The sequence below is a fragment of the Ruegeria sp. YTSA072 genome, from assembly GCF_059610285.1.
Map to the genome: position 1 here is coordinate 396190 of NZ_JBXWNI010000002.1, position 110465 is coordinate 506654.

At 57.6% G+C, this 110465-nt stretch carries 114 protein-coding genes and 1 tRNA gene (1 of these 115 running past the window's edge); 56 read left to right on the plus strand and 59 right to left on the minus strand.

The features are described 5' to 3' along the window. Window positions 1–26: 26 nt before the first annotated feature. From AC2FIB_RS06150 to AC2FIB_RS06165, 4 genes are all read left to right on the plus strand, one after another. The gene (locus AC2FIB_RS06150) at window positions 27–2507 is read left to right on the plus strand and encodes a heavy metal translocating P-type ATPase (protein WP_496841824.1); all 2481 of its coding nucleotides are present in this window, start codon (window positions 27–29) and stop codon (window positions 2505–2507) included. Beyond that, window positions 2504–2893 (plus strand): Cu(I)-responsive transcriptional regulator, encoded by a 390-nt coding sequence (gene cueR / locus AC2FIB_RS06155; protein ID WP_282121076.1) that lies wholly within the window; start codon window positions 2504–2506, stop codon window positions 2891–2893. The genes AC2FIB_RS06150 and cueR overlap by 4 nt, the downstream gene beginning before the upstream one ends. Window positions 2894–2990: 97 nt before the next feature. After that, the gene (locus tag AC2FIB_RS06160) at window positions 2991–3863 is read left to right on the plus strand and encodes an NAD(P)-dependent oxidoreductase (RefSeq protein WP_496733732.1); all 873 of its coding nucleotides are present in this window, start codon (window positions 2991–2993) and stop codon (window positions 3861–3863) included. A gap of 15 nt (window positions 3864–3878) precedes the next feature. Further along, on the plus strand, window positions 3879–6944 hold the full coding sequence (locus AC2FIB_RS06165; protein WP_496733730.1) for an aminotransferase class III-fold pyridoxal phosphate-dependent enzyme: 3066 nt from the start codon (window positions 3879–3881) through the stop codon (window positions 6942–6944). 51 nt (window positions 6945–6995) lie between these two features. On the opposite strand, the gene AC2FIB_RS06170 is transcribed toward AC2FIB_RS06165, so the two are convergent. Further along, on the minus strand, window positions 6996–7472 hold the full coding sequence (locus AC2FIB_RS06170) for a hypothetical protein (RefSeq protein ID WP_472722957.1): 477 nt from the start codon (window positions 7470–7472) through the stop codon (window positions 6996–6998). Next, complete coding sequence (gene hemP / locus AC2FIB_RS06175; RefSeq protein WP_081894606.1) at window positions 7469–7636, minus strand: hemin uptake protein HemP; 168 nt, start codon at window positions 7634–7636, stop codon at window positions 7469–7471. Before hemP ends, AC2FIB_RS06170 begins: the two co-directional genes overlap by 4 nt. 224 nt (window positions 7637–7860) lie before the next feature. Here hemP and gph point away from each other — a divergent pair, with 224 nt between their 5' ends. Beyond that, a complete protein-coding gene (gene gph / locus AC2FIB_RS06180) occupies window positions 7861–8520 on the plus strand; it encodes a phosphoglycolate phosphatase (RefSeq protein ID WP_496733726.1) in 660 nt (219 codons plus the stop codon). A 330-nt stretch (window positions 8521–8850) separates the two neighbouring features. On the opposite strand, the gene AC2FIB_RS06185 is transcribed toward gph, so the two are convergent. Continuing rightward, a complete protein-coding gene (locus AC2FIB_RS06185) occupies window positions 8851–9039 on the minus strand; it encodes a hypothetical protein (protein ID WP_496733725.1) in 189 nt (62 codons plus the stop codon). A 647-nt stretch (window positions 9040–9686) separates the two neighbouring features. Here AC2FIB_RS06185 and AC2FIB_RS06190 point away from each other — a divergent pair. Together AC2FIB_RS06190 and AC2FIB_RS06195 are read left to right on the plus strand one after the other, a co-directional pair. Further along, complete coding sequence (locus AC2FIB_RS06190) at window positions 9687–11474, plus strand: FAD-dependent oxidoreductase (RefSeq protein ID WP_282120224.1); 1788 nt, start codon at window positions 9687–9689, stop codon at window positions 11472–11474. 33 nt (window positions 11475–11507) lie between these two features. After that, on the plus strand, window positions 11508–14789 hold the full coding sequence (locus AC2FIB_RS06195) for an adenylate/guanylate cyclase domain-containing protein (RefSeq protein WP_496733724.1): 3282 nt from the start codon (window positions 11508–11510) through the stop codon (window positions 14787–14789). On the opposite strand, the gene AC2FIB_RS06200 is transcribed toward AC2FIB_RS06195, so the two are convergent. The 4 genes from AC2FIB_RS06200 to AC2FIB_RS06215 form a co-directional block, all read right to left on the minus strand. After that, window positions 14790–15725 carry a polyprenyl synthetase family protein gene (locus AC2FIB_RS06200; protein WP_496733723.1) on the minus strand — a complete coding sequence of 312 codons (936 nt, stop codon included), beginning with the start codon at window positions 15723–15725 and terminating at the stop codon, window positions 14790–14792. Then, a complete protein-coding gene (locus AC2FIB_RS06205; RefSeq protein WP_496725186.1) occupies window positions 15722–16198 on the minus strand; it encodes a hypothetical protein in 477 nt (158 codons plus the stop codon). The genes AC2FIB_RS06200 and AC2FIB_RS06205 overlap by 4 nt, the downstream gene beginning before the upstream one ends. Window positions 16199–16677: 479 nt before the next feature. Continuing rightward, window positions 16678–17802 (minus strand): M20 aminoacylase family protein, encoded by a 1125-nt coding sequence (locus AC2FIB_RS06210; protein ID WP_496841825.1) that lies wholly within the window; start codon window positions 17800–17802, stop codon window positions 16678–16680. After that, window positions 17795–18805, minus strand: coding sequence for a pyridoxal-phosphate dependent enzyme (locus AC2FIB_RS06215; RefSeq protein WP_496841826.1), 1011 nt, complete (start codon window positions 18803–18805; stop codon window positions 17795–17797). Before AC2FIB_RS06215 ends, AC2FIB_RS06210 begins: the two co-directional genes overlap by 8 nt. A gap of 87 nt (window positions 18806–18892) precedes the next feature. Here AC2FIB_RS06215 and AC2FIB_RS06220 point away from each other — a divergent pair, with 87 nt between their 5' ends. Next, window positions 18893–19372, plus strand: coding sequence for an Lrp/AsnC family transcriptional regulator (locus AC2FIB_RS06220; RefSeq protein WP_496841827.1), 480 nt, complete (start codon window positions 18893–18895; stop codon window positions 19370–19372). 117 nt (window positions 19373–19489) lie between these two features. Here the strand turns inward: AC2FIB_RS06220 and AC2FIB_RS06225 are convergent, their stop codons facing one another. From AC2FIB_RS06225 to AC2FIB_RS06235, 3 genes are read right to left on the minus strand one after another with little or no spacing between them, the layout of a single operon-like run. Continuing rightward, on the minus strand, window positions 19490–20401 hold the full coding sequence (locus AC2FIB_RS06225) for an NAD(P)-dependent oxidoreductase (RefSeq protein WP_496733716.1): 912 nt from the start codon (window positions 20399–20401) through the stop codon (window positions 19490–19492). A 30-nt stretch (window positions 20402–20431) separates the two neighbouring features. Further along, window positions 20432–20980: an isochorismatase family protein gene (locus tag AC2FIB_RS06230; RefSeq protein WP_496733714.1), complete on the minus strand. Its 549-nt coding sequence runs from the start codon at window positions 20978–20980 to the stop codon at window positions 20432–20434. Window positions 20981–20991: 11 nt separating this feature from the next. Next, the gene (locus AC2FIB_RS06235) at window positions 20992–21858 is read right to left on the minus strand and encodes a HalD/BesD family halogenase (RefSeq protein WP_496841828.1); all 867 of its coding nucleotides are present in this window, start codon (window positions 21856–21858) and stop codon (window positions 20992–20994) included. A gap of 119 nt (window positions 21859–21977) precedes the next feature. On the opposite strand from AC2FIB_RS06235, the gene AC2FIB_RS06240 reads away from it, so the two are divergent. Then, on the plus strand, window positions 21978–22847 hold the full coding sequence (locus tag AC2FIB_RS06240; RefSeq protein WP_496733711.1) for a LysR family transcriptional regulator: 870 nt from the start codon (window positions 21978–21980) through the stop codon (window positions 22845–22847). 298 nt (window positions 22848–23145) lie between these two features. Here AC2FIB_RS06240 and AC2FIB_RS06245 read toward each other — a convergent pair whose 3' ends face one another. Beyond that, on the minus strand, window positions 23146–24132 hold the full coding sequence (locus tag AC2FIB_RS06245; protein ID WP_496733709.1) for an NAD(P)-dependent oxidoreductase: 987 nt from the start codon (window positions 24130–24132) through the stop codon (window positions 23146–23148). Window positions 24133–24142: 10 nt separating this feature from the next. On the opposite strand from AC2FIB_RS06245, the gene AC2FIB_RS06250 reads away from it, so the two are divergent. After that, window positions 24143–25120, plus strand: coding sequence for a LysR family transcriptional regulator (locus AC2FIB_RS06250; protein WP_496733708.1), 978 nt, complete (start codon window positions 24143–24145; stop codon window positions 25118–25120). 350 nt (window positions 25121–25470) lie between these two features. On the opposite strand, the gene AC2FIB_RS06255 is transcribed toward AC2FIB_RS06250, so the two are convergent. From AC2FIB_RS06255 to AC2FIB_RS06270, 4 genes are all read right to left on the minus strand, one after another. Next, complete coding sequence (locus AC2FIB_RS06255) at window positions 25471–25821, minus strand: hypothetical protein (protein WP_058273303.1); 351 nt, start codon at window positions 25819–25821, stop codon at window positions 25471–25473. 54 nt (window positions 25822–25875) lie between these two features. Continuing rightward, on the minus strand, window positions 25876–29331 hold the full coding sequence (locus tag AC2FIB_RS06260) for a chromosome segregation SMC family protein (protein WP_496733706.1): 3456 nt from the start codon (window positions 29329–29331) through the stop codon (window positions 25876–25878). 139 nt (window positions 29332–29470) lie between these two features. Next, on the minus strand, window positions 29471–29866 hold the full coding sequence (locus AC2FIB_RS06265) for a hypothetical protein (RefSeq protein ID WP_496733704.1): 396 nt from the start codon (window positions 29864–29866) through the stop codon (window positions 29471–29473). A 45-nt stretch (window positions 29867–29911) separates the two neighbouring features. Continuing rightward, window positions 29912–31111 carry an aminotransferase-like domain-containing protein gene (locus AC2FIB_RS06270; RefSeq protein ID WP_496733703.1) on the minus strand — a complete coding sequence of 400 codons (1200 nt, stop codon included), beginning with the start codon at window positions 31109–31111 and terminating at the stop codon, window positions 29912–29914. 156 nt (window positions 31112–31267) lie between these two features. Here AC2FIB_RS06270 and AC2FIB_RS06275 point away from each other — a divergent pair, with 156 nt between their 5' ends. Further along, window positions 31268–32035 (plus strand): FCD domain-containing protein, encoded by a 768-nt coding sequence (locus tag AC2FIB_RS06275; RefSeq protein WP_496733702.1) that lies wholly within the window; start codon window positions 31268–31270, stop codon window positions 32033–32035. A gap of 7 nt (window positions 32036–32042) precedes the next feature. On the opposite strand, the gene AC2FIB_RS06280 is transcribed toward AC2FIB_RS06275, so the two are convergent. The 7 genes from AC2FIB_RS06280 to AC2FIB_RS06310 form a co-directional block, all read right to left on the minus strand. After that, window positions 32043–33296, minus strand: a complete 1254-nt coding sequence (locus tag AC2FIB_RS06280) for a glycosyltransferase (protein ID WP_496841829.1) — start codon at window positions 33294–33296, stop codon at window positions 32043–32045. 93 nt (window positions 33297–33389) lie between these two features. Then, window positions 33390–34325, minus strand: a complete 936-nt coding sequence (locus AC2FIB_RS06285) for a hypothetical protein (RefSeq protein ID WP_496733699.1) — start codon at window positions 34323–34325, stop codon at window positions 33390–33392. Window positions 34326–34456: 131 nt separating this feature from the next. Beyond that, window positions 34457–35017, minus strand: coding sequence for a F0F1 ATP synthase subunit B (locus AC2FIB_RS06290; RefSeq protein ID WP_496733697.1), 561 nt, complete (start codon window positions 35015–35017; stop codon window positions 34457–34459). A 5-nt stretch (window positions 35018–35022) separates the two neighbouring features. After that, window positions 35023–35574, minus strand: a complete 552-nt coding sequence (locus AC2FIB_RS06295) for a F0F1 ATP synthase subunit B' (RefSeq protein ID WP_058278974.1) — start codon at window positions 35572–35574, stop codon at window positions 35023–35025. A gap of 86 nt (window positions 35575–35660) precedes the next feature. Next, complete coding sequence (locus AC2FIB_RS06300; RefSeq protein WP_005981269.1) at window positions 35661–35885, minus strand: F0F1 ATP synthase subunit C; 225 nt, start codon at window positions 35883–35885, stop codon at window positions 35661–35663. Between the two features lie 48 nt (window positions 35886–35933). Next, window positions 35934–36692 carry a F0F1 ATP synthase subunit A gene (locus tag AC2FIB_RS06305; RefSeq protein ID WP_496733695.1) on the minus strand — a complete coding sequence of 253 codons (759 nt, stop codon included), beginning with the start codon at window positions 36690–36692 and terminating at the stop codon, window positions 35934–35936. 2 nt (window positions 36693–36694) lie between these two features. Continuing rightward, window positions 36695–37027 (minus strand): AtpZ/AtpI family protein, encoded by a 333-nt coding sequence (locus tag AC2FIB_RS06310; protein ID WP_058273313.1) that lies wholly within the window; start codon window positions 37025–37027, stop codon window positions 36695–36697. Between the two features lie 231 nt (window positions 37028–37258). Between AC2FIB_RS06310 and AC2FIB_RS06315 the strand changes: the two genes are divergently transcribed. Beyond that, window positions 37259–37594: an ArsR/SmtB family transcription factor gene (locus AC2FIB_RS06315; protein WP_058273314.1), complete on the plus strand. Its 336-nt coding sequence runs from the start codon at window positions 37259–37261 to the stop codon at window positions 37592–37594. Window positions 37595–37596: 2 nt separating this feature from the next. Here AC2FIB_RS06315 and AC2FIB_RS06320 read toward each other — a convergent pair whose 3' ends face one another. From AC2FIB_RS06320 to AC2FIB_RS06335, 4 genes are all read right to left on the minus strand, one after another. Continuing rightward, a complete protein-coding gene (locus AC2FIB_RS06320) occupies window positions 37597–38010 on the minus strand; it encodes a universal stress protein (RefSeq protein WP_496733693.1) in 414 nt (137 codons plus the stop codon). 106 nt (window positions 38011–38116) lie between these two features. After that, window positions 38117–38395: a hypothetical protein gene (locus AC2FIB_RS06325; protein WP_496841830.1), complete on the minus strand. Its 279-nt coding sequence runs from the start codon at window positions 38393–38395 to the stop codon at window positions 38117–38119. 62 nt (window positions 38396–38457) lie between these two features. Continuing rightward, window positions 38458–39372, minus strand: coding sequence for a DMT family transporter (locus AC2FIB_RS06330; protein ID WP_496734207.1), 915 nt, complete (start codon window positions 39370–39372; stop codon window positions 38458–38460). Continuing rightward, window positions 39369–40247: a LysR family transcriptional regulator gene (locus tag AC2FIB_RS06335; protein WP_058273318.1), complete on the minus strand. Its 879-nt coding sequence runs from the start codon at window positions 40245–40247 to the stop codon at window positions 39369–39371. Before AC2FIB_RS06335 ends, AC2FIB_RS06330 begins: the two co-directional genes overlap by 4 nt. Before the next feature lie 118 nt (window positions 40248–40365). Between AC2FIB_RS06335 and AC2FIB_RS06340 the strand changes: the two genes are divergently transcribed. Both AC2FIB_RS06340 and AC2FIB_RS06345 read left to right on the plus strand, forming a co-directional pair. Continuing rightward, on the plus strand, window positions 40366–40947 hold the full coding sequence (locus AC2FIB_RS06340) for an FMN-dependent NADH-azoreductase (RefSeq protein ID WP_496733690.1): 582 nt from the start codon (window positions 40366–40368) through the stop codon (window positions 40945–40947). Window positions 40948–41018: 71 nt separating this feature from the next. Beyond that, window positions 41019–41759 carry an aspartate/glutamate racemase family protein gene (locus tag AC2FIB_RS06345; protein ID WP_496841831.1) on the plus strand — a complete coding sequence of 247 codons (741 nt, stop codon included), beginning with the start codon at window positions 41019–41021 and terminating at the stop codon, window positions 41757–41759. On the opposite strand, the gene AC2FIB_RS06350 is transcribed toward AC2FIB_RS06345, so the two are convergent. Then, entirely contained in the window at window positions 41760–42290 is a 531-nt protein-coding gene (locus tag AC2FIB_RS06350; RefSeq protein WP_496733688.1) for a prolyl-tRNA synthetase associated domain-containing protein, read from the minus strand. An 88-nt stretch (window positions 42291–42378) separates the two neighbouring features. Here AC2FIB_RS06350 and AC2FIB_RS06355 point away from each other — a divergent pair, with 88 nt between their 5' ends. The 13 genes from AC2FIB_RS06355 (at window position 42379) to AC2FIB_RS06415 (ending at window position 50416) form a co-directional block, all read left to right on the plus strand. Then, window positions 42379–42897: a hypothetical protein gene (locus tag AC2FIB_RS06355; protein WP_496733686.1), complete on the plus strand. Its 519-nt coding sequence runs from the start codon at window positions 42379–42381 to the stop codon at window positions 42895–42897. 161 nt (window positions 42898–43058) lie between these two features. Further along, window positions 43059–44564: a signal recognition particle protein gene (gene ffh / locus AC2FIB_RS06360; RefSeq protein WP_496733685.1), complete on the plus strand. Its 1506-nt coding sequence runs from the start codon at window positions 43059–43061 to the stop codon at window positions 44562–44564. Next, a complete protein-coding gene (locus tag AC2FIB_RS06365; protein WP_496841832.1) occupies window positions 44561–45118 on the plus strand; it encodes a GNAT family N-acetyltransferase in 558 nt (185 codons plus the stop codon). The genes ffh and AC2FIB_RS06365 overlap by 4 nt, the downstream gene beginning before the upstream one ends. Then, a complete protein-coding gene (locus tag AC2FIB_RS06370; protein ID WP_496698494.1) occupies window positions 45115–45660 on the plus strand; it encodes a GNAT family N-acetyltransferase in 546 nt (181 codons plus the stop codon). The genes AC2FIB_RS06365 and AC2FIB_RS06370 overlap by 4 nt, the downstream gene beginning before the upstream one ends. Beyond that, window positions 45657–46208 (plus strand): GNAT family N-acetyltransferase, encoded by a 552-nt coding sequence (locus AC2FIB_RS06375; protein ID WP_496733683.1) that lies wholly within the window; start codon window positions 45657–45659, stop codon window positions 46206–46208. Before AC2FIB_RS06370 ends, AC2FIB_RS06375 begins: the two co-directional genes overlap by 4 nt. Further along, window positions 46205–46501: a chorismate mutase gene (locus tag AC2FIB_RS06380; RefSeq protein ID WP_496733682.1), complete on the plus strand. Its 297-nt coding sequence runs from the start codon at window positions 46205–46207 to the stop codon at window positions 46499–46501. The genes AC2FIB_RS06375 and AC2FIB_RS06380 overlap by 4 nt, the downstream gene beginning before the upstream one ends. A gap of 42 nt (window positions 46502–46543) precedes the next feature. After that, the gene (gene rpsP, locus AC2FIB_RS06385) at window positions 46544–46933 is read left to right on the plus strand and encodes a 30S ribosomal protein S16 (protein WP_058273326.1); all 390 of its coding nucleotides are present in this window, start codon (window positions 46544–46546) and stop codon (window positions 46931–46933) included. Window positions 46934–46945: 12 nt separating this feature from the next. Further along, window positions 46946–47581, plus strand: coding sequence for a 5,6-dimethylbenzimidazole synthase (gene bluB, locus AC2FIB_RS06390; protein WP_282169936.1), 636 nt, complete (start codon window positions 46946–46948; stop codon window positions 47579–47581). A 6-nt stretch (window positions 47582–47587) separates the two neighbouring features. Further along, complete coding sequence (locus AC2FIB_RS06395; RefSeq protein WP_496723344.1) at window positions 47588–47737, plus strand: hypothetical protein; 150 nt, start codon at window positions 47588–47590, stop codon at window positions 47735–47737. Then, window positions 47730–48233 (plus strand): ribosome maturation factor RimM, encoded by a 504-nt coding sequence (gene rimM / locus AC2FIB_RS06400; protein WP_058278985.1) that lies wholly within the window; start codon window positions 47730–47732, stop codon window positions 48231–48233. The genes AC2FIB_RS06395 and rimM overlap by 8 nt, the downstream gene beginning before the upstream one ends. Further along, window positions 48233–49048, plus strand: coding sequence for a hypothetical protein (locus AC2FIB_RS06405; protein WP_282169937.1), 816 nt, complete (start codon window positions 48233–48235; stop codon window positions 49046–49048). Before rimM ends, AC2FIB_RS06405 begins: the two co-directional genes overlap by 1 nt. Further along, window positions 49045–49854 carry a tRNA (guanosine(37)-N1)-methyltransferase TrmD gene (gene trmD / locus AC2FIB_RS06410; RefSeq protein WP_496841833.1) on the plus strand — a complete coding sequence of 270 codons (810 nt, stop codon included), beginning with the start codon at window positions 49045–49047 and terminating at the stop codon, window positions 49852–49854. The genes AC2FIB_RS06405 and trmD overlap by 4 nt, the downstream gene beginning before the upstream one ends. 199 nt (window positions 49855–50053) lie before the next feature. Beyond that, window positions 50054–50416: a hypothetical protein gene (locus AC2FIB_RS06415; protein WP_496755569.1), complete on the plus strand. Its 363-nt coding sequence runs from the start codon at window positions 50054–50056 to the stop codon at window positions 50414–50416. Here the strand turns inward: AC2FIB_RS06415 and AC2FIB_RS06420 are convergent. After that, entirely contained in the window at window positions 50413–51216 is an 804-nt protein-coding gene (locus tag AC2FIB_RS06420) for a glycoside hydrolase family 25 protein (protein WP_496733680.1), read from the minus strand. The genes AC2FIB_RS06415 and AC2FIB_RS06420 overlap by 4 nt on opposite strands. A gap of 378 nt (window positions 51217–51594) precedes the next feature. Here AC2FIB_RS06420 and rplS point away from each other — a divergent pair, with 378 nt between their 5' ends. Together rplS and rpmE are read left to right on the plus strand one after the other, a co-directional pair. After that, window positions 51595–51978 carry a 50S ribosomal protein L19 gene (rplS, locus tag AC2FIB_RS06425; RefSeq protein ID WP_058273331.1) on the plus strand — a complete coding sequence of 128 codons (384 nt, stop codon included), beginning with the start codon at window positions 51595–51597 and terminating at the stop codon, window positions 51976–51978. 11 nt (window positions 51979–51989) lie between these two features. Next, window positions 51990–52211 carry a 50S ribosomal protein L31 gene (gene rpmE, locus AC2FIB_RS06430; protein WP_010437577.1) on the plus strand — a complete coding sequence of 74 codons (222 nt, stop codon included), beginning with the start codon at window positions 51990–51992 and terminating at the stop codon, window positions 52209–52211. Window positions 52212–52290: 79 nt separating this feature from the next. On the opposite strand, the gene AC2FIB_RS06435 is transcribed toward rpmE, so the two are convergent. The 3 genes from AC2FIB_RS06435 to AC2FIB_RS06445 all read right to left on the minus strand — a co-directional run bounded on the left by AC2FIB_RS06435 (window position 52291) and on the right by AC2FIB_RS06445 (window position 55379). Further along, window positions 52291–52755: a GNAT family N-acetyltransferase gene (locus AC2FIB_RS06435; protein WP_496733678.1), complete on the minus strand. Its 465-nt coding sequence runs from the start codon at window positions 52753–52755 to the stop codon at window positions 52291–52293. A gap of 59 nt (window positions 52756–52814) precedes the next feature. Beyond that, window positions 52815–54410, minus strand: a complete 1596-nt coding sequence (locus AC2FIB_RS06440; RefSeq protein WP_496733677.1) for an MFS transporter — start codon at window positions 54408–54410, stop codon at window positions 52815–52817. 81 nt (window positions 54411–54491) lie between these two features. Then, a complete protein-coding gene (locus AC2FIB_RS06445; protein ID WP_496733675.1) occupies window positions 54492–55379 on the minus strand; it encodes an AEC family transporter in 888 nt (295 codons plus the stop codon). Window positions 55380–55596: 217 nt separating this feature from the next. Between AC2FIB_RS06445 and AC2FIB_RS06450 the strand changes: the two genes are divergently transcribed. Further along, window positions 55597–56406 carry a division plane positioning ATPase MipZ gene (locus AC2FIB_RS06450; protein WP_058273335.1) on the plus strand — a complete coding sequence of 270 codons (810 nt, stop codon included), beginning with the start codon at window positions 55597–55599 and terminating at the stop codon, window positions 56404–56406. Between the two features lie 321 nt (window positions 56407–56727). Next, window positions 56728–58194 (plus strand): uracil-xanthine permease family protein, encoded by a 1467-nt coding sequence (locus AC2FIB_RS06455; protein WP_496733673.1) that lies wholly within the window; start codon window positions 56728–56730, stop codon window positions 58192–58194. 77 nt (window positions 58195–58271) lie between these two features. Here AC2FIB_RS06455 and AC2FIB_RS06460 read toward each other — a convergent pair whose 3' ends face one another. Then, window positions 58272–59516: an adenylate/guanylate cyclase domain-containing protein gene (locus tag AC2FIB_RS06460; protein ID WP_282120813.1), complete on the minus strand. Its 1245-nt coding sequence runs from the start codon at window positions 59514–59516 to the stop codon at window positions 58272–58274. A 60-nt stretch (window positions 59517–59576) separates the two neighbouring features. Further along, window positions 59577–60029: a MarR family winged helix-turn-helix transcriptional regulator gene (locus AC2FIB_RS06465; protein ID WP_058273337.1), complete on the minus strand. Its 453-nt coding sequence runs from the start codon at window positions 60027–60029 to the stop codon at window positions 59577–59579. A 57-nt stretch (window positions 60030–60086) separates the two neighbouring features. On the opposite strand from AC2FIB_RS06465, the gene hmgA reads away from it, so the two are divergent. From hmgA to AC2FIB_RS06500, 7 genes are all read left to right on the plus strand, one after another. Next, window positions 60087–61442 carry a homogentisate 1,2-dioxygenase gene (gene hmgA / locus AC2FIB_RS06470; protein WP_496733671.1) on the plus strand — a complete coding sequence of 452 codons (1356 nt, stop codon included), beginning with the start codon at window positions 60087–60089 and terminating at the stop codon, window positions 61440–61442. Window positions 61443–61464: 22 nt separating this feature from the next. Further along, window positions 61465–62721 (plus strand): fumarylacetoacetase, encoded by a 1257-nt coding sequence (fahA, locus tag AC2FIB_RS06475; protein WP_496733670.1) that lies wholly within the window; start codon window positions 61465–61467, stop codon window positions 62719–62721. A 10-nt stretch (window positions 62722–62731) separates the two neighbouring features. Beyond that, the gene (locus AC2FIB_RS06480; protein WP_496733668.1) at window positions 62732–63682 is read left to right on the plus strand and encodes an MBL fold metallo-hydrolase; all 951 of its coding nucleotides are present in this window, start codon (window positions 62732–62734) and stop codon (window positions 63680–63682) included. Between the two features lie 137 nt (window positions 63683–63819). Beyond that, window positions 63820–65430: an FAD-dependent oxidoreductase gene (locus AC2FIB_RS06485; RefSeq protein WP_496733667.1), complete on the plus strand. Its 1611-nt coding sequence runs from the start codon at window positions 63820–63822 to the stop codon at window positions 65428–65430. A gap of 5 nt (window positions 65431–65435) precedes the next feature. Further along, window positions 65436–65633, plus strand: coding sequence for a DUF2783 domain-containing protein (locus AC2FIB_RS06490; RefSeq protein ID WP_200833234.1), 198 nt, complete (start codon window positions 65436–65438; stop codon window positions 65631–65633). 19 nt (window positions 65634–65652) lie between these two features. Then, window positions 65653–66291, plus strand: coding sequence for a maleylacetoacetate isomerase (gene maiA, locus AC2FIB_RS06495; protein ID WP_496733666.1), 639 nt, complete (start codon window positions 65653–65655; stop codon window positions 66289–66291). An 87-nt stretch (window positions 66292–66378) separates the two neighbouring features. Further along, window positions 66379–66720 carry a DOPA 4,5-dioxygenase family protein gene (locus AC2FIB_RS06500; RefSeq protein ID WP_496727006.1) on the plus strand — a complete coding sequence of 114 codons (342 nt, stop codon included), beginning with the start codon at window positions 66379–66381 and terminating at the stop codon, window positions 66718–66720. On the opposite strand, the gene AC2FIB_RS06505 is transcribed toward AC2FIB_RS06500, so the two are convergent. After that, a complete protein-coding gene (locus AC2FIB_RS06505; RefSeq protein WP_496733665.1) occupies window positions 66717–68345 on the minus strand; it encodes an acyl-CoA synthetase in 1629 nt (542 codons plus the stop codon). The genes AC2FIB_RS06500 and AC2FIB_RS06505 overlap by 4 nt on opposite strands. Before the next feature lie 218 nt (window positions 68346–68563). Here AC2FIB_RS06505 and AC2FIB_RS06510 point away from each other — a divergent pair, with 218 nt between their 5' ends. The 3 genes from AC2FIB_RS06510 to AC2FIB_RS06520 all read left to right on the plus strand — a co-directional run bounded on the left by AC2FIB_RS06510 (window position 68564) and on the right by AC2FIB_RS06520 (window position 71578). Further along, the gene (locus tag AC2FIB_RS06510) at window positions 68564–69961 is read left to right on the plus strand and encodes an aminotransferase family protein (RefSeq protein WP_282120879.1); all 1398 of its coding nucleotides are present in this window, start codon (window positions 68564–68566) and stop codon (window positions 69959–69961) included. Between the two features lie 162 nt (window positions 69962–70123). Further along, window positions 70124–70585 carry a hypothetical protein gene (locus AC2FIB_RS06515; RefSeq protein WP_496733658.1) on the plus strand — a complete coding sequence of 154 codons (462 nt, stop codon included), beginning with the start codon at window positions 70124–70126 and terminating at the stop codon, window positions 70583–70585. A gap of 174 nt (window positions 70586–70759) precedes the next feature. Next, complete coding sequence (locus tag AC2FIB_RS06520; RefSeq protein ID WP_496733643.1) at window positions 70760–71578, plus strand: DUF2189 domain-containing protein; 819 nt, start codon at window positions 70760–70762, stop codon at window positions 71576–71578. Between the two features lie 132 nt (window positions 71579–71710). Here AC2FIB_RS06520 and rplT read toward each other — a convergent pair whose 3' ends face one another. The 5 genes from rplT to pyk form a co-directional block, all read right to left on the minus strand. Then, complete coding sequence (gene rplT, locus AC2FIB_RS06525) at window positions 71711–72076, minus strand: 50S ribosomal protein L20 (protein WP_058273348.1); 366 nt, start codon at window positions 72074–72076, stop codon at window positions 71711–71713. Window positions 72077–72090: 14 nt separating this feature from the next. Further along, window positions 72091–72291, minus strand: coding sequence for a 50S ribosomal protein L35 (gene rpmI / locus AC2FIB_RS06530; RefSeq protein WP_010443552.1), 201 nt, complete (start codon window positions 72289–72291; stop codon window positions 72091–72093). A gap of 182 nt (window positions 72292–72473) precedes the next feature. Continuing rightward, the gene (locus tag AC2FIB_RS06535; RefSeq protein WP_496733641.1) at window positions 72474–74024 is read right to left on the minus strand and encodes an alanine/glycine:cation symporter family protein; all 1551 of its coding nucleotides are present in this window, start codon (window positions 74022–74024) and stop codon (window positions 72474–72476) included. 14 nt (window positions 74025–74038) lie between these two features. Further along, complete coding sequence (locus AC2FIB_RS06540; RefSeq protein WP_058279007.1) at window positions 74039–74476, minus strand: universal stress protein; 438 nt, start codon at window positions 74474–74476, stop codon at window positions 74039–74041. 244 nt (window positions 74477–74720) lie between these two features. After that, complete coding sequence (gene pyk / locus AC2FIB_RS06545; RefSeq protein WP_058273351.1) at window positions 74721–76166, minus strand: pyruvate kinase; 1446 nt, start codon at window positions 76164–76166, stop codon at window positions 74721–74723. Between the two features lie 132 nt (window positions 76167–76298). Here pyk and AC2FIB_RS06550 point away from each other — a divergent pair, with 132 nt between their 5' ends. The 3 genes from AC2FIB_RS06550 to AC2FIB_RS06560 all read left to right on the plus strand — a co-directional run bounded on the left by AC2FIB_RS06550 (window position 76299) and on the right by AC2FIB_RS06560 (window position 77735). Continuing rightward, on the plus strand, window positions 76299–77036 hold the full coding sequence (locus AC2FIB_RS06550) for an N-formylglutamate amidohydrolase (RefSeq protein WP_496733639.1): 738 nt from the start codon (window positions 76299–76301) through the stop codon (window positions 77034–77036). A 67-nt stretch (window positions 77037–77103) separates the two neighbouring features. Then, window positions 77104–77343: a DUF6868 family protein gene (locus AC2FIB_RS06555; RefSeq protein WP_058273353.1), complete on the plus strand. Its 240-nt coding sequence runs from the start codon at window positions 77104–77106 to the stop codon at window positions 77341–77343. 77 nt (window positions 77344–77420) lie between these two features. Beyond that, entirely contained in the window at window positions 77421–77735 is a 315-nt protein-coding gene (locus AC2FIB_RS06560; RefSeq protein ID WP_109312219.1) for a DUF1244 domain-containing protein, read from the plus strand. Between the two features lie 43 nt (window positions 77736–77778). Here AC2FIB_RS06560 and AC2FIB_RS06565 read toward each other — a convergent pair whose 3' ends face one another. The 3 genes from AC2FIB_RS06565 to dgcN all read right to left on the minus strand — a co-directional run bounded on the left by AC2FIB_RS06565 (window position 77779) and on the right by dgcN (window position 80692). Beyond that, window positions 77779–78639, minus strand: a complete 861-nt coding sequence (locus AC2FIB_RS06565; protein WP_496733637.1) for a D-amino-acid transaminase — start codon at window positions 78637–78639, stop codon at window positions 77779–77781. Between the two features lie 11 nt (window positions 78640–78650). Further along, a complete protein-coding gene (gene dgcA, locus AC2FIB_RS06570; RefSeq protein WP_496841834.1) occupies window positions 78651–79616 on the minus strand; it encodes an N-acetyl-D-Glu racemase DgcA in 966 nt (321 codons plus the stop codon). Between the two features lie 74 nt (window positions 79617–79690). Beyond that, on the minus strand, window positions 79691–80692 hold the full coding sequence (dgcN, locus tag AC2FIB_RS06575) for an N-acetyltransferase DgcN (RefSeq protein WP_108861347.1): 1002 nt from the start codon (window positions 80690–80692) through the stop codon (window positions 79691–79693). A gap of 295 nt (window positions 80693–80987) precedes the next feature. On the opposite strand from dgcN, the gene AC2FIB_RS06580 reads away from it, so the two are divergent. Further along, window positions 80988–81947, plus strand: coding sequence for an L-malyl-CoA/beta-methylmalyl-CoA lyase (locus AC2FIB_RS06580; protein WP_496726994.1), 960 nt, complete (start codon window positions 80988–80990; stop codon window positions 81945–81947). Window positions 81948–81988: 41 nt separating this feature from the next. Here AC2FIB_RS06580 and AC2FIB_RS06585 read toward each other — a convergent pair whose 3' ends face one another. After that, window positions 81989–82564, minus strand: a complete 576-nt coding sequence (locus AC2FIB_RS06585) for a PA14 domain-containing protein (RefSeq protein ID WP_109312215.1) — start codon at window positions 82562–82564, stop codon at window positions 81989–81991. A 115-nt stretch (window positions 82565–82679) separates the two neighbouring features. Beyond that, window positions 82680–83132 (minus strand): Lrp/AsnC family transcriptional regulator, encoded by a 453-nt coding sequence (locus tag AC2FIB_RS06590; RefSeq protein WP_058273360.1) that lies wholly within the window; start codon window positions 83130–83132, stop codon window positions 82680–82682. Window positions 83133–83205: 73 nt separating this feature from the next. Here AC2FIB_RS06590 and AC2FIB_RS06595 point away from each other — a divergent pair, with 73 nt between their 5' ends. From AC2FIB_RS06595 to AC2FIB_RS06605, 3 genes are all read left to right on the plus strand, one after another. Further along, window positions 83206–83802, plus strand: a complete 597-nt coding sequence (locus AC2FIB_RS06595) for a LysE family translocator (protein WP_496733630.1) — start codon at window positions 83206–83208, stop codon at window positions 83800–83802. A gap of 236 nt (window positions 83803–84038) precedes the next feature. Continuing rightward, the gene (locus AC2FIB_RS06600) at window positions 84039–84722 is read left to right on the plus strand and encodes a hypothetical protein (protein WP_496733629.1); all 684 of its coding nucleotides are present in this window, start codon (window positions 84039–84041) and stop codon (window positions 84720–84722) included. Window positions 84723–84823: 101 nt separating this feature from the next. Then, entirely contained in the window at window positions 84824–85786 is a 963-nt protein-coding gene (locus AC2FIB_RS06605; RefSeq protein ID WP_108861352.1) for an acetyl-CoA carboxylase carboxyltransferase subunit alpha, read from the plus strand. Between the two features lie 4 nt (window positions 85787–85790). On the opposite strand, the gene AC2FIB_RS06610 is transcribed toward AC2FIB_RS06605, so the two are convergent. From AC2FIB_RS06610 to AC2FIB_RS06620, 3 genes are all read right to left on the minus strand, one after another. Further along, window positions 85791–86918 carry a lytic murein transglycosylase gene (locus AC2FIB_RS06610; RefSeq protein WP_496733627.1) on the minus strand — a complete coding sequence of 376 codons (1128 nt, stop codon included), beginning with the start codon at window positions 86916–86918 and terminating at the stop codon, window positions 85791–85793. Window positions 86919–87029: 111 nt separating this feature from the next. Then, the gene (locus tag AC2FIB_RS06615; protein WP_058279022.1) at window positions 87030–87677 is read right to left on the minus strand and encodes a GntR family transcriptional regulator; all 648 of its coding nucleotides are present in this window, start codon (window positions 87675–87677) and stop codon (window positions 87030–87032) included. 30 nt (window positions 87678–87707) lie between these two features. Beyond that, window positions 87708–88403: a M48 family metallopeptidase gene (locus tag AC2FIB_RS06620; RefSeq protein WP_496841835.1), complete on the minus strand. Its 696-nt coding sequence runs from the start codon at window positions 88401–88403 to the stop codon at window positions 87708–87710. Between the two features lie 100 nt (window positions 88404–88503). Between AC2FIB_RS06620 and AC2FIB_RS06625 the strand changes: the two genes are divergently transcribed. Then, window positions 88504–88830: a TIGR02300 family protein gene (locus AC2FIB_RS06625; RefSeq protein ID WP_496733624.1), complete on the plus strand. Its 327-nt coding sequence runs from the start codon at window positions 88504–88506 to the stop codon at window positions 88828–88830. 142 nt (window positions 88831–88972) lie between these two features. After that, a tRNA-Ala gene (locus AC2FIB_RS06630) sits at window positions 88973–89048 on the plus strand. 691 nt (window positions 89049–89739) lie between these two features. Here AC2FIB_RS06630 and AC2FIB_RS06635 read toward each other — a convergent pair. From AC2FIB_RS06635 to AC2FIB_RS06670, 8 genes are all read right to left on the minus strand, one after another. Further along, window positions 89740–90885 carry a serine hydrolase domain-containing protein gene (locus AC2FIB_RS06635; RefSeq protein ID WP_496733622.1) on the minus strand — a complete coding sequence of 382 codons (1146 nt, stop codon included), beginning with the start codon at window positions 90883–90885 and terminating at the stop codon, window positions 89740–89742. After that, window positions 90882–92972 (minus strand): acetate--CoA ligase family protein, encoded by a 2091-nt coding sequence (locus AC2FIB_RS06640; RefSeq protein WP_496740223.1) that lies wholly within the window; start codon window positions 92970–92972, stop codon window positions 90882–90884. The genes AC2FIB_RS06635 and AC2FIB_RS06640 overlap by 4 nt, the downstream gene beginning before the upstream one ends. After that, the gene (locus AC2FIB_RS06645) at window positions 92969–94129 is read right to left on the minus strand and encodes an acyl-CoA dehydrogenase family protein (RefSeq protein WP_496733618.1); all 1161 of its coding nucleotides are present in this window, start codon (window positions 94127–94129) and stop codon (window positions 92969–92971) included. Before AC2FIB_RS06645 ends, AC2FIB_RS06640 begins: the two co-directional genes overlap by 4 nt. Before the next feature lie 12 nt (window positions 94130–94141). Next, entirely contained in the window at window positions 94142–94939 is a 798-nt protein-coding gene (locus AC2FIB_RS06650) for an ABC transporter permease (RefSeq protein ID WP_496733616.1), read from the minus strand. Beyond that, window positions 94936–95784, minus strand: coding sequence for an ABC transporter permease (locus AC2FIB_RS06655; RefSeq protein ID WP_058272685.1), 849 nt, complete (start codon window positions 95782–95784; stop codon window positions 94936–94938). Before AC2FIB_RS06655 ends, AC2FIB_RS06650 begins: the two co-directional genes overlap by 4 nt. Before the next feature lie 62 nt (window positions 95785–95846). Then, window positions 95847–96953, minus strand: coding sequence for an extracellular solute-binding protein (locus AC2FIB_RS06660; RefSeq protein WP_496733614.1), 1107 nt, complete (start codon window positions 96951–96953; stop codon window positions 95847–95849). A 78-nt stretch (window positions 96954–97031) separates the two neighbouring features. Beyond that, entirely contained in the window at window positions 97032–98033 is a 1002-nt protein-coding gene (locus AC2FIB_RS06665) for an ABC transporter ATP-binding protein (RefSeq protein ID WP_282119701.1), read from the minus strand. Next, window positions 98026–98916 carry a beta-keto acid cleavage family enzyme gene (locus AC2FIB_RS06670; protein WP_496841836.1) on the minus strand — a complete coding sequence of 297 codons (891 nt, stop codon included), beginning with the start codon at window positions 98914–98916 and terminating at the stop codon, window positions 98026–98028. Before AC2FIB_RS06670 ends, AC2FIB_RS06665 begins: the two co-directional genes overlap by 8 nt. Window positions 98917–99036: 120 nt before the next feature. Here AC2FIB_RS06670 and AC2FIB_RS06675 point away from each other — a divergent pair, with 120 nt between their 5' ends. Beyond that, a complete protein-coding gene (locus AC2FIB_RS06675; RefSeq protein WP_496841837.1) occupies window positions 99037–100092 on the plus strand; it encodes a GlxA family transcriptional regulator in 1056 nt (351 codons plus the stop codon). Here AC2FIB_RS06675 and AC2FIB_RS06680 read toward each other — a convergent pair. The 4 genes from AC2FIB_RS06680 to AC2FIB_RS06695 are packed head-to-tail and all read right to left on the minus strand — an operon-like array spanning window position 100089 to window position 104377. Beyond that, the gene (locus tag AC2FIB_RS06680) at window positions 100089–101036 is read right to left on the minus strand and encodes a 3-hydroxyacyl-CoA dehydrogenase NAD-binding domain-containing protein (RefSeq protein ID WP_282169974.1); all 948 of its coding nucleotides are present in this window, start codon (window positions 101034–101036) and stop codon (window positions 100089–100091) included. The two genes, AC2FIB_RS06675 and AC2FIB_RS06680, sit on opposite strands and share 4 nt — an antisense overlap. Beyond that, window positions 101036–101839, minus strand: coding sequence for a carnitinyl-CoA dehydratase (locus tag AC2FIB_RS06685; RefSeq protein ID WP_108862257.1), 804 nt, complete (start codon window positions 101837–101839; stop codon window positions 101036–101038). Before AC2FIB_RS06685 ends, AC2FIB_RS06680 begins: the two co-directional genes overlap by 1 nt. A 4-nt stretch (window positions 101840–101843) precedes the next feature. Continuing rightward, the gene (locus AC2FIB_RS06690) at window positions 101844–102884 is read right to left on the minus strand and encodes an LLM class flavin-dependent oxidoreductase (protein WP_496733608.1); all 1041 of its coding nucleotides are present in this window, start codon (window positions 102882–102884) and stop codon (window positions 101844–101846) included. 11 nt (window positions 102885–102895) lie between these two features. After that, entirely contained in the window at window positions 102896–104377 is a 1482-nt protein-coding gene (locus AC2FIB_RS06695) for an aldehyde dehydrogenase (protein ID WP_282119697.1), read from the minus strand. A gap of 142 nt (window positions 104378–104519) precedes the next feature. Between AC2FIB_RS06695 and AC2FIB_RS06700 the strand changes: the two genes are divergently transcribed. The 5 genes from AC2FIB_RS06700 to AC2FIB_RS06720 form a co-directional block, all read left to right on the plus strand. Continuing rightward, the gene (locus AC2FIB_RS06700) at window positions 104520–104918 is read left to right on the plus strand and encodes a RidA family protein (RefSeq protein ID WP_058272766.1); all 399 of its coding nucleotides are present in this window, start codon (window positions 104520–104522) and stop codon (window positions 104916–104918) included. A gap of 58 nt (window positions 104919–104976) precedes the next feature. Continuing rightward, window positions 104977–105711: an alpha/beta fold hydrolase gene (locus AC2FIB_RS06705; RefSeq protein ID WP_496733606.1), complete on the plus strand. Its 735-nt coding sequence runs from the start codon at window positions 104977–104979 to the stop codon at window positions 105709–105711. After that, on the plus strand, window positions 105708–107807 hold the full coding sequence (locus AC2FIB_RS06710) for a CoA transferase (RefSeq protein ID WP_496733605.1): 2100 nt from the start codon (window positions 105708–105710) through the stop codon (window positions 107805–107807). Before AC2FIB_RS06705 ends, AC2FIB_RS06710 begins: the two co-directional genes overlap by 4 nt. Before the next feature lie 13 nt (window positions 107808–107820). After that, window positions 107821–108423: an amino acid synthesis family protein gene (locus tag AC2FIB_RS06715; protein WP_058272677.1), complete on the plus strand. Its 603-nt coding sequence runs from the start codon at window positions 107821–107823 to the stop codon at window positions 108421–108423. 658 nt (window positions 108424–109081) lie between these two features. After that, on the plus strand, window positions 109082–110465 hold the 5' portion of the coding sequence (locus AC2FIB_RS06720) for an alpha/beta fold hydrolase (RefSeq protein WP_282169975.1). 11 nt of this gene lie beyond the right edge of the window; the window shows 1384 of its 1395 coding nt (coding positions 1–1384); it begins with the start codon at window positions 109082–109084; the stop codon falls past the right edge of the window.

Below are 110465 nucleotides of genomic sequence, written 5' to 3' on the forward strand. Positions count from 1 at the left end.
GCAGATAACACATCGGGACGAGTCGCATGGCTACGCCGCAAACAACACAACTCAAAATCTCGGGCATGTCCTGCGCGTCCTGCGTGGGGCGTGTAGAAGCCGCATTGCAATCGGTGCCAGAAGTGACCGACGCCTCGGTCAACTTTGCGACCGAAACGGCGCAGGTCACACATACCGGGCCGATCAACGCACTGACTGACGCCCTGAGCAACGCCGGGTACCCGGCGGCCAGCAAGCAGACGACCCTGAAAATTGGCGGGATGACCTGCGCCTCGTGCGTGGCAAAGATCGAGAACGCGCTGACCGCTGATTCTGCGGTCGTCGACGCACAAGTCAATCTTGCGACCGAAACCGCTGTGGTCACGTTTATCGACGGGGCCACCGACCCGCAAAAGCTGGCCAGTTTGTCTGAGGCAGCAGGATACCCTGCGCGCGTGGCAGACAGCATGACGGCTGCCCAAACAGACCACACGAAATCCGACGAAGCGCATGCGCTGACCCGCGCGACGATCTTCGCAGCGGTATTGGCTCTGCCAGTATTCATTCTGGAAATGGGCGGGCATATGATCCCGGCCTTCCATCATTGGGTCCAGGCCACGATCGGCACGCAAACCAGCCACCTCATTCAGTTCGCACTGACCTCGGCCATACTGATTGGCCCCGGGCGCGTGTTCTACGCCAAGGGTATTCCGTCACTGATGCGCGGATCGCCCGATATGAACGCGCTGGTCGCCTTAGGAACGGGGGCCGCCTATTTGTTTTCCGTCACCGCAACCTTCGCCCCGCAGATCCTGCCGCAGGGTAGCGCCAATGTGTATTTCGAGGCCGCCTCTGTCATCGTGGTTCTCATACTGCTGGGCCGGGTCATGGAAGCGCGCGCCAAAGGCCGGACTGGGGCCGCGATCCGCAAGCTGGTTGGGTTGCAGCCCAAAACGGCACGGGTCGAACAGGGCGGGAACTTCATAGACAGGCCCATCGCTGACATAACAGTAGGCGATACCCTGCAGATCCGCCCGGGCGAACGGGTTCCCGTGGATGCCGAGGTTCTGGACGGCACCTCTTATGTAGATGAAAGCATGATCACCGGCGAACCGGTGCCGGTGGGCAAGTCGCCTGCGGATCAGGTCGTTGGTGGAACGGTGAATGGTACCGGAGCGCTGCGGGTGCGCGCAACGCGCGTTGGAGCCGACACGGTGCTGGCGCAGGTCATCCACATGGTCGAACAGGCGCAGGGGGCGAAGCTGCCGATCCAGGGGCTGGTCGACCGGATCACTGCAAGGTTCGTTCCAGTAGTTATTGGGGTTGCGCTGCTGACGATTGCCGTTTGGATGTTCGTTGGCCCGGACCCTGCTTTGCCATTGGCGTTGGTCGCCGGTGTCTCAGTTCTGATTATCGCCTGCCCCTGCGCCATGGGCCTTGCGACACCAACCTCGATCATGGTCGGCACCGGCCGCGCGGCAGAATTGGGTGTGCTGTTCCGCAAAGGCGATGCGTTGCAGCAGTTGCAGCAAGCCAAGGTGGTCGCGCTGGACAAGACCGGGACACTTACGCTGGGGCGACCTGAACTGGAGAGCGTTACGACCGCAAACGGCTTTGACCGCGACAGTGTTCTGCGTTTGGCCGCCGCCGTCGAGGCAAGGTCAGAGCATCCCGTTGCCACTGCCATCACTCGTGCCGGACCATCTGAATTGCCCAAGGTATCAGAATTTGAGTCTCTCACGGGGCTGGGAGTTCGGGCTGTGGTCGAGGGGCATAAGTTGCTGATCGGTTCGGCCAGATTGATGGAACAGAACGACATAACCGTCAGGGACCTGATGGCCGAGGCCAACCAGCGCGCCGAAGAAGGCGCAACCCCTTTGTTTGTCGCCATCGACGGTCAGGCCGCTGCAATGCTTGCGGTCGCGGACCCGATCAAGCCCGGCACTGTGCAGGCGCTTGGGCGGTTGCACGAAATGGGGCTAACTTTGGCGATGGTGACAGGCGACAACGCCCGGACGGCGCAGGCTCTGGCGGACAAGCTGGGCATTGATCATGTCACAGCCGAAGTGCTGCCCGATGGTAAGCTTGCCGCGATCAATGCGCTGCGCGACACGTTTGGTGCACTGGCCTTTGTCGGGGATGGCATCAACGATGCCCCGGCACTGGCTTCGGCGGATATCGGCATCGCCATCGGAACCGGCACAGACGTAGCGATTGAAACTGCGGATGTGGTGCTGATGTCGGGTGATCTGCGCGGTGTCGCAAACGCGGTCGAGATCAGCCGCAGAACCATGCGCAACATCAAGCAGAACCTAGGCTGGGCGTTTGGTTACAACATCCTGCTTATCCCGGTTGCTGCGGGAGTTCTTTACCCGTTTGGCGGCCACCTTCTGTCCCCGGCCCTTGCCGCAGGGGCCATGGCATTGTCCAGCGTCTTTGTCGTCTCGAATGCGCTGCGCCTGCGACGCGTCCGCGCCAGCCTGCCTGACGCCCCGCAAGACCATTCAACACAAACGGTGACCTCATGAATATCGGCGATGTTTCAAACCAGACAGGTCTGCCCGCAAAAACAATTCGGTACTATGAAGATATCGGTTTGGTAAAACCGCTACGCGATGACAACGGATACCGCAGATTTCGCAGTCAGGACGTGCACAAACTGAATTTTCTGGGCCGCGCCCGCGCCTTAGGATTCACGATCGAGGATTGCCGGACGCTGATGGCATTGTACGAGGACGAAACTCGTGCCAGCGCCGATGTCAAAAAGGTGGCCCGCGCGCATATGGCTCAGATCGAAGCCAAGATCGCTGACCTGAACGCCATGCGGGACACTCTGAGCCATCTGATCGACGCTTGCGCAGGGGACGACAGACCCGATTGCCCGATCCTACAGGATTTGGGCGGCAAAGCGTGACGCGGGGTTGCCCTTTGGACGCAGCTTTGCTTTGTCTCTGCTAAACAATCCGGCCCGGTGAAAGAAACGGGTACCGGACAGCAGAGAGGATCTCCAAATGGCAAAAGTCGCGTTTCTGGGTCTGGGCGTCATGGGCTATCCCATGGCCGGTCACTTGCAGGCCGCAGGTCATGAGGTGACCGTTTACAACCGCACCGCCACTAAGGCCGAAGCTTGGGTCGCCCAACATGGTGGCGCCATGGCGACAACGCCCCGAGAGGCCGCGCAGGGTGCAGATTTCGTCATGGCCTGTGTCGGTAATGACGACGACCTACGGATGGTTTGTACAGGTGAAGACGGCGCATTCAGCGGCATGTCCAATGGGGCGACCTTTGTTGATCACACCACTGTTTCGGCCATGGTGACACGCGAGTTGTACGAAGTTGGGCAAACAAAAGGCATCGCTTTTGTGGACGCTCCGATCTCGGGCGGTCAGGCAGGGGCAGAAAATGCGGTTCTGTCGATTATGTGCGGTGGGGATCAGGCGGCGTATGACGCGGCTGAACCGATTATGCAGGTCTATTCCAAGATATGCCGTCGTATCGGCGACAGCGGTGCAGGTCAGATGACCAAGATGTGCAACCAGATCGCTATTGCCGGTCTGGTGCAGGGCCTCAGCGAAGCGCTGCACTTTGCCGAGAAGGCGGGCCTTGATGGCCGCGCAGTCGTTGAAGTTATCAGTCAGGGCGCGGCAGGCAGTTGGCAGATGGCAAACCGATATGAGACAATGCTGGATGACCATTTCGAACATGGGTTTGCGGTGGACTGGATGCGTAAGGATCTTGGCATCTGTCTGGATACGGCCAATGAAACAGGGGCTTCGCTGCCTGTGACCGCTCTGGTCGATCAGTTTTACAAGGACGTTCAGAAACTGGGCGGCGGACGCTGGGACACATCCTCGCTGATCAAACGCCTGCGCGCGCTGGATTAAAGGACCGTCGCACTGATGACCGAGTTGACCGAATTCTGGGCCCACGCCCTGCGCATCCATTGGGGGCTTGAAGCCAAGCTGAACCGGCTGGACGGCGAATATGACCTCAACTTTCTGGTCAGGGCCACCAATGGTCAGGACTACGTACTGAAAGTCATGCGCGCGGGTTGCGAGGCAGAGTTCATTGACCTGCAGATCAAGGCGCTGAAACACGTTGCCGCCGAGGCACCGGGACTGCCCTTTCCCAGTGTTTTTCCGGATATCAACGGTACGCTGCTCCCGGAAATCCCTGATCAGGATGGGCAGCCCCGACTGGTTTGGTTGCTCGAATGCCTGCCCGGCCATTGCTATGCCAAGGTTGCGCCTAAATCCGAGGAACTGATCCTGAAACTGGGCCGCGTTCTGGGGGCAACCGACCGGGCACTGGAACGGTTTACCCATGACGGGCTGCACCGCGCGGATTTCAAATGGGACCTGACACAAGCGGGCTGGATTTCGGACAAGCTGAAGGCCATTGCCGACCCTGCGCGGCAGGCGATGTTGTCAGAGATTTGCGTTGAATTCGATGCAATCTCGGGCCCTCTGGCGGGCCTGCCGAAACAGGCGATCCACAATGATGCCAATGACTACAACATATTAGTCGACGGTGAACTGGGTCAGCGGCAAGCCGTCTCTGGCTTGATTGATCTTGGTGATATGTGCGCCGCACCGCGTATCTGCGATCTGGCAATTGCCGGGGCGTATATCGTTTTGGACCACCCAAAACCCGAGCGGGCATTGACGGCGTTGGTGCGTGGCTATCACGCGGCCAACCGTCTGCGTGCTGACGAGGTCGATCTGATCTGGCCGCTGCTGCGGATGAGGCTGGCCGTGTCCGTGGTGAACTCGACCTTGATGGCCGCGGACAATCCGGAAGATCCTTATGTGACCATCAGTCAGGCCCCTGCGTGGCGCTTCCTAGAGAACGATACGGTGAATGGCGGCTTGATGTCCGCCCGGCTGCGCGCCGCCTGCGGATTGCCGGTGACCGACGGGGCCGAACGCATCCACGCCTATCTGGCCGAGCATCGCGGTCAATTCGCACAGATGTTCGAACAGGATCTGAGCGATATTCCGATGGGATCTCTGTCGGTTGAAAACTCGACCTGGCCCCAGAACCCGTTCCACATGCCGCTAGACGAAGCCGCGCGCGTGGGCGAAGAGTTCGGAGAAGGCCTTTGGCTGGGTTACTACAACGAACCGCGCCTGATCTATGCCGAGCCGGCGTTCCGCAAAGGACCGTGGAAGGCCTCTGACAGGCGAACGGTGCATTTGGCCGTAGACGTATTCGCCCCTGACGGAACTGTTTTGCATGCACCTGTGAGTGGTCGGGTCGAGGCAGTCGAAAACCGCGATACGCATCTGGATTATGGCGGCGTAGTGATCCTGCACCATGAAACACCCGAGGGTGATCCGTTCTATACGCTCTATGGTCATCTCGACCCCGAGGTCTGTGACCGGCTGAAACCGGGCGATCCGGTCGCACAGGGCGCGGCTTTTGCACGGCTGGGGAACGCCACGCAGAATGGCGGCTGGGCCCCGCATGTGCATTTCCAACTGGCCCTGACAACTGACGGGATGCAGAACGACTGGCCCGGTGTCGGCGACCCAGACGAGATGGAGTTGTGGCACGCCGTTTGTCCCAACCCGGCAGCGCTATTGAACCTGCCGGACGAAAAAGTGTTCTATCGCCCAACCGACAAGCAGGCGATCCTGCAAGGGCGGCATGACCATTTCGGTGGAAACCTTAGCCTGACCTATGATGATCCGGTCATGCTGGTGCGCGGGTGGAAGCATCATCTGTTCGACGAATGGGGCCGTCCTTATCTGGACGCCTATAACAACGTCCCCCATGTGGGCCACGCGCATCCGCGCATTCAGGCCGTCGCAGCGGACCAGCTTAAGCGGATGAATTCCAACACCCGCTACCTTCACCCCGCACAGACCGCGTTTGCCGACAAGATTCTGTCCAAGCTACCGGATCATTTTGAGGTCTGCTTTTTCGTCAACTCGGGCACCGAGGCCAACGAGCTGGCCTTGCGTCTGGCGCGCGCGCATACCGGGGCCAAAGGCATCGTAACGCCTGACCACGGGTACCACGGCAATACGAATGCGGCGGTGGCGATCTCTGCCTACAAGTTCAACAAACCGGGCGGGATTGGCCAGGCCGATTGGGTCGAACTGGTCGAGGTTGCAGACGACTACCGGGGCTCATTCAAGCGCGACGATCCTGACCGGGCACAGAAATTCGCCGATCTCGTGGATCCGGCTATTGCAGTGCTACAGGACAAAGGCCAAGGGTTGGCTGGCTTCATCGCCGAGACCTTCCCATCGGTTGGCGGCCAGATCATCCCACCCAAAGGGTATCTGCCAGCCGTCTACGACAAAATCCGTGCGGCCGGCGGGGTTTGTATTGCTGATGAGGTGCAGACCGGGCTAGGTCGCCTTGGTGACCACTATTTCGGCTTTGAACACCAGGGAGCGCTGCCGGATATCGTTGTCATGGGTAAACCCATCGGAAACGGCCATCCGCTGGGCGTACTGGTCACCACCAAAGCCATCGCCGACAGTTTCAACAACGGCATCGAGTTCTTTTCGACCTTTGGCGGCTCCACCCTGTCCTGCCGGATCGGCAAAGAGGTGCTGGACATCGTCGATGACGAAGGCCTGCAAGATAACGCCCGTGTCATGGGTGGGCAGCTGATGGATGGGCTCCGTCAGATCGAGGCTGATTTCGCCTGTATCGGTGACGTGCGCGGCATGGGCTTGTTTCTTGGTGTAGAGCTGATCAATCCAGACGGATCCGAGGGCACCGAAATCTGCAGTTACGTCAAGAACCGGATGCGCGATCACCGTATCCTGATCGGCAGCGAAGGACCCAAGGACAACATCCTGAAAGTCCGCCCTCCTTTAACCATCGAGGCGGAAGACGTCGACATGATCCTTTGGACCCTGCGCGAGGTTTTGTCCGAAGCCGGTGACTTTGCCCCTGCCCCGACTTGCGATCATGATCATCATCACGCGGGCTGCGGGTGCTGCTGAAACAACAAAACCCCGGCTCGCCAGAGTCGGGGTTTTGAAGCCGCCTGCCGCTTAATGCAGCACGGCCGAGGGGGTTTTGTGCCCGGTTGTCGGCAAGGGCACTGACGCGGTCATCCGACGCAGCACCATACCCATCTCTTCGGACAGTGACGCCAGTGCCGGGGCAAAGTCTGGTCGAACGATCAGCGTTGCCATCATCATCGCGTCTTCACGCGCCCCTTCCGAGGCTGCAGCAATCATCTGGGCAAAACAGTTTTCGTCTGCGCCAAGGCAGGAACAGCCAAGTCCGTGCCGTACCAACGGACGGCGGCCGTGGTGGGCACACAGCCCGCACAAACGATCCAGCGTCATCATTGCAGCCCGCCCCTGATCAAGACCAAGCGCGATCTCGAAATCGCTTGCAGCATCCGAACGGGCCTCGGGACTTTCGCTCCACAATCGCAGATACATCACAGCACCGGCTTCGATTGGGCTGAGGTCGGACAGACGCCCAACCGCAGCGCCACCGCGCGAGGAATGCGTGCTCATTTTGTCAGGATCAGCTTGCCGGCGCGTGTGATACGCAAGGTATATAGTTGATCGCCCAGTTCGATATGGGCCAGGTTGCCACCCTTGGTCAGATCTTCGGCCTTATGTGCCGGAAGCATGGACACCGCATAGGACTGGCTGGGATTCGGGGTCTGCACATTCATCAGGACAACTCCAGTAGGTTCTCGGGCGAAGGGCCTTAATTTGTTCGCGCTTTCAACAATATGGCTGACCCGAACTGGGTTGGCTGAGGGGTCTTTCCATTAATCTGATTAATTTAGTCAGGTATGTCAACCCTATTCGATGGAAACCGCGGATGTGGGGTGATTGTGCAAGGATTTTATGCAGGTTAGGTCTGGCTCACGCGCATTAACCGACGGGGAAACCGATGACCGCAACAATCATGTTCGACCTGGATGGAACGCTGATCGACAGCCTTCCGGACATTGCAGCGGCCGCCAACCGGACATTACTGGATATCGGCATCGCCCCGTTGCCGGAAAGCACGATCAAGCAATTTGTGGGCAACGGTCTGCCAAAACTGGTCGAACGGATGATCCGCCATCACGACCTGCCGATCGAGCAGCATAGCGAATTGACCAAACTCACACTCGCCCATTACTCTGCCGCCTCCAGCGACAAAACGATCCCCTACCCAGGCGTCCCGCAGGCGCTGACGCAACTGCGCGAAATGGGCTGCGTTCTGGGCGTATGCACAAACAAACCTGAGGCACCCGCACGTCATATTCTGGACGCACTGGATCTGGCGCATCACTTCGAAACAGTGTTTGGCGGCGACACACTACCCGTTCGCAAACCAGACCCCGTGCACCTTGAGGCAAGCTTCAACGCGGTCGCCAACGCTGGACCCCGGCTCTATGTCGGAGACAGCGAAGTGGATGCCGAAACTGCGCGCCGTGCAAACGTGCCCTTTCTTTTGTTTTCGGAAGGCTACCGAAAAACTCCGGTGGAAGAGATCCCACACAGGTTGAGCTACGATGACACGCATAAACTACCCGCACTCGTCCTGGAGGCATTGCAGGGATAGGGGAGGAATTTACTGGCAGGGGGACTTGGGAAGGCGGTTGAGGGGCCGGCCGAGGGGGTAAGTAGCCAGCCCCTCATCGGGGAAAAGTGGTATTGTCCGCAGTAACTCTTTGGATGAATTAACCTTAACGAATCGACCTGCCTTCAGGAATTGGGGGTTTCCCGTAGGTGGATCTAACTAATTGAAATTTCTATTATTTTTATGACGAATATTACAAAAAAATCGAAAACCAACGATTTGACACTCGGGTGATCACACGAATCATCCACCTGAGGGGCGACAAACTCTGCTCCAAGCGCCGCTTGCCGCGAAAAAATGGCCAGGTTTTCGTCACAAAACGATCCGCGTCCGCAGGTCGATCAGGGTGACGCTGGATTGCGCCAGATTCAGCATTTGGTCTTCAATGAACTGAAAAGACGGTGTGGTCTGCGAGCTTGGTGAAATCGAGAACCGGTAGAAAGCTTCGAGCGTGACTTGATCCCAGTCAACGCCTCGGGCTTCGGCCCGACTCGGACCCACCCCTTAAAGGTTTGTCTTGCGACCGTAATAGTCGCCCCCGTAGAAACAGAGTGGTCAAAAAACGTGGCGGTTCCCTTGGTTGCTCCGGCCCGAAGAAAGAGCATCCATTTGCTTTCCACGAACCACGTGGCAGAAAAGGCCGCCCATAATCTTCGGCACAGCTGCCATCATCGGCGGTATCAGCGTAACCGGGCGCCCAGGAAATACTGTGTCTGGCCTTGTGGGTTTGGGTTGTTCAAAGCCGGTCCTCAAGTCATATCAATCAGCTCTGATAGCTCCGTCTGTCTGAACAAACTACATTTCGATTGGGCCGAGAGGGTTATTTGCGCAGATTAATAACTGGTGGCTCGGCTGCCAACTGCTGTTGCAATTTCACGAGCGCTGTCAAATCGAAGAGAACATCGTCGGCCCCAAGTCTCGGTCTTTGAATCTTGTAGTATCTGATGCAGCCCAGCCCCCTACCCTTGCCAAAGCAAACTTGCTTCACGGCAGAGGCACATCCCGTTGCCTTTCGTCCTGCGGATCATTTTCCTGCAACACTCTGAAATAGTTTCCTTTGCTGCCCCAAGCAGCGTAACCTTAGATAAGTTTTGACGGCGCCGGTCTGGGTTTGCAGGCTTGTGACGCAGAAAACCGAGGGAGTGAGCATGCATAAGGTAACTATCGTCGGGGCCGGGATCGCCGGGCTCACCGCGGCTCTTCGTTTGTTGGAGCGGGGATACCACGTCACCCTGTATGAGCAGGACAATTTCATTGGTGGAATGTTGCGGTCCCATAAGGAGCACGACCACGGCGATTATCCGCGCGAGCACAGCTATCACATGCTGTGCAATTGGTATTACAACTTCTGGTCGGTCGCAGAAGACCTGGGAATTGAAGACAACTTCACACCGCGCGAAGCCTTCAAGTTCCTCTATGACGGTGATCTCGACAACATGCCCGAAATGGTGAACCCGGGCGGCATTCAGGATTTTTACCGCAACCTCACCGGTGGCGCAGCGCCGCCTGCTGAACTCTTCCTGTTCATGTATTCGATGGTCGATCTGCTTTCGATCCCGGACAGTGAAGATGACAAGCTTGACCGGATGTCGTTCAACGGCTGGCTGCGCGGGCGGCCCTATTGCACCGATGTTGTGGCGAAGCTTCATGAGAAGATCTGGCAAACCGTGTGGGCGATTGACAGCTGGCAAGCTTCGGCGCGCAGCTACAAAACCTTCCTGAAGTACGGCAACCGCGTTCCGGTTCCGCAGCTTTGGCTGTTTGATGGGTCCAAGAAAGAAACTCTGATTGATCCCTTCCACAAAAAGCTCGATCAGTTCGGAGACCGGTTTGAGCTCAAGTACCGCCACCGAATTCGCGAAGTGCATCCCAACGCAGACGGCACTCGGATCGAACGGCTGGTGTTTGACAAGGTAACCAAATCGCCATCAGTTAACCCCAAATGGGGGATCGCAAAGAAAGACATCGAAGTGGATGTCAGCGATGAGAATGTGATCATCAGCATCACCCCCGGTGCGATGGCCTCAATGGTAACTGATGATCTCTACAACGCCGACCCGGATCTTGGGCAGCTGAGATACCTGGAGGCCGAACCGATGGCGTCGGTCGAGCTTTATCTCAAGCGGAAACTACCCGGCATCCCTTCGGATGTGGTGGTGTTCATGGATACACCCTATGAGATGACGTTCCTCAACTACTCGGCGACGTGGGGCCTCAAAAACACCTTCCTTTATGTGACAGTTTCGGATTTCAAATCGCTTCTGTCTGTAAAACCCGAACGCCGGGACGAAAACCAGAACCTCATTCTGGATCTCAAAAATCCCAAAACCGCGATCGACTATATTCTGCGAGAAATCACTGCCAAGTTAGAGATAACCGAGGCGGATATCGATCTGTTCCAGACTTCGGTCGATACAAATACTGGCGAAGAGCTTTTCGCCAATCTCACCGGCAGCTGGGAACATCGCCCCGAGGTCAACACCAAGTTCGAGAACCTGTTTCTTGCCGGGACTTACGTCAGAAATTTCGCGGATGTTTCGACCGTCGAAGGCGCCTGTGCAACAGGGTTGATCGCGGCTGAAGGCGTACGTCAGGCCGCGCAAAGAGAACCGGACAAAGGCGATGCGGGTAAACCGGTAGAAGTGATCACACCCGATTTTTATCCCAGCCAGATGTTTCAGACGCTCAAGATCGCCTGGGCACCCTATGCCGCCAGTGCAAAAGCCTGGACGCTTGCGGACAAGGCGCTGGGGATTAATAAGCTTTGGCCGCCGAAGGACTTCAAGTTTCCGAAGTCGAAATTCACACCGAATCCCGAGGACCTTGGTTCACTGTTTACGGATTGGCTGCCTGCAAGTAAGTGGAACGAAAAGACTTTGGGCCTGGGTCCAATGTTCTGGAACTATACAGAAGACGGCAAGCCCCGTAAAAAGTAACCAAGAATACCTCGCACGAGTAAGAGACGACTGATGACTACTAAATCGATTGCGGCATGGCTGAACGAAATTGGCCTGCCACAATACACCGAACTGTTTGATGAGAACGGTATCGACCTGGACATTCTTGAAGATGTGACCGGCGACCATCTCAGAGAAATGGGTGTCACGGTGCTGGGTCATCGACTCAAGATCAGCAAGGCAATCACCGCGCTGAAACCGGATGCGGCGCAGCCCAGACCCAGCGGTGCCATGACGGGCGAGGAAAGCGCCGAACGGCGACACCTCACCATTATGTTTTGCGATCTGGTCGGCTCGACCGCCCTGTCGGCGCGGCTTGATCCCGAAGACTATCGCGACCTCATGGCGCTGTATCAGGATACGGTCTCGCAATTGGTTAAAGAGGCCAGAGGGCACGTGGCCCAATACCTTGGCGACGGCGTTGTAGTCTATTTTGGCTACCCGGTTGCGCAGGAGGACGCGGCAGAACGCGCGTGCCGCGCGGCTTTGGAAATTGTCGAGGCCGTCGCCGCGTTGGATACTGCAGCCGGTGAACGCCTACAGGTGCGCATCGGCATTGCAACCGGGTTGGTTGTGGCCGGTGATCTTGACCAGAACGGGGTAAATTCAACCTCAGCAGTGGCCGGCGATACGCCCAACCTTGCAGCCAGATTGCAGGGTCTGGCAAAGCCAGGGCAAATTGTCATTGGGAAGAGAACTCAGTCTCTGTTGGGGGATATGTTCGTCTATGAGGCGCTGGAAAACATCCATCTGAAGGGGTTTGAGCCCGGCCAGGTGGCTTGGCGTGTCATATCCACAGCACAGCGCCAGGACCGGTTCGCCGTCACCTCGGCACGGTGGCAGCTTACGCCTCTGGTCGGTCGCACGCAGGAACGGACACGCCTGATGTCGGCTTGGGAAGATGCCAAATCCAAGAAGGGGAATGTTTGCCTTGTCTCAGGTGAGGCTGGCATCGGCAAAAGCCGCCTCACATATGAGGTGGTGGATCAGGCCAAGGGCGAAGGTGCCACCGTTCTTCACCTGCAATCCGCACCCTACTTTGAGAACACGGCCCTGTACCCTATCCGCCGTCAGATCGAAACCGTGCTCGGGTTCAAGGAAGACGATGACAGCGAAGCCAGGCTGGACAAGCTGGAAAAACTGGTCGTTGCCGAAGACGATCTGAACGAAGCCCGCGCGCTGATGGCGTCTTTGTTTTCGCTGCCCTGTGACAGGTATCCGCCGCTGAACCTTTCGCCCGAGTTGCAAAAGACCCGCACGATCGACATGCTGATCGAACAGGTCATCGTTCTGTCCAAGCGGGCACCATTGTTGGTGCATTTTGAAGACTTGCACTGGATCGACCCTACATCGCTGGATTTGTTGACCAAATTTGCGGCCAAACTCGCCGATTGCCAGATCCTGCTGCTTGTGACCTGCAGGCCGGAATTTACTCATGACTGGCAGGTGGATCACCTGGAAACCTGCGAACTGGCGCGCCTCAAGCCTGCCGAAGTCGAAGAGCTGCTGGACAGTATGACAGGCTCGGATGCCTTTTCGGCCGAACAGCGCCAGCAATTGCTGGAACGGTCGGATGGCGTACCGCTTTTCGCCGAAGAACTGACCCGCTCTGCCATAGAATCCAGAAACAGCGCGGATTTGGTGCCTGAAACCTTGCAAGACAGTTTGATGGCGCGCCTCGACAAGTTGGGAGCGGTCCGTGAATACGCCCAAATCGGCGCCGTGATCGGCCGGGAATTCGATGTCGACCTGCTGTCTCAGGTGACCGGAACTCCGCTGCCCGAGCTCTCGGACTCGCTTTTGCAACTGGGTGACGCAGACCTCGCATACCCGGACCAAACCGGCCAAAGCCTGATGTTCCGCCATGCCTTGATTCAGGAGGCTGCGTATCGATCTATATTGCGGCGGCGGCGGCAGCAATTACATGGAAAGATTGCCGAAACACTGGAAGAAAAATTTCCCGAACGCTGCAAGTCCGGTCCGGAACAGGTGGCAAACCATTTTGTTGCCGCCGGTCTGGGCGACCGGTCAGTTCCCTATTGGCTGACAGCTGGTAAATCTGCCTGGAGCCGGGCCTCGATGAAGGAGGCACTGGCGCAGCTTAGCAATGGATTGGAATATGTCGGCGAGGTCGACGACCTGGCTGATCGCGCCAAGTTGGAGCTGCAATTGCAGTCAACCATCGGCGTCGTGCACTTTGCGGCGACCAGCTATGCCTCGCCACAGGCGCAGACCGCTTTTGAGCGCTCCCGCGAGCTGTTTGTGGATGTTGACGACCCCGACCTGCGCGTTGCGGTTCTTTACGGCATCGGGGCATTTGAAACCATGCGTGGCGATGTAAGCTCGGGGCACGAGACCTTTGCGGCGCTTGCTGACGAGGCGACGCGCAGCGGCAATGCCCGCTATGAAGTCTATTCCGCCTCGATGCAGGCATGGTCCCATTTCAACCGTGGCGACTACGCCGAGTCGGTGCGTTATGGCGAACGGGTGCTGCAGCTTTATGAAGAAGGCATTTGGGACCAGCCGGGGCCGCGCCTGTCGGCCGCAGAGCCCAAAGTGATCTCAGAATGTTTCCGGGCAGCGGCGCTTTGGTCTCTGGGCCGCCCGGATCAGGCGGTGAAGGTCGGGAACGACATCCTAAATTACACCCGGTCGCTGCCTGACCCCTATTCGCTTGTCTATGCGCTGTCGAACGGGGTGATCCGCATCCATGACTGGAACGGTGACTGGGAACAGGTCATGGACCTGACCGAAGAATGCAGCGCGGTTGCCGGAGAGTACGGGTACAGGTTCTTGGGTGTCTGGGCCTCATTCTGGCGCGCCCGGGCCATGGCAAAACTCGGTCAGCTGGGAGAGGCCGAAAAGATCACGGCCACGGCTGTTGCCGCCTGCAAGAATGCCGGCGTTCATTACCACCGCGTCTGTTTTGAAGCCAATCACGCACGCCTGCTGTTGGCACAGGACCGGATCGAGGATGCCGCCCGGGTTCTGGACGATCTTGACCGACCACTGCAGGTTGGGGGCGAATTGAACCACGTACTGGACCTGAGCCTAGTCAAAGGGGAATTGGCACAGAAGCGTGGCGACACCAGCAGCGCCGAGCAGCACTATCGCGCTGCTTACGACGCAGCGCAAAACCGGTCAGCTTTGGCATGGCAACTGCGCGCCGCGCTTGGGTTGGCGTCCTTGCTGCCCGCCAAAGACGCACAACGCGCGCTTATCGAACCGCTAATGGCGCAGTTCGAGGAAGGGTTCGACAGCCAGTATCTGAAAGCAGCGCGCGCCTATTTGTGATCAGCGCGCTTCGCCCAAAGCCCGTGTGCGATCCACAAGCGTGATCAACTTTTTGGGGTTCCGTGCAAATCGATTTGCCTCAGCTATCGCGCTTGCAGCGATCCGGTCCAACTCTGCCTCGGCTTCTGGCAAAGCGGCGCGAAAGGCCTCGGCCAGCGCGTCGTAATTGCCTGGGTTCGGGTCGCGGAACATTTCGGCAATTGCAGGTTCGCGTACTGCTATCGCGGCCGGCAGGGTTAGAATCCCGTCGCGAATGTCCTCTTCACCGCCGCCACCCAGGGCTTCAGTTCCACGCACGTCGGACACGTCATCGCAGGCGTGATACAGGGTGCCCAGCAGACCACCGAAATGGCGCAACCCCTCGCTACGGTCGCCGAGACAAGCAGCGACCTCGAACATCGAACCGGTGTCTTCCTGCGCCAGCTTGCGCCAATCCTCGACCCCGCGCGGCATCGTGCGGCTGTTCCACTGCGCGATCTCGGCCGCGCCAAGCCGGGACATCAACTCGGACAACAACCCGACCACCTGCGGCTCGGTCGCCATCATCCGATAGCCTTCCGCAACCATGAACCCGGACGTCATCAGCGCCGCAAGTTGCCCAAAGGCCGTGTGCATGGTCGGTTTGCCGCGCCGTTCGTCCGACTGGTCCAGTATGTCGTCCACAACCAGCGTCATGTTATGAAACAGCTCAAGCGTTACGGCTGCCTGTATGGTTTCATCCGTGATCTCCTCGCTGCCGATAGCCGTCTGACAGGCAAAGATGGTCAATGGGCGAAAATACTTTGAGCCGGCCAGAAACTGTTCTTCCAACTGCGGCCGCATCTCCTCGGGTGTGGATTCAACCCACGTGCCGATGGCTGTGCGAAGCCGTTCCGTCTCAGATTCAAATCCCAGTTCCGGTATTACCCAGTCGGCGCGGGCACCTTCGTTATTCATGGTTTGGATTTTGCATATCGATGGGGGCCTTCCCGGTCGTCACCCTCGGGGCCGACTGACTTACGAAGCTCAGCCTCGATTTCCATAAGATCACGTTGCAACAGTTTTGCCTCGCTCAGCGACAGATCCGATATTTCGCGCAACACGGCACGGGCCTTGTCCAGCACGATCAGCTGTCTGGCCTCCAATGACGGGCCATCCGCACTGGGTATGGTTGCTTCGATCGCGTCTGTCCCTTGGGTCGAGACGATGGTCGCAATCTGCTGCCAGTACCGCAAAGCTGAACTGAGCCACCGGGCTTGTGCCTGTGCAAGCAGAAACATCACGTCGGGTTCGACCCGTGCACCCTTTTCGCTGTAGTCCCGCAGCGAGCCTAGAACACCCTCAAGCGCTTCCAGATACATCGCCACCATATCGTCAATCGAGCCGGGGTTCCCAAACTCATTGCGTGATGATCCATCGTCTTGATTCATCTTGCTACTCCATTGCCCGCATCGTCATAAAGTTCTGTAGATTCAGAGTTTTGTTACCGATTGTCACTGTATATTCACACCGCGTTTGGGCATGGGTTGATTTGATTTTCAGTAAAACAAGAAGATCGCCGCGCAATCAAGTACCGAGATATGTTAACCATCTATTAACCTTTGGGATCTGCCGTCGGCGTAAGAAAAAAGCACCCGCCTCGCAGGTTTTGGTTCATATGGCGCGGAAGACGATACGAAACAGAGTCGCCGCGATCTGCCGGGTCGAAGTTCGTGACCATGAGGCTTTGCGTCACCTGCTTCCCACAATGTTTCTGGGTCTCGATGCGACCGACCCTAGCGGTGGTCACCAGATGAAGTGGCCCAACAAAGAGAACATTTGCCGCATGAGATCAGCCGAAGGTTCGATTGGGGACAGCAGGGGTGGAAAAATTGCCCATTATTGACGTTTGCTCAGGCGTCACTTGCCATCAAAATTCCCGTCGTGCCGTGCTGGTCCAGAACGCAATCCCGTGCCTGATTGCTTCGTCGTTAAAATCATACGACGGGTTATGAAGCGGCATCGAATTGTTGCCCTCCACTCCGTTGCCCATCAGGATGAAGGCCCCGGGGCGGTGGGCAAGAAACTCTGCAAAATCTTCAGAGAATCCTACCCGACCGTAATCCGCATCAACGCTGCCAACCTCACGAGCGGCACCCGCGATCATGTCAGTGGCTCTGGCATCGTTCACCAATGGCCGGAAGGAAGTCGAGTAATCAACCTCCGCCTCTGCGCCTTGCGCGGCACAAACACCGGCGACAATGGTGCGCATTCGGCGCTCGATATTTTCGGACACATCCCTGGAAAAGCCCCGGCAATCCCCCTTGAGGGTTACGTTGCTGGGCAGGATGTTTCGTGCACCGTCTGTCAGGAACTCCGTTACGGAAACCACTGCATGCTCGCTCGCCGAAACCGAGCGAGAGACGATCGATTGCAACTGCTGCACAATTGCGGCCCCAGTCACAATCGGATCAACGCCTTTTTCCGGCATCGACGCGTGCCCGCCCTGACCCTGAACGCGTATCTCAAAATTATCCTCGAACGCGCAGAATGAGCCCGCTTGAGTGGCAAAGTGACCAAGCTCCATTCCGGGCATGTTGTGAAGGCCAAAGATTGCGGCCATCGGGAAGCGTTCAAACAAACCGTCCGAGATCATCGCGGCTGCCCCGTTTCCGTTTTCTTCGTCCGGCTGAAAGATGAAGTGAATGGTGCGGTCAAAAGACGGGTCCGCCGAAAGCTCCAGCGCGGCACCCAGCAGCATGGTGCTGTGGCCATCATGGCCACATCCATGAAACTTGCCTTCCGTTCCCGAGCGGTACGGCAAGTTGGTGGCCTCGTGTATCGGCAGCGCGTCCATGTCGGCTCGAAAACCGATTGCTGTTTCGTCCGGACCACGGCGCAAGGTGGCCACAATGCCCGTGCGGCCTACACCCCGGGTGACCTCAAGCCCTGCGCGCTCCAACTCGGTCGCGATCAGATCCGAGGTCCGATCAAGGTCGAAGCCTATTTCAGGGTGAGCATGCAGATCACGGCGAAACGCAACGAGATCAAGCATCGGGAACATCTCCTTCGGACAGCACGATCAACGGCAATTTGGCCTCGTCCGTCAACAAGGCTGCAAGCCCCGCTGCGCCAGATGGCGTGGTGGAAAAGCCCAGATCGCGCGCATGTTTTACAGCGTCCACGGCCTGCAGGTCAGTGACCGTAACCCAGTCATCGGCGCACCGTTCCAGAATTTCGAAAGCCAGCATAGAAGGCGTTTTGCAATCCAGACGCCCCATATTGGAAACCGGGCCCTCAACCGTTACGATCTGTCCCGCCCGGGCGCTTTCGGCAAGGCAAGGGGCCGCATCAGGTTCGACCACTATGATCTTTGGCTGAACCGCCCAGGTGGACCGGATCATGTAAGCGATCCCCGCAGCCAGACCACCAACGCCTGCCTGCAAGTAAACGTGGCTTGGCCAATTTCCGGAGCTTTCCAACTCTGTCCGCATTTCTTCGGCGATGACGGTATAGCCTTCCATTACCAACCTCGGAGGTTCGGTATATCCAGGCCAAGATCCATCGGCGAGGTGGATTGCCCCGGACGCCTCGGCGTCGGCTATGGCTGCCACAACGCTCGCCTCATAATCGTCACCCGATCGGACAACTTCCGCGCCTTTGTCCCGCAGGCGAATTGCAAAATCCTCTGGCACTGTTTCGGCAAGGTGAATGCGGGCCTTTGCGCCAAACAGTCGCGCTCCGGCCGCCACGGCCATGCCATGATTGCCTGCACTGGCACAGACAAAAGCCATCGGGCGTGCGATGGTTTTTACGGAATCATCCAAATAGGCGTTTGCTTCCAAAGGGCGGCCGACGCGCGCTTCTATCAGCTTGGCAACAGCGTAAACGCCTCCGAGCGCTTTGAAAGCGCCCAATCCCATCCTGTTGGTTTCATCCTTGATCAGGATAGGTCTGTCTTGGAGACTGCGTGTCTCCAACGGACTTGGTTTATAGGCGGGACATGCAGCCAGCAAAGACAGCGGTTTTGCGACATCGAGTATCGTTGGATTTTTCATACAGAAAGTTGTACACGCGAAAGGTGATCTATTATGGTCAATGTTTACTAATTTTCGGGAAATTTTCTCGCTATATAGGAAATTCTCATGAAACTCGATCAGTTTGACCGAAATCTGCTTCAGTTGATGCAAGCCGATGCCAAGATGGGCCTCGAAACGCTTGCGTCCGAGACAGGCTTGTCCGTGGCCTCCGTTCAGCGGCGGTTAAAGGCGCTCAGAACCTCGGGCGCAATTCTTTCGGAAGTCGCGATCGTTGATCCCAAAAAGCTGGGTGTCGCGATGAGCTTCATTGTCATGGTCGAATTGGAACGCGAGCGTCAGGATCAGATCGACGCATTCTCACGTCAGGCGCAATCAGAGCCTATGGTACAGCAGTGCTATTACATCACCGGAGACGCCGACTTCTGTCTCGTCTGCACAGCAAAGGATATGGATGATTTTCAGGAACTCACGAAGCGACTGTTCTTCGACAACTCAAACGTCCGTCGCTTTCGCACATCTGTTGTCATGGGAAGAAAGAAAGTCGGTTTGGGTATTCCTGTTCAGGATGTTGGGTTGGAACTGTAAGAATCAACATTTACGCCAGCTACCGCTTCAAAGCGGCCCTTCGAATGCTGGGCCGTGGATGCGCTTATTGACCAGCGCCGCGGGACCATGGGGTTAGGGCCCAGATTGGGCCCCTTGTTATTTTTCCCAGTGCGGGATCCAATCCCCGTCAAGGCGAAGTGACACGCCAGCATTGTCTTCTTCAAGCTTCACCACATGCAATTCGCCCTTGTCACCTCCGTATTTCTCGCGAGCCGCTTCGAACTGCGTGCACACCAGCCGTGTGGCCGGGGCGGCGGTGCCGGCGTCGTCGCAGGCCTCAACGATCAGGCCCAGATCTTTTTGGCACAGGTCCAGGGTGAAGGACGGATCATAATGTCCGGCAAAAACGGACGGGGCGTCGTGATGCATGCACCAGCTTTCGCTGGCCCCGATCTTAAGCGCGTCCCAGGCCCGTGACAGATCGACACCAGATTTCACCGCCATGACAAGTGCTTCACCCATGGCTGTCGCATGGATGGCCCAAAGCTGATTGCTGGCCAGTTTCGTCACGGACCCGCTGCCGCTGGGACCCATGTAGTGTAGCGGCCCCATCAGTTCCATCACGGGACGAATACGCGCGACGGTCGCCTCATCCCCACCTGCAAATTGGGGCATGTTGCCGGCGCGTGCACCATCGACGGCACCTGTGACCGGCGCATCAATCAACTGTACACCGTTTTCAGCAAAGGAGGCGGCAAGCTCGCGCACAAAGGCGGGTTTGTTTGTTGTCATATCCACCCAAACCTGCCCCGCGGACATGGCGGATCGCAGCCCATCGTCGCTACCTACCACTTGTTCGATTTGCTTTGGTCCAAAGACCATGGTGAACACGATGTCCGCCGCTTGCGCGGCTGCCGCAGGGGTTTCTGCCCACGTCGCCCCAAGCGCCAGGTGCTCTTCTGCCCGGTTCCGATCAAGGTCGCAGACCGTCAGGTCATGCCCGCCCTTGATCAGGTTCAGGGCCGCCGGGCCGCCCATGGTGCCAAGCCCAATAAATCCAATGCGCATCTTCGCCGTCCTCGGGGTTAGTTATATTGCTTAGGCGTTCAGGATGGTGTCGGTCGAACATACCTCACCAAACTCACCCTGCAGGTTGGCAAGCGTGACGGAATGGATCTGTTCGGCGCTGTGGGTCACCCCGTCCGGCCCGGTCGCGTCATAAGCCCAGACGGCATCTGAGGCATAGACCATCTCAAAGCCCAGACTGCTTGCAGAGCGCGCGGCGGACTCGGCGCAGCGATTGGCCGTGGCCCCGCAGATGACCACACGCTCAATATTGTCGGCGCGCAGATCGGCCTCGAGCGAAGTTCCGGCAAAGGCGCTGGAGACGTATTTGATGATCACCGGCTCGTCCCCCTGCGGTGCTGCAAAGGGTTGAACAGCCGCGCCAGGCGCGTCCGCATGAAATGGATCATCCGGGTCAAGCCCGTGGTGGTGCACATGGACGATCTTGTCACCTTGCGCGCGAAACCGGCTGAGAAGCCGGCCGATATTGTCGCCTGCCTCGGGGCAAGATCGCACGGCACCAGCGGCATCCTCATGGGCCAGCGCCATTTGCACATCAATGACGAGTAGAGCAGTTTTCATGGCTTGGTCCTTTATGCGTTGAAGCTGGAGGCTGCGCGATCCGCGAGAATATTTTTGACGCGATCACCATAGATCCGAATGTTGATGTCGTCGCTGATCACACGGCCTTCCTGTTCGTCATAGGTCATGATCGCGGTGACACGAGGTGTCGACCCTTCGACCTCTGTCACTCCGTGCAATGAATAACCACCGCGAAACAGTGTAAAAGTACCGGCACCCCGGTCAAACTTCTGTGCATGGGACATATCGCCAGCAAGCAAACGATCCACCGCCTCGCGGTCCTCGGTTTCGTCGGTGCGCGAGTTCGGCAAGAAGGCAAAATCACCCCCGGTTTCAGCGGCCTGCAACAACAGCGTCACGGTGCATTCCGTCGTATCATAATGCCAGGCGTGCCAGCTTCCTGGATGCAGGGCGACGACATTCAACGCTTGAAACTCATCGGCGCAGCGATGCAGCACCTCTTTCTTTTGGACGCGGCGCACAAAGTCCGTCAAACGCGGCGACTGATAAAGCCGCTGAATATGCGTTTCATTCGGCAGTTGATCATCCGCCAATTGCGTCGCCACATGCGTATATTCCTTACGACGCGGATCATCCTTGGGCAGCGACGGGTCAATTGCGCCCTGATAGATGTTGCGCTTGATGGTCAGCACGTCAGCGGTGGGCAGCAAGGCGTTGGATTCATCGGCCAGAGCAGCCAGTGCCTCGGGACGTATAAACCCATCCAGATTGCACCAGCCATGTTCCTCCATCTGGTCTTGACTGGCCTTGAGAAACGCAGCGCCTTTGGCACTTTCCAGATCCGCAATGGGATAGCGCTCCAGGTCCACAAGGCTCAAAACCATGTCGGTGGCTGCATCTTGATTGATCTCCGGCATAGATCGCTCCCTTTTGTCTGGTCGACTTCGTCGTCAGTTGCTTTTGTCTAACTGCCGACCGAAATGAAGGAAAATGAAACAATTTGCGCCCATGCACATAAAAAACTTATGAATGGGCAATGAAAAGCAATCTCAACCTGAACTGGCTTCGCACTTTCGAGGCCGCCGCACGTCATTTAAGCTTTACCGCCGCCAGTCGAGAGCTGGGGCTGACACAAACGGCTGTCAGTCAACACATGAAGGCGCTGGAAGGTCAGCTGGGGCAGAAGCTGTTCATTCGCAAGGCCAAAAGCCTGCAACTGACGGAAATCGGCCGGGCCTATTTGATATCGGTCCGGGATTCATTGGAGCACATCGCATTTTCCACAAACGGGTTGTTCGGGCCTGCCTTGGAGACGACGATCGTTGTGCGAGCGTCGGCGGCCATGATCATTTGGCTGGCGCCGCAACTTGCGACCTTTCAGACAGCTCATCCCGGTATCGGGATCAAACTTGTCACCTCTCTGTGGCAGAGCGGCCGGGAAGGGCATCCCGTGGACGTTGACATCCAGTTGGCCCCGCAAACCCATTCCGACACGCGCATGGTCAAGCTTTCTGATGAATTCATCGTTCCAGTTTGCGGTGCGCGCACCGCGCCAATGATCAAAACACCCGAGGACCTGATGGCGCACGCTGCCATCCACGTTCTGGGGTTTGACGACCATTGGGCGCGGTATCTGTCGGCCCGTGGTCTGCCCAATGCAGATGTATCCCCGCGCCTTATCGTCGATACCTCAGTTGCCGCCTGCGAATTGGTCGCCGCGGAAAGCGGCTGCACTATTATGATCAACCGGTTCGCGCAGCAGGCCATCGCAAGCGGCCGCCAGATCAGAATTGTCGGTGCCCCCGTTGATACAGGCCAAGCCCACTACGTCTTGCAACACAAAACAGGTACGGCAGGATCACACGTTTCGACCGCTTTTTGCGAATGGTTACAAACCTGTTTTTAAGCTGATCTTCTGTCTGGCTCCAACGCCAATGTGACCGTCTAAATTCAAACAATTAGAGAGGGTTGCTGACACATCGTAAGCGACAAAGAGATTATGTACCGGCACGCAGGATATCCTCTTGGTTCTCATAGTCGCTGGCTATCAGCACGGCAGTGGTGAACCTATCCGGCGCACTCACTCCCGCTTCGAACAGATCGCGATCGACTCTTGATAGATGCTCGATCCCCGCAGCCGTCAGGTTGCGCGTCGCCGGGTGCCCACCGAATGTACAGATGCGCTACAATTCAGCCGTCCTTTTTTATTCAGCGGCTTTGCGTTCAGAGCCTTGCGGGATCACCTCGTAACCGGGTTCTTCCGGCTCATCATCCGTCATTTCCGGCGGGAAACCGGGGGCGAGAATGTCCAGACCGGTGGCCTCTTCCAGACGTTTGATGATGTTGGGCGAAAAACAACGCTCGCCATAGCGTTCGATGCCGTCCTCAAAGATCTGAACCAACATAGGCGAGATTTCCAGCGGCACATTGTGACGGTCAGCCACCTGCTGGAACAGACCGGCATCCTTTTTGACCAGATCCATGGTGAAAGAAATGTCACGGCTGCCGTTCAGGATCACCTGGCTTTCGGTTTCATGTACGAATGACGTGCCGGAGCTAATCTTCATCGCCTCATAGGTCGTGTTGAGGTCCATACCGGCCGCCTTGGCGGTGACAAGCGCTTCGCAGCAAGTGACAAGATTGGCCGTAGCCAGATAGTTCGTCACAACTTTCAGAACCGAAGCCGAGCCCAGATCGCCAGTGTGCAGAATGCGGCGACCCATGGTTTTAAGGAAAGGCGCGATGCGGTCAAATGTGGCACGGTCGCAGCCCGCAAAGATCGAGATATTGCCCGTCGCCGCACGGTGGCATCCGCCCGATACCGGGCAATCCACGGCTGCACCACCTGCGTTCATCACCATTGCGCCCAAGCGTTTGACCTCGGCTTCGTCAGTGGTGGACATCTCCATCCAGATTTTGCCCGGCTTCACCTCGGACAGCATCTGTTGCATGACGGCATCCGAGGCAGCGGGCGATGGCAAACAGGTGATTACCGCATCGCAATCGCGCATCAGTTGGGCCGGGCTCTCCCCCCGGGTTGCCCCGCGCGAAACGAAATCATCCACAAGTTCGGAGTTGAGGTCATGCACCGTTAGATCAATGCCGTTCCGCAGCAAACTGCCACTGAGTTTCCCGCCGACATTTCCAAGACCAATAAATCCAACTTTCATGCGTGTGGTTCCCTGTTTCATTTCCCGCCGGATGATCGGCAAAGATGTTACTTCGCAAAAAGTACAAACGTGGATGGCATTGTGTAAAACGAATAAAACCGGCAAGTATCAGCGAAAAATTTTGGTGCTACGAATGCCGCAATCTCCTAACCCTATCTGGCTTCGGTCCTTTGAATGCGCCGCGCGGCATCTGAGCTTTACTGCCGCCGCGGCAGAGCTGGGTATCACGCAATCGGCACTCAGCCTGCATGTCCGCTCGCTAGAAGCGCAACTTGGTTGCCCTTTGTTCTATCGCGCCGCACGCAACCTAAGCCTGACCGAAGTTGGCCAGGCATACGCTTTTTCTGTGCGGCAAGCCCTGAGAGACATCGATCTGTCAACGATCAGCCTGTTCGGATCAAACCAGAAGCACGAGCTGGTCGTGCGTGCGCCAATATCCACGGCGACCTTGTTTCTCGCTCACAGGTTGCCCAAGTTTTTGCGGATCCACCCCGATATTTCCATAAAGCTGGTCTCGAACATTTGGGCTGAATCCGCGGGCCGTGAAAATGTCGATGTCGAGTTGCGTATGGGAAGCGGCGAGTGGACTGATATCCCAGCTCGGAAAATATCCACTGAGCGGATCGTCCGTATTGCCCCCAAGATATCTGGGGGAAAAGCCGCTTCCACCGAAGATCTGCAACAACAACCGCTCATTCACATTCTGGGATTCCAACAAATGTGGGAACGGTATTTTTCCGCAACTGGGGTTCAACAAACCCAGTACGCATCGACCTTTGTGGTCGACACGACAATTGCGGCGGTGGACATCGTGGCTGCAGGTGGCGGCAATGCGATCGTTATCGAGAGGTTTGCCAAAACCGCCATTGAGACCGGAAGAAAGGTCGCCATAGTTGGTGAAGCCGTTCCAATAGAACAGAGCCACTATTTGATTGCGGGACAAAACTCAAAAGCGGATGCAGTGGCCAAACAGCGTTTTGAAGCTTGGCTGGAAGACATCTTTGGGTAAGCTAGGTTCTGGACTGACCGTCATCAGAGTTTTTGGACCCGCAAGCGCTGACGGCAGACAACCATGAGGCACTCTGTTCAAAACGTTAGAACTGCCTCTCCAGACGGACACGATCCATCCAGTTGTTCTAACATTGTAGCCAGGTTGTATGAGCAGACCGGTATCTGTCGCGGAATACATTTTTGTAAAGATCAATCTTAGAACCATTGGCTTCAATGCCCCGGTAGATTGGACGCGCAACCCGGATGGACCACCACGCCCGGGCGGAAAACCCAAGACGGATTCAGAGCGTTTTATCGACAATCGTCATTTGAACTTGAGAGGCCTACATTGGTGATGACAGGCAAACTTTATTCGGGTCTTACCGGGTATCGGTCGCCTTTCTCGTCAATCAAAACTAGGCGCTTACCGCTGCGTACATAGAGATCGCAGCGGCTGAATCCGTTACGATACGCGATGCAGACACTCCCGTCGTCGGCAATGGAATATGTCCCAAACGCGGAATCCCCGCTGGCGTAGGTAAAGGAATAAGCCCCACCAGCCGAAAACTTAGACTGTCCGTCGTCATAGAAGGTCAGCGTTCGCCCAGCGAGGGCGTCCAGCTCGGCAGATGAAAGCGGGACATCTCCGGGTTTTGTTGGCCATTCCGCCGCCACAACCGGGCTGGCAGCCAACAAGGCAAAGATCAGATATCGGGTCATGCTGCCACCTTAACCCGCCACGCGGCGATTGAGGCATAACGTTGCAGTGAACGATCAGGCGACCATCTGTTCGGCCTTTTTCAGATCGACTGAAACCAACTGGCTGACGCCCTGTTCCTGCATAGTCACGCCAAACAGCCGGTCCATCCGCGCCATAGTCACCGCGTGGTGGGTGATGATCAGGAAGCGAGTGTCCGTCTGGCGGCACATTTCGTCCAGCAGGTCGCAGAAACGGGTGACGTTGGCATCGTCCAGCGGCGCGTCGACCTCATCCAGCACGCAGATCGGTGCAGGGTTGGCGAGGAAGACGCCAAAGATCAGCGCGGTCGCCGTCAAGGTCTGCTCGCCGCCCGAAAGCAGGCTGAGAGTGGATAGCTTCTTGCCCGGTGGCTGGCACATGATTTCCAGCCCAGCATCCAGCGGATCGTCGCTTTCGACCATGACCAGATTGGCCTCACCGCCACCGAACAGGTGCTTGAACAGCATGGCAAAGTTCGAATTCACCTGCTCAAACGCGGTCAAAAGACGCTCGCGGCCTTCCCGGTTAAGGCTGGCAATCCCACTGCGCAGGGCCTTGATCGCTTCTTCCAGATCGGCCTTTTCGGTGTTCAGCGTATCGAACTCTTCCTGAACTTCCTTGGCGTCTTCTTCGGCCCGCAGGTTCACCGCACCCATCGCGTCTCGCTGGCGCTTGTGGCGGTTTACTTCGGCCTCAAGCGCGTCGGCTGCAGGCATCTGGTCGGGATTCACATCCAGTTGGTTCAGCAACTGGTTCGGCGTCAACTGCTGATCTTCAGCGATCCGCTCAGCAGCGGCCACGACGCTTTCCTTAGCCGCATCACAGCGCGCCTCAGCCGCTGCACGGGCTTCGCGGGCTTCTGACGCCAAACGTTCAGCTTCTCGCTCGGCCAGCACGACTTCGCGCTGCTGCGTCTCAGCCTCGGCAAGCTTGTCGGCGGCCTCGGCACGCCGGGCCTCAGCTGTCTCGATCAACTCGTTCAGTTCTTCGCGGGCTTCGGCGATCTCACCCGGGGCGGCCATCGCCTCAGACAGTTCTTCCTCAGAGCTTTCCTTGCGTTCGACCAATTCCGCGATACGTTTTTCTGCTGAATCCAGTCGGTGCCGCCAGCCACTGAGGTCCTTGGTCACTTCCTGGGCCCGCCGGGTTCGTGCCTCGCCTTCGCGGCGCAGCTCATCATGGGATGAGCGATGGGTCAGCATGGTGATCCGCGCGGCCTCAACCGTCTGTTTGATATCCTCGACCTGCGCGCGCGCGCTGTCGACGTCACCCAGGCCGGCCAGAGCGCCTTCAGCCTCGCGCAGTTGCGCGCGGGCAGACATGGCATCATCCTTGTGTCTATCAACGGCAAGGGTAAGCGTTTCCAACCTGCCCTGCGCCAGATTGCGGTCAGCCTCGGCCCGGCTCAGCCCGCGCGCGGATTCCGCCATCCGCTGATCGGCGGCGCGTCGGGCTTCGCGGGCCCGGCGGTCTGCCTCGGTGACATCCGCCAGTTGCTGCGACAGCGCCTCATGTGCGGCACGTGCACCATCAGCCTGCGCTTCGGCGCGGGTAAGCTCCTGTTTCAGAGCTTCAAGCTTGTTGAGCTGCTCCAACCGCAAAGCTGCAGCGCTTGGCGCATCTTCGGCCCATGCCCGGAACCCGTCCCAACGCCACAAGTCACCCGAACGGGACACCAGACGCTGCCCCGGCTTTAATGAGGCTTGCAGCCGCGCGCCCTGATCCGCATCAACCAATCCGATCTGAGCGATCCGGCGGCTCAGGCGGTCTGGGCCCGAGACATGCAACGCCAATGGTTCTGCCCCATCGGGCAGGGGCTGATCTGCATCGTAGCCTGACACCTGCACCCAACCGGATGGTCCATCGGCATCGACCAACGGTGTACGCAGGTCATCAGCCAGTGCCGCCCCCAGCGCCTTTTCATAGCCGGGCTCGACCCGCAGCAGATCCAAAACCTGCCCGCCTTCGGCCGTATCCCGTTCGACCAGCTTGGCCAAGGCGGATGTCTCGGCGCGGATCGCGCCCAGTTCACCCTCGGCCTCAGACCGCTGAGCGCGTGCTTCGGCTTCTCTCGCTTGCGTTTCATTGCGCAGCTCGTCCGCTGCGGCCAGCGCTTCGTCGGCGGCCTCAGCGGCCTCGCGCGCTTCTTCCTCACCTTCTTGCGCTTCCTCAAACGCTTCGCTGGCGCGGGTCAAAGCATTGCGGGCTTCGTCTACCGCAGCACGGGCTTTCTCTTCTTCGCCTTCGGACCGGGTCAGCGTCTTGCGGCTGTCTTCGACCAAACGCTGAGCCGACTGGTGACGCGCCACAAGACGCGCCACATCTTCGGTTTCCTGCGACAGGTGATCTTCTCGATCTTGCAGCACGGATGCGGCTTCGCGCGCGATCTCGGCGGCCTCAGCCACTTTGTCGTCATGCCCATCTGCCGCTTTGGCCAGTTCGCGCGCTTCCCATTCCAGACGCTCAATCATCTGGCCCGCGTCCCGGTTCAGGCCGGTTTCGCGTTCGATATCGTTGGCCAATTGCTGAATTCGGTTGGTCAGCGTCTCGATCGTTTGACGCGCGCGGGTTTCCTGATCAGCCAGTTGGTCGCGCTGTACCTGCTGTCGTTGCAACACGGCGGCAGCGATTGCCTCTTCCTCGCGCAGAGGCGGCAGAATTTCCTCGATTTCAGACCGCTTGGCGCTGGCGGCGCGGGCTTCGGCCTCCGCGCGCGAGGCTTCGGTGATCCGCTCGCGCAAGACGTCTTCGGCCTGTTGGCGGGCCATGTCAGCCTCTTTCCAGCGGCGATAGAGCAGCATGCCTTCAGCCTGCCGTAGTTGCTCCCCAATCTCACGGTACCGTGCGGCCTGACGCGCCTGCCGCGCAAGCTGCCCCAATTGGGTGCCAAGCTGTTCAAGAACGTCATCCACACGGGTCAGGTTGGATTCGGTGCCCTTCAGCTTAAGCTCCGCCTCGTGGCGGCGCTGATAAAGGCCCGAGATACCGGCCGCCTCTTCCAGAATGCGGCGACGCGCGCGGGGCTTGGCGTTGATCAGCTCGGCGATGCGGTTCTGCCCCACCAGTGCAGGTGAATGCGCTCCGGTCGAGGCATCGGCAAAAAGCATCTGGACATCGCGCGCCCGAACATCTTTGCCGTTGGTCTTGTAAGCGCTGCCGACATCGCGGGTGATGCGACGCACAATTTCCAACTGATCGCTGTCATTGAACCCCGAAGGCGCCAAACGTTCCGAGTTATCCATCGTCAGGACAACTTCGGCAAAATTGCGGGCCGGACGCGTTGCGGCCCCGGCAAAGATCACATCCTCCATCGCGCCACCGCGCATGGATTTGGGGCGGTTTTCACCCATTACCCAACGCAACGCTTCCAGAAGATTGGACTTGCCGCAGCCATTTGGGCCCACCACACCGGTCAACCCATCCGCGATAATCAGATCGGTCGGGTCAACAAAGCTTTTGAAGCCGGTGAGTTTAAGTTTGCTAAACCGCAAAGGCCGCTCGTCCCATGATTCCTATATCTGGAAGTCTGCGCAACCCATTGGGGGTGAGTCAACGGAGTAACGCAGGATATGGGATTTCCCGCCAAGTTATCCACAATATCTTGCCAAAATACGCAAGAAAGCGCGTATCTCAGTAAGGAGCGCACTCAAAAACCTGATAGCCATAGTCTTCGTAGTAGCCATAGTCGATACATTCATAGGGACCGCGAAGAAGGCTGCCGAAAATCAGCTTTTCCCCCAATTCCCGGTCACAACCCAGAATGCCCACGGTGACCGCAGCGTCGCCCAGAACATCCAGCAACGGGCAACCCGACACCTGTGCCATAGCCAGTGCGGCCCGGTCGCGAATGGGGCCAAGGCGCGGAGCATATTGAGAGTTGATGCGTACAGCCTCGGCCAGTTGATCGCGGACCCGCACATCAAATACACTGCCGTTCACCGCCACACGGGTCGCAGGCACATCGCGAAAGTGGGGCGTGCCAGCCGAACAAGCGGCCAGCACTAGGAGGGACAGATACCGGATCATGCCCGCAGCATTGCGCCATCAAGGTTAACAAAACCTTTCCGCCGGTCAGGCGCGCAGAACCTCGCCCAATCGCTGAATACCTTCGCGGATTGTATCCTCATCCGAGTTTGAGAAACTCAGCCGGATCGTGTTGGTCCCGCTGCCGTCCGGGAAAAAGGCTCCACCCGGGACAAAGGCGACTTTGACCGTGTCCAGCGCCCGGGCCAACAAATCGGCCCCATTTGTACCAACCGGCAATGTCAACCACACGAACATGCCGCCTTCGGGCCTGGTCCAATGAACCCCGTCTGGCATATGGTCCTGCAACGCCTGCAGCATGGCATCGCGACGGGCACCGTAGACACGACGCAGCATCGGGATATGCGTGTCGAAACAAGCCCGTGCCACCTGGTCAATGGCCATCTGGTTGATGGTTGCCGAATGCAGATCCGCAGCCTGTTTCATCAACACCAATTGGGAAATCACTGGCTTTGCCGCTACGACCCAACCAACCCGCAACCCCGGAGACAAGGTTTTCGAAAAGCTTCCACAATAGATCGTGCGGCAATCCTCAATCGACCCTTTGCGCGCTAATTCCAGTGCCAGAACCGGGGGGATGGCTTCCCCGTCATAACGCAGGGCCTGATAGGCGCCATCCTCGATCACCGCACAGTTCAGCGCATCTGCCAGACCCAGCAGCGCTTCCCGCCCCCGCAGATCCACGGTTTCGCCTGTCGGGTTGGCGAAATCGGGCGAGAGATAGGCAAATTTGACCGCGCCTTCGCCCGCTGACGCTGCGTACTCAGCTGCGCCCCGGTTGCCATTGATGCTGAGCCGGTCAAAACGCGGTTCATAGGCATTGAATGCGGCCAATGCGCCCAGGTAGGTCGGCCATCCGACCAGCGCAGTATCACCCGGCGACAGATAGAGTTTACCCAGATAATCTAGTGCCTGCTGCGAGCCTGATGTGATCAGGATGTTCTCAAGCCCGCATTCCACTCCGATTGAACGCATGTGGTCGACGAGCCATTCCCGCAGCGGGACGTAACCTTCGCTGACGGAATATTGTAGCGCCTGAGCCTGCTGGTCCGGGCCTAATGCAGCTTGAAAGGCGGTCGAGAACCCTTCGGCTGGAAACAACGCGGGATCGGGGATGCCGCCTGCAAACGAGATGATCCCCGGCTGATCCAACAGCTTTAACAATTCGCGTATCTCAGACGCTTTCATCCGGGATGCCCGCGTGGCGAACAATTCGTGCGTAGACATGAGTCTCCTCCGCTCTCATTCACGGCCAGCGTAGAGAGGAACAACATAAAGTCAATAATACTGACCTAATTTTTTCTAACCACGTGAACCCGAATTCTTGAACCTCGCAGCCATCCATGGTCATGTCAGTTGACCAATTTCCGGAATGACGCCTGTATGCCTTTTCAAAAAGTTCAGACCGAAAAGCTTTCAATCGCGGTGGTTCGCCAGATTGAGCTGCTGATCCTGCGCGGCATACTGCGCCCCGGCGAACGTCTGCCCGCCGAACGCGAATTGGCCGAGCGGCTGGGCGTATCCCGGCCATCCCTGCGCGACGCGATCGCAGACCTGCAAAGCCAAGGGTTGCTGACAGCAAAGGCAGGGTCCGGCATCTATGTGGCCGAGGTTCTGGGCTCAGCCTTCTCCCCGGCGCTGATCCGGCTGTTCGGCAACCACAACGAGGCGGTGTTCGATTACCTCTCGTTCCGGCGCGACATGGAAGGGTTGGCCGCCGAGCGCGCGGCCCGGTTGGGCTCGGACAGCGATCTGAAGGTGGTTCAGACGATCTTTGACAAGATGGAAGCCGCCCATATCCGCAACGCGACCGAAGATGAGGCGCAGCTGGACGCGCAATTCCACATGGCGATCATCGAGGCCAGCCATAATGTGGTCATGCTGCATATGATGCGGTCAATGTACGATCTGTTGCGGCAGGGCGTGTTCTATAACCGCCAGATGATGTTCCAACAGCAAACGACGCGCGAGGCTATCCTGGACCAGCACCGCGCCATCAACACGGCGCTTCAGGCACGCGACCCGGCCGCAGCCCGGGCCGCCGTCGACGCGCACCTAACCTATGTCGAACAATGCCTTTGGGACGGGAAGAAGGCCGAACGCAACGAAGACATCGCCAAACAAAAATTGATGCACGAGGCCAAAGATTAGGCGGGTGTCAACACTCTGATGTTGCGCCAAATCCATACTCAGTGCTATCAGCGATCTCTTCATAGAGCGCCTGATATTGGCCAGCGACCACAGCCTCTGCAAAGCTGTCCACGGCATGTTGCCGGGCAGTACCTGACATGGCCAACCCGGTTTCATTGTGCCGGTTCTGCAGGATCGAGATAACACCTCGCGCGAGGTCTTCTGCCTCGAATGGACGCGCCAAATACCCCAGGCTTTGATTTGGAACCAGATCCGACAGCCCACTGGTTTTGAAACCTGCGACCGGAACGCCACAGCACATGGCCTCGACACCTGTATATCCCAGCACTTCGCGCCGGGATGGCAATACAAAGACATCTGCAGCCGAATAAATGCGCTTCAGCACCCGGTTGTCGCTAATCCGCCCCATGAAATGGATCGGATAAGGAAATTCGGCATCGATCTTGTCGCTACCAAACACAACTGCCTGAACATCAGGAACGGCGGAATGCACCCGTCGCATAGCCTCGACGAGGTGGGCAAAGCCTTTGTTGGGATCCTGAGTCGCTTGGACGGCACCAAACAATACCAGCGGAGCGTCCTGAGGCAGTGACAGATCAGCGCGCGCCTGGGCTTTTTCGAAAGGTGCCCAGAAATCGGTATCGATTGCGTTGGGGATCACGGTGACAGGCCAATCCCGCATCAACGCACTTTGCCGAACACAGTCAGCCAGCCAATTGCTGGGGCAAACGATCTGAAAAGGTTTTTTCCAATGCGCGGCTTTTCTTTTCCAGACCCAGCGGTTCAGGTCAAACCCACTGAATTCGGATGACACGTAACCGTCACGCCACCTGTCCAGCTCGCTCACATGTTCAGCCCCGGAGAACGGCCACATGTCATGAAACGTCCAGACCACGGGATGTTTCACCGCCCCGATCTCGGCAATCGAAATCATGTCGGAATTCACCCAATGCAAATTCAATATTTGCGACGGTTGGCTGTTCAGATACGCGACCAGACCCGACCTTGCCAGACCAAGAGACGCCAACCCGTTGACCTGAGTTCTTGCATATTTCTTTCGCAGATGACGTGCGTATTCACGCTGGCAAAGCCGCTTTAGTGTTTTCCGCGGCGCGAATTTTGTGATCCGATCCTCGTCCGGGCCATCGACGACGGTCATGTGCGAATTCGTCCCTTTGGACAGCAAGGCAAGATGCAGCCTGCGGGCAGCGATGGCGGCACCTCCGCCAGAATAGCTATGGCTAATATGGTTTACGCGCATTGGAACAAATTTCGTGAGGATGTCCGACGTACAATCGTCAGAGCCTTTGGATTGTCGTCGCCAAATGACATCCCCATTTTCAAATGACGCCAATCAACCAAGAAGTTTAGCCCCCAGCCTTCTGATCTTGCGTCTTAAACGGGTCAAACGATCCGGTCTATAGCTGAAATGCGCCCGCAGCGCCTCGAGCGCGACCTTGTCTTCGGTGACATCGTCGGGAAATGGCAGGTCAAAGTCATGGCAGAGATCTTTTGGCTTAACCTCGTCCACTGGTCCGCAATGGGTACCAGACCCGTCCAGGCCGATATTCTCGGCAAAAGACCTGCAAGGGGACAGACAAAGGCCATCCTGCCTGAAAATCGTTGCGTACCAGAAAATCGCCCAGGTCCGAATGTCACCGCGCAAATTGCCTTGTACCTGACCCCATAAATCCTCGGCCCCGCTCAGGTTGAACCGATGAATGTCATCATCGGAAAACTGCTGAACCAGTTTTTTCGGGTCGCGTTCGAAATGCTGCCAGCGGTCGGCCCAGCTGGCCCATCCCCAACAGCTCATGAAGCGCCAGAAAACCGCACCACGCCGATCCAACAAGGGAGGAAGGTCTTCGTTGAATCCTGCGATATGCCAGACCCGCGGGTCATCTTGGTATCGATCCAGCGCGCGGTTCATGTAGGTGAGAAACGCGGGCGAGGTCACAATGTCATCTTCTACAACAATCGCCCTGCCATAAGACTGCATCGTAGCGGTAACGCCTTCCTGAATCGACTGGGCCAACCCGGCGTTAGCATCACGTGCGCGCAATGTAAGAGTGGCAAAGCCAGTCTGCGCTTCAATCACCTTGCGGGTTTCCGCAACCGGGATAACATCATCTGCCGAACGCGGCCCATCCAGATAAGCAATTACATCGGTGCGCGCAGCCAAAGGCGACGCAGCAAGCGCCCGCAAGGTCCGCGCAGCGTGATCGGGTCGGTTGAAAGCGAACAGACAGACCGGTGCTGGATCGGCAATCGCAGTTGCTGTGTCAATCATAGCAACTCTCCGTCAGGTTTCGCGCAGGGTATTTCACGCCAAAAACATCGCCAAGAGCAGTTTCCTAAAAAAAGAAACCCGAAAGCGATCAGCCTTCGGGTCACTCTTTGTCGAAACGGCGTTGGAAGCTATCAATGCAGCTTATCACCAACATCCGCGATGGCCGCGTCGATCAGCTTGTTCGCCTGTGCCGCGGTCATTTGCTTGGCCAGAACCGCGTTGGCAGCCGATACCGCAACGGTGATGGCCTGATCGCGGACTTCCTTGACAGCTGACGCCTCAGCAGAAGCGATCTGGTCCTGAGCTGCTGCCAGACGGCGGGCGATGGATTTCTCCAAATCGACCTTTGCCTGTTCTGCCGCCAGAATAGCGTCTTCCTTGGCTGCAGCCACGATGGCATCCGCTTGGGTCTGCACTTCACGCTGCTTGCGCTCGTACGAGGCCAACAGGCTGCGTGCCTCTTCATGCAGGGCGCGGGCTTCGTCCAGTTCGGACTTGATGCCATCGGCGCGATTGTCCAGCGCGCCACCGATCATGCCCGGAACCTTGAAGTAGAACAGGACCGCGATGAAAACGATGAAGCCAAGAGTGACCACAAAGTCGGTGTTGCCAAGCGAGAAGAACGGGCCGCTTGCAGCCAGCGCAGGGCTGGCGGCACCGACGATCAGGATAAGGGCAAGAGTATTCCGCATGTCACTTATCCTTTCGTCTGCGCGTCAATTGCACTGTCGATGGCTTTGGCATCTGCCTCGCCGCCCAGTGCTGTGACCAGTTCAGCTGCCGTATCCTTGGCAACCACTTGAATGCTTTCCAGCGCGCCGGCACGAATATCGGCAATTGCCTTTTCCGATTCAGCCGCCTTTGCAGCGATTTCCAAGTCTGCCTTGGCAATCGCGTCATCCAGACCAGACTGAATTTCAGCGCGGGCTTCCGCTGCGATACGCTGTGCCTCAGAACGGGCATCGGCCAGCGCCTTGTTATAGGCCTCTTCAGCCTCGACCGCTTTGGCCTTCAGATCTTCGGCCGCAGCCAGGTCATTTGTAATGGTCCCCTGACGTTCCGCCAGGATTGCCGCGATGCGGGGCAAGGCCACGCGAGACAGGACCAGAAAGATGACGACCAGCGTGATGACCAGCCAGAAAATCTGGTTGGGAAACCAATCGAAGCAGAGCTGCGGCATACCGATGGCCGAGCCGTAGGCGTCGACGCAGGTGCCAGCTACTTCTTTGGCAAGGGGTTCAGTCGCCATGATGTCCTCCGTCGGAACGTTGTCTTTACAACAGGTGGGCCGCTATGGCTTGGGCCCACCTGCGCGTAAGGATCAGGTTCCGCAGATTAGACGGCGAACATCAGCAGCAGCGAGACCAGGAATGCGAAGATCCCCAGGGCTTCTGCGAATGCGATACCGATGAAGAGGGTTGCGGTCTGCGAAGCAGCCGCCGAAGGGTTGCGCAGGGCGCCGGCCAGGAAGTTGCCTGCAACGTTGCCCACCCCGATTGCGGCTGCGCCGGAACCGATTGCTGCCAGGCCTGCGCCGATGTGTGCGAGATCGCCTTCCATGATGTTTCTCCTTACGAATTGGAAGTTTCGATGTTTGGGTATCGGACCTTAGTGCGAAGGATGCAGCGCATCTTTCAGGTAAACACAGGTCAGAATGGTGAATACGTAGGCCTGAATGAAGGACACGAGGACCTCGAGGCCGTACATTGCGGTGATCGCCAGAACGGACACCGGTGAGATCACGGCAATCGCGGCAAAGCCTGCGAACACCTTGATCACCGCGTGGCCTGCCATGACGTTACCGGCAAGACGAATGGAGTGGCTGACCGGACGCACGAAGTACGAGATCAGCTCGATGATCGCCAGGACAGGGCGCAGCGCCAGCGGTGCGCTGGACACCCAGAACAGACCCAGGAAGCTTGCGCCGTTCTTGACGAAACCCAGAACAGTTACGGTCAGGAACACAGCCAGCGCCAACGGGATGGTCACGGCGAAATGCGATGTGGTGGTGAAGGACATGGGGATCATGCCCAGGAAGTTGGCGCAGACGATGAACATGAACAGCGTCATGACATAGGGGAAGTACTTCACGCCTTCCTTGCCGCAAATGTCTTCCAGCATCTTGTAGATGAAGCCATAGGCCAACTCAGCAACAGACTGCATCCGGGTCGGAACAATGGCGCGTTTCGAGGTGCTGAGAACCAGCAGGGCAAAGATCGCCGCAATAGCCAGAAACAACCACAGAGTCACGTTGGTCGGCGTGTACCACGCAATCGCACCGTCACCGAAAAGCGGTTTAACGATGAACTGATCCATCGGATGGAAAACCAGGCTGCTGCCTTCTGCTGCGGTGGTCTCAGTTGCCACGTTCAGTCCCTCTCGTCCTTATCGGCCGCCTCAGCAGCCGCTTGTTTCTCCTGAACCTCTTTCGCGCTGCGGAGCATAACCTTCACGCCCGCGACAAGGCCCAGCAATGTGAACAACACCAGAAAGATCGGGATTGTCCCGAGCAGGCTGTCCAGCCCGTATCCGATGCCAAATCCGATCCCAAGACCGGAAACCATTTCGATGACCATCCTCCAGGCAAGCTCGCCCCCGGACACGTCAGCATCCGCACGAGGTTTTGGCGCTTTGGCCTTTTTCGCCGCTGTGATCTTGGCCTCCAGCTGCGCCATACGCTGCTTTTGGTCATCATCGGTCACGGGCAATTCCCTCGCACAGTCTTGGGTAGGGTGCTAAGGGGCGCAAGGCACAGAGTCAACGGTGTTAAATGTCCGACTTGCCGCAGGTTAAGTATTTGATTTTATGCTATTTATTCATGAAATTGAAGCACCATTAAAATGTCCCGATCCATCGGCGCGCGTAAAAACCACTCAATTCGTATATTCAACCAAATGGTTGACCAAAACCGGGCGCTGTGATTGAGCGATAGCATGTCCAATGACCTCGATACCGTTTTCGCGGCCCTCGCCGACCCGACCCGCCGCGCCATCCTTGCGATGCTGCTTGAGGATGACATGGCCGTCACCGACGTCGCCGACCCGTTCGAGATGTCGCTAGCGGCGATCTCGAAACATCTGATCATCCTGACCAAGGCCGGGTTGATCAGCCAGGAAAAGCGCGGGCGGGTGAAGTGGTGTAAGCTGGAACCGGATGCGCTGCGCGCGGCATCCGTCTGGATGCAGGGGTTCGGTCAGTTCGAACCGGTCAATCTGGATGCGTTTGAACGATTTCTGGAAGTCGAACTACCAGCAACAGACGATCCCTAGACCTATCTGACGACAAACACCGATACTTTGGCATGCTTGGCCAGATATCCGGCATGGCTGGAAAAGATGTGGTCCGTGATGCGCGGTGCGTGCGTCCCAACGACGATTAGGTCGGCCCCAATCTCTTCAGCGGCGCGGGTCAAATCACCGTCGACCTCTGCAGCTACATCTACCGAGTGGATGTTGCGCGCTGAAACCTCGGAGCCACTCTGCTCAGTAAGTTGATCCACAATGGCTTGCAGCTCGGTGCTGATCTCCGCATCTGAATGCGTGACGTCGCCTGGCTGGGTTCCGGTCACGCTCACGATCGTGATCCGGGCGTTTTGCCATCTCGCCATTTGCGCCGCGACATCCAGAGCTTTGCTAATTTCCGGCGGCAGATGAATATCGACCGGGATCATAATGTGACTAAACATGGCATCTTCCTCCTGCCGCCGATGTTAGCGGGCTCAGGAATAGAGCACTTTGATCTGTCTCATGTAGATGACTCCGACCATTTCATTCGGTTTGGCCGGTTCCCAGCTAGCCTTCCTGACTATACTCGACGCCGATGATCACACCCGTTGCATCCGCAAGACACAACCACGGTGCCTGAGCGCCAGTGACCTCAATTCTCGTGATTGTTCCGGTCGGTACCGATTCAGTCGAAACCGCGTTGACGTCAGCGGCCTGAACACCCGTCTCAGCCGACACGAGCGCCTCACAACTGCCTTGAAGGTCGGTCACTGAAGATCCCTGCCCCCCTCCTTGCGTACAGGCGGATAACATCGCACCGACGACAAATAGAATAGATTGCTTCATCATTCCCTCCGGGATGGTTCATCAGACCCGAGGGTTGTTAGATTACGGCCAAATGGCAAGGGTCATTCCGAGACCGGTGCAGCGTCCTTCGCAGGTTGCTCTTCGCTTTTGAGCAGCAGAACCAGCGCGATCGCGGTTAAGACGACACCGACCAGCACCATGACGGTTGGCACAGGCCGCCCAAGCGCGATTTCCCACAGGATCACCCAGCTGGGGATCAGATAAGTGTAGGCCATAACCTTGGCCGACGGCAGGCGTAGCGCTGCAAACTGGACCAGAACGAAACTGGAGGCCGTTGCGAAGATAGAAAGATACAGCAGACTGACCCAGACGATCAGCGGCAGGTTCGCCCAATCGGTTGCACGGATGTCTGACCAGCCGACCACCGTCAGGATCACGCAGCCAGCAACCAGTGTTCCAAATGTAAAGACTACCGCGGGCTCACCCCGGTTCAGTTTGCGCACCATCGGCGTGTAGATTGCATGCGCCATGCAGCCCCAGAAAAAGATGATCTCTCCGCCGTCGATCTCGAAGGCGCGAAAGGACTGCCAATCGGCGCGAAAGATAACCCATAAAGCACCGGTTGCCCCCACCGTCAGGGCAAAAGCCATACGCGGAGTGGTGATCTGGCGCAGCAGAACCCATCCGGCGACCGCAGACATGACCGGCGTCAGGGTGAATACCGCAGATGTGCTGACCGGGTCGGCGGTTTTCAAGCCGTAAAACATAAGAACAAAGTAAGTGGCGAACAGCCCGCCCAAAACGGCGTATCGCCACGGCGCTTGCGCAGCGCTGCGCGGCAAACCGGTGGTGGCTAACGCGGCAATGCCGATGATGACGGCCGCAATCAGAAACCGCCCGGCTGTAATCGCCAACGGCGCAATCTGATTGGCCACGATGGACCCCAGCGAGAAGCTGCCTGCCACCAGCAGAGTGAATGTGATCATTGCCAAATGACCACGCCCCTGCGGTGTCACGAGAGCCAACCTTTGGACTCTTTCTTAAGAAACGATAGGAATGCCTGCACTTTGGTCGTGCGATGCAGATCGACATGGGTCACCAGCCAAAGTTTGCCGAACCATTCAGGCAACGGCTCAATAACTTCGACCAGTTCCGGATCGCGCGATGCCTCCCATCGCGCCATGAAACCAATCCCGGCCCCGGCCAGAACTGCCTCGCGCAAACAGAAATTGTTGGTACAGCGGAACGCGATGGCCTCGGCCGGGACAGTGGCACGTAACCACTTGGAAAACGGAGCGCGGCTGTTTTCATCGTCCGTGCCGACAAACAAGTGGTCTGCAAATTCGTCAATGCTCGCTGGTTTGCCTCGGCGCTCGATATATGACTTGCTGGCAAACAAGCCGACCTCCTGTTCGATAAACGGCTGCACAACATTGTCAGGTTGGTCCGGGGCGGCACCCGCACGGATGGCAACATGCGCCTCGCCGTATTCTAGGCGGAACAGGCGGTCCCCAGTGAGGTAACGCACGATCAGGCCCGGATGCATTGATTGGAACTCGGACAGGGCAGGAACGACCAAGGGCGCCAGCGAGGCCAGAGACGTCACAACCAATTCGCCCGACACATCATCGCCACGCCCTTTCATTCGGCCCACCAACTGATTGAACTGATCTTCGGTGGCCTGAGCCACGCGCAGAAGGTCCTCTCCGGCATCGGTTGGGGTATAGCCACGGGCGTGGCGCTGAAACAGTTTGACGCCCAGCCGCGCTTCGATCGCGTCGATATGGCGGATCACGGTGGCATGGTGAACACCCAAGATTTCGGCCGCGCCGCTGACGGTGCCCATCCGAGCGACCTGATACGCGGTTTTGACTTCGTCCCAATTATCCATGCTCAAGCCCACTGTGCAAATTCCAACAATAACTGTTGGTATATCCGCGTTTCGTTCGCTGACGCAACACTCATATTGGAACCGGAAACAGTTACCCCGCCAAAAAGGAAACCCTGACATGACCAAGACCATCCTGCATATCGACGCCTCGGCCCGCCGTACCGGATCCGCCACCCGCGACCTTTCCGGCCAGATTATCGGGCACCTTGGAGCCCAGCGCATCATCCGCCGCGATCTTGCCAGCCCCCTGCCTTTGTTGACCGAAGACTGGATCAACGCCAACTTCACCCCCGCCGATCAGCGTGACGAGGTTCAGCGCGATCTGCTGGCCCTGTCCGACGAGTTGGTTAGCGAGCTGCAAAACGCCGACACCATTGTCATCGGGCTGCCAATCTACAATTTCTCGGTGCCTGCGGCCTTCAAAGCCTGGATCGACCTTGTCGCCCGCGTGGGACTGACCTTTGCCTATTCGGAAACCGGCCCCAAAGGCCTGCTGGAAGGTAAGCGCGCCGTGCTGGCAATCGCGTCCGGCGGCACCGAGGTAGGGTCCGAGATCGACTTTGCCACCAACTATGCCAAGCACGTTCTAGGGTTCATCGGCATCCACGACGTCGACGTGATTGCGGCTGACAAGATGGCACTGGATGCGGACGCCGCGTTGGCGAACGCCCAAAAAGCGGTAACTCAACTCGCCGCCTGACCCACCTCTGGCCTTTGTCTTGTGAAACGTCCAGTCTGCCTTAAGCGAGATTTGCAGACTGGGCGTTCATCATGAAGAAAATCGGCATTCTGGGCGGTGTGGGCTGGGCCTCGACCGTGGATTACTACCGAGCGATCGCAGAAGGGGCCAGCAGGCACTTTGCCAATCGCGGCCACGGCTCGCCCCTGCCGATCCCGCCTATGACAATCGAATCCGTTACGCAGGCCAAAACCCGCGCCCTGCGGGGAACCGCCGGGGACGAGACCAGTTGGTCCGGGTTCGACGCGGTGTTTCGCGAGGCATTGCTGACGCTTGAAAACGCGGGCTGCGACTTTGGCATCATCGCCTCAAACACTCCGCACGCGCGGCTGCATGCGATCCGGCAAGGCATCACCATGCCCATTCTCAGCATTTTCGATGCGACGGCTGAGGCCACGGCATCTACCAAGGCGTCCACAGCCCTGATTCTGGGAACGACAGTGACCATGCAGGCCAGCAATTATTCAGACCGATTGGCCGCCGAAGGGATCATTGCAAATGATCGCCTACCCGAAACGGAAATTGCCGAGATGCAGGCGATGATCGACAGTGACTTCTACGGCGGCGCATCAGCCACGGCGCGCTCGCGTTTACTAACTTTCTGCGACAAACACGCAAAGCCGGGAACTGCGATCTTGCTGGCGTGCACCGAACTGCCGCTGGCCTTTCCCGACCACCTGGATGACCCTGCTTTCGAGGCTGACGGCCACCTGTTTGTCAACCCGTCCGCTGCCCATGTCGCCGCTGCCCTCAAAGAGGCGCTGAGCGATTGATCACGGCAGCCAGGTGATCTCGCATCCGATCCGATCGAAAAATGCCATCAGATCATCGCGTGTCATGGCGACAGTCCGGTCATTTACCAGCGGATGCATATAAATGACGTCCGCCTTTTGCGCGGTGGCGTCCATGAAGAACCGCACATCGTTTTGCACACCGTTGATCATGGCCAGCGGACTGACCGCGCCGGGGCGGATGCCGAGATTCTGAAACAACCGCTCCGCTGATCCAAAGGACAGATTACCGATCCCCAGCTCCGTGCCCAGCGCCTTGAGGTCAATCTCGCGGCTTTGTTCGAGCGTCACCAGATAGTTCCGCTTTTTCTTGTCGCGCAGGTACAGGTTCTTGAGGCGCAGGGAGTTTTCGCCCGGTACCAGGAATTGCTCTTCAACGCCTTTGGCATCCTCAACCGTGCGCAGGGGGATATGCGTGTGCAGATGATAGCTCAGCCCCCAGTCATCCAACCGCTGCAACAGCGCGTCTGAACTGATCGGCAACGTGTCTTGAAAAGCGGATGACGCGTCCATGGGAACCTCCTGTTGGATGCGCTCATCGCGCAACACGAGGATGAATTCAAGCCACGACAGTGCCAAAATTGAGTGTTAGCGTGCCGCCATGAAAGTGACGCGCAACACCCCGAACCAACTGATCCTGACCAACACGCCATGGTTCATCGGCATCACGCTGGTACTCTTTATCCTCTGTTTTGTTGGGGCTGGTTTATTCATGGTCAGCGAGGGTGGCGAGGGCATATTGTTCGGCATCTTCTTTGCGCTGTTCGGTGGCGGGTTGGGCTTTGGCGCATTCTGCGTCTTTGTGCGCCGCGTACAGGTCATATTGGACCGCAACAGCAATAGTATCTTGATCCGTCGTCAATCGATCTTTGGGTATGACGCAGTAGAACATGAGTTGTCGAACCTGTCCCATGCCGAGGTGGAAACCACCACTTCGACCCGCGACAGGACCACGTCCAAGATGCATCGCCCCGTTCTGATTCTTAAAAAAGGCATGAGTGCTGGTCGTCACCCGATCGTCGAAGCCTATGTCAGCGGGCGCGGCGCACAGCGGATGGTTGATGCGGTCAATAGCTGGCTACCCGCGCGAGAGGTTGACTCGGACAGCCAATCGACCTAAATCGCCGTCAAACATCCGGAAGCGTCTGATCTTCCGGTCCCTTGAGTCGTTCAGGGATCGCCCCCCACCAGCGTGTCACGCCCGTGGGGGCAATTGTGCATTTAACCGGCGCTTCCTACCTAGGAACTGCCATCAGATAACCGGCTAAGGAGGCCGAAGGCATGTTTGAAAATCTATCCGAACGCCTCTCTGGCGTCTTTGACCGGCTGACCAAACAGGGTGCCCTGTCCGAAGAGGACGTCAAAACTGCCCTGCGCGAAGTGCGCGTGGCCTTACTTGAGGCTGACGTCTCGCTGCCGGTTGCACGTGAATTCGTCAAGAAAGTGCAGGATCAGGCCACCGGTCAGGCGGTGACCAAGTCGATCACGCCCGGACAGCAGGTCGTCAAGATCGTGCACGACGCGATGGTTGACACACTGCGCGGTGAAGAAGATCCAGGTGCGCTGAAAATCGATAACCCGCCTGCTCCGATCCTGATGGTCGGCTTGCAGGGCTCAGGCAAAACGACCACGACAGGTAAGCTGGCGAAGCGCCTGAAAGAGAAAGAGGGCAAAAAAGTCCTTATGGCCTCGCTCGACGTCTATCGCCCGGCAGCGATGGATCAGCTGGCCGTTCTGGGTACGCAGGTCGGCGTCGATACCCTGCCAATCGTGCCCGGCCAAAAACCCGTCGACATCGCCAAACGTGCCAAGCAACAGGCAACGTTGGGTGGCTATGACGTCTATATGTTGGATACTGCTGGCCGTCTGCACATTGACGAAGTGCTGATGAACGAGGTCGAGCAGGTTCGTAACGTTGTTGATCCGCGCGAGACCCTGCTGGTGGTCGACGGCCTGACCGGTCAGGTCGCCGTTGAAGTGGCCGAGGAATTCGAAGCCAAGGTCGGAATCTCGGGCGTCGTCCTGACCCGAATGGACGGTGACGGGCGCGGCGGTGCGGCGCTGTCAATGCGCGCGGTTACCGGCAAGCCGATCCGTTTTGTCGGTTTGGGCGAGAAAATGGACGCGCTCGAAACCTTTGAGCCGGACCGGATCGCCGGTCGTATTCTGGGCATGGGCGACATCGTTGCCCTGGTCGAAAAAGCTCAGGAAACGATGGAGATGGAACAGACCGAGCGCATGATGAAGCGCATGGTCAAAGGTCAGTTCAACATGAACGACCTGAAGATGCAGCTGGAACAGATGATCCAGATGGGCGGCATGCAGGGCATGATGGGCATGATGCCCGGCATGGGCAAGATGGCCAAGCAGGTCGAAGAGGCGGGCATGGACGACAAGGTGCTCAAGCGCCAGATCGCCCTGATCCAATCCATGACCAAACGCGAACGTGCCAACCCGCAACTGCTGCAAGCCAGCCGCAAAAAACGGATCGCAGCCGGTTCTGGGATGGAAGTCAGTGACCTCAACAAGCTGCTCAAGATGCACCGGCAGATGTCGGACATGATGAAGAAGATGGGCAAAATGGGCAAAGGCAAAATGCTGAAACAGGCCATGAAAGGCATGTTCGGTAAAGGCGGCCCCTCGCCCGAAGACATGGCCGCAGGCATGGATCCCAAGGCACTGGAACAGGCGGCCAAAGCGATGGGTGGCAAGATACCCGGTATGCCTGGAATGGGTGGCGGCATGGCCCTGCCCCCGGGTCTGAGCGGTTTCGGAAAGAAAAAGTGACACCAGCACGCTGCACCCAGCCCCCGTCCGGAAAGGCGGCGATGGCAGCGGCGCAGTATCGCGCGGCCCTGCCGGTCATTCAGACCCGGCGGCTGGTTCTGCGTGCACCCACTCTGGATGACTTGCCTGTTTGGACCACAGTTTGCGGCGAGACCTTTGGCAGTTCCGAACAGGAGGCTTGGACCGAGTTTTCCTACTATACCTCCGGGTGGCTTCTGCATGGGCATGGCCTGTTCACGGTGACCCTGAAGAACAATGATCAGATCGCTGGTTTCGTTTTGCTGGGGCTGGAATGGGATGACCGCGAACCCGAGCTTGGCTATATGTTCAGCGCCGAACACCGCAAGCAAGGCTACGCGACTGAGGCCTGCGCGGCCGTACGCGACTTCGGTTTCGACCTGCTCGGATCGGGCCAGTTCGTCAGTTATGTCTCGCGGTCGAACACGCGTTCGAATGCGTTGGCGCAACGCCTTGGCGCATCCAGGGACGCAGCGGCCGAGAGTGCCTTTGACGCAGATCAGCATGTCTGGCGCTATGGCGAGGTGCAGGCATGACACCGTCGATCCCCAGGTTGGAAACCGAACGCCTGATCATGCGGGCCCCTAGCGAAGCGGACTTCGAGGCCGAGGCCGAGTTCTTTGCCAGCGATGCATCGAAATTCGTCGGCGGCCCCCTGCGCCCTGATGAAACATGGCGCGCCATTGCCATGCTGCTGGGTCATTGGGCCATGCGCGGCTACGGGTTTTGGGGCGTCGAGGAAAAGGATACAGGCTCCTATGTCGGCCACGTCGGCCTGTGGTGCCCGCACAGCTGGCCTGAACCTGAAATCGGCTGGACGTTGATGAATAACGCAACTGGTAAGGGTTACGCGACCGAGGCCGCGCTGGCCGCGCGCGCGCATGCCTATGATGTACTGGGCTGGGAAACGGCAATTTCGCTGATCGACCCGGAGAATCTGGGCAGCAAGGCCGTGGCCGAACGTCTGGGTGCCCAGTTCGATTACACTTTCGAACATCCGGCTTTTGGTACGATGCAAGTCTGGCGGCACCCTGCCCCGGCCGATCTGGTGAACGGCGGAATGGAGGCCTACGCATGACCTCGTACACCATTCCCACCGTAGAAACTAAAAACCTGATCCTGCGCGCTCCGCAAGAGGGTGACCTGCCCGCGATGACAACCTTCTTCGCGTCGGACCGCAGCCGCATGGTCGGTGGCCCAAAAACGCCACTGGAAGCATGGCGTTCCCTTTTGGGCCGGTTCGGACATTGGGCCATTATGGGTTACGGTGGTTGGCACATCGTCGAAAAGGCCAGCGGCGCCTTTGCAGGCTGGACCGGCATCATCAACGCGCCGGGCTGGGATGAGCCCGAATTAGGCTGGGTCATTTTTGATGGTTTCGAAGGCAAAGGAATTGCGTTCGAGGCCGCGATGGCTGCCCGCGCCTATGCCGCCCAACACCAGGGGGTGAATGGCCCGATTTCGTACATCGCCCATGAAAACAACCGCTCGCGCGCATTGGCCGAACGTCTTGGCGCCACCTATGAACGCGAGGGCGAGGTTGTGGGTCAACGCTGTCAGGTTTGGCGGCACCCGAAGCTCGAATTCTCTGACACCGCTTTGACCACCGAAAGGACCGGCCAATGAACAACCCTGTGACTCGGGCTGCGACGTTGCTGAAAGAGCATCGCGAAAGCATCGACCGGCTGGACGCGATCCTCGTCTACACTCTGGGCGAGCGGTTCAAGCACACCCAGGCCGTTGGCAAGCTCAAGGCCGAACACGACCTTCCCCCGTCCGATCCCTCGCGCGAGTCCGCGCAGATCGCACGGTTAGAAGAACTGGCGAAAGAGGCCGATCTGGACCCAGATTTTGCCAAGGCTTTCCTGAATTTCATCATTCAGGAAGTCATCCGACACCACAAGAAACACCAGAACTAAACCGGTGAATCACCGGATACGCCATTCAAAGGAGATACCACCATGGCAATGAAAATTCGTCTCGCCCGCGGCGGCTCAAAAAAGCGCCCTTTCTATCGCATCGTAGCGGCTGACAGCCGTATGCCCCGCGATGGCCGCTTCATCGAAAAGCTGGGCACATACAACCCGCTGCTGCCGAAAGACAGCGAAGAGCGCGTAAAAATGAACATGGAGCGCATTCAGTACTGGCTGGATCAGGGCGCACAACCCACCGACCGTATTGCACGCATGCTGGAAGCTGCCGGCACCCTTAACAAGGCCGAGCGCAACAACCCCAACAAGGGTACCCCGGGCAAGAAAGCTCAGGAACGCGCAGAAGAGAAAGCTGCAAAGGTTGCTGAAGCCGCCGAGGCAGCTGCTGCTCCGGCTGAAGAAGCAGCGGCAGAAGAGTAAGCAGGTCAGCGCGTGCAGGATCAGGATTTCACCGACGATTTTCGCACGCAGTTTGAACTGTTGATGCGGCTCCGGCGCGATGTGCGCCGGTTTCGCACCGATCCCGTGGACGAGGCGGTGCTGACGCGCTGCCTCGACACATTTCGTCTGGCCCCTTCCGTGGGGCTGAGCGAACCCTGGCGCGTCATTCGCGTCGAAAGCGTAGCGGCGCGTGCCGCAGCGCTGGAGAATTTCCAAAACGCCAATGAAAAGGCCCTTGCAGGGTATTCGGGCGACAAGGCGTTGAAATACAGCCGCCTGAAGCTGTCCGGCATGCAGGAAGCGCCTGTTCAGCTGGCTGTATTCTCGGACGAGACGACCAACAAAGGTCTGGGGCTGGGAGCGGGCACAATGCCCGAGATGCGCCGCTATTCTGTCGTCGCCGCGATCACCTTGTTCTGGCTCGCTTTGCGGGCCGAGGGATTGGGTCTGGGCTGGGTCTCAATCCTTGATCCAGAACAGATGAAACGCGATCTGGCTGTGCCTGACGATTGGTCTCTGGTCGGCTACTACTGCGTGGGCTGGCCGGAAGAAATGTCTGAAAGACCCGAACTTGAGCGTGCCGGCTGGGAACAGCGCAGCGCCCGGTTGCATATCGAAACGCGATAAAGCCAGATGTTCGGACTGATACGGCTTCCCATCCTGTTGCTGATCGCTTTTATTGTGGGCGTGTTCTTTGAGCGCAATAACCAACGCGAGGCATGTGCCCCGGTTGGCGACTGGCAGGACGGATTATGTGTAACGACGGAAAAGCGAAATGACTGATCTGATCTGCGTGGGCAGCGTTGCGGGGTCGTACGGCGTACGCGGCGAAGTGCGGCTAAAAAGTTTTTGCGCCATCCCTGAGGATATCGAGACCTATTCGCCCTTAACTGACGAAGACGGCAAGGAACGCTATCCCCTGGTGCTGACCCGCCCAATCAAAAACGGCTTTGCGGCGCGTTTGGGTGGGATCGAGACCAAAGAACAGGCAGACGCCATCAACGGCCTCCGCCTATTCGCGCGGCGTGATCAGCTGCCATCATTGCCTGATGACGAATTCTATCACACCGACCTGATCGAGCTTGAGGTCTACGACACCGGCGGAACGCTGCTGGGTCGTGTGAAGTCGGTACAAAACCACGGCGCCGCAGATCTGCTGGAACTGCACGGGCCGGGGTTGAAAGGCACCGTTTTTCTGCCCTTCACGCTTGAGGTTGTTCCAACTGTGGATCTGGACAAAGGCCGCATCATCGCAGACCCGCCCGAGGGGCTGATCTGATGCGACGCGTTCTGCTGCATCTGGGGCTACACAAGACCGGAACCACTGCAGCACAATCATTTTTGTATGAAAACCGCGAATTGATCTGGCCACATTTTGCACTGTTACTGCCTTACAAGACGCGCAAATTGGGGCTGTCAGGTGCCGCGACCCGCCATTCCATCTATGGAACCGTGGGAACGCTATCCGAATTCAGCTCGCAGACCCGAGAGTATCTGGCCACGCGGAACTTCGGCACGAAACGCGGCCTGATCGTCAGTGAAGAGAATTTCAGCGGCCTGCGTCCCAGCCGCAATATCGAACAGGGATATGCCGCCGCACCGGATCTGGCCGCTTGTCTGGTGGATGCCATCCGCGATCGGTTCGAGGATCAGGAGGTCGATATCACGATCTACCTGTCCCTGCGACAGCGCGGGGCGTGGTTGCGCAGCCTTTGGGCACACGATCTTCAGAGAACCCGCGAGGTCCAGGAATTCGACATCTTCCGCGCGAACATGGATCACCTGCCCCCGCTCGAGGAAACCGTCTCGGACATTCGCAAAAAACTGCCGTCGGTCACTGTGACCGAAGAGTGGCTGGAAGAGACGCATTTGCGACGCTTTGGTCCCGGTACGCCTTTTGCCGAATTCCTGAACTTGCCTAGGGAAAAAGCGCAGCTTTTGGTGCCGCCCACAAAATCTAACAGCAGGCTACCGGAAAGCGTGTTGGCGGAATTGCTGACGCTGAACCGATCCCATCTGGACGAAGCGGAGTTGACCCGGCAAAAAGCGCTGGTAGTAGAGCGGGCAAAGAACGCGATGGTCGGCACAATATGACAGACAAGCCAAGCAAATCTCACGGACGCAAAGCAATCCGACCCACGCTGAAGCCGCGTGAATTGATGACTCCGACCCCTGATCTGCATGGGGTCTGGAAAGCAAAAATCATCACCCTGTTCCCTTCCGCCTTTCCCGGCGTTCTCGGCGAAAGCTTGACGGGCAAGGCCCTGCAAGAAGGGTTGTGGCAGTTAGAGACAGTGGATCTGCGCCAGTTCGGCGTTGGCAAGCATCGCAATGTCGATGACACGCCGGCTGGCGGCGGCGCGGGTATGGTGTTGCGCGCAGACGTGCTGGGTGAGGCAATCGAACACACAATGGCTGGCGTGCAAGGCAACTGGCCATTGATCTACCTCAGCCCGCGCGGTCGCCGCATGGATCAACGTATGATGCAAAACCTCGCACGCTGCGACGGCATGACCTTGCTCTGCGGTCGGTTCGAAGGCGTCGATGAACGCGTGTTGGAACATTACGGCGTTCAGGAAGTCAGCCTTGGGGATTTCGTGATGACCGGCGGCGAGATCGCAGCCCAGGCGCTGATTGACTCAACTGTGCGGTTGATTCCCGGCGTATTGGGCAACCAGGCCTCAGCCGAAGACGAAAGCTTTTCCTCGGGTCTTTTAGAGCACCCGCAATACACCCGACCCGCAGATTGGCAAGGCCGCCCGATCCCCGACATTCTGATGTCTGGTCATCACGGGCGCATTGCCGAATGGCGGCACCAGATGTCTGAAGAGATCACCCGCAAGCGACGCCCTGATCTGTGGGAACGCTACGAGGAATCCGGGGACGACACACAGGATTGATACCCCGAGTGTGCCTTGTATGCAGCACGTTCCTGTATTTAGCGAACACCACTTGAAGCTGATGTTCTGAAAAAATACTCATCTTTAAGATATTGCAAAAAATGCGATTTCAATTCAACGCATAACAGGCTTCTAAATGAAAAAAATCATATGCTTAGCTGTGCTTGCCCTTTCAGCTTGCACAACCAAGCCTCTTGAGATGGCAGTGCCCACTCAGGCGGGCCATAACCTGCACTCCGCAAAGGTCGCCGTGCAATCATGCGCCGCCGAGGAAGATATTGGGGGCAACAGCGCGGTGATTGGTGGATACGCCACGAATATCCTGCTGTGGGGCGTGATCCTGGGCCCCATCGTTACGGCGCCCTTCGACGATAAGCTTCGCTCACAGGGTGAAATTGACCAGGTGCATCGCTGCATGACCGAACTTGGCTTCGAACGACGCGAACTGACTGATGGAGAGCGGTTCTGGCTGCATCACACATCTGGCCAAGAACGGGTACGCCGTCTGGATCACCTTGTGGCCGGGGGAACCATTGAAACTTATGGGGCACCAAGCGGCTAAGCGCCCCCCGCCTTCCATCTGGCCCAGATTTCCGGCGGGCCGTTGAATGTGTTGATGTCCACTTTCCCCTGAACGCCAGGAACCAAACCCGTGCCCGTATACTGCCAAAACCGCCATGCGGCCTTGGGGTAAACGTTGCGCGGATGCCCGGCGACCGACCGTAGCCAGAATTCCGTCTTGGGCAGACGGGAGATATCGGTGTCACCGTAGAAATCCACGGTCGTGTAGACGATCGGGCGGCGGCCATAGTGGCGTTCCAGGATATCAAGGAACCGCTTCGCCTCGGACCGAACCGTCGCGCCATCAGGCCGGATGGTGCAGGTCTTGGAATGTGGCGTCCATTCCATATCCAGCACATGCGGCAGATCTGCACCCTTGGGCACATTCTCGATGAACCATTTCGCCTGCTCATGAGCTGGTCGGCAAAAATAGTAATAGTGATAAGCCCCCCATGGAACACCCGCGGCTTGCGCGCCGCGCCGGTGATCATCAAACAAAGGATCGGCCACATCGCCCCCCTCGGTCGCCTTGATGAATACGAAACTGACACCGGAGGACTTGGCCCTGCGCCAGTCAATCGGACCCTGCCATCGCGAAACATCGAGCCCGTGAACCGGATAGTGCCCCGGATGCCGGCCTTCCCACTCATGCGGCTTGGCATCCCCAAAGCTTGGAAAAATGACCGAGGGCGACGTGGTGCTCAGGAATGCCTTAGCTTCGACCTGTTGGGGCGGAGGGCTGCTGCGACCGCAGGACAGGGTCGCGAAGGCCAAAACAGCCAGCATCAATGCTGTGCGCATGGTATGTTCCTGTTCTAAATTTCTGCTCTTATAATTCCCTCTAGAATGCCTGATCTGCCTGACAAGGCAACGGTGTTGTTGGCCGGTGGCGAAATCTTACCATTTGGCCCTGACCATTCTTGCGATTCAGGCTTGATCCCTGCCCATAAAGCCCGTAAAGCAGCGCAATCCGGTGCCGCGACATGCGACTCCGGTGTTTTGGTTTGCATCATGGCGTGACGCCCGGCTTTCTTCGGCCACGGCGCGGCAGGGCAGACCAGGCATAAGGAACATTCGATCTGACCTCTGGCGGGCTGTTCGCAGGACCCGGTGAAGACCAAGAGCTCTCAGGCCGTGCTCAACTTCGTGGACCAACCACGAGCAGATAGGAGAAATGCGATGGACCTGATCGCACAGCTTGAGGCGGAACAGATTGCCGCCCTGGGGAAGGACATCCCCGATTTCAAAGCCGGTGACACCATCCGTGTCGGCTTTAAAGTGACCGAAGGGTCGCGCACCCGTGTGCAGAACTACGAAGGCGTCTGCATCGCCCGCAAAGGCGGCAACACCATCGCCGGTGCGTTCACCGTTCGCAAAATTTCGTTTGGCGAAGGCGTAGAACGTGTGTTCCCGCTGTATTCGACCAACATCGACAGCATCACCGTTGTCCGCCGTGGCCGCGTCCGTCGTGCCAAACTGTACTATCTGCGCTCGCGCCGTGGTAAATCCGCGCGTATCGCAGAAGTCACCAACTACAAGCCCAAGGCTGGCGCCGAAGCGTAAGGAACGGAAAGATGAAAAAAGACATCCATCCCGATTATCACGTCATCGACGTCAAAATGACCGATGGCACCGTAGTTCAGATGAAATCCACCTGGGGCGCCGAAGGCGATCAGCTGGCTCTGGAAATCGACCCCTCTGTGCACCCTGCATGGACCGGTGGTTCGTCGCGCCTGTTGGACGCTGGCGGCCGTGTGTCGAAGTTCAAGAAGAAATACGAAGGTCTGGGCTTCTAAGCCTGTCCCGTTTGAGATGCGAAAGGCCGCCCACCGGGGCGGCCTTTTTTGTGGGTAGAACGTTGCCAAAAATAAGTGGCTAAGCCAGCCGCATGATCAACTCGACCTCTCCATCGACAAGCCGGCCAGTCGGCGCAAACCCGAACGATTGATAAAGCGGCAGCGCACTGCCGGGTTCGTCGACGACGCTGATCACCAGGTTAGAGCGACCCTTTTTCAAAGCCACGGATTTTGCAAAATCCAATGCGGCCATTCCATAGCCCCGGCCTTGGCGAGATTTGTCGACCATCAGCCGCCAGATATAGACGCCATCCGGGTCATCCCCGTCATCCAAATCTGCGTCGGGATGCGCCATGTCGATTATGGCAAGCAAACCCACCGCATCGCCGCCATCCCAAATGCCATAGATTTCTGACCCCGGTTCGAAAATCGACTGCGCCATCGTCATTAGATTTGTCGCGACAAACCCTGCCTGATTGTCGCGCACAGACAAAGCCGCCAAAGGGCGCAGGGTTTTTTGAGAGAGTAGCGCAAACTCAACCATGGAGACCTACTATCACAGCCGGATTTCGAGCAGTAGAATTGCCAACAGTTGAAGCGAACTCAACTCTTCGCACGCGTCAGCTCGGCTGCGCTGTGTACGGGCGGCACCGGCCCCCGAAGCAACATCAGCGCCAAAGCCATCCCGACTAGAGCCGCCACCGCAGCAACAAGCATCGCGCTGTCAAAGGCGTTGTCCTGCAAGTCCCGAAGGGCCTTGGCCAAAGCGCTGCTAGTTTCAGGATCCATTTTAGCGATCAGTTGTTGGATTTGACTCGGCGTCCCATGGGTTAGGGCATGGGCCAGATCTTCTCGCTGGTCGGAACCGGCGGGCAAAGCATTCATAACCTCGGAAATACCTCTGCGGGTCGTTATTGCTTCGGCCAAACCTCCGACCACGGCGCCCAGTGTCGCACCAAAATACAGGCAGGCGTTAATCACCCCGGATCCCTGCCCCACATGCTCTTCTGGCAACACGCGCAGACCGAGCCGGGGTAAAAGTGAAAAACAGATACCTAATCCAATGCCGACGATCATCAGCTTCCACCAGATCTCGGCATATTGAGTGGAGTTCGAAGTTGTCATCAACAGCAAGAACCCACAGGCCATCGCCCCCAAGCCGATCACGATAGGCCATTGAAAGCTGTAGGGCGCCAGAAACCGGGGTGCGGTGACCGAGATCACGAACATGCTAAGGCTAAGCGGCATGATCGCTAAACCTGCGCCGATGGGCGAATAGCCGAAGGCATCCGGGGATTGAACGAACGTGTTGAAGTACACAAAGAAACAGAACAGCGTGAAGCCGGTGAAGAACATGCCAACGGCGGCCATGAAATAACGCGGATGCTTGAAGTATCGCAGTTCGATCAACGGATCGTCGCTGCGGCGGGACACGATGACAAGGATGATTGTCGCAACCGCCGCAACACCCAGCGGCATCAATGTCATCGGCGTTGCCCACCCGCTGCTTTCCCCATTGCTGAGCGCAAAGGACAGCGGGCCAAGGAACAACAGCAACGCAAAAGCGCCTGGATAATCAAACTTGGCCCCGGCCTGACGCGTGTCCGGCACGTAACCGTGTCGGCTAACATGCAGCCCAATCAGGAAGGCGAACACCAGCAACACCAGATCGGTCGCAAACACCGCACGCCAGCTGAAATAGTGGGCAAAGGCACCGCCGACGATCGGGCCGACGCCAATGGCAAGTCCGACAATTGCACCCCATGCGCCGGTAACACCTGCACGCTGTTCTTCGGGTGTGGCGGCGGTGAGCAATGACAGAGATGTTCCAAACAGGGCCGCAGCACCCGCACCCTGCGCCCCGCGCCCAAACAGAAGCATCGCGCCGTCTTGCGCGAACAGGACCGAGGCGGACCCAATGCCGAAGACAATCATACCAGCGAAGAACACGCCCATCTTGCCGGTGATATCGCCCAACCGGCTGACTATTGTGACCAGCGTGGCGCTGGCCACAGTATAGGTTGCCATCACCCATTGCAGACCGGATGGCGTCAAATCGAACTCGGCCTTGAGGTTCGGCAGGATGGTCGCAACAGCCGTTGTGTTAAACCCAACAACCATCATACAGATAGCCGTCATCGCCAGCACAACGCGGGCACCCCCTTCGTGCGTTGGGTCAGAAGGCGTCTTGTCGGTCATAATTCCACCTGAAAACTCATTGTTCTTAAATGCAATTAATCAGCAGTTTAGCGATTTTTGTCGCTGCGCATAGGGTTGGCGTTAGATCCAGTAAGATAGAGCCACCGGCAGGACGATGATCGTGGCCAGCGTCGACACAAGAATGAAACCAGCAACATCCGGCCCGTATTCCGGCACGTGCTGGTCAATGAACAGGTAAGTCGCAACCGAGGACGGCATCAGGCAACACAGGATCACCGCGCCTCGTTCAGCCCCAGTGAAACCAAAAACCCATACCAAAGCGCTGGCGATTGCAATCGCCATGACCAGATGCAGAACGGTCAACAGCACCGCCCGGCCCAGGCTTTTGATCCGCAACGTCGCCAGCGTATGGCCCAATGTCAGCAGCATCAGTGGGATCGACAGCCCCCCAAGAATGTCGAAGGATTTTGCCAGCGGTTGAGGCAAGCTTGATCCGCTCGCCATAAGGATCAGGGATAGGATCACTGCATAAATGATCGGGGACGTGACGAGCTTTCTGGGCGAAAACTCCCCCGCCGGTATCCACATACCGACGGTGAAAATGCTGATCAGCACCACCACGACAAATCCCATTGTATAGGCCATTCCCGCATCACCCAACGCAAGCAAGGCGATAGGCAACCCGATATTGCCCACGTTCCCATGCATCAGCGGCGTCAAAAAGGCCCGAACCGGCAGACGCATGGTTTTAAGTGCCAGAAATCCCAACACTCCGAACCCAGCAATGGCCAGCGCTGCGGCCGTCATGACGTCCAGAAAGGTGCCCACCGCGATCTTGGTTGTGGACAGGTGCGAGATGATCAGCGTCGGGTACCCAACGCGCGAAACGATCCCACCGATAACTTTGTTGTCGAACGGTGCCTTGATCGCGGCAAGGGCATAGCCGATTCCGGCGCAGATCAGCACCGGCAGAACCACGTTCAAAACGTTCAAAAACAGATGGTCCAACCGGTTCCCCTATTGCAAAACCCTGATTTGAACTGTGAAACAGCCTATTCGCTTTGGCAAGCGCGGGTCCTAACCGACCCAGCCGGTTGAGTTTTCCAAATTAGAGTCTGATATTGCTCTGCGCGGGCGCTTGGGGTTCTTCCCTTCCCGCGTTCCACAACATATAGTGGTCGGTAACAACGTGTGGTTAAGCACGGCGGGACGTGGGAATACAAGCATGGCACATATTATCGTAGTGGGGAACGAGAAGGGCGGCGCAGGCAAATCGACCGTGTCGATGCATGTAGCGACCGCACTGGCGCGATTGGGTCACAAGGTCAGCACACTGGACCTTGATCTTCGACAGCGCAGCCTTGGCCGGTACTTCGAGAACCGCGGCAATTTTCTGAAAAACGCGGACCTGACCTTGCCCGGCCCCCGCCATCATGACCTGCCCGAGATTGATGCGTCCAAACTGAAACCCGGCGAGAATATCTATGATCACCGCTTGTCCGCCGCGGTGTCCGAACTGGAAAGCGACAGCGATTTCATCCTGATCGATTGTCCCGGATCGCACACCCGCCTAAGTCAGGTGGCACATTCGCTGGCCGATACGCTGATCACGCCGCTGAATGACAGCTTTATCGACTTTGACCTGCTGGCACGGATCGACTCGAAGGGTGAAAAAATCCTGGGCCCGTCAGTCTATTCAGAAATGGTGTGGAACGCGCGCCAACTGCGCGCGCAGGCGGGACTAAAGCCCATCGACTGGGTGGTTGTCCGCAACCGCGTCGGCACCCAGCGCATGGTCAACAAGGAAAAGATGCAGCGAGCGATTGAGATGCTGTCCCAGCGCATCGGCTTCCGCGTCGCCTCGGGTTTCTCCGAGCGGGTGATTTTCCGCGAGCTTTTCCCACGCGGCCTGACCTTGCTGGACCTCAAGGATATCGGGGTCAAACAGCTGAACATTTCGAACATCGCTGCACGGCAAGAGCTGCGCGACATGATGAAAGAGCTTAACCTGCCGGGCGTTGAGATCGACTTCTAACGGCCACGTTCTGGCGTTCCAGTCCCAGCGCTACTATACCTCGCTAAAATCGTAGATCGGGTGCGCCCCTGCCCTTTTGGGCAATGAGTTTTGACAATACCGGCAGCCTGACGCTTCAGCGTCGCGTTAAGGCTGACTCTGGATCGCCATTGGTTTCTTTATCAAAAATACAACCATCCAAAACACCTTTTTGGTATTTTTGATAATCCCAGCTATCTGCTTGATCTAATAATAGACAACTTTGAATGGATCAGGATGTGAATTCCACACCAGGCTATCAAAGGACAGGACGCCAAAACGCGCGTTTTCGGGAGGACAGCCATGACCGATTCATCCATTGGGACGCCGGAGCAACTTCGGGATCCAAACTATTTTCCAGCCATTTATCGGGCCGTACCGCTGGGGATACAGCACGTGCTTGCAATGTTCGTGTCGAACGTTACTCCGGCGATTATCGTTGCCGGCGCGGCGGGTTTTGGTTTTGGCTCAAACAGCCCAGACTTTCCCGAGTTGCTGTATCTGATCCAGATGTCGATGCTTTTTGCTGGCGTTGCCACGCTGTTGCAAACGGTAACACTTGGCCCGGTTGGCGCGGCGCTTCCGATCGTACAGGGCACATCCTTTGCCTTCATTCCGATCATGATCCCTCTGGTTGCCGGAAAAGGCGTGGACGGTCTTGCCGCCCTGTTCGGGGGCGTGATTATCGGTGGTTTGTTTCATGCCCTGTTAGGCACGGTGATCGGCAGGATTCGCTTTGCACTGCCGCCGCTGGTGACCGGGTTGGTCGTAACGATGATCGGCCTTGCGCTGGTGAAAGTCGGCATCGAATACGCTGCGGGAGGTGTTCCAGCCAAGGCCTCTGGTGCTGAAAGCTATGGTTCGTTGTCCAGCTGGACACCCGCGCTGATCGTTGTGTTTGTCACGCTGGGGCTGAAGTTCTTCGCGCGTGGCATGCTTTCCGTATCGGCTGTCCTGGTCGGTATCCTGGTGGGCTATGTTTATTGCCTACTGATTGGGAAGCTGCCTGTCGAAGTGATCTCAGGCTCGTGGGAACGCTCTGCGGCTTTCGCACTGCCGCAGCCTTTCAAATACGGCTTCGAGTTCTCGTTCGCCGCAGTAATCGGTTTCTGCCTCATGGCCTTTGTGTCCGCCGTCGAGACGGTCGGCGATGTCTCGGGGATCACCAAAGGTGGCGCAGGTCGCGAGGCGACCGACAAAGAGATACAGGGCGCCACATATGCTGACGGTTTCGGCTCTGCCATTGCTGGTGTCTTTGGCGGCTTCCCGAACACCTCGTTCAGCCAGAATGTCGGTCTGATCGCTATGACCGGCGTCATGAGCCGCCACGTGGTCACTATTGGTGCCATTTTCCTGATTGTATGCGGTCTGGTGCCCAAGGTCGGCGGGTTGATCCGAACGGTTCCGATCGAAGTGCTGGGCGGCGGTGTCATTGTCATGTTCGGCATGGTTGTCGCCGCAGGCGTATCCATGCTGTCGGATGTTGTATGGAACCGTCGCAACATGGTGATCTTTGCGGTTTCGCTTTCGATTGGTCTGGGGCTTCAACTCGAAGTCATGAACGTGGCACCCGGATCGGCAAATGCGCTGCAGCACCTGCCCGACACCCTACGGGTTCTGGGCGCGTCAGGCATCCTTCCAGCAGCGTTTATCGCTATTGTGCTTAACCTGATCCTGCCAGAGACACTCGCGGATGAGGCGACAGAAGAAGTCTCTGGGGGTATGGCCGGCCACGGGCGCGGCGCGTTGGTTAAGAACGATCACGTCTGAGCCAGAAACCATTGCTTGGGCCTGTTCACAAATGGATAGGCCCAAGCCGCAATTAATTTCGGCCACGAAACGCAAACTCAATCCCGTGCGTCATTCGCCTTGTAAACCGTAAACAGTTCTTTCGGTTCCGGCACTCCACGCAGCATATAGCGACCGACAGAGACCAGCTCTGACGCGGCAGGTCGTGCAGCCTTTGCCACATCGTCCGAGATCAGGATCCGTTGCCCCAGCGACCGGTGCATTCCGGCAATCCGCGCGGTCTGGTTGACGGTCGGGCCGATGACGGTGAAGTCCAGGCGGTTCTCAGAGCCGATATTGCCGTACAGAATCTCACCTGCATGCAGCGCCAGCGTATAGTTCGACACAGGCAGGCCATCGGCAGAACGTTGTGCGTTCAGTTTCGCCATCGATACCTCCAATTCGCCGACGGCAGCCAGTGCCGCACGCGCGTCCGCATCGATCTCGCCCACATCGAACATGGCCATTAGCCCGTCGCCCATGAACTTGAGGATGCTTCCATCGCATTTGTGGACCACGTCTATCGCAGCGGCCAGATACTCGTTTAGCATCTCAATAAGGGCATCACCCGGCAGCTCTTCGGACAGGCTGGTGAACCCCTCAAGGTCAAAGTTCCAGATCACTGCGTCGATTTGCTGAAGCGACCCGCGCCTGATCTCGCCGGACAAAACGCGCCGACCGGCATCGCGTCCCAAATAGACGCGCATCAGGTCCTTTGATATCCGCTGGTTGTTTGCAGATTTCAAAGCCAATCCGAGATGCGGTAGGGCTGTATTGATCAACGCCAGATCGCTATCCTTGAACCCCTCGGGCGCGTTTGAGGTCCAGGACAACAATACACCGTTCACCGCCTTTTTGGCGTCCTTCGGCTGATTGTGAGTCGGAATGTCAAAGGACACACCCGTCGCGTAATATTCAGTGGCGCCATGTTCGCGCAGTTCATTCAGCAAGGGAAATCGGCTTGGTTCGTTCTGATCCACCAACCGTTCGTGCACAACGCTTTCGCCTTCGTTCAGAACAGCAAACAGAGGGCTAGCACGCCATTGATCGCTGGGTTGTTCAGAGTATTCGAACTTTTGATATTCCCCGCCCTGGCCGTAATACCAGCTATAGCCGGTTCCGCCATAAATCGGGTGCAGGGTCGATTGGGCCGCGTGAAATCGCATCAGCGGAACGCCCAGTTCCACCAGGCGATTGCAGTACTCTTCCAGCAGTTCTTCTTTTTCGACACCCTCAAGCCCGCGCGCCACCAGCCAGTTGATCAGATCGCTTGATTTTGCCGTATCGGCATCCAAGGTCGTCATGTTTTGTCCCATTTTTGTTCTGGGCTTCATCTGGGAATTGCGGCGGTGAATTACCAGTGGTCAATCCATATGCGCCAGACGCCGAAGCATTTTGCGCAACAGTTCCGCTTCGTCCCGCGAAAACAGGCCGGCAAGCTTTGAATCATAGGCCTCGGCCACCAGGCGCAAATCCCTGTAAACCGTCTGACCTGCGGATGTCAGCGTCAATTGTTCAACCCGGCGGTCGGATGTGTCGCGATTACGGGCTAAGTATCGGCGCTGTTCCAATTTCGAAACTGCGCGGCTGACCTTGGTTTTGTGGATTTTGGCGCGCTCACCGATTTCTTTCGCAGTCATCTCGCCGTAATTTCCCAGGTGAAACAAGACGCGCCATTCGGTGCGAAGCATCCCGTAACGGTCCTTATAGACCTGCTGAAACTCCAGCGAGCTTTCTTCGGCTGCACGGTTCAGCAGGTACGGCAGGAATTCCTGCAGATCAAAGTCATCTTTTTTGGCAGATTTGTCCTGAGTCATGCTTGTTAGTTACAAAATCAACTATTACTCGACAAGCAGCAATTGGAGGAACACGGGATGAACCATCCGACGGATCCGCACAAAATGACGCAAGCCAGCACACCCGGTGGCACGCATGCGGGTTATATGCCCGGCTTTGGAAACGACTTTGAAACCGAGGCCCTTCCCGGCGCGCTGCCGCAGGGCATGAACAGCCCGCAGCGTTGCAATTACGGCCTTTATGGTGAACAGCTTAGCGGCACGGCCTTTACAGCCAATCCGCCCGAGCGCACGTGGTGCTATCGCATTCGCCCGTCGGTCAAGCATTCGCACCGTTATGAAAAAATCGAACTGCCACATTGGAAATCCGCGCCCTGCGTTGACCCGGACGTGATCAGCCTTGGCCAATACCGCTGGGACGCAGTGCCTCATTCCGATGAGGGGCTGACATGGCTCACCGGTATGCGCACCATGACAACGGCGGGGGATGTGAACACGCAGGTGGGCATGGCCAGCCACATCTATCTGGTCACCGACTCTATGGAGGATGACTATTTCTTCTCGGCCGATTCCGAGATGTTGGTGGTGCCACAGGAAGGTCGCCTGCGGTTCGCGACCGAACTCGGAGTCATTGATCTGGAACCCAAGGAAATCGCCATTCTCCCCCGTGGCCTTGTGTACCGTGTCGAGGTGCTGGAAGGTCCGGCGCGCGGATTTGTCTGCGAGAACTACGGCCAGAAGTTCGAATTGCCCGGCCGCGGTCCAATTGGGGCCAATTGCATGGCCAACCCACGCGATTTCAAGGCTCCGGTGGCGGCGTTTGAAGACCGCGAGGTGCCTTCGACCGTGACGGTCAAATGGTGCGGGCAGTTCCATACCACAAAGATCGGCCAAAGCCCGCTGGACGTGGTGGCGTGGCACGGGAACTACGCGCCCTACAAATATGACCTGCGCACCTACTGTCCGGTCGGTGCAATTCTATTCGACCATCCCGATCCGTCGATCTTTACTGTCCTCACCGCGCCCTCAGGGCAACCGGGCACGGCTAACATCGATTTTGTCCTGTTCCGCGAACGCTGGATGGTGGCCGAGGATACGTTCCGCCCGCCCTGGTATCACAAGAACATCATGTCCGAGTTGATGGGCAACATTTACGGCCAGTACGATGCCAAACCGCAGGGGTTTGTTCCGGGCGGCATGAGTCTGCACAACATGATGCTGCCGCATGGCCCGGATCGGGAAGCGTTTGAAAAAGCATCAAACGCGAACCTCGGGCCAGACAAGCTGGACAACACGATGTCCTTCATGTTCGAAACCCGTTTCCCGCAGCATCTGACACCATTTGCAGCCAACGAAGCCCCGTTGCAGGATGAATACATCGACTGCTGGACGTCGCTTGAGAAAAAGTTCGACGGCACGCCGGGCAAAAAGTGACACCCAAAAGAGGTTTGAATACATGCCATTAATGAAATCCTGGGTGGCCTCGGCCAATGAGGCTGATCACCCATTTCCCCTGAACAACCTGCCATACGGCGTTTTCTCGACCGAAGGAGGTGATCCGCGGTGCGGCGTGGCGATTGGCGACATGATTCTGGACGTCACCGCAGCCGAGGCAGGGGGCCTGATCGAACTGGCAGACGAGCCGCTCTTCGATCTGCCTTTCTGGAACCCGCTGATGGAGGAAGGTCCTGCCGTCTGGGCTGCATTGCGCAACCGCCTGACCGCATTATTGGCCGAAGGCGCCGAGGAACAGGCGCAGGTTGAACCGTTGCTTATTGCCCAGATCGACGCCGAAATGTACATGCCTTTCGCCGTCAGCGAATACACCGATTTCTATGCCGGACGTCACCACGCGCAAAACGTTGGCACCATGTTCCGCGGACCGGAAAATGCCCTGCCGCCGAACTGGTTGCATATCCCCATCGGGTATAACGGCCGGGCTTCTTCCGTTGTAGTGTCGGGCACCGATATCCGTCGGCCTTGGGGTCAGCTCAAGTCGCCCGATCATGACATGCCCGCTTTTCTGCCTAGCCGCCGTTTTGACATCGAGCTTGAGATGGGCGCGATTGTCGGTACACCCTCGGACGGACCCATCTCGGTTCAGGAGGCCGACGACAACATCTTTGGCTATGTTCTGCTGAACGATTGGTCCGCACGCGATATTCAGGCCTGGGAATATCAACCCTTGGGGCCGTTTCAAGCCAAAGCCACAGCCACTTCGATCAGCCCGTGGATTGTGACAAAGGCGGCGCTGGAACCCTTCCGCTGCGACACGCCTGCGCGTGAATTCGAGTTATTGGATCACATCAAAGACTGCGGTCCGATGCTATATGACATTGATCTTGAGGTCACGATGGAGCCCGACGGCAAGGACGCCACAGTCATTGCCCGGACGAACTACAACGAAATGTACTACTCGGCCGCCCAACAACTGGCACACCATTCGACCTCGGGCTGCCCGATGAACACGGGCGATCTGCTTGGGTCTGGCACGATTTCCGGTCCAACAAAACCAGAGCGGGGCTCGCTGCTGGAACTCAGCTGGGGTGGAAAGGAACCGCTGACGCTGGATACCGGTGAAACCCGCACATTTATCGAGGACGGTGACACACTGACCCTGACAGGTGCCGCCAAGGGCCAAGGTTACACCATCGGGTTTGGCGACTGTGTCGGGACCCTGCTGCCCGCCCTTGAAAACCCATACGCCCGATAAGGAACTCATCATGTCCAAGGCATTCGCGTCCCAGGGGGACATGTCGGAAAAGAAGATCTCTTTCACCGAGGTTGGCGAGGGCCTTTATGCCTTCACCGCCGAAGGCGATCCAAATTCCGGCGTCATCATTGGCGATGACAGCGTCATGATTGTCGAGGCGCAGGCGACCCCGCGTCTGGCCAACAAGGTGATCGAATGCGTGCGATCCGTGACCGACAAACCGATCACGCATGTTGCGCTGACCCACTACCACGCAGTCCGCGTATTGGGGGCCAGCGCCTTTGGTGCGCAACAGATCCTCATGTCCGACATGGCGCGCGCCATGGTCGTTGAACGCGGGCAAGAGGACTGGGACAGTGAGTTTCAGCGTTTCCCCCGCCTGTTCGAAGGTCATGAAAGCATCCCCGGCCTGACCTGGCCCACCACCACATTCAGCGACACGATGACGGTTTACCTGGGCAATCGCCGGGTCGATCTTATGCATTTGGGCCGCGCACACACCGCAGGTGATATCGTCATTCACGTACCCGATCAGAATGTCATGTTCACCGGTGACATCGTCGAATACCACTCGGCCTGTTATTGCGGCGACGGGCATTTCAGCGATTGGGGTGATACGCTGGATGAAATCAAGTGGTTCGACGTTGATGCCATCGCACCGGGTCGCGGAGACGCTCTGGTCGGCAAGGACATGGTCAATGCAGCCATCGAAAACACACGCGACTTCGTCGAAAGCACCTATCGGCCCGCCGCAAAGGTTGCAGCCCGTGGCGGTTCTCTGAAAGAGGCATGGGACGCGGTGCGCGCCGAATGCGATCCAAAATTCGCGGATTACGCGATCTACGAACATTGCCTGCCCTTCAATGTCGCCCGCGCCTATGACGAAGCACGCGGTATCGACACGCCCCGTATCTGGACCGCCCAGCGAGATATTGAGATGTGGGAGGCCCTGCAAGGCTGAAGAAGACGAGCAAACTTGATCCAGATCGTTTTGCACAGGGGAAATAGGTGGAATCATAGGGCAAGGCCTTCTGGCGCACATGTGCCAGAGGGCGGGATCTAGTGCGCCCACGGCGCCTGAGTATCGGGGGAGAGCCCATGAACAAGATTTTCGAAGTTCCACTCTATGCTTATCAACGCAGCCCGGATCAGGACACGGCAAGCTCGGTACGACACAAGGTTATCGTGATTGGTGCCGGCCCGGTTGGGTTGGCCGCAGCCATTGACCTGGCCCAGAAAGGGGTTCCTGTCGTCGTGCTGGACGACAATGACAAGGTTAGTTTTGGCAGCCGCGCGATCTGCTTTTCACAGCGATCTCTGGAAATCGCCGACCGTCTGGGCGCCGGGGGTAAGTTGGTCGATAAGGGTGTGCTGTGGGATGCCGGCAAAGTCTTTTTTGACAACCGTCAGGTCTATGAGTTTCACCTGCAACCCGACGCGGGCTATGCGCACCCCGCCTTCATCAATCTGCAACAATACTATTTTGAAAAAGCGCTTGTTGAACGGGTACGGGAATTGCAGGCCGAGGGCGCGCCGATTGAAATTCGCGGCCAGAACAAGGTCGAAGCCGTCGGCACGCACAACGATCACGTCAAGCTTGAAGTCGAAACTCCCGAAGGCCCCTATAACGTTGAGGCGGATTGGCTGATTGCCTGTGACGGTGCGAACTCGCCCACCCGCCGCATGCTCGGCCTGGACTTCGAAGGCCGCGTATTCGAAGACAACTTTCTGATCGCTGACGTGGTGATGCAGGCGGACTTCCCGACCGAACGCTGGTTCTGGTTCGACCCGCCGTTCAATCGCGGACAGTCTGCCCTACTGCACAAACAACCCGACAACGTGTGGCGGATCGACCTGCAACTGGGCAGGGACATCGACCCCGAGCAGGAAAAACAACCTGAAAACGTGATCCCCCGGCTCAAGGCGATGTTGGGCGAAGAGATCAATTTCGAACTTGAATGGGTCTCGATCTACACGTTCCAATGCCGTCGGATGGAGCAGTTCCGTCATGGTCGCGTTTTGTTTGCTGGCGACAGCGCTCATCAGGTCAGCCCCTTTGGCGCGCGCGGGGCCAACTCTGGCCTGCAGGACACAGACAATCTGTGTTGGAAGCTAAAGATGGTTATAGGCGGCGAAGCGCCCGAGCTTTTGCTGGACAGCTACAACCGCGAGCGGGTCGAAGCAGCGGATGAGAACATCCGCATGTCCACCCTATCGACGGAATTTATCACGCCCAAATCAGAAATGTCGCGCCTTTTGCGGGATGCGGTTTTGGACCTCAGCGAGCACTACGCGTTTGCGCGCCCGCTGGTCAATTCCGGCCGGTTGAGCACACCATGCGCATATTCCGGATCATCGCTGAGTTCTGCGGATGCTCTGACCGGGCCAGAGATCACGCGCCCCGGTTCCGCCTGCCCGGACGCGCCTTTGGGTGATGAATTTCTGCTGCCCAAGTTGGCCGGGAAATTCACGCTGCTGACGATAGATGCGGATGCACCCGACAGTATCGAAGAGGGCGGTGTACAGGCGACGCGGCTGGCCCTGTCGGTCAAGGATGACCTGTCTTTGGAGTTGAAGCGTAGGTATCTGGGTGATGCCACGGGTGCGGTGTACCTGATCCGGCCTGACCAACACGTTGCAGCCCGTCGCGACACATTTGAAGAAAACGCGTTCCGGCAGGCGATCCGCCGGGCAACCGGTAAGGAGTGAGCGACATGACCGATCTGATCCTTTCCCCCAATCTGGAAAATGCCGACGGTTTCTATGCCGATTTGGTGGCGGCGCATGATGGCCTGGTCAAAGCCGACAGTGACGCCCTGAATGCACGTCTGGTTCTGGTCCTGGCCAATCACATCGGCAATGCAAACGTATTGTCTAGCGCCCTGAAAGCCGCCACGCTGAAGGACACCTGACGAACTGAGGAGATCGATGATGAGTGGCGTGGTGTTGTATGACTTTTGGCGGTCTTCGGCCAGCTACAGGGTGCGCATCGCGCTGAATCTGGCCGGGATCACCTATCGCGGAGTGTCGGTTGATCTGGCAGCGGGCGAACAAAGGTCCGACCACCACTTGGCGCGTAATCCACAGGGGCTGGTCCCCGTGCTCGAGATTGACGGGCTGCGGTTGACGCAATCTCTGGCCATTATCGACTACCTTGACCAAACTCGCGGCCTTGGACTGTTGCCTCCGGAACCGGCGGCCCGGGCGCATGCGCTGGCTTTGGCGCAATCCATCGCGGTTGATGTGCATCCGGTCTGCAACTTGTCCGTCGCGCAGTATGCGACCGCGCTGAGTGATGGTGCTGACGGTTTGCCCGGTGACTGGATGCGCCATTTCATTCGCCCCGGCCTTCTGGCTTTTGAGGCGCTTCTCGAGGGTTTTGAACAAGCGCCCTATTGCACCGGAACCAAGCCCGGAATGGCCGATGTTTGTCTGGTCCCGCAAATGTACAATGCGCGCCGTTGGGACGTGGATTTATCGGATTTGCCGCGCAGTCTAAGCGCTGAGACCGCTTGTGCCGAACATCCAGCCTTTGCCGCAGCCCACCCAGATATCCACGCACCCTCTTGACCTGGCGCACAGAGCCTGTGTGACGGCGCGAGTGGCAATACCATTTGCAGCGCCATATCTTGTTCGAAACGTATGCTAGAGGCCCCAATGTCAGAGATCACCGGCTATCACGCCCATGTCTATTTCGACGCAAACACGCAAGCCATTGCCCAGCAGGTCTGCGAAGAGGTTGCCGATCTGTTTCCCGTACAGATGGGGCGCATGCATGCCAAAAATGTAGGCCCCCACCCGCGATGGAGCTGCCAGCTGGGCTTTGGCCCGGACGCGTTCGATCAAGTCATGCCTTGGCTAATGCTGAACCGACAGGGCCTGACCATCTTCACCCACCCCGAAACCGGCGACCATCTGGCGGATCATCGGGACCGGGCCATCTGGATGGGTGAAATGCTGGTTCTTGATCTGTCGATCTTTGACAAGGTGAGCACTTAAGTCAGCGCCCGCGCCTGATCCCGTAGTTTGAACTTCTGAATTTTTCCAGTCGAGGTCTTGGGCAAGGGGCCAAACACCACGGTCTTGGGGGCCTTGAAATGAGCCATATTATCCCGGCAGAATGCGATGATATCGACCTCGGTCGCCTGCGCATTGGGCTTCAGCTCGATGAACGCACAGGGCGTTTCGCCCCATTTGTCATCCGGGCGCGCGACCACGGCTGCCTCCATCACCGCCGGGTGCTTGTAAAGGATATCCTCAACCTCGACGGATGAGATATTCTCACCACCCGAAATGATGATGTCTTTCGACCGGTCCTTAAGCGCAATGTAGCCGTCCGGATGCATCACCCCAAGATCGCCAGAGGCAAACCATCCGCCTCGGAATGCCTTATCTGTGGCGTCGGCGTTCTTGAGGTAGCCTTTCATGACAACGTTTCCCTGCATGAAAATCTCACCCATCGTCTCACCATCGGCAGGCACCGGTTCCAGCGTGTCCGGATCCGCAACCATCAGCCCCGACAGGGCCGTATAGCGCACACCCTGACGGACCTTCAGCGCCGCGCGGTCTTCGGCCTCTTTACCGTTCCATTCATCCTTCCAGGCGCAGACAACCGACGGACCATAAGTTTCAGTCAATCCATAGACATGGGTAACCTCAACGCCCATGTTTTCCATGCTTTCGATCACAGCGGCGGGCGGCGGTGCGCCGGCGGTCATCACCTTAATCTCATGATCGAAATCCTTGAGGTGTTCAGGCGCATTGGCAAGCATGTTCAGAACGATCGGCGCGCCGCAGAAATGCGTGACTTTCTCATCCCTGAACGCCGCATAAATCGGTTCGTCCCGCACGGCCCGCAGGCAGACGGAAACACCCGCATTGGCGGCCATCGCCCAGGGGAAACACCAGCCGTTGCAGTGGAACATTGGCAGGGTCCACAAATAGACCGAATGCTTTGGCATGTTCCAGTCCAGCAGGTCCGACTGCGCGTTCAGCGCAGCGCCCCGGTGGTGATACACGACGCCCTTGGGATTGCCTGTTGTCCCCGAGGTATAGTTCAACGTGATCGCGTCCCACTCATCTTTGGGTAAGGACCAGTTGAATTCAGGGTCGCCCTCGGCCAGTAAGGCGTCATAGGTCAGGCCGCCGAGCTTCTCACCACCGTCAAAGCTCGGGTCCTCGATATCGACGATCAGTACATCGTGATCCACCTGTTTCAGCGCCTCTTTGACCACGCCTGAGAACTCGGGATCGACCACAAGGACTTTGGATTCCGCGTGATTCAGAATGAAGGCAATGATCGGTGCGTCCAATCGAGTGTTGATGGCATTCAGAACAGCACCTGCCATCGGCACGCCAAAATGCGCCTCATACATTTCCGGAATGTTGGCCGCGATGACTGAAACCGTGTCGCCCGTGCTGATTCCGCGGGCGGACAATGCGCCTGCCAGCCGGCGGCAGCGGGCATAGGTTTCAGCCCAAGTATAGCGACGCGCGCCGTAAACCACGGAAGGATAATCCGGGTAAATGTGCGCTGTCCGCTCGATAAAACTCAGCGGCGACAACGGCGTGTAGTTTGCCCGGCATTTGTCCAAATGACGCTCATAGATGCTGGCTTGTGTCATTTGCTGACCCTCCCTCTGCGGTTCCGGCGAATTGATCACAAAGTCGTTCCTCTGACAAACCCGTAAAAATACGGCGTGGCCATGGACTGGAATTACGGGATGGTGCAATCTGGCCCTATCTCCGACAGAGCTTTCGCGGTGATCTGAGCCATCGAAAACACAAAGCCGGGATGGCCCTTTTCGCCGCCCGCGCCCCAGCCATTCTGAAAGGACATGTCATGGACGGCACGTTCAACGAAAACGATCTCTCGCACGTGGTCGAAGCCGACCGCGCCCATATCTGGCACCACCTGCTGCAGCATAAGCCATTGGAAAGCAACGATCCGAAGATCATTGTCGAAGGCAAAGGCATGCGTGTCTGGGACCAGAACGGCAAGGAGCATCTGGATGCCGTGTCCGGTGGCGTCTGGACCGTTAACGTCGGCTATGGCCGCGAATCGATCTGTAAGGCGGTTCACGACCAGCTGATGAAGCTGTGCTATTTCGCCAATACCGCAGGGTCTATCCCCGGTTCGATCTTTGCTGAAAAGCTGATCAGCAAAATGCCGGGCATGAGCCGCGTTTATTACACCAACTCCGGTTCCGAAGCGAACGAGAAGGCGTTCAAGATGGTTCGCCAGATCGCGCACAAGCGCTATGGCGGCAAAAAAACCAAGATCCTGTACCGCGACCGCGACTATCACGGCTCGACCCTGGCAACCATGTCTGCAGGCGGTCAGGACGAGCGTACGGCGCAGTACGGTCCGTTCGCACCAGACTTTGTCCGCGTTCCGCATTGCATGGAATACCGCAAGCACGAGCTGGGCTTGGAAGACCTGTCCGGCGAGGCATTCGGCAAAGCAGCCGCGGACGCCATCGAAGAGGTGATCCTGCGCGAAGGCCCCGAAACCGTTGGTGCGCTGTGCCTTGAGCCTGTGACCGCCGGTGGTGGCGTGATTGAAGCGCCCGAAGGTTACTGGGAACGCGTGCAGGAAATCTGCAAAAAGTACGACATCCTGCTGCATATCGACGAAGTTGTCTGCGGCGTAGGCCGTACCGGCACCTGGTTCGGGTACCAGCAGTACGGGATCAAGCCGGACTTCGTGACCATGGCCAAAGGCGTTGCCTCGGGCTATGCGGCGATTGCCGTCATGGTCACCACCGAGGAAGTCTTTGACATGTTCAAAGACGACATGTCGGACCCGCTGAGCTATTTCCGCGACATCTCGACTTTTGGTGGCTGCACCGCCGGTCCAGCTGCGGCAATCGAAAACATGCGCATCATCGAAGACGAGAACCTGCTGCAGAACTGCATTGATATGGGCGACCGGATGTTGGGCAACCTGCAGGCGCTGATGGATAAGCACGAAGTTATCGGAGACGTGCGCGGCAAGGGTCTGTTCCTAGGTGCCGAACTGGTTTCCGACCGGGCCACCAAAGAGCCAATGGACGAGAAAAAGGTTCAGGCGGTTGTTGCCGACTGTATGGCGCAGGGCGTCATCATCGGGGCCACCAACCGCTCGATCCCAAGCCGCAACAACACGCTGTGCTTCTCGCCCGCGCTGATTGCAACGGCAGACGACATCGACCAGATCACTGACGCGGTCGACGGCGCACTGGGTCGTGTATTCGGCTGAACCTAACTGAATATATCTGCAACCACCCATGCAATCACGGCAGATGAACTTAGACCGGCGCGTCCACCGCGCCGGTTTTTTTGTGTTTACACACGCGGGTTTGTCAAATGCGCCAACTCAAGTACCCTGTGGTTATCACACCCCATGCAGGAGACGTCTCCAATGGTACTCAAGCTCATCCGAAGCCTCGCCGCCGTGGCCATCCTTGCGGTCGCCACCCCTTCCAGCGCCAATGAAGGCAGCGGCTTTCCCCAAATCGTCGGCACCTGGCACGGCACCTATCTGGTGGCCTTCGCCAAGTCGAACCCCAACCACGACAAAGGCCTGTTGAAGACTGAGATGGAGTTGGAGATCACCAAACTGGACGGCAACTTGATCACCGCAACTAATCGCTGGAGGCGCATAGGTGACAAAGATTGGATCGTCGAAGAGGCAATGGGCACTTTTAGCCTGGACGATCCCACCCGCTTTGTTTTGGCCGAGGCTGGGATTTCCGGTGACGATGTCTCGTCCGGAATTTTCAACGGTGTTTATCTGGATGACGTAATCATGGTCACCTATGCAGGTCCAGGCACAGGCGTGGCATTTGCGGCGCAGTTGGTGAAGAAAGACCCAAGCAAATAGGTTTGTGTTTTCGTTCCAGTAAGCAATGTCCGACGACCTAACTTCCGTTGCCATACTGCCTCTTGCTCTCATGACTCCCCTGATGCAAACTTTGAGTGGGAAGGATGTCTGCTTCACTGCTTGGGCAGTTGGCAGACAGCCCAGCGCGACACCATTCTTTGAGAGGAGTGTGTCATGGCATCCAAAACTACAGGGTCCACACCACCGGACAACCTGACGCCGCAACAAGCGGCCATGCCCCATGTCAATAAAGTAACTACAGGTGATATCGCCGAGTCGCTGAAGGCAGGGTTTTCCGACTTTCTGGCGCGCCCCTTCATGAGTGGGTTCTTCGGCCTGTTCTATGCGGTTTTCGGAATCCTGATGGTTTGGAGCCTGGTCTGGCTCGGCAAGATCTGGATGATTATTCCCGCCATTGTTGGATTCCCGCTGGTCGCGCCTTTCGCTGCCGCCGGGCTATATGAAATGTCCCGTCGGTTGCAGAACGGAGAGAGTTTCGGCTGGTCAGAAATCCTGACCGTGATGGCAAATCAACGTAAACGCGAATTGGGGTGGATGGCCTTTGTCACCCTGTTTATTTTCTGGGTGTGGATTTACCAGATCCGGCTTTGGCTGGCGATCACCCTGCAGAACGCATCCTTTTCGGATTTTGAAGGGTTCTTGAATACCGTATTCTTCACACCTCAGGGCTGGACTTTTCTTGCCATTGGCACCTGCGTCGGCGCATTTTTGTCGGCCGTACTATTCTCGGTGACCGTCGTTGCCATGCCCATGCTGCTCGACCGGGAAACCAATTTTGTTTCCGCCATGTTGACTTCTTTGCGTGTCGTCGCGGAAAGCCCGGGTGTCATGCTCACTTGGGCCGCGATCATCTCGGTTACCATGCTGTTGTCGCTGGTTCCGGCGTTTCTGGGCCTGATCTTCACCCTGCCGATCCTTGGCCACACCACATGGCATCTTTATCAGCGGGCGGTACCGCCAGTGCGGGGGTGATCCGTCGGAGTATCACCATAGCCATGGTGGGCTTTTCATAGCCGAAACTTTGCTGAGTTCGCTTTCGGCTATCAACGAAAAAGGCCGCCCCAAATGGGGACGGCCTTTCATTCACTGTCTCTTTAACGAGGATCAGGCAGCCAGAGCGGCCTGAGCTTTGGCGACGATCGTGCCGAACGCTTCCGGTTCGTGCACGGCCAGGTCGGCCAGAACTTTGCGGTCCACTTCGATACCGGCCAAGGTCAGGCCGTTGATGAAGCGGGAATATGTCAGTGCTTCGTCATGCGAACGCACAGCAGCGTTGATACGCTGGATCCACAGCGCGCGGAAGTTGCGCTTGCGGTTCTTACGGTCGCGGGTTGCATACTGGTTGGCCTTGTCAACGGCCTGACGGGCAACCTTGAAGGTGCTCTTGCGGCGGCCATAGTAACCTTTGGCGGCCTTGATAACCTTCTTGTGACGGGCGTGAGTTACGGTTCCACCTTTAACGCGGGACATCTCTTAATCTCCTCTTAGCGGTCGTAGGGCATGTAGCCCTTGACGATCTTGGCGTCGGGGGCGGACAGGGTGGTGTTGCCACGGGCGTCGCGGATGAACTTTTTGGTCCGCTTGATCATGCCGTGACGTTTGCCGGCCTGGCCAGCAAGGACCTTACCGGTCGCAGTCACCTTAAAGCGCTTTTTGGCGCTCGACTTTGTCTTCATCTTAGGCATTTCCGTCTCCTTTCGGGGTTCGGTTTCAGACGCGACTCGGCATGCCATCTCGGCCGGTCACGCGATCAGAAGCGCCGTTTACGCAAGTTCGACTATACTGGCAAGGGGGTTTGGACCAGAATCTGCGCTTTTTACAGCCTGATCAGGCACCGGGGCGACAAAGGCCGCCCCGGTGGTTTGATTTAGTGTTCGAATTTGCGGATTTCGCCGGTCTTCAGTCGGCTCGCATAGCTGGCCAGTTCTTCACGTACCACTTTCATCAGGAAGTAGAGTGCAAAGACGTTCACGACCGCCATCGCAAAGATCGCCGCGTCCGAGAAGTCGATGACCGGACCAAGATTGGCCGCAGCCCCGACGATAACGAAAATGCAGAAGATGACCTTGAAGATCAGTTCCTTGGTGTGGCCTTCCCCGAACAGGTAGGTCCAGGCCTTGAGGCCATAGTAGGACCAGCTGATCATGGTCGAGAACGCAAACAAGACCACCGCAATCGCCAGTACATATGGGAACCAGCTGAAGGCACTACCAAAAGCGGCCGAGGTCAGGCTGACGCCCGAGTTACCGTCGACTGTTGCAATGGCATTACCCGCTTCGTTCAGCATGTATTTGCCGGTTTCCGGATCGACGATCAGCTGCTGGGTGATGATGATCACCAGCGCCGTCATCGTACAGATCACGACCGTGTCGATGAACGGCTCAAGCAGCGAGACAAAGCCTTCGGTGATCGGCTCTTTGGTCCGAACAGCCGAGTGCGCAATCGCCGCAGAACCCACGCCCGCTTCGTTGGAAAACGCGGCACGCCGGAAGCCCTGGATCAGTGCCCCAACCATACCACCAGCGACGCCGAGGCCGGTGAAGGCACCTGCGAAAATCTGGCCGAACGCCCAGCCGATTTGATCAGCATTCATGATGATAATCACCAATGCCGCGGCCACATACAGGATGCCCATGAACGGAACGACCTTTTCGGTCACCCGTGCGATGGATTTCAGGCCGCCCACAATGACAAGGAACACGATGATTGCAAAGACAACCCCTGTGATCCATCCGGGATAGTCGCCCGTGATGCCCGCGATCTGCTGATGCGCCTGATTGGCCTGGAACATATTGCCCCCACCCAGCGCGCCCAGAATACAGAAGATCGAGAACAGGACGGCCAGAATCTTGCCTCCAGGCAGGCCCAGCTCGTCAAAGCCCTTGGACATATAGTACATTGGGCCACCGGAAACGGTGCCATCCTCGTATTCGTTGCGGTATTTCACACCCAACGTACATTCGGTGAATTTCGACGCCATGCCTAAAAGGCCCGCGACAATCATCCAGAAGGTGGCTCCCGGTCCGCCAATGCCTACGGCGACCGCCACACCGGCGATGTTACCAAGACCAACTGTCCCCGACAGTGCCGTAGCCAGAGCCTGAAAGTGGCTGACCTCACCCGCGTCATTGGGATCGGAGTAGTCGCCTTTCACAAGGCTGATCGCGTGGCCAAAGAACCGCAGCTGCACAAAGGCAAAGTACAGCGTGAAAACAGTCGCCGCGACGACCAGCCAACCCACGATCCACGGGAAACTGGTTCCCGGAAACGGCGCAAAAATAAAGCTGACAAATGGCCCGGTAAAATCGGCAAATGCCTGATTGATCTTGTCGTCCAGCCCGGGCGCCTCTTGCGCCATCGCAGGAGCGGCGATCAGGGCGGCGATTACAGCCAGCCAGAGATGTTTCAACATAGTCATTCTCATCCCTCCCGTCAGTTCACAACAGTGACTGGCACATCGGCGTGCATGACCAGATTTTGGGTCGAGCTGCCAAACAAGCGTTTCTTGAATCCATCGGCCGAGGCGCGCCCGACGATGATCTGCGAACCGCCATTCTCGACGGTGATTGCGTTCAGAGTTTCGGCCACGTCGCCATGACGCACGATGCCCTGCACTGTGTAACCATCTGCGGTCAGGGCTTCGACAGCCGGGGTAACAATCCGGTTCGTCGCAAGTTCGATTTCTTCTTCTCGCCGCTTGTGCCGCAATGCGTTCTCTTCAGGGGTCTGAAAAGTAAATGGGGACCATTCGATGACATAAACAACCAGCAATTCACACGTACCAATTCGGCCAGCCAGATCTTTGGCAAAGGCGATGGCGTGTTCTCCGGTTTCTGTCCCGTCCAGTCCAATGACAATTTTCGTTGTCATAACGTTCCTCCAATAATTTTGGTTATGCCGGGACCCGTGCCCCCGGCAGGGCAGCCGGAACCTGGAACTTATTAAGTGGACCGCCCATGCGCCCGAGTATCCCGGAAAAACCCTCAAAAACAGAGAGTTATCTTCCAAACACATCCGTTATTTCGGCATGTCATTGAAATCGATGTACTTTTTTCGCCTAAAATTTAGGCGTATCGGTTTGATACCAGCTTTTCAAGGCCCTGCATCGCAACTGTCACCCGGGATCAGTGTTGTAGATCAGCCGCTCATCACAGGGTGCGATGCGCAAAATATTGGTCGTTCCCGGGACGTTAAAAGGCACACCGGCAGTCACTACGATCTGATCGGCTTCGGATGCGAACCCACCGGCACGGGCCGCACGGGCCGCGTTGACGACAGCGCCTTTGAACCGCTCAAGCTCGGGCGTCATCACGCAATGACAGCCCCAGCTCAGACACAGACGTCGCGCGGTTCCGGTGGCTGGCGTCATCGCGATGATCGGAACGCCTGGACGTTCGCGGGCGGTCAGCAGCGCGGTGGTGCCGCTTTGGGTAAAACAGCAAATCGCCTTGATATCTGTTTTTTCTGCAATCTCGCGCGCGGCAGCAACGATACCATCGGCAATTGTGGTCCCCTTTGCCGTCCGGGACGCTGCGATAATCTGCGTGTAGGTCGGGTCGGCTTCGACCTCGATTGCAACCTTGTTCATGGTTTGCACGGCCTCGATCGGATATGTGCCCGCAGCCGATTCCGCGCTGAGCATGATCGCATCCGTGCCTTCGTAGATTGCTGTCGCCACGTCCGAGACCTCGGCCCGGGTTGGCATCGGGCTTTCGATCATGCTTTCCAGCATCTGAGTGGCCACGATCACGGGCTTAGCCGCCCCACGGCATTTGCGTACCAGCCGTTTCTGGATCGGGGGCACCGCCGACACCGGAAGCTCGACACCCAGATCGCCGCGCGCGACCATGATCCCGTCAGAGGCATCCAGAATGTCGTCGAATGCCTCGACCGCTGCAGGCTTTTCGATCTTGGATAGGATCGAGGCGCGACCGTCGGCCAGCGCGCGCGCTTCAAACACATCCTTGGCACGTTGCACAAAGCTGAGCGCCAGCCAGTCCACGCCCAGTTGGCAGACGAATTCCAGATCGTCACGGTCCTTGGCCGACAGAGCTGCCAGTGGCAGCACCACGTCAGGAACATTCACACCTTTGCGGTTCGAGATCGTACCGCCGACCTCAACGGTGCAATTGGCAAAATCCTGGCCACAGTCCTGCACGGTCAGACGGATTTTGCCGTCGTTGACTAGAAGTCGCGCACCCTGCTCCAACGCGGCAAAAATCTCTGGATGCGGCAGACAAACGCGGTTGATATCTCCAGGCGCAGGGTCCAGATCCAGACGGAAGGCCGCGCCTTCTTCAAGTTCTTCTGCGTCGTTGGCGAACACCCCGACACGCAACTTGGGTCCTTGAAGGTCGGCCAGAATTGCGATTGGCCTGTCCAGGTCTTTTTCGATCTGTCGGATGATCCGGTGGCGTTCGCGGATCTCATCATGGCTGCCGTGGCTCATATTCAGGCGGAAGACGTCTGCGCCTGCCTCGTACAGCGCGCGGATCATGTCATAGTCATTTGACGCCGGTCCCAGCGTCGCCACGATTTTCACATTTCTCAGGCGTCGCATTGATCTGGCTCTCCTAACGTCTTCTCTTGATTCGGCGCAAATGTTACCGCAAACATTGCTCCGCCTGCTTATTGCGCAATTCCCTTTTCAAGGCAACTGCCCTAAACCTGCGACAAACTAGATGACAGGCTTATGACGTATTCCCCATTTTTTATCCACGGCGCGGATCGGCCCTCGCGTTGGCTGATCACATGCGACCACGCATCCAACTTGGTTCCGCCCGACATCCACGGTGGCGACCTTGGCCTGCCTCGCGAAGATATGGAACGCCACATCGCTTATGATGTAGGTGCCTACGAGGTGTCAAAGCATCTGGGTGAGCTTTTGAATGCGCCCGTGATCGCAGCCAATTTTTCTCGCCTCGTGATTGATCCGAACCGCGGCGAGGATGATCCGACCTTGTTGATGAAGCTCTATGACGGGTCGATCATTCCCGGCAACCGGCACGCCGATGCGGCAGAACGAGAGCGGCGTTTGAACATGTGCTATCGCCCGTATCATGACGCGCTGGCGCAGATGGCCGCGTTGCCGCATGCAGTGATCGTGTCGATGCACTCGTTCACACGGCAACTAAGGGGTCGTGATCCCCGCCCTTGGCATGTCGGCGTTTTGCATACTCCGGACGAACGGTTCTCGGGCCCGTTGATCAACCGCCTTGAGGCCGAAGGTGACCTTTGCGTCGGCGTTAATGAACCCTATACCGGCGTGCTGCCCGGTGATGCCATTGACAAACACTGTACCAGTTTTGGCCGCCCCAACGCACTGATCGAGCTGCGCAATGATCTGATTGCCGAACACGCGGGACAGCGGGAATGGGCCGAGCGGCTAGCCCCCATCCTGCAGGACGCGCTGGACCAAAGCGGCTTGTGACAAAAGCCCTCACTTCATTGTGAGAGCCAACCCCAGACCCCATATTATAGGGGTAAAGGAGGCCACTATGACTCAGGAATTTCTGACGTCCGTCTTTGGCTGGATGGCCGTGCTCAACATCGCGGTTCTGCTGTTCACCACAATGATGATCTTGCTGTTGCAGGACTGGATCGCTGGCATTCACGGCAAAATGTTCCAGATGGAGCGCCCCGCAGTGAAACGGGCTTATTTCCGGTACCTGGCAAATTATAAGATCCTGACGCTGATCTTCTGCATCACCCCATGGCTGGCTTTGAAACTGGCCTGATACGCTGATTGTTGAATCATCGCCCCCGGGCCGCTAGGTCACATACAGCACGCATTCCTGTCATCCGGAGCCAGACCATGGACAAGCAAACCGAAATCGAACTTCAGGCCGCCGCATTCCGTCGCTTGCAACAGCATCTGATGGAGGACCGAACTGATGTACAAAACATCGACATGATGAATCTGGCCGGGTTCTGCCGCAACTGTCTGTCGCGGTGGTATCAGGAAGCAGCCAACGAAAAAGGCATTGAGATGGGCAAGGACGAAGCCCGTCAAATTTTCTACGGCATGACCATGGATGAGTGGAAAGCCAAATACCAGACCGACGCCAGCCCGGAAAAACAGGCCGCCTTCAAAGTCGCGTTCGAAGAGAATGTAACGAATAAGGGTTGACGCCCAAAACGAAAGAGGCCCGCCAATCTGGCGGGCCTTTTCTTTAGATTGCGACCTTGCGGCTTTCGTCCAAATAGATTTCCCGCAAACGCTTGGCGATTGGCCCCGGTGTACCATCGCCCAGCGCAACCCCGTCAATCTCGACCACTGGCATGACAAACGCGCTGGCCGAAGTGGTGAAAGCCTCATCCGCTTCCTTCGCCTCATCAATGGTGAACAGGCGCTCTTCGACTTCCATCTGTGCCTCGGCCGCCATGCGCAGCACGGCCTTGCGGGTGATGCCGTGCAGAATGTCGTTCGACAGCGGGCGCGTGACGATTTTACCGTCCTTGACGTAGTAGGCGTTGTTGCTGGTGCCTTCGGTCACATAACCGTCCTCAATCAACCACGCATCGTCACAGCCAGCCTTCTTGGCCATCATCTTACCCATCGATGGGTACAGCAGCTGAACGGTCTTGATGTCCCGGCGGCCCCAGCGGATGTCTTCGATCGAGATGATCTTAGCACCCTTCTTGGCGGCTGGGCTATCGGCCAGGCCAGGCTTGTTTTGGGTGAACAGCACGAGGCTCGGCTTGGTGTCCACAGAAGGGAATACAAAATCGCGATCGCCATCCGATCCACGGCTGACCTGCAGGTAGATAAGCCCTTCTTCGATGCCGTTCAGTTCCACCAGCTTGCGGTGAATTTCCAGCAGTTCATCCTTGGTGCAGGGCTCAGCCATCTCCAGCTCATCCAGAGACCGCTTCAGACGCACGGCGTGACCTTCGAAATCAATCAGCTTGCCATCCAGAACGCTGGTAACCTCGTAGACAGCGTCTGCAAACAGAAAACCGCGGTCAAAGATGGACACCTTGGCCTCGGTCTCGGGCAGGTATTCGCCATTTACATAAACGGTGCGGGTCATGTCTTGTCTCCTCAGCCCCAGAGGTCCGCTTTGGGCGGGTGCACTCCGGCATCATCAAAAATCAGCGGGTTATCGCGGTCTTCGGCCAGCAGAAGCGGGCCGTCAAGGTCTGTTACCATCACGCCCTGTGCCAACAGTGTCGCAGGCGCCATAGCAAGCGAGCTACCAACCATGCATCCGACCATCACGCGATAACCTTCCGCCAGCGCCTGCTGGCGCAGGGCCAGGGCCTCGGTCAGGCCGCCCGTTTTGTCGAGCTTGATGTTGACCACGTCATACTTGCCTTTGAGCGCTGGTAGGCTGGTGCGATCATGACAGGACTCGTCAGCACAGACCGGCACGGGGCGCTCCATTCCAATCAGGGCGTCATCTTCCCCGGCGGGCAAAGGCTGCTCGACCAGGGCCACACCCAAACGCACCAGATGTGGGGCAAGGTCGGCGTAAACCGCCGCTGACCAGCCTTCGTTGGCGTCCACGATGATCGTGGCATCTGGTGCACCTGCGCGCACGGCCTCCAGCCGGGGCATGTCATCCGGCGTTCCCAGCTTGATCTTCAACAAGGGCCGATGCGCGTTGACGGCAGCCTGTGCCTGCATCTTTTCCGGCGTATCGAGCGACAGTGTATACGCAGTGATCTCTGGTCCCGGAACTGGCAGCCCGGCCAGATCCCAGGCGCGCTTTCCGGCGCGTTTTGCCTCCAGATCCCAAAGGGCGCAGTCCACCGCATTCCGCGCCGCGCCTGCAGGCAAAAGGTCCATCAGGCTGTCGCGGGTAAATTCAGCAGGCAAAGCTGCGATCTCGGCCTCGACCGAATCCAGCGTTTCATCATACCTGGCATAGGGCACGCATTCGCCCCACCCCTGATGGGTACCGTCAGAAATCCGAACCGTCAGCACCCTGGCCTCGGTCCGAGACCCACGCGAGATCGTAAAAACCTGCGCCAGCCGAAACATGTCACGAGAAACTTCTACCTGCACGCGCCAGCTCCTTCATCTTTTTCAAAATACTCTCGCCGAAGGCGGACAAGCCCGCCTCCGACGCGCCGCTTAGATCACAGTGCGGCCAGCGCATCCACCAGCTTACCCGAACCAAAGCGGAACGGGTCAGTCGCAGGCAGGCCCATTTCCGCCTCAACCTTGGCCAGGTATGCGGTGGCGTCCTCTTCGGACATATGCTGAGTGTTAACCGAAACCCCAACGACCTCACATGCCGGATTCGCGACCTTTGCCAGTGCCAGCGCCGTGTCGCGCAACGCTTCCAGTGTCGGCAACTGATAGGTCGGCAGCCCGCGCATATGCTCTCGGGTCGGTTCGTGGCTCAGGATCAGCGCATCGGGCTGGCCGCCGTGGATCAGCGCCATGGTCACACCGGAATAAGACACGTGGAACAGCGACCCCTGCCCTTCGATCAGATCCCAGTGGTCATCATCATTGTCAGGTGTCAGCCATTCGACCGAACCCGCCATGAAATCCGCGATGACCGCGTCCAATGGCACGCCGTCCCCGGTGATCAGGATGCCGGTCTGACCGGTTGCGCGGAAGGTCGACTTCATGCCGCGCTCGCGCATTTCGGCATCCATTGCCATCGCAGTATACATCTTACCGACCGAGCAATCGGTGCCAACGGCCAGGCAGCGCTTACCTTTGCGCTTGATACCATTTGCAATCGGATACTCGACCGATGGCACACGAACATCGTGCAGCTTGCGGCCAGTGGCCTCGGCAACGGCAACCAGATCGGGTTCGTCACACAACAGGTTGTGCAGGCCCGAGGCGAGGTCAAATCCTTCCTCGAGCGCCATCACCAGAACTTTCTTCCATTCCTGGCTGATCACGCCGCCACGGTTGGCCACGCCGATGACCAGCGTCTTGGCGCCGGCTTCTTTCGCTTCGGTCAGGGACATGTCGGTCAGGCCCAAATCAGCCTTACAACCTTCCATACGGTACTGGCCGACGGCATTTTCAGGACGCCAGTCCTTAATGCCAACTGCCACTTTGGCCGCCAATTGGTCGGGCGCATCGCCCAAAAACAGCAGGTACGGTGTCTCGATCATTGCGGTTCACTCCTTTGATTCTGGCGCAATCTAGGGGACGATTTCCACGAGTGTTTCGCGTTTTCGCCTGACAACGCCCCGTCACGTGGGAAATTTTTGCGCCATTCCTTTAAGTAGCGCACTAATCTTTCAAGTTTTTAAAGCGATTAAACTTTAATCGCTGTTTTGACCCAGTATTGCGGCAATTGCTGCGATTGCATTGCCGCACCTGCACAAAGATGCTTGCTATGGCTTGCGCAATTTAATACCCCATGAGGCAAGAAAATCGTAATTTCCTTTCTCGCACGAGGTCCAGATGAGCTTTCGCATCCAACCCGCCGCTCCCGCGCGCCCCAACCGTTGCCAGTTGTTCGGACCGGGATCAAACACCAAGCTGTTCCCGAAAATGGCCGCGTCGGCCGCTGACGTAATCAACCTCGACCTTGAGGACTCGGTCGCGCCGTCGGACAAGGACGCCGCGCGCGCAAATGTAATCGAAGCGCTGAACACCGTCGATTGGGGCAACAAATACATGTCCGTGCGCATCAACGGGCTGGACACACCCTATTGGTACCGCGATGTGGTGGACCTGCTGGAACAAGCCGGCGACCGGCTGGATCAGATCATGATCCCCAAGGTCGGCTGCGCGGCAGATGTCTACGCCGTTGACGCGCTGGTCACCGCCATCGAGCGCGCCAAGGGCCGCACAAAGCCCGTCAGCTTTGAGGTGATCATCGAATCCGCAGCTGGCGTTGCCCATGTCGAAGAGATCGCGGCCTCGTCTCCGCGCATGCAAGCGATGAGCCTGGGTGCAGCAGATTTTGCAGCCTCGATGGGGATGCAGACCACCGGTATCGGCGGCACGCAAGAAAACTATTACATGCTGCGCGAAGGCGAAAAGCATTGGTCCGATCCGTGGCATTGGGCGCAGGCTGCCATTGTTGCGGCATGCCGGACACATGGCGTTCTGCCCGTGGACGGACCCTTTGGCGACTTCTCAGACGACGAAGGTTACATCGCGCAAGCGAAACGTTCGGCTACCTTGGGCATGGTTGGTAAATGGGCGATCCACCCCAAGCAGATCGCGTTGGCCAACCTGGTCTTCACCCCGTCGGACGAAGCCGTGTCCGAGGCACGCGAAATCCTGGCTGCGATGGAGCAGGCCAAAGCCAATGGCGAAGGCGCAACCGTTTACAAAGGCCGTCTGGTCGACATCGCCTCGATCAAACAGGCCGAGGTGATCGTGGCGCAGGCCGAATTGATCGCCGCGAGCTGATCTAATTGAATAAGGCGCCCTTAGGGGCGCCTTATTGGGGCCTACCGGCCAAAGACGTCGTTAGGCGTCCATGTAAAACGCTCACCCTTTTTTCCTGACTTCATCATCAGGCAAGATGTACCGAGCTTCTGAAAATAGATTATCTTCAGCGGATACCAACCCGCCTTCGGCACCTCTACTTCGGTTCGTTGATTGGCCTCACACCCCTGAATACTATTGACTTTGCCGATCTGCTGCCCGCCGACCCAGGCATCGATCCCATCGTTTGACCATGTCTCCAACTCGTATACCCCCGGTGAGTCAAAGCGCATGTAACCGGTGATTTCTGCGGCGACATTATAGTGGTGGTCGAATGTCAAAACATCCTCGCCTTCGTTTGTATCCCTATAATCCAAACCGATCAGCGGCTGCCCCGGCTGAGCCTTAGGCAGCAACTGCTTGGCATGAGTGAGGTTGCGGATTTTGCGCTGAGTACCAGTTCCCACATATTTTACATTCAATCCCGCTTTTGGACTGGGTTGCGGACTGGCGGGCTGCAATTTGAGCGGCGCGGCCACTGCTGAACTGGCGATAAACGCCGCAGCTGCTATCAGCGCTCCAATGCGAACAAATTTCATTATCTTCTCCCTGTGTGTGGCCTGTTGGGGTTGTTCCCCTTCGATCAGGTCCTTGAGAAGACACTAGGCTGTGAAAATTCACCCGGCAAGCCGGTTGAAGATCACAATTCCAACGTCAGGCGCGCATATCCTTGGGTGAATCCATCACCACATAAGACGTGATCGACGTCACATGCGGCAGTGTTCCCAGAACTTCGGTGTGGAATGTCTTGTAGGAAGGCAAGTCCGCGCATTCCACGCGCAACAGGTATTCGATGGTCCCCGTGATATTGTGGCATTCGACCACTTCCGGCACACGTTGTAGGGCGCGTTCGAACCCTTCCTGTGCAGCTTTGGTATGTTCTCCCAGCCCAACGCCGATATAGGCGACAAATCCGACGCCAATCTCGGATGGGTTCAGGACTGCGCGGTAACCCGAGATTACACCCGAACGCTCCAGCTCCTGCACGCGGCGCAGGCAGGCAGAAGGAGACAACCCCACCCGGTCCGCCAGATCCAGATTACTGATGCGGCCGTCTTGCGAAAGTTCTCGCAATATTTGCTGATTTATGTGGTCAATTTTCGCCATTGATTGTGATATTAACGAGATCGCGCATTAAAACGCAATTTCATTTGTTCGGTTTGCAGCAATTATCCAACTTATGACCTACGATATCCTTCTGGCCCTGATCGCCTTTGCTTTTGTCTCGTCCATTACACCTGGACCCAACAACCTGATGCTGATGGCGTCTGGGGCCAATTTCGGATTTCGCAAGAGCATCCCGCACATGCTGGGGATCGGGCTTGGGTTTACCTTCATGGTGCTATTGGTCGGCAGCGGGCTGGTGCAGCTATTCGACAGATATCCGATCAGCTACACGGTGCTGAAATTCGCCTCTGTTGCATATCTTCTGTTCCTTGCTTGGAAAATCGCACATGCCGCCCCGGCGAAGGGGCAAAACACGACAGGCACGCCGATGACATTCCTGCAGGCAGCAGCCTTTCAGTGGGTCAACCCAAAGGCCTGGGCCATGGCCCTGACAGCCACAACCGCCTACACACCTGATCAGACCCTTCAGGCGATCATTGTGGTGGCCCTTGTTTTCGGAGCAGTCAACCTGCCCTCAGTCAGCACATGGACCGTTCTGGGCCAGCAAATGGCGCGCATCCTGACGAACCCGCGCCGGTTGATGGTGTTCAACTGGACAATGGCGGCTTTGCTCGTCGGCTCGCTCTACCCGGTTCTATACCCGAACTGAGCAATTTCAGCGGCAGGTCTTCAGCCTGATTCCCATGACTGTCGGTCAAAACACTCAGAACGCGGTCTTCATAGCGGGTCGTCATCGGCATCCTTTCTATTTGCCTACCTGCGGATTCATATTCCGCAGCTACAAATCTTACTGAATTCACATCGGACCACACACGTAAGAATGTTACACTGGGCGTATAACTCACGAGACCAACAGACTTTCTAAAATGGTAAATGAGGACCGATATGAACAATCCATCTCGACCGCTCCGCCAAATTCTGTTTGCCGCCATCCTTGCCGCAATACCGGCTATTGCGCAGGCCGATGACGTCCAGACACAAACCATGATTTCTGAACGTGTCAGCCAGCATAACCCGGCGCCCGAAGCCTATATCAAGGATCGCCCAATCCTGGGTTGGCAGCTGACCAGCGATGACTTCGACGCGATCCCCGACGCGATCCGCGAAAACCTCGGTTCAGTTGATGGCACCAGTTACGATCAGGCTTACCTGATCGAGAACACCGGCTCGATCATAGCGCTGCAGTTCCGCAAGGATGGCCCAGACTTCTACATCATCGGCAAAAGCACGTTTGACGAGGCCTACGAGCAGGTTTCGCTGGACGATGTTGCCGCCAAGAATACGCGCCTGATCGAACGGCTGGACATGGCCCCTGAGGTCAAGGCGATGTTCGAAGATCAGGCGCCCGGCATTGTTGGCGCGCTCAAGACAACACCGGTTGATATGCTGCGCCTGTCTGATCTGGGATATGCAAAAAGCGATGCTCTGACCATTCAGGCCCCATGGGGCGAACAGACCAAACCCGAAGGCGCGGACGCATTTCTGGTCTGGGACAGCGGCGAGAACCAGTACTACATGGTGAACGCTGACGACGACGGCCTTCCGACCAGCTACGTACCTGTGAAGTGACCCATACCGGCGCGGCCCTTGATCGGGGCGCGCTTTACCTTGTGTTGCATTCCTCTGACAGCAAGTTCATATAGCAATGAACTTCCGCGTTGAGAGGCGTCATGACCCAGTATCTGGATTTCGAAAAACCCCTGGCCGAGATCGAAGGCAAGGCCGAGGAACTGCGCGCGCTGGCCCGTGCCAACGAAGAGATGGACGTGGCCGAAGAAGCCGCTGCGCTGGACGCCAAGGCTGCCAAGCTGCTGGACGAGCTTTACGGTGACCTCACTCCGTGGCGAAAATGTCAGGTCGCGCGTCACCCTGAACGCCCCCATTGCCAGGATTACGTGGCAGAACTGTTTACCGAATTCACACCGCTAGCGGGTGATCGCAACTTTGCTGACGATCTGGCTGTGATCGGTGGCCTGGCCCGTTTCGACGACCAGCCCGTCATGGTGATCGGGCACGAAAAAGGCTCGGACACCAAATCTCGGATCGAACGGAATTTCGGCATGGCCCGCCCTGAAGGTTATCGCAAGGCCGTACGCCTGATGGAAATGGCTGGACGTTTCGGTCTGCCCGTCATCACTCTGATCGACACGGCCGGTGCATATCCGGGCAAAGGTGCCGAGGAACGCGGCCAGTCCGAGGCCATCGCGCGGTCGACCGAAATGTGCTTGAAGATCGGCGTGCCTTTGGTGTCTGTGATCATCGGCGAAGGTGGTTCAGGCGGCGCAGTAGCGTTTGCCACGGCAAACCGGGTCGCGATGCTGGAACATTCGGTCTATTCGGTAATCTCACCTGAAGGCTGTGCGTCGATCCTGTGGAAGGATTCGGAAAAGATGCGTGAGGCCGCCGAAGCGCTACGGCTGACTGCTCAAGACCTGCAAAAGCTGGGCGTCTGTGATCACATCATCACCGAACCCAAGGGCGGCGCGCATCGCGACCGCGCCGCAACGGTCGACTCTGTACGAGGTGCCATTGCTGCTATGCTGAAAGAGCTGGATGGCAAGGATGCGGCAGCCCTGATCAAGGACCGCCGCCAAAAATTCCTGGATATCGGCTCGAAAGGGCTGGCGGCGTAATCCGTCAGCCGCCGAGCTGACGCAACAAAGCCGCTGAAGGTTCACCGGTTACGGCCAAACCACTGGCGCGTTGATACGCGCTGATGGCGGATTTCGTATTGTTGCCGATAACCCCATCCGCGCCCTGGGTGTCGTACCCTGCGGATGTCAGTCGGCGCTGCAGCTCTTTGCGATCCTCAAGCGTCAACCCGGTCGCATCGGGCCCGAACGAGGCCTGAAACGGCGCGCCACCGGCGATCCGGTCCGACAGATGCCCAACGCCGATCGCGTAGCTGTCCGAGTTGTTATAGCGCTTGATCACCTGGAAATTGCGGAACACAGCGATGCGCGGCCCGGGCTTTTGCGGTTGTAACACCGCGACAGGCGACCCGGATACCGTGCCAGCTTCGCCACCCCATGGCTGTCCGCGCACCCAGCCAGCCCGCGCCAGATAGGCGGCGGTCGAGGCCAAAGAATCCGTGGGATCCTCGGACCAGATGTCCCGACGGCCATCACCGGTGAAATCCACCGCATAGGCCAGATAAGACGTCGGGATGAACTGCGTATGCCCCATCGCCCCGGCCCAGCTGCCGGTCATGTTCGCGGGCGTTGTATCGCCCTCTTGAATGATCTTTAGGGCAGCGATCAGCTGTTTTTCAAAAAACGCGCCGCGACGACCGTCATAAGCCAGGGTCGACACTGCCGAAACCACCGGCACGTCCCCCCGGCGAGATCCATAACGGCTTTCCAGGCCCCAGACAGCAACGATGACCTCTTTATCGACGCCGTACTTTGCCTCGATCTCTGAAAGGGTTCCGGCATGGCGCACCAGCATCTGCTTGCCAGTCGCAATCCGTTCATCGGAAGCAGCAATCGCCAGATAATCCTCAAGCGAGCGTTTGAATTCGACCTGATTGCGATCTCGTTCGATCACGCCCGGCAGGTACCCCGCCCCCTGAAAGGCCCGGTTGATGGTGGTCTGAGAAATACCTTGCGAGGCCGCGCGGGATTTAAAGCCGGCAACCCAGGCGTCATAGCCTGCGTTGGGGACGGCCCGCATCCGCGTTGCCGGGGCGCTGGTTGGCGTGCCACCGGAACAGGCGGCCAAAAACGTTGACCCAAGTCCAACTGAAAATAGGCGTCGATTGATCATGTCTGAAATCTGCTCTTGTTGTGATTTGGGTCAGAGTATCGCAGACTAGGTGCGCAAGCTAGTTCTGCGGTGCTTGGAAACGGCAACCCGATCACTTCGGCGACAAGCCGCTTAACTGACCAGCATCCGCAGCCCTTGCGTCACATCCGACCGTACAGCCAGCCTCAATCCGGGCTCATCCCCCGCCTTCAACGCAGCGATGATCAGCTTGTGATAATGCGGCGGTTCTGTCCGCCGCAACCGCCCATAGAGCGCCCGCATTGTCGGCCCCAGCTGAAGCCATACCGTTTCCACAATGGCCAGCATCGCCGGAGCCTGAGCACGCAGATACAGTGTACGATGGAATTCCAGGTTCGACCGGATGTAACCGACGGCATCCCGTTTCGTGACCATTTCCGCGACGGTCATGTTGATGCTCTGTAACCGGTCAATCAGCGCCATGTGCGCGCGGGGCAATGCGCGACTGGCCAGCTCGACCTCGAGCAGTGCACGCAGAGCCGCCAACTCTTCGATACGGTCATTGGTCAGCTCGGGCGTGGACACCCGACCCGAGGAAGACAGAAACAGCGCGCCTTCGGCCACCAGCCGTCGCACCGCTTCGCGCGCAGGCGTCATTGAGACATCGAATTCCTTGCCGATGCCGCGCAGGGTCAACGCCTGCCCGGGCGCTATGTCGCCGTGCATAATACGTGAGCGCAGGGCTCGATAGACCAGATCATGAGCTGCGGGTTGGGTGTCGGTTGGGCGAGCGCTTAACATAACCCCATGTGATCACAAAATGCCACGCGGTCAACTCGTCGCGCTATCAAATCTATACTGGTGAAGCTGCGCCCCGTTGTCGCGCAGCCAGCGCCTTTGGGCCTTGCAGTCACCAAACAGGCGCTCGACCTGCGCCCAGAACGCGGGGGAATGGTTCATTTCGGCCAGATGCGCGACCTCATGTGCGGCGACATAATGCAGAATGTCCGATGGCGCGAGGATCAGACGCCACGAAAACATCAGACCACCAGCCGAACTGCACGATCCCCAACGAGACCGCGTATCGCGCAAGGTCAGGCTGGAATAAGGTCGGCCCAGCATTGCCGCATAATCGTCGCAGGCCTCAGTCAGGCGATCCCTCGCCAGTTCCTTTAGGAACCGTGCCAATCGCCGGGCTTCGGCCCCTTTGGGGATTGCAACCTCTGCGTCCCGCAGTAGAACGCGTCGGCCCTCTGCCGGTACGATTCGCCTCTCTTTGCCTTCAATGGGGATTGATTGCCCGAATCCTACGGCCAATGGGTTGGGTCTGTCCTCAAGATGCTCACGGATCCAGTTTTCCTTGACCTTGGCGAAATTCAGCGCCTCGGCTTCTGCGACACCTTTAGGGTAGGTCAGTGTAACCCGCCCGTCTAATTGAGAAATTCGCAAACTGATACGCCGCGCCCTGGCCGATTTGCGCAGCGTTAGCGGCACCGGCGGTTTTCCGGGCAATGCGTGGTCCCCCATGTGCCTGTTTCTCCTGCTCAAAGGCTTTGACAGTGCCCGCTGCATGTGGCACGTGACCTGAATCATTACTACGACTCACCTGATATCAAGGGGATCTGAAATGCCCAAGGAAGAATGGGGTGTAAAACGCGTTTGCCCGACCACCGGTAAGCGGTTTTACGACCTGAACAAGAACCCGATCGTCAGCCCCTACACCGGCGAGATCGTGGAGCTTGAAACCGGCAAGAGCCGGATGATCGCCGCAGATGCGGAAGATGCCGCGTCGGCAAAAGCACGCGAAAATGCGTCGGAAGAAGATCTGGTTCTGGACGATGACGACAGTGTCGACGTCGAACTGGACGATGATCTGCTGGATGATGATGACGACAGCAGTGACGACGTTTCGCTGGACGAAATCACCGATATGCCAGCAGAAGAAGAAAACTAAAACCGGTCCGGGGCGGCCCTTGCGCCGCCTCAAACTACCCCCGGATGCGAGGCAGAATCTTTTCCGCATAATCCATTTTTGGACTTGCGCTCATTGCCGTCGTCTCATAAACGTCCGTCCACCGCTACAGCGGTACTTGGAAGGGGCCTTAGCTCAGTTGGGAGAGCGCTTGCATGGCATGCAAGAGGTCAGGGGTTCGACTCCCCTAGGCTCCACCAAAATCCATTGATTTTATTAAACTATTTCGCGTCATTGCGCACCTGCCCCTATTCTAACCCTAAATTCACGCCGCTTGCCGAGGCTTCCAGCGTCGTATCCCCGAGGCCCAACCGAGTCGGAATGTCGCACCCCACCCCCCGGCCTCACCCGGACGCGGCGCAATTTTGTTTATACCCCACGCACACCAAGCGCGGGGTATCTGGACATTTTGACTGCCAGGTCAGGTGAGATATGGCCACCCCCGCGCAGCCACAAACTCGTTACGCCGAGAGTACATCAGCTGCTTGGCCATTTGGTGCACTTAGCACGAAAGACCGCTTTGAAGTCCACGCAGACACCCGATCCATTCCGATGATTATCCGCAATGCGGACGGAGCCGACTTTGGACAACTCGCGGGCAAATGTCGCTTCCGGCCCATTGCGGATCTCGGTGACGAATGTGGTGAATGACTGGTTTGAGGTGTTTTTCTCTAGCTTCCCTAGAGGCAAATAGCTTAGTGATGCCCAAAAAATTTCTGATTTCAACGAACCGGTCGTTCGTTCATGAATCTCAGAGCTTCGCAAGAGGTAGCCTGAAAACAGAAGGATACACACGCGCTGCGTCAGGAAAAGTGTTCTTCCAGATGTCATTTATGATATCGGGCGAACTTGGAAAAGATGGCGCGAGACATTTGCTACTATACCTGAATCCTATGCGGTTTCGGCGCAGCAGACGTGTCGCAGAACCTGCGCGACGTTGCTCATGAAGGTGTCATCATACCCGGCGTCGTTTTCGAGAACGCTCAGGAACGCGCATGACGTGCCAGTGACCGTGTCCACCATCAGGAACTGGCCACCGTAACCGGCATGCGCAACCACCCGTCCGTCGGTCATGATATGGTTGGAGTAGCGCAGCCATTCTTTTGGCGGTGTCAGAGATGGTGCTGAGCGGGTCAGGCTTTGGCGGAGGAAATTTGCATTGGCACATGCGTTTCCAGACAGATCAAGACCGCCGCGCGCAAGAAATAGGCCAAACCGTGCGAGATCCCGAGCACTCAGGCAACCCCCACCGGAAAAGGCAGGGAAACCATCTTTGCTCAGGCTGATGTGAAAGGCGCCCTCGTAACCAACGGCATCTGCAATCCGTTCAATTTGTGCTGTAAGTGGGACGGGGCAAACCTGCGCTGCGATCAATGTCAGCACATCTGTGTTGGCCGACTTGTACTCCGCTACTGTTCGCGCCTCTGTCTCTCTGAACCCCCTAATTCTGGAAGCAAAGTCCTTGAGCGAGATTTCCTCCTGATCCTCGGTGGGTAGGCGCCAGCCCAGGGCAATCTCTTCATCATAGCAATCCGCATGAGGGTCATCATAGTCTTCGGTAAAATTATTGCTGACTGCCATATCCAGGAGAGCCTGAACGTTAACCTCGCGGTAGCCAGATCCAATATCGGGCAAATACTGTGCAACCTTTGCGTCAGGCGAGACGAACCCTTGGCCGATCAACTGTCCCATAATCAGGTGAATGTGCAGTTTTGTAATGGATTGGATCGAATGCGGTCGGTCTGTCCCAAAATCTGGTGCGGCCTGTTCCATGATCACCTGCCCGTCCCGTAGGCAGCAAAACGCAGAGAAGGCGGGATGTGCCAGAAGGTCCGCCAACGCGGGCACGGTTGCTGTCAGGTCCTGGTGGGCCTCTTCGAGCATCAACACATTTCGCGAACGCACCATCAGAGTGCGTCGGAACAGGCGGTGCGCGTTGTGAAATCCATGGCGGCGGTGGGCAGGCTGATTCCAACGCTGCTTGTTGTCTGGCCCCACGGTCAGATCGGGGTTGGGGGCTACCTTCAACCTGCTCATGTGCAATTCTCGTGGATCAACGCGTCGACGGCGACAACGTGGTCAGCATAGACAAACATCGGATTGATCTCAATTTCGCTGACCTTTTCGCGGGCCTGCAGGAAAGCTTCACAAAGGCCGTTCAGCACGGTGACCACCTTGTTTATATCGGCGCGTGGACGGCCTCGAAAGCCTTCCAACAGGTGAAAAATCTTGAGCGATTTCAGAGCACTGGCGATATCGTCCTGCGTGGAGGGCAGAAGGACCGTTGTGGCATCCCCAACCAGTTCGGTCAAAACTCCGCCACTGCCCAGCACCAGTGCTGCGCCAAACTGCGGGTCATTGCGCAAGGTGACAATCATCTCTGCAACAGGCGTGGGCGACATGGCCTCAATCAGGTAGCTATCGCTCACGGCCTGCTTATCATAGGCAGTGACAGCCGTGTTCATTTGATCAAGTGCTTGCTTTAACGCGGCGCCATCGGCAATGCCCAGAGCAACCGCGCCTGCCTCACTCTTGTGGGCCAGCCGGGTAGACATCATCTTGAGCGCGACCGGATAGCCGATCTTTTTTGCGGCCACCTCGGCTTTTTGAGCCGTCGTTGTCCGGCCCGAAGGGACCGTGAAACCGCGCTCTGCAAGCCAGGCCTTGCCCGCGTCCTCAGTCAGCATGCCGAGTGAGCCAGGCGGGGTTCCGGCAATCAGTGGCTCCGGCCTTGTCGCCAGAATGCGATTACGTCGCGCGGCCCAAATGCTGGCGCTTTGCATGGCGTTGAGCGTTTCGTGAATGCCCTGCATCGGCGCGACTCCGATCGAGATCAGATAACGGCGGGTGACCTTGTCCAGATTCTCCGGCAGGGTCGCACAAATCGCTGCCGGGATTCCGCGATCGCAGGCAGCCTGTGCAAAGGCGCTGGCATCGTTTTGGTAATAGATCTTGGAGGCATCTAGCCCTTCTGCAGGATAGTCCTGCACCAGAACTGCCGCTTCGGCCCCTACGGCGTCCATCGCTTTGACGAAGACCGGATAGGTCAATTCGGCCTGCCCCCAGATCGGTGTGGTGTAATCCAGCGGGTTTGACACTGTTGCGATGTCTGGCAGCAGATCCACCAGGGCCGCATGCTCCGTTGCGCGGACAGCCGAGAACGTGAGCCCGATCTTTTCCGCGTGATCGGCCAGCATCGTCGCGCCGCCCCCCGAACAGGTGAAACCCGCAACGCTTGGCCCCTTGGGCGCGCCGACCACACAAAGGTACTTCAGCGTTTCCAGAAACTGCGCGGGGCTGGTGACACTGATCACGCCCGTGCGCGCAAACAACGCCTCATAGAGCGCGTCTGACCCCGACAGCGATCCCGTGTGACTGACAGTCAGAGCTGCGCCGATTGAAGAGCTGCCTGTCTTGAGCGCAACCACAGCCACGCCTCGCTCAATGGCTTTCAGGGCGGCGCGTTCAAAGGCGGGAATATCTTGAAGGCCCTCAATATGCAGCCCGATAGCACGCACTGCCGGGTCATCAGCGAAGGCGTCAAGAAAGTCCTCTAACCCCAGAACCGCCTGATTGCCTGCCGATACCATGTATGCCAGTGGCAAGGAGCGCGCAGACATGGTGATGTCAGAGGAAAACATGCCCGATTGGGTGACAATCGCTGCACCGTAACCGGGTGACCAGCCACCGTGTTCGAAAGACCAAAGTGCTGCGTTGTCGATGTAGTTGATCAAACCGTAACAATTGGGACCGATGAGGGCCATGTCACCGGTTGCCTCGATCAGCGCCTGTTCTGCCGCCGCATCGCCGGTTTCCTTGAATCCTGCAGAAAAACAGACCACGCCACCGACGCCCATCTCAGCCAATTCGCCCAATGCGGCGACAATACCACCTGCGGGAATGGCCAGATAGACAGCATCAGGCGCTTCAGGCAGATCAGCGATACAGGGCACGCAAGGCACCCCCTTCAGATCTGTTCGCCTGGGGTTCACCGCCCACATTTGCCCTGCAAACCCACGCCTGCGCGCCTCTCTTACGGCAATGGTCGCATCCCGCCCGCCGATAAAAGCGATGGAGCGCGGCTTGAGAAGCCGCTCAAAGTTGGCGCGTCTCTTTGGGGTCATGCACCCAGGGGCCGCAGGATGGAGCGTGTGATGATGTGGCGTTGAATTTCAGAGGTGCCGTCCCAGATCCGCTCAAGTCGGCTGTCGCGCCAGAAGCGTTGGATCGGCATTTCCTCCATCAGCCCCATGCCACCGTAGATCTGCACCGCATCATCGGCGATCTTGCCCAGCATTTCTGAACAAAAGACCTTGATCATCGCCGCATCCGCATCGCTCATCACGCCCTGTTCGGCACGCGCCACGGCGTCTTTGACCATTAGGTCGGCTGCGCGCAATCCAATAGCGCCATCTGCAAGCCGGAAACCGGTGGCCTGAAACGCCCCGATGGGTTTGCCAAACTGCTTTCGGGACGCGGCCCATTCGGTGGCCATCTCCAGTATGCGCTCCGCCTTGCCACAACAGGTCGCCCCCACCCAGATGCGCCCCATGCCCAGCCATTTGCCAGAGAGTTCAAGACCACGCCCTTCTTCCCCCAGCACCTGCCCCGGACCAAGGCGCACATTATCGAAGTGCAGTTCAAACGTCTTGTAGCCGCGATAGCTGACACATTTGGTGCCTTCGCGGCAGTCAAAGCCCGGTGTGCCAACGTCCACCAAAAAGGCCGTCACCCGTTTGCGCGGTCCACGTGGCGTTTCGTCAGCACCCGTCGCAGCAAAAACGATCGCAAAATCGGGCATACAGGGGCCAGAGATGAAATGCTTTGAACCATTCAGGATCCAGTCACCTCCATCCCGCCGGGCGTTGGTTTTCATACCCATTACGTCCGACCCCGCGTCCGGTTCCGTCAGGGCGAACAACTCTCGTTTTTCACCGCGCACCGCGGGGAAAAGGTAACGTTCGCGCTGATCGCCCTCGCAAGCCATGAGCAGTTCCGTGGGACGCGCAGCCCAGCTTTGCAGGGCATGGCTGGTCTTGCCGTACTCGCGTTCAATCAAGGACATAGGCCCGTAACCAAGGCCTCCGCCCCCGACCTCTTCGGGCAAGTTGCAGGCAAACAGTCCCAACTCCTGGGCCTTCGCCTCAATCTGACGGCCAATCTCTTCGGGGACATAGCCCATCTGGTCCACTTCCTCCTCGTGTGGATACATTTCTGTTTCCACAAAGCGGCGGACGGTGCTGATCAGCAGGTCGGTTTCAACACTGGCTTCCATGTTCATAAGGCGCCTCCTTTATGGGGCTTCGGACTTGTCGTTACGACGGGGCATGATCGAAAAGATCACGAAGGCAATAAGCGTGATGGCGATCAACACCACAGCGGCGGCGGCTACCGTCGGATCGGTGTTTTCGCGGATGCCGTTCCACATGCGGCGCGGCAGGGTGTAGACGGTGTATTTGGAGATGAACAGCGTCACGACAATTTCATCCCAGCTGAGAATGAAGGCAAAAAGCGCTCCGGCAAAGACCCCCGGTTTGATTGAGGGCAGGATCACCAGGCGCATTGTGGTCCAGTTCGAAGCACCAAGGTTCTTGGAGGCTTGTTCCAATTTGGGATCAAAGGTCGCCAGCGAGGCGCTGACTGTGATCAGCACCATGGGGGCTGCCAAGATCGTATGCGCGAGGATCAGCCCGGCGTAGCTGTCCAACAGGCCAAGCGGGATCCACAGTCGATAGAACGCCATGGCAGAAATGATCTGCGGGATGATCAGCGGCAGCAGCAGGAAGGCGCGCATCAGCTCGGAATACTTTGAGGATACCCGCCACAGGCCAATGGCACAGAGCGTGCCAAGGAATGTTGCCAGCAGTGAGGTCGAGACTGCGATCACGCCACTTTGGAAAAAGCTCGACAGCCATTCCTCGGAAGTGAACAGCTTTTGAAAATGGCGCAGGGACAATTCGCCCTTTGGCATAGACAGAAAACGCTTTGGCGTCAGTGATACGGGAATGGCGATCAGCGCGGGCGTCACCAGAAACAGCAACAAAACCCATGCGCCCACGCGGTTGAACTTGGAGAACAGACCTGATGTCATCGTGCAGCCCCCCCAAACACGGTGCTGAGCTTCATGAAACGCGACATGATCCACAGCATCGCCAGAACGCCCGTCAGCATGATTGCCGCCAGCATCGCGGCTGTGCCCCACTTCAGGGTGACCAGCAATTGCACAGAAATGTACTCTGCCACCATGAGCACTTTGCCACCGCCTAATACGGCAGGGGTGACGTAAAACCCAAGGCTCAGGATGAAGACCAGCAGGGTCGAAGCCACCAACCCTGGCAGGGTCAGTGGCAGGTAAATGCGCCAGAAGGTCTGCGTGCTGCTGGCGCCCAGATTGCGCGAGGCATCCATCACACGCGTATCAAGCGATTGCATCGAGACCAGCAGTGGCAGTACCGCATAGGGGATCATGTAATGCACCATGCCGATCAGCACGCCCAACTCATTGCGCATAAAGGCGATGGGCTCGGCAATCAGTCCAATGTTTTCCAGCGTACCGTTCACCAACCCTTTGCGCCCCAGCAGCATCAGCCAGCTAAAAGTGCGCACAAGGATGGAAATCCAAAAGGACACAAGAAGCAACGTCAGCATATAGTTCTTCTGGCGTTGGTGGCAGTGCACCATGGCATAGGCGATGGAATAGCCCAGCGTGACACTGAACATCGTGGTGATGATGCAGATGCGCACCGTAGTCCAGACAATGCGGATCAGCGCATCGCTTTCCGCCAGTTTGGCGTAATTACTCAATCCAGGTTCCGGGTCCGTGACGCTGAGCCACAGGATGTTCAGGATCGGCCCCAGATAGAGCGCTATGACCATCAGCATCAAAGGTGCGATGATCAGCCAGCCGGGGTGGATATGTCGGGTGAAGGCTTGCATGAAATGTCCTGGGCCAAATCGATGGCCGCCCGCAGGAAGACACGGGCGGCTATCAGGCGTGTTTAGCTGATCGCCTCAAGGAAGGCGTTCACCGCATCACCGCCGTTTTTCCCCCACCAGTCGGGATCGTTATAAACGATTTTGTCGATGTTCATTGCCGAGGTGATCGCATAAGGCTGCTGATTTTCGGGGATCTGGCCGAAGGCTTCGGGGTTAGAGGGCGTCATACCAAGGCAATCAAGCAGCGCCAGCTGTGCAGGCACCTCTTGCGCTGTGGCGATGAAGTCCATTACGGCCGCACCTGCGGGGTTGCCCTTGGGCACGATATAGGCCCCCGGCATCGCCATGGCCTGATTGTTCACCAGCTTGTAGCGCCCATCGGTGTCATTTTCGATGTTACGTCCCCGGTTCTGCCAGACCATGCCGAGCGAGACTTCGCCATTCACTACCATGGAATGCGCCTCGGACCCTGAGCCCCAGTAAAGGCTGTTGTCCTTGATCGATTTGATCTTGGCGAGGGCGCGATCCATGTCCAACGGGTAAAGCGCATCGCCCGCAACGCCATCCGCCATAAGTGCTGCTTCGAGCGAGCCATTGGCCCATTTGTACAGCGAGCGCATGCCCGGGAATTTGGCGGTATCAAAGAAATCCGCCCAGTTCTGCGGGGGATTATCGCCATAGGCTTCGGTGTCATAGACAAAGGCATAGCCATAAAGGATGATCGAAACCCCATATTCCAGCGCATAGCCTGGCAGGGTCTTTTCCTTGGAAACAACAGAGTAATCAATTGGTTCCAGATGACCTGTTGGCCCAAGGGACACGGCATTGAAAAGGTCTGCGTCCGCAACGTCGGCAGTGACATTGCCGCTGTCGACCATTTCCTTGATCTTGCCTTCCAGAGGGCCGGAGGTGTCAAATTTCAGTCCCTTGCCAGTCTTGGCGGTGAAGGCATCGCCAATGGCGGAGCCGTGGCATTCTTCAGACTGGCCACCCCAGTTCCACATCACCACGTGATCAGCAGCGGCTTCGGCATCACCTGCCATCACGGCGCTCATCGCCACGCCCGAGGCACCACAAAGCGCCAGGAACGTGCGGCGATCCATGCGGCCTTTCTTGTAGGCCTGCGCGCTGTCTTGCAGCATCTCTTTCTTGAATTGTCTATCGTGCATTTTCATCCTCCTATTGGGTTCGGGAGTTCCCGGACTTTTGCTCAATGGCACCTTTTGGCGGCACACGTTTTTGGGGCTTTAGCCCGTTTGTAATTCCACAGCAGCTTCGTCTTTCCACAACAGGTCCACGGTATCGCCTTCGTTCAAGGCTTCGCTGTTGCGCCAGACATCGATGTCCACTTCGATTTCGGTACCATCGCTGGCATCCACGATGACGCGCTGCATTGAACCAAAGTAGGTAATAGAGCGCACCACCCCACTCGTCTGTGCCTCCGCATGGCCCGCGCCTTTGCGCAGGTCGATTTTTTCGGGACGCAGGGCGTAAGTTTTGCCGTCTTGCTGAATGAAGTTGGATTTGCCCAAGAAACTGGCCGTGAACTGGTTCACTGGCCGCTCATAGAGCTCCTGAGGCGTACCAATCTGTTCAATCGCCCCGTCGCGCATGATCACGATGCGGTCCGACATGGACAGCGCTTCTTCCTGATCATGGGTGACGTAGATGAAGGTCGTGCCAACTCGGCGGTGAATATCCTTGAGTTGCTCCTGCACCTCGACCCGCAGTTTCTTGTCAAGCGCGCCAAGCGGTTCGTCCAACAGCAACACCGGCGGCGCAAAACACAGCGCACGTGCCAGCGCGACGCGCTGTTGCTGCCCGCCGGACAGCTGCCCCGGCTTGCGGTCCGCGAAATCCTGCAGCTGAACCAATTCCAGCATCTCGTCGACCCGCGCCCTAATCTCTGACGTGGGACGTTTGCGCACACTCAAGGCGTATCCGATGTTGTCTCGCACGCTCATATGGGGGAACAGCGCGTAGCCCTGAAATACCATGCCAAAATTGCGTTTTTCCGCGGGGGTTTGCGCGATGGAGGACCCATCCAGCGCAATGTCCCCTTCAGAGATATCGAGGAACCCCGCGATCATCATCAACAGCGTGGTCTTGCCCGACCCCGAGGGGCCCAGCAGAGTCAGAAACTCACCTTTCTGAATATCCAGACTGATGTTGTTGACTGCCCGGAATGTCCCGAACAGTTTCGAGACATTACGCACCTGCAAACTGCCTGTATCGGCGAGGTCAGCCATCCGCGCCTCTCAACTTCAGCTTGTTGCGCGCCTCTTGCGGGGTCAGCACACGCCCCCCCATGCGCTCAATGATCTCGCGGGCACGGGTGACAAGCTGGCCGTTGGTCGCCAGAACCCCGCGCTCCAAATAGATGTTGTCCTCCAGCCCTACGCGCACATTGCCACCCAACGCGACAGAGGCCGCTGCCATGGGCATTTGACCGCGTCCAATCCCGAAGCTGGCCCAGCTGGCCCCGGGAGGCAGTTGCGCTTTCATGGCAGCCATGGTTTCGACGGTCTGATCCGCGCCCCAGGGAATGCCCAGACAAAGCTGGAACATGGGAGGCGCATCAATCAGCCCCTCATCCACCATCGCCTTGGCGAAGCGGATATGGCCAAGGTCAAAGACTTCCAGTTCCGGCTTCACCCCCCATTCCTGCACCAATGCCGCCATACGCCGCAGTGTTGGCGGGGTAGAGATATAGATCATGTCCGTGTCAGAGAAATTCAGTGTCCCGCAATCCAGTGAACATACATCGGGCAAGCATTCCTTGATGTGAGCGAGCCGTTCCTCGGGGCCGATCATGTCCGTGCCGGGGCCCGGCATCGCTGGGTTGGCCGGGTCCGAGATCCAGTCGCCGCCCATCCCGGCGGTCACATTGATCACCACATCGGTGTCACTGTCGCGCACCCGGTCCACGATTTCCTTGAAAAGCTTCGGGTCGCGTGAGCCTTGGCCCGTCTCGGGATCACGCGCGTGAATATGCGCGGCGGAGGCCCCTGCCTTGGCCGCCTCAATCGCCGCATTAGCGATCTCTTTCGGCGTGACGGGCACATGCGGACTTTTGCCCGTGGTATCGCCCGCGCCAGTCACGGCGCAAGTCAGGACAACCTCATAGTTCATCTGGCAAACCCCCTATTTTTTTCAGCTTGACGCGGGAAAGGGTAAGAAAGATGTCGATTATCCGACAGTCTTTCGGCTATGCTGGCGAAAAATCGCACTATGCAATCTGGACTTTAGCTCATGCAAATCGACATGACCCAGCAGACGCCCCGCGCTGCGCATCATGCCATTTTTGTGGTGGTCCCACGGTTCAACATAACCACATTGATCACCATGACCGAAACGATGCGGATCGCGAATTATCTTTCGGCAGAGCCCCTGTTTTCTTGGGACATCGTGTCCTTTGACGGCACTGAAATCGTGGCCAGCAATGGCATGACAACCCGCGTTTCAGCAGAGCAGGACAACCTGCCGCCAGCGGATTACATTTTTGTTTTGGGCAGCTGGGGGACGGAGCATTACGATAACCGCGCGCTTACCGCTTGGCTGCGCAAGCGCGCGCGGGCGGGGAGCAGTATCTGCGGGGTTGAGCTTGGCTGCTATATTGTCGCGCGGGCGGGTCTGTTGGACGGAAAGCCGGCGACGATCCACTGGTCCTGGCTCAGCGGTTTTCGCGAAAGCTTTAACCGGGTGGATGTGCAGGAATGCCTGTTCACCATCGAGGGCAAGATCATGACCTGCTCGGGTGGGCTCGCGGGCGTGGATCTAATGCTTCGTTTGATCGAGCGCACCCATGGCAGTGGCTTTTCGGGCGAAATTGCCGATCAAATGTTGCATCACCCGATCCGCAACGCGGGTGCGTCACAGCGGTCCACCATGGGGCGCAGCACGGAGACCATGCTGCCGCTGGTGCGTGAGGCGATGACGCTGATCGAAGGGAACATAGAAGAACCGCTCAGCGTGCCGGAGATCGCTGATAAGCTGGATGTCTCGCAGCGACAGCTAGAGCGGAAATTCAAGAAACACGTCGGTTGCACTGTGGTGCAGTTCGGTTTGTTGCGACGGTTGCAGAATGCGCGGTTGCTGCTGATCTCCACCGATCTCAGCGTGCGCGAGATTGCCACCGCGTCAGGGTTCAACACCCTGTCCCATTTTGCCTATTCCTTTGGCAAATTCTTTGGTCGCCGCCCTTCGGAATACCGAGAGGCATGGCCTGCAAATGAACCGGCGCCGAGTTGGCCCGGTTCCCTGTCAGATTTCCTTTCAACGCTTAAGGAGATTCCGGGCCGTCCCTAATCCAACCGCGCCTCGCGCAACGCGCGCAACACTGCGACAATCTCTCGATCGCGCTGCGCGGCCATATCCTCAAAGTGGCGATCTCCGGCGATGTCATTGCAACCATCGACCATGCGACCACGCAGCTCTCGGGTGAGTTCTGGTGCCTCCAGCCGAGTCCAGGGCAGCTTTAGCGCGGGGCCAAACTGATCCAGATTGGTCGCCATGCCGCCCGCGCCACAGGCCACGTGAAAGGCCATACACTGACCTTGGGACACCATGCGCGGCGCAGGCCCATTCATCAAGGCAATGTCGATGTCTTCCGGCGTCGCCTCGCCATTGGCAACCATGTGCAAGGCCTCGCGCCAGAGCGCTTCTTGCAGGCGCGTCGCGACGAAGCCGGGGATTTCTTTTTTCATCAACAGCGGCGCTTTGCCCGCAATTTCGTAAAACTTCCCGGCCCATACCACGGCATCCGGCGCAGTTTTGTCACCGCCCACAATCTCGACCAGCGGCAGCAGGTAGGGCGGATTGAACGGGTGTCCGATCACGCAGCGTTCAGGGGTCGCGCATTTGGCTTGGATCTCGCTCATTGTCAGACCGGAGGTTGAGGAGCCGATGACAACGTCAGGCGGCAGCACCTCTCCCATCTGTGCGTAAAGCGATTGTTTGATCTCCAACCGCTCCGGTGCACTTTCCTGCACGAACTGCGCACCCTCCAGCGCCTGTTCAAGGTCGGTGACAATGCGGAGACGGTCCAAAGACGCGCCCTCAGCCAGCCCCAGATCCGTCAGACTGCCCCAGGCGGTGTTGAGGATCGAATGGAATGCTTCAGTTTCACTGGTGTCATGCAGATAGGCCGTCACATCATAGCCACGGGCCAGAAAATGCGCCGCCCAGCCGCCGCCAATTGGGCCCGCGCCAATGCTGGTGATGCGGGTGACGCTGATAGGATCAGGATACATCATTCACCTTTGAAGTTGGGTTCGCGCTTTTCCACGAAAGCCGCCACCCCTTCGGCAGCATCATCTGATTTGAGCATCTTGCGATAGATCGGCATCGGGTCCGTGCGCATCTTGTGAAACGCCTGCTCCAGTGGCACGCATTCGATTTCGCGCTGCACCTCTTTGACGGATTGCATCGCAAGCGGTGCCGACCAGGCAATCGAAGCCGCCCATTCGCGCGCAGCATCCATCAACTGCTCTTTCGGCACCACCTTGTTGACCAGCCCATAGTGCGCTGCTTCCTGCGCGGTCATGCGGCGGCCCAGCAAGAACATCTCCATCGCAATGTTGTGCGGAATGCGGCGCGGCAATCGTTGCAACGCGCCCGCGTCCGGCACGATGCCTAGGGGCATTTCCGGCAGCCCGAATTCCACGTGATCGGCGGCGATCAGCAGGTCGCACCCCAACGCCATCTCGAACCCGCCACCAATGGCCAACCCATTGATCGCAGCAATTACGGGCTTGTTCAGCGCCCAGTTTTCAGTGAGCCCGGTGAAGCCGCCAAAGCCGTAGTCATCGGTCTCCCACCAATTATCGAGCTGCATCTCTCCGTCATTGAGCGCCTTTAGGTCCCACCCAGCCGAGAATATCTTCTCTCCACCACCGGTCAGGATCGCGCAGCGCAGATCCTTGTCTTCGTGCAGCTCCTGAAAGGCTGCAGCCAGCGCCTGTGACGTGGGCACATCAATGGCATTCACCTTGCCGCGCTCCAGCGTGACTTCCAGAACATGACCCTCGCGGTGAACCTTAACGCCGTCTGACATCTGCTTATCCCTCTTTGAATTCTGGCATTACTTCGTTGACGAACATGCGCAGGGATTTCTGCTGTGAAGCGTGATCGAGCCCCATGGAGGCGTAATAGATGTACTCATTCACACCCAGCGCCTGATAGCGCTTCAGCTTTTCGATGACCCGGTCGGGAGAACCGAACATCAAGTTCTCCTCCAACATCACGGGGTCGTATTGTTCCCGTCCCTCCAGTTCATCCAGCGGGATGGAGGCGGGGAAGCCGTCCTTCACATCGCCCAGATTGCGAAACAGGTTTTCGAACTGGCTCAGCAGGCGGCGGATCGCCCGCATCGCGTTTTCACCATCGGCTGCGTTGTCATAAACGCATGAATGGCGCATCAAGGCGAAGCGTGGCACCCAGCCGTTGTCGGCCTTTTCAATCGCCTCATCCAGTTGTTTCTTGTAGAGTTCGGCCTCTGCAAAGGGACGTGTGAACGGCCAGCAGTTCACATGGCACCTTTCCCGCATAGCGTAGTCATAGGTGATGGGTGAGCGCGCAGAGACCCAGACCGGCACCTCCTTCTGAAGCGGCTTTGGCACTGAGGTCGAGGTCGGGAATTGCCAGTATTCCCCGTTGTGTTCGTAGTCGCCCTTCCAAAGCTCACGCACCGCAGGCAGCATTTCCTGCATGTAACGCCAGGCATCAGATTGCTTGAGCCCCGGTCTCATTCGGTCAAACTCGCGCTGATAGGCCCCCGAACCGATGCCGAATTCCAACCGCCCGCCGGTGATCAGATCGGTTAACGCCGCTTCGCCCGCCAGGTTGATCGGGTGCCAATAGGCCGCCGTCGCAACGGCCGTGCCCAGACGGATGCGGCTGGTTTCGGCAGCCCACCAAGTAAGGATCTGGAAAGGGTTTGGCGCGATGGTCATTTCCAACGCGTGGTGCTCGGCGGCCCAGACGATATCAAACCCACCCTCTTCGGCGATCTGCACCATCTCCAGCGTGTGACGGGCGACATCCTGCATGTCCAGATTGTCGTCGATCCGCTCCATGTTCACGGCAAGTTGGAATTTCATTGTTCTCTCCCTCAACGCATTACAAACGGATTGGCCATCGGTTCATCAGACGTGTTCATCCAGATCGTCTTTGGGCGGGTATAGTCGTAGATCGCCTGGAACCCGCTTTCGCGGCCATATCCCGATCCTTTGTTGCCCCCGAACTCCGCAATCGGAGACACCACCCGATAGGTGTTCACCCAGACGATACCGGCACGCACTGCCCCCGCCATGCGCAGGGAGCGCGCGCTGTCGCGGGTAAAGATACCTGCTGCCAGCCCATGTTCGCTATCATTGGCCAATGCGAGCACCTCTTCCTCGGTTTTGAACCGCTGCACCGACAGAACCGGGCCAAACAATTCAGTGTCGACAATGCGCAGATCCTGACGAGGGACTTCGATGATCGTGGGTTCATAGAACAGGCCAGACATCCCCTTTGGCTGCTTGCCGCCGACCAGCACTTTGCCGCCTTCTGTTTGGGCATGCGCCACTTCTCGTTGGATATGCTCTAACTGTCCGGTGGTGCACAATGGCCCCATCTGGGTCTCATCCGCCAGCGGGTCCCCAATCACGATCTGGCGGGCCAGCGCGGTCATCTGCTCAAGGAATTGATCGGCAATGTCTTCGTGCAGGTAAAGCCGTGACCCAGCCACACAGCTTTGCCCCGTGGCGCCAAAGATGCCCGCGATAGAGGCGTTTACAGCGCTTTCGATATTGGCATCGTCAAAGACGATGAACGGGGATTTGCCCCCCAATTCCAACGACACTTCGGCAAAATTTCGTTTGACGTTCTCCAGCACATGCCGCGCGGCATTTGGCCCTCCGGTAAAGGACACACGGGCCACGAGCGGATGACCTGTGAGCGCACGGCCGCAGGGCTCCCCATGGCCGGTGATGATGTTGACGACGCCGGGGGGAATGCCCGCCTCTTCAATCAGCTTACCAAACTCCAGCATCGCCGCACTGGCATGTTCAGAGGCTTTCAGCACGACGGTATTGCCAGCCGCAAGCGCCGGGCCAATCTTGACGGCCACCAGAAACAGTTGCGAATTCCACGGCACCACGGCAGCCACCACCCCAAGGGGTTCACGCCTCGTGAAGACGAACATGTCGGGTTTATCGATGGGCAGTGTTTCGCCGCTGACCTTGTCGGCACAGCCTGCAAAGAAGTGAAAGAACTCGGCGATATACGTCGCCTGCCAGCGGGTCTCCTTTAGCATCTTGCCGGTATCAATGGATTCCGTGCGCCCCAATGCTTCTGAATGTTCCGCCAGCAGATCGCCCAGCTTGCGCAGGCACTTGCCCCGTTGCGTCGGCGTCATGCCTGCCCAGGGTCCGGTTGTGAATGCGGCATGTGCGGCCTCAACTGCACGGTTCACGTCAGCCTCGGTCGCTTCGGGCACACGGCTCCAGACGTTGCCATCAGCGGGGTTCACGCTGTCAAAGGTGCCGCCGTCCTCTGCATCACACCACTGTCCGTCGATCAGCATTTGGTAGTTGGTGATTTCACCCATGGCCTGCATCCCCCCTCTGTTACCCTCTCATTCATCTCCGCTTTTGCGTCACATGTGCACGAAATTACGACAAAGGTTGTCGAAAAATCTGAAAGCGCTTTTGATGGATCAAGGCAGGCTTGCCGCAAGGGAGGCCGTATTTATGGCGAAGAAAAAGCAAGTGATTGGCGGCCCGCTTGAAATTGGCGGGCGGGTCTTGTCCCTGTCGCGTGCCATACGGGCGGGTGATTTTGTGTATCTGACCGGGCAAATCCCCATGAAAGATGGCGCGCCTATGACCACCGGCACGGTAGAGGAGCAAACCCGCGCCGTGCTGGATGACATCACCGCCACGCTGGCGCTGGCGGACTGCACCCGCGATGATGTGATCAAAGCGATGGTTTGGTTGCGGGATCGCAGCGACTTTCCCGGTTTCAATGCGGTCTACGGGGAGTACTTTCCAATAGAACCGCCCACTCGGTCGGCGGTGGTCAGCGATCTGCTGGTCGATGTCCGGGTAGAGGTCGAGGTGGTCGCCTACCGCCCGTTAGACGATGCTTAAGGCGCCTGATGGTACTGCCTACAGCTGGGCTGGGCCTGGGGTTGGGCCGGTCGTGGTGATGATCCACGGCCTGGGTTTGAACCATGACTGTTGGCAGTGGACGACCCCCGCGCTGAGTGATCAATACCGCGTGCTGCACTATGACCTTTTCGGACATGGACAAAGTACACCGCCGCCCGCGAGGCCGAGTCTATCGCTGTTTTCGGATCAACTGGCGGCCCTACTGGATCACTGTGATGTCCGCTCAGCGACCTTGGTGGGGTTTTCCCTTGGCGGCATGATCGCGCGTCGGTTTGCGCAGGACCGTCCGGCCAGGGCGGACGCACTGGCAATCCTGCACTCACCCCACAAACGCACCGATGCGGCTCAGGCTGCTATTCTAAACCGTGTCGATCAAGCCCGCCGAGACGGACCACAAGCCACTGTGGAGGCCGCGTTGGAACGCTGGTTTACGGCAAATTTCCGACAGGCCAACCCGGCAATGATGGACACCGTGCGCGGCTGGGTAAAGGCAAACGACATTAGCATTTATCACACGATCTATCGTGTATTGGCGGATGGCATCGACGAAATCGTGGCCCCAACGCCGCCCATCAGCTGTCCTGTACTGGTGATCACCGGCGACGAAGACTATGGCAACGGCCCCGAAATGACCCGCGCCATAGCCGCAGAGATTGAGCAATCAAAGGCTGTTATCCTTTCGGGTCTCCGTCACATGGCGCTGGCCGAAAACCCCGACGCCGTGAACGCGCCCCTTCGCGGCTTTCTTGATGGTCTGGAAATGGCCATATGAGCACACAAATCCTGAAAGGTCTGCGCGTGCTGGATCTGAGCCGCATGTTATCCGGCCCTTACTGCACCATGCACCTTGCGGATCACGGTGCAGAGGTGATCAAGATCGAAGCGGGTACGGGCGATACGAGCCGTGGCAATGGCCCATTCCGCGACGATGATCCCGATCACAACTGGGCCGGTTACTTCGTCAGTTTGAACCGCGGCAAGAAGAGCATCCAACTGGACCTGAAATCAGATGGGGGAAAGAACCAGTTTCGCGCGCTTGCCGCCACTGCGGATGTCATTGTCGAAAACTTTCGGCCCGGCGTGATGGATCGCCTGGGCCTTTCTTATGAAACACTCGCCGAGCTGAACCCCAGAATCGTCTATGCGGCAATCAGAGGATTTGGCGATCCGCGCACAGGGACAAGCCCATATGCGCACTGGCCGTCCTATGACGTGGTAGCGCAAGCTATGGGCGGATTGATGTCCATCACCGGGCCGAACGCCGACAGCCCCACCAAGACCGGCCCCGGCGTTGGCGACATCTTCACCGGCATGATGATGGCTTTTGGCATCATGGCCGCCTTGCGCGAGGCGGAAGCAACCGGCAAAGGACAGTTCGTCGACGTCGCCATGTACGACGCCATGATCTCTTTGTGCGAGCGCATGGTCTACCTTCATGATTACACCGACAAGGTGCCGGGGCCCGAAGGCAACGGGCACCCCTTTCTCAGCCCGTTCGGATTGTACCCGGCAGCGGACGGGCACGTGGCGCTTGGCATCGTCGACGATGCGTTTTGGCGCCGTTTGACTGAGCTGATGGGGAAGCCTGCCCTTGGTACTGATCCCCGGTTTGCCTCGCGCAGCGCACGGGCTGCCCACGCGGGTGAGGTTGACCGCCTGGTCTCAGGCTGGTTCTCAAAGCTGAGCAAAGTTGAGCTGACCAAAACACTGGGCGGTGAGGTTCCCTTTGGCCCATTAAACACCATTCAGGACATTGCCCGCGACCCCCATATCGAGGCTCGTAAAATGCTCACACAGGTGCACGGCCCGGATGCTGAAACGAGGCCCTGGACGGTTGCCGCCAACCCGCTGCGCTTTGGCGCGCACGGGCATGGGACATTGAACCCGCCACCCGCTCTGGGGGCGGACAATGACGTGCTTGAGACCCTGACGCCAACCTCATCACCCATGGCACCGGAAACCAAGCGCACCCTGCGCGACGCCTTTGGGCGTTTCGCCACGGGGGTCACGGTTGTCACGACCCGCCAGTCTGACGGCACGCCGCGTGGCTTTACGGCAAATTCCTTCTCTTCTGTCTCGCTCGACCCACCACTCTTGCTGGTCTGCATCGGCAAGGCTGCACTTTCCTGCGACACATTCGCAACCTGTGATCATTTCACGGTCAACATTCTGGCAGATGATCAAAAGGAGGTTTCGGGCCTCTTTGCCTCGCAGTCGCCAGAGAAGTTCAACAGCGTCAAATGGCATCCCAATGCGCAAGACATGCCCGTTATCGATGGTGCCCTTGCCAGCTTTGGCTGCGCGCAACATAGGCTGGTGGATGCAGGGGATCATCTGATCCTTATTGGTCGTGTGCTCGACTTCGAGACATCCGATGGGGATCCTCTGGGGTACTACAAGGGCGCATACTTTGATCTTGGGTTGGACCGTGCGGTGACCGAAGCAGCAACCAAAGGTGATGTGACAATCGCGGCTGTTTTGGCACACGAAGGCGGGTTGCTGCTGAAAGAAGAGGCTGACGGAAGTGTGACGCTGCCATCCGCGTCCTCGACACAGGCCTTACTCAAGGCTCTGGGCGATGAATTGATGAAGGCAGAATTGACGCAACTTTATGCTGTCTATCAGGTCACGGAAACGGGTGCGCAACGCATCGTCTATCACGCGCGCGTGCAGGGCGATGCCGATACCGGGTTGACGTTTTTCTCCCTTGATATCTTGCCACTGTCGCGGGTGTCCGACGATGCCGAGCGTTCTCTCTTGCGCAGATACGCGCAAGAGCACCGGCATGGCACCTTCGGCATATATCAGGGAACCGAAGTCGAAGGCGTTGTGCACAGACTGTCCGGAAATCACAAATATCAAATCTGACAGGAGAACTCCGATGATACCCGAACTGCGCAAAGTCATTACATTTGACGAAGACATCCATACCGAAGGCGGACGTGCCTCTGACCCTGTCTTGCGCATGATCGGAGTGGCAGCCGTAGTGGAAAACCCCTGGGCGGGGCGTGGGTTCGTCGAAGACCTGCAGCCAGAGATCCAGCGCATGGCTCCCGTTCTGGGCAAAATGCTGACCGATCGCCTGATTACATTGGCAGGTTCGGGCGACGCAATAGAGGCCTACGGAAAAGCCTGCATCGCCGGAACCAGCTGCGAAGTGGAGCACGCTTCGGCGCTGATCCACACTTTGCAGTTTGGCAATTTCTACCGCGAGGCCGTTGATGCCAAAAGCTATCTTGGTTTCACTAACACGCGCGGACCGGCAAACACCCAGATCCAGATCCCGTTGATGGACAAACATGATACGGGTCGGCGCTCGCATTATCTGACCGTTCAGTTTTCCATCTATGACGCACCTGATGTGAATGAACTTGTCGTCGCATTGGGGGCCGCGACCCGAGGACGTCCACATCATCGTATCGGAGATCGATATTCTGATCTTGCAGCCTTGGGGCGCGACGTAGAGAACCCTGCCGGTGTTTGAGCAGACGCGATCTGCACGCGATCAAACCAAGGCGTGCAATGACCTCGCCCAAACTATAGAGGTGGGTTTGGACTACCCTAGTGGGAATTTCCCAAGCTATGAATAAAAAGGCGAACGTCGGCTTCGGTGGCTCGATAGTTGCCCATCGCCCTCGCAGCGAAAGGCCACTTTAGCCCGACGTGCTTTTCGCTGCGGGTGCAAAGCACATGAAGCGGTCATTGAGAGCGAAAAACTTAACGGCAGGTCTGTCCGCAACTCAGACGCTCGATGCTCGCGCAGCGAACGACCGATTTTGAGTTGCCCCGATTTGGTAGACTTGAACGTCCGCTTTCGGGAAATCGCGCTGCAGTGCCGCGAACTCTCCGGTGATTTTGTTGGTGAGGAGGCGCGATGTTTGCGGCGACAGCATCCGGCAGCTTCGTCCGCACAGTGGACATTCAAGCAAGTTGCAGCAAACGACCGGTATGCGGACAAACCCGCCGTTCCCTGAGAAAACGGATAGGCATACCTTTTTAATGATCGCTTCCACGGTCTTTGGTCAATTCGAGATCTTAGTTACCGATCATTCCACTGCACGTTTACAGTTATTAGGCATGTTGCCGGTTCTAACAGTCTATGAACGTGGTAGTGTTTTCGAGCCAACTTGCGGGAAGTAACCATGAGTCAACGTCGTCTTGCTGCAATTGTGTCTCTCGATGTCGTCGGCTTCAGTCGGATGATGCAGGGCGGCTCCAAGCTACTTCTCAAAACACTGAACACCTTGTACCGCGATTTGGTAACGCCGATCGTTGAGCAAAAATCTGGCCGGGTGGTCAAACTGTTGGGCGACGGAGCATTGATTGAATTTCCGTCAGCAGGAAACGCCCTAGAAGCGGCAATTGCGATCCAAACCGAGCTAAGAGAGCCAGACCATCCCTATTTGGTTCCGGAACGTATCCAGCTTAGAGCGGGTTTGCATGTCGGCGACGTCACCGTCGATGGCGACGATATCTTCGGAGACGGCGTCAACATCGCTGCGCGGCTCCAATCGGCAGCTGAACCCGGGGGCATTCTGGTCTCAAAGGTACTTTGTGATCTTGCCGGAGCGGACTATGCCAAACGTTTGCGCCGGGAAGGGCTTCACACGTTCAAAGGCATTGAACAGCCGATCGAAGTTTTGTCGATCAACTTCACCGATGAACATGTGTCCAAATCGCGCGCTAACTTCGCCAAAACACAGGAAATTCGTTATTGCAAAACTAACGACAACATTAGTCTGGCCTGGAGCTCAGTTGGGGACGGTCCTCCGGTCGTAAAGGCGCCAAGTTGGATTGGACACTTGGAACTTGACTGGCGCAATCCGGGGAAAGCTCCAATTTACACTTCCATCGCTCAACGACATCGTTTGGTCCGTTTTGATGCCAGGCTCAACGGTCTATCCGACTGGGATGCAGAAACTTGCACGTTCGAACGGTTCGTTGATGACTTGGAAACAGTTTTCGACGCAGCGGGTATCAAACGCGCGCCGATCCTTGCGATATCGCAGGGGTCCGCAGTGGCAGCTGCCTTCGCAGCGCGCCGACCTGACCGTGTGTCTGCGATCGTAATGATAGGTGGGTTCCCTATTGGTCGGGCAAAAAGAACGTCGCAAAAAGATGTGGAACGCGCCAACGCAATTAAGCAAATGATGACTGCCGGGTGGGATGATGATTATCCGTCTCTGCGTGATTTAATGGCGCAAATCATCGTGCCGGGCGCGAGCCAAGAAGAACGGCGGCAATATGCCGAAGATATGCGCAAGATGATTTCACCCGAAAACATGGGGCGGTATCGCGGCGTGATTGATAACATCGATATCACACCGATATTGTCCGAGGTCGAAGTACCGTGCCTTGTTTGTCATGGGACGAGTGACAGGATGCAGCCGGTCGAACAAGGACGGTTGTTTGCAAAAGGATTACCCAACGCGAAGTTCATCGCCTACGAAAGCTCGAACCATACCATCCCTGACAACGACCCGGAATGGCCGCGTTTTGAGAGGGACGCCTTGGCTTTCTTGGCTG

What these genes read in the sequence shown, in the direction of transcription:
- AC2FIB_RS06515 (WP_496733658.1), top strand. Translation starts at nt 70,124, where the DNA reads ATGGTACTCAAGCTCATCCGAAGCCTCGCCGCCGTGGCCATCCTTGCG.
- AC2FIB_RS06235 (WP_496841828.1), bottom strand. Translation starts at nt 21,858, where the DNA reads ATGCCGGAGATCAATCAAGATGCAGCCACCGACATGGTTTTGAGCCTT.
- AC2FIB_RS06505 (WP_496733665.1), bottom strand. Translation starts at nt 68,345, where the DNA reads ATGACACAAGCCAGCATCTATGAGCGTCATTTGGACAAATGCCGGGCA.
- AC2FIB_RS06605 (WP_108861352.1), top strand. Translation starts at nt 84,824, where the DNA reads ATGACCCAGTATCTGGATTTCGAAAAACCCCTGGCCGAGATCGAAGGC.
- gph (WP_496733726.1), top strand. Translation starts at nt 7,861, where the DNA reads ATGACCGCAACAATCATGTTCGACCTGGATGGAACGCTGATCGACAGC.
- AC2FIB_RS06165 (WP_496733730.1), top strand. Translation starts at nt 3,879, where the DNA reads ATGACCGAGTTGACCGAATTCTGGGCCCACGCCCTGCGCATCCATTGG.
- AC2FIB_RS06490 (WP_200833234.1), top strand. Translation starts at nt 65,436, where the DNA reads ATGACCGATCTGATCCTTTCCCCCAATCTGGAAAATGCCGACGGTTTC.
- AC2FIB_RS06625 (WP_496733624.1), top strand. Translation starts at nt 88,504, where the DNA reads ATGCCCAAGGAAGAATGGGGTGTAAAACGCGTTTGCCCGACCACCGGT.
- AC2FIB_RS06230 (WP_496733714.1), bottom strand. Translation starts at nt 20,980, where the DNA reads ATGAAAACTGCTCTACTCGTCATTGATGTGCAAATGGCGCTGGCCCAT.
- AC2FIB_RS06700 (WP_058272766.1), top strand. Translation starts at nt 104,520, where the DNA reads ATGGCGAAGAAAAAGCAAGTGATTGGCGGCCCGCTTGAAATTGGCGGG.
- AC2FIB_RS06290 (WP_496733697.1), bottom strand. Translation starts at nt 35,017, where the DNA reads ATGCGGAATACTCTTGCCCTTATCCTGATCGTCGGTGCCGCCAGCCCT.
- AC2FIB_RS06225 (WP_496733716.1), bottom strand. Translation starts at nt 20,401, where the DNA reads ATGCGCATTGGATTTATTGGGCTTGGCACCATGGGCGGCCCGGCGGCC.
- AC2FIB_RS06595 (WP_496733630.1), top strand. Translation starts at nt 83,206, where the DNA reads ATGACCTACGATATCCTTCTGGCCCTGATCGCCTTTGCTTTTGTCTCG.
- AC2FIB_RS06695 (WP_282119697.1), bottom strand. Translation starts at nt 104,377, where the DNA reads ATGGGTGAAATCACCAACTACCAAATGCTGATCGACGGACAGTGGTGT.
- rpsP (WP_058273326.1), top strand. Translation starts at nt 46,544, where the DNA reads ATGGCAATGAAAATTCGTCTCGCCCGCGGCGGCTCAAAAAAGCGCCCT.
- AC2FIB_RS06465 (WP_058273337.1), bottom strand. Translation starts at nt 60,029, where the DNA reads ATGACTCAGGACAAATCTGCCAAAAAAGATGACTTTGATCTGCAGGAA.
- pyk (WP_058273351.1), bottom strand. Translation starts at nt 76,166, where the DNA reads ATGCGACGCCTGAGAAATGTGAAAATCGTGGCGACGCTGGGACCGGCG.
- AC2FIB_RS06220 (WP_496841827.1), top strand. Translation starts at nt 18,893, where the DNA reads ATGAAACTCGATCAGTTTGACCGAAATCTGCTTCAGTTGATGCAAGCC.
- AC2FIB_RS06210 (WP_496841825.1), bottom strand. Translation starts at nt 17,802, where the DNA reads ATGCTTGATCTCGTTGCGTTTCGCCGTGATCTGCATGCTCACCCTGAA.
- AC2FIB_RS06560 (WP_109312219.1), top strand. Translation starts at nt 77,421, where the DNA reads ATGGACAAGCAAACCGAAATCGAACTTCAGGCCGCCGCATTCCGTCGC.
- AC2FIB_RS06480 (WP_496733668.1), top strand. Translation starts at nt 62,732, where the DNA reads ATGTCCAAGGCATTCGCGTCCCAGGGGGACATGTCGGAAAAGAAGATC.
- AC2FIB_RS06705 (WP_496733606.1), top strand. Translation starts at nt 104,977, where the DNA reads ATGATCCACGGCCTGGGTTTGAACCATGACTGTTGGCAGTGGACGACC.
- AC2FIB_RS06380 (WP_496733682.1), top strand. Translation starts at nt 46,205, where the DNA reads ATGAACAACCCTGTGACTCGGGCTGCGACGTTGCTGAAAGAGCATCGC.
- AC2FIB_RS06355 (WP_496733686.1), top strand. Translation starts at nt 42,379, where the DNA reads ATGAAAGTGACGCGCAACACCCCGAACCAACTGATCCTGACCAACACG.
- AC2FIB_RS06340 (WP_496733690.1), top strand. Translation starts at nt 40,366, where the DNA reads ATGACCAAGACCATCCTGCATATCGACGCCTCGGCCCGCCGTACCGGA.
- AC2FIB_RS06600 (WP_496733629.1), top strand. Translation starts at nt 84,039, where the DNA reads ATGAACAATCCATCTCGACCGCTCCGCCAAATTCTGTTTGCCGCCATC.
- AC2FIB_RS06200 (WP_496733723.1), bottom strand. Translation starts at nt 15,725, where the DNA reads ATGAATAACGAAGGTGCCCGCGCCGACTGGGTAATACCGGAACTGGGA.
- AC2FIB_RS06435 (WP_496733678.1), bottom strand. Translation starts at nt 52,755, where the DNA reads ATGGTTGAGTTTGCGCTACTCTCTCAAAAAACCCTGCGCCCTTTGGCG.
- AC2FIB_RS06420 (WP_496733680.1), bottom strand. Translation starts at nt 51,216, where the DNA reads ATGCGCACAGCATTGATGCTGGCTGTTTTGGCCTTCGCGACCCTGTCC.
- AC2FIB_RS06555 (WP_058273353.1), top strand. Translation starts at nt 77,104, where the DNA reads ATGACTCAGGAATTTCTGACGTCCGTCTTTGGCTGGATGGCCGTGCTC.
- AC2FIB_RS06455 (WP_496733673.1), top strand. Translation starts at nt 56,728, where the DNA reads ATGACCGATTCATCCATTGGGACGCCGGAGCAACTTCGGGATCCAAAC.
- AC2FIB_RS06550 (WP_496733639.1), top strand. Translation starts at nt 76,299, where the DNA reads ATGACGTATTCCCCATTTTTTATCCACGGCGCGGATCGGCCCTCGCGT.
- AC2FIB_RS06450 (WP_058273335.1), top strand. Translation starts at nt 55,597, where the DNA reads ATGGCACATATTATCGTAGTGGGGAACGAGAAGGGCGGCGCAGGCAAA.
- AC2FIB_RS06485 (WP_496733667.1), top strand. Translation starts at nt 63,820, where the DNA reads ATGAACAAGATTTTCGAAGTTCCACTCTATGCTTATCAACGCAGCCCG.
- AC2FIB_RS06685 (WP_108862257.1), bottom strand. Translation starts at nt 101,839, where the DNA reads ATGTCAGACGGCGTTAAGGTTCACCGCGAGGGTCATGTTCTGGAAGTC.
- hmgA (WP_496733671.1), top strand. Translation starts at nt 60,087, where the DNA reads ATGAACCATCCGACGGATCCGCACAAAATGACGCAAGCCAGCACACCC.
- maiA (WP_496733666.1), top strand. Translation starts at nt 65,653, where the DNA reads ATGAGTGGCGTGGTGTTGTATGACTTTTGGCGGTCTTCGGCCAGCTAC.
- AC2FIB_RS06690 (WP_496733608.1), bottom strand. Translation starts at nt 102,884, where the DNA reads ATGAAATTCCAACTTGCCGTGAACATGGAGCGGATCGACGACAATCTG.
- trmD (WP_496841833.1), top strand. Translation starts at nt 49,045, where the DNA reads ATGACAGACAAGCCAAGCAAATCTCACGGACGCAAAGCAATCCGACCC.
- AC2FIB_RS06610 (WP_496733627.1), bottom strand. Translation starts at nt 86,918, where the DNA reads ATGATCAATCGACGCCTATTTTCAGTTGGACTTGGGTCAACGTTTTTG.
- AC2FIB_RS06345 (WP_496841831.1), top strand. Translation starts at nt 41,019, where the DNA reads ATGAAGAAAATCGGCATTCTGGGCGGTGTGGGCTGGGCCTCGACCGTG.
- AC2FIB_RS06170 (WP_472722957.1), bottom strand. Translation starts at nt 7,472, where the DNA reads ATGAGCACGCATTCCTCGCGCGGTGGCGCTGCGGTTGGGCGTCTGTCC.
- AC2FIB_RS06645 (WP_496733618.1), bottom strand. Translation starts at nt 94,129, where the DNA reads ATGAACATGGAAGCCAGTGTTGAAACCGACCTGCTGATCAGCACCGTC.
- AC2FIB_RS06460 (WP_282120813.1), bottom strand. Translation starts at nt 59,516, where the DNA reads ATGACGACCTTGGATGCCGATACGGCAAAATCAAGCGATCTGATCAAC.
- AC2FIB_RS06635 (WP_496733622.1), bottom strand. Translation starts at nt 90,885, where the DNA reads ATGAGCAGGTTGAAGGTAGCCCCCAACCCCGATCTGACCGTGGGGCCA.
- rpmE (WP_010437577.1), top strand. Translation starts at nt 51,990, where the DNA reads ATGAAAAAAGACATCCATCCCGATTATCACGTCATCGACGTCAAAATG.
- AC2FIB_RS06395 (WP_496723344.1), top strand. Translation starts at nt 47,588, where the DNA reads ATGTTCGGACTGATACGGCTTCCCATCCTGTTGCTGATCGCTTTTATT.
- AC2FIB_RS06670 (WP_496841836.1), bottom strand. Translation starts at nt 98,916, where the DNA reads ATGAACTATGAGGTTGTCCTGACTTGCGCCGTGACTGGCGCGGGCGAT.
- AC2FIB_RS06710 (WP_496733605.1), top strand. Translation starts at nt 105,708, where the DNA reads ATGAGCACACAAATCCTGAAAGGTCTGCGCGTGCTGGATCTGAGCCGC.
- rplT (WP_058273348.1), bottom strand. Translation starts at nt 72,076, where the DNA reads ATGTCCCGCGTTAAAGGTGGAACCGTAACTCACGCCCGTCACAAGAAG.
- AC2FIB_RS06565 (WP_496733637.1), bottom strand. Translation starts at nt 78,639, where the DNA reads ATGACCCGCACCGTTTATGTAAATGGCGAATACCTGCCCGAGACCGAG.
- AC2FIB_RS06405 (WP_282169937.1), top strand. Translation starts at nt 48,233, where the DNA reads ATGCGACGCGTTCTGCTGCATCTGGGGCTACACAAGACCGGAACCACT.
- AC2FIB_RS06650 (WP_496733616.1), bottom strand. Translation starts at nt 94,939, where the DNA reads ATGACATCAGGTCTGTTCTCCAAGTTCAACCGCGTGGGCGCATGGGTT.
- AC2FIB_RS06325 (WP_496841830.1), bottom strand. Translation starts at nt 38,395, where the DNA reads ATGAAGCAATCTATTCTATTTGTCGTCGGTGCGATGTTATCCGCCTGT.
- AC2FIB_RS06285 (WP_496733699.1), bottom strand. Translation starts at nt 34,325, where the DNA reads ATGATTGACACAGCAACTGCGATTGCCGATCCAGCACCGGTCTGTCTG.
- cueR (WP_282121076.1), top strand. Translation starts at nt 2,504, where the DNA reads ATGAATATCGGCGATGTTTCAAACCAGACAGGTCTGCCCGCAAAAACA.
- AC2FIB_RS06205 (WP_496725186.1), bottom strand. Translation starts at nt 16,198, where the DNA reads ATGAATCAAGACGATGGATCATCACGCAATGAGTTTGGGAACCCCGGC.
- AC2FIB_RS06500 (WP_496727006.1), top strand. Translation starts at nt 66,379, where the DNA reads ATGTCAGAGATCACCGGCTATCACGCCCATGTCTATTTCGACGCAAAC.
- AC2FIB_RS06640 (WP_496740223.1), bottom strand. Translation starts at nt 92,972, where the DNA reads ATGACCCCAAAGAGACGCGCCAACTTTGAGCGGCTTCTCAAGCCGCGC.
- AC2FIB_RS06295 (WP_058278974.1), bottom strand. Translation starts at nt 35,574, where the DNA reads ATGGCGACTGAACCCCTTGCCAAAGAAGTAGCTGGCACCTGCGTCGAC.
- AC2FIB_RS06510 (WP_282120879.1), top strand. Translation starts at nt 68,564, where the DNA reads ATGGACGGCACGTTCAACGAAAACGATCTCTCGCACGTGGTCGAAGCC.
- rpmI (WP_010443552.1), bottom strand. Translation starts at nt 72,291, where the DNA reads ATGCCTAAGATGAAGACAAAGTCGAGCGCCAAAAAGCGCTTTAAGGTG.
- AC2FIB_RS06620 (WP_496841835.1), bottom strand. Translation starts at nt 88,403, where the DNA reads ATGGGGGACCACGCATTGCCCGGAAAACCGCCGGTGCCGCTAACGCTG.
- dgcN (WP_108861347.1), bottom strand. Translation starts at nt 80,692, where the DNA reads ATGATCGAGACACCGTACCTGCTGTTTTTGGGCGATGCGCCCGACCAA.
- AC2FIB_RS06320 (WP_496733693.1), bottom strand. Translation starts at nt 38,010, where the DNA reads ATGTTTAGTCACATTATGATCCCGGTCGATATTCATCTGCCGCCGGAA.
- AC2FIB_RS06190 (WP_282120224.1), top strand. Translation starts at nt 9,687, where the DNA reads ATGCATAAGGTAACTATCGTCGGGGCCGGGATCGCCGGGCTCACCGCG.
- AC2FIB_RS06440 (WP_496733677.1), bottom strand. Translation starts at nt 54,410, where the DNA reads ATGACCGACAAGACGCCTTCTGACCCAACGCACGAAGGGGGTGCCCGC.
- AC2FIB_RS06275 (WP_496733702.1), top strand. Translation starts at nt 31,268, where the DNA reads ATGCCTTTTCAAAAAGTTCAGACCGAAAAGCTTTCAATCGCGGTGGTT.
- AC2FIB_RS06240 (WP_496733711.1), top strand. Translation starts at nt 21,978, where the DNA reads ATGAAAAGCAATCTCAACCTGAACTGGCTTCGCACTTTCGAGGCCGCC.
- AC2FIB_RS06255 (WP_058273303.1), bottom strand. Translation starts at nt 25,821, where the DNA reads ATGACCCGATATCTGATCTTTGCCTTGTTGGCTGCCAGCCCGGTTGTG.
- fahA (WP_496733670.1), top strand. Translation starts at nt 61,465, where the DNA reads ATGCCATTAATGAAATCCTGGGTGGCCTCGGCCAATGAGGCTGATCAC.
- AC2FIB_RS06300 (WP_005981269.1), bottom strand. Translation starts at nt 35,885, where the DNA reads ATGGAAGGCGATCTCGCACACATCGGCGCAGGCCTGGCAGCAATCGGT.
- AC2FIB_RS06615 (WP_058279022.1), bottom strand. Translation starts at nt 87,677, where the DNA reads ATGTTAAGCGCTCGCCCAACCGACACCCAACCCGCAGCTCATGATCTG.
- AC2FIB_RS06265 (WP_496733704.1), bottom strand. Translation starts at nt 29,866, where the DNA reads ATGATCCGGTATCTGTCCCTCCTAGTGCTGGCCGCTTGTTCGGCTGGC.
- AC2FIB_RS06415 (WP_496755569.1), top strand. Translation starts at nt 50,054, where the DNA reads ATGGCAGTGCCCACTCAGGCGGGCCATAACCTGCACTCCGCAAAGGTC.
- AC2FIB_RS06315 (WP_058273314.1), top strand. Translation starts at nt 37,259, where the DNA reads ATGTCCAATGACCTCGATACCGTTTTCGCGGCCCTCGCCGACCCGACC.
- AC2FIB_RS06250 (WP_496733708.1), top strand. Translation starts at nt 24,143, where the DNA reads ATGATCGGCAAAGATGTTACTTCGCAAAAAGTACAAACGTGGATGGCA.
- AC2FIB_RS06245 (WP_496733709.1), bottom strand. Translation starts at nt 24,132, where the DNA reads ATGAAACAGGGAACCACACGCATGAAAGTTGGATTTATTGGTCTTGGA.
- AC2FIB_RS06520 (WP_496733643.1), top strand. Translation starts at nt 70,760, where the DNA reads ATGGCATCCAAAACTACAGGGTCCACACCACCGGACAACCTGACGCCG.
- hemP (WP_081894606.1), bottom strand. Translation starts at nt 7,636, where the DNA reads ATGAATGTGCAGACCCCGAATCCCAGCCAGTCCTATGCGGTGTCCATG.
- AC2FIB_RS06160 (WP_496733732.1), top strand. Translation starts at nt 2,991, where the DNA reads ATGGCAAAAGTCGCGTTTCTGGGTCTGGGCGTCATGGGCTATCCCATG.
- rimM (WP_058278985.1), top strand. Translation starts at nt 47,730, where the DNA reads ATGACTGATCTGATCTGCGTGGGCAGCGTTGCGGGGTCGTACGGCGTA.
- AC2FIB_RS06195 (WP_496733724.1), top strand. Translation starts at nt 11,508, where the DNA reads ATGACTACTAAATCGATTGCGGCATGGCTGAACGAAATTGGCCTGCCA.
- AC2FIB_RS06675 (WP_496841837.1), top strand. Translation starts at nt 99,037, where the DNA reads ATGCAAATCGACATGACCCAGCAGACGCCCCGCGCTGCGCATCATGCC.
- AC2FIB_RS06665 (WP_282119701.1), bottom strand. Translation starts at nt 98,033, where the DNA reads ATGGCTGACCTCGCCGATACAGGCAGTTTGCAGGTGCGTAATGTCTCG.
- AC2FIB_RS06580 (WP_496726994.1), top strand. Translation starts at nt 80,988, where the DNA reads ATGAGCTTTCGCATCCAACCCGCCGCTCCCGCGCGCCCCAACCGTTGC.
- AC2FIB_RS06270 (WP_496733703.1), bottom strand. Translation starts at nt 31,111, where the DNA reads ATGTCTACGCACGAATTGTTCGCCACGCGGGCATCCCGGATGAAAGCG.
- AC2FIB_RS06370 (WP_496698494.1), top strand. Translation starts at nt 45,115, where the DNA reads ATGACACCGTCGATCCCCAGGTTGGAAACCGAACGCCTGATCATGCGG.
- rplS (WP_058273331.1), top strand. Translation starts at nt 51,595, where the DNA reads ATGGACCTGATCGCACAGCTTGAGGCGGAACAGATTGCCGCCCTGGGG.
- AC2FIB_RS06715 (WP_058272677.1), top strand. Translation starts at nt 107,821, where the DNA reads ATGATACCCGAACTGCGCAAAGTCATTACATTTGACGAAGACATCCAT.
- AC2FIB_RS06540 (WP_058279007.1), bottom strand. Translation starts at nt 74,476, where the DNA reads ATGACAACGAAAATTGTCATTGGACTGGACGGGACAGAAACCGGAGAA.
- AC2FIB_RS06350 (WP_496733688.1), bottom strand. Translation starts at nt 42,290, where the DNA reads ATGGACGCGTCATCCGCTTTTCAAGACACGTTGCCGATCAGTTCAGAC.
- AC2FIB_RS06215 (WP_496841826.1), bottom strand. Translation starts at nt 18,805, where the DNA reads ATGAAAAATCCAACGATACTCGATGTCGCAAAACCGCTGTCTTTGCTG.
- AC2FIB_RS06150 (WP_496841824.1), top strand. Translation starts at nt 27, where the DNA reads ATGGCTACGCCGCAAACAACACAACTCAAAATCTCGGGCATGTCCTGC.
- AC2FIB_RS06585 (WP_109312215.1), bottom strand. Translation starts at nt 82,564, where the DNA reads ATGAAATTTGTTCGCATTGGAGCGCTGATAGCAGCTGCGGCGTTTATC.
- AC2FIB_RS06335 (WP_058273318.1), bottom strand. Translation starts at nt 40,247, where the DNA reads ATGGATAATTGGGACGAAGTCAAAACCGCGTATCAGGTCGCTCGGATG.
- AC2FIB_RS06535 (WP_496733641.1), bottom strand. Translation starts at nt 74,024, where the DNA reads ATGACTATGTTGAAACATCTCTGGCTGGCTGTAATCGCCGCCCTGATC.
- AC2FIB_RS06590 (WP_058273360.1), bottom strand. Translation starts at nt 83,132, where the DNA reads ATGGCGAAAATTGACCACATAAATCAGCAAATATTGCGAGAACTTTCG.
- AC2FIB_RS06680 (WP_282169974.1), bottom strand. Translation starts at nt 101,036, where the DNA reads ATGTATCCTGATCCTATCAGCGTCACCCGCATCACCAGCATTGGCGCG.
- ffh (WP_496733685.1), top strand. Translation starts at nt 43,059, where the DNA reads ATGTTTGAAAATCTATCCGAACGCCTCTCTGGCGTCTTTGACCGGCTG.
- AC2FIB_RS06280 (WP_496841829.1), bottom strand. Translation starts at nt 33,296, where the DNA reads ATGCGCGTAAACCATATTAGCCATAGCTATTCTGGCGGAGGTGCCGCC.
- AC2FIB_RS06655 (WP_058272685.1), bottom strand. Translation starts at nt 95,784, where the DNA reads ATGCAAGCCTTCACCCGACATATCCACCCCGGCTGGCTGATCATCGCA.
- AC2FIB_RS06375 (WP_496733683.1), top strand. Translation starts at nt 45,657, where the DNA reads ATGACCTCGTACACCATTCCCACCGTAGAAACTAAAAACCTGATCCTG.
- AC2FIB_RS06660 (WP_496733614.1), bottom strand. Translation starts at nt 96,953, where the DNA reads ATGCACGATAGACAATTCAAGAAAGAGATGCTGCAAGACAGCGCGCAG.